Source organism: Streptomyces sp. NPDC000404, from assembly GCF_040300365.1.
Classification (GTDB): Bacteria; Actinomycetota; Actinomycetes; order Streptomycetales; family Streptomycetaceae; genus Streptomyces; species Streptomyces ramulosus.
The window spans coordinates 1-113,612 of the sequence record NZ_JBEPDN010000020.1 but is presented as its reverse complement, the minus strand read 5'-3'; the positions used below and the strand labels follow the sequence as shown (position 1 = coordinate 113,612).

Sequence of the window (113,612 nt, the reverse complement as noted above, 5' to 3'; positions counted from 1 at the left end):
GAACACCGCACGCCCGACGGGCCCGCGCCCCGCCGCATCAGCCGCGACGAGGAACGACGGCGGGCCCGGTCCGCGCTGGCCGGCCGGGCCCGGGACGCGGGGGAGCTGTCCCTGCTGCTGGACATGCTCGACCTCGACCCGGGCCACGACGGCTACCCCGAGGAGGACGAGCCCGCCGCGCCCCCGGACGACGGCCTCCCGCCGTGACGCGGTGCGGCCGTCACGGCGTGCGGCCACCGCGCCCGGACGCCCGCCGCCGGCGTCCCCGTACGCTCATCCCTGCTCCGCCGCCCGCGTCAGCCGCAGCGTGACCAGCTGGAACGGCCGCAGCGCCAGCCGCACCGCGGCGCCGTCCCGAACGAGGCGCGGGCCGTCGGCCACCGGGCGCTCCAACAGATCGGTGACGACCACACCCGACGGCACGAACGACGGGGTGAGCGTCGCGGTGGTGCGCCCGCCGTGCGCCTCGTGCAGCCGCACCACCACATCGCCGCTGCCGTCGTCCGCGAGCTTCACCGCCGTCACCACCACCGCCTCCTCGGCGACGGAGACCAGCGGTGCGACCGGGCCCGCGCCCGTCACCCGCCGCTCCGGCAGATTGATGCGGTGCCCCTCGCGCACCGCGTCGCCGATGTCCGCACCGGGCACCAGCGCGTACCCGAAGCGGTGCACGCCGTGTTCGGTCTCCGGGTCCGGGAAGCGCGGGGCGCGCAGCAGGGAGAGCCGCACCGTCGTCGTGGTGCCCGCCTCGCCCGGAGTCTCCCGCACGGTGCGGGTCACGTCGTGCCCGTACGTCGCGTCGTTCACCAGCGCCACGCCCCAGCCCGGCTCCGCGAGATGGACGAAGCGGTGCGCGCACGCCTCGAACTTCGCCGCGTCCCAGCTGGTGTTGGTGTGCGTGGGCCGGTACAGATGCCCGAACTGGGTCTCCGCCGCGTACCGGTCGGCGTGCAGATCCAGCGGGAAGGCGGCCTTGAGGAACTTCTCCGTCTCGTGCCAGTCGACCTCCGCCGCCAGATCGACCCGGCCCGCGCCCCGGGCGAGCGTCACCGTCTGCACCACCCGGGAGGCGCCGAAGCGGCGAGTGACCCGCACCGTCGCCGCCTCGCCGGACGCCGCCGCGAGTGTCACCTCGTCCGCACCGGTCAGCTCGGTGACGGTGTTCCGGTAGAACGCGTCCACGTCCCACGCGTCCCACTGGTTCGGGAAGTCCGGGTGCAGCTGGAGCAGATTGGCGGCGCCGCCCGGCGCCACGCACTCCCGGTCCGCCACCAGGTCGTACACCGACACCAGCAGCCCCCGCCCGTCCACCTCGGCCCGCAGCACGCCGTTGACCAGCACGAACCCGCCGCCCTCGCGCGGGCGTGCGACCACCGGCCCGCCCTCGGACACCGCGGGGGCCAGCCCGCCGGCGGCGACCTGGGCGCGGGCGTGCGGCGCCGCGTTCGCCGTCAGTTCCCGCTCGCCGTCACCGGCCAGCGCCGCCAGCGCGCCCGCGACGATCTCCTCCAGCTCCGCCGCGACCGCCGCATACGTCCGCGCCGCCTCCCGGTGCACCCAGGCGATCGACGAGCCCGGCAGGATGTCGTGGAACTGGTGCAGCAGCACCGTCTTCCACAGCCGGTCCAGCGCCGCGTACGGATACGGATGACCGGCCGTCACCGCGGCGGTCGCCGACCACAGTTCCGCCTCCCGCAGCAGCTGCTCGCTGCGGCGGTTGCCGCGCTTGGTGCGCGCCTGGCTGGTCAGCGTCCCGCGGTGCAGCTCCAGATACAGCTCGCCCACCCAGACCGGCGCCTGAGGACACTCCGCCTCCGCCGCCGCGAAGAAGTCCGCCGGTTTCTCCCACACCACCACCGGCGAGCCGTCCAGATCCCGCACCCGCCGCGCCTTGGCGACCATCTCCCGGGTGGTGCCGCCCCCGCCGTCCCCCCATCCGGTCGGCGCCAGCGACCGCCGCGCCACCCCCTTCTCCTTGAAGTTCCGCGCCGCATGCGCGAGCTGCGCCCCGGACATCTCGCAGTTGTACGTGTCGACCGGCGGGAAGTGCGTGAAGATCCGGGTGCCGTCGATGCCCTCCCAGCGGAAGGTGTGGTGCGGGAAGGAGTTCACCCGGCTCCAGGAGATCTTCTGCGTCAGCAGCCACCGGGCGCCCGCCGCCTTGATGATTTGCGGCAGCCCCGCGGCGAACCCGAACGTGTCCGGCAGCCACACCTCATCGTTCTCGACGCCGAACTCCTCCAGGAAGAACCGCCGCCCGTGCACGAACTGCCGCGCCATCGCCTCCGACCCGGGCATGTTGGTGTCCGACTCCACCCACATCCCGCCCGCCGGGACGAACCGGCCCGCCGCCACCGCCTCCTTCACCTTCGCGTACACCGCGGGCCGGTGCTCCTTCAGCCAGGCGAACTGCTGCGCCTGGCTCATCGCGAACACGAACTCCGGCTCGTCCGCCAGCAGCGCCGTCATGTTCGACGCGGTACGCGCCACCTTCCGTACCGTCTCGCGCAGCGGCCACAGCCACGCCGAGTCGATGTGCGCATGCCCCACCGCGCTGATCCGGTGCGCCGACGCACCCGCCGGCGCCGCCAGCACCTCCCGCAGCCGCTCCCGCGCCGCCGGTGCCGTGGCGCCCACGTCCTGGAGGTCCACCGCGTCCAGCGCCCGGCCGACCGCCCGTAGGATCTCCCAGCGCCGCGGCGCCTCCACGGGCAGCTCCGCCATCAGCTCACCCAGCACCTCCAGGTCCAGGATCAGCTCCCACACCGCCCGGTCGAACACCGCCAGATCCATCCGCGCCAACCGGTACAGCGGCGCGTCGCCCGCGGTCCGCGGATCGCCCAGCGGCGTCGGGCGGAACGGCGGATCGCCCATGATCACCGGGTTCGACGCCGCCTCCAGATGCCACTCGACGCGCTCGCCGCCGCGCACCGGGGAGCCGACCCGCACCCACTGGTTGCGCGGACTCAGTCCCTTGACGGGCGTGCCGTCGGGCAGGTGGACCAGCGCCTCGCACTGGAACCCCGGCTGCCGCTCGTCGAACCCGAGGTCGAGCACCGCCTCCACGGTCCGCCCCGCCCACTCCCGGGGCACCTCACCGGTCACCTTGAACCACGTCGTCCCCCAGGGCGCGCCCCAGGCGTCCCCGACGGCCACGGGGGAGTGCGGCGCCGCGATCCCCTCCGCCACCGGAACCGGCTCACCCGGCGCGACCCAGGCGGAGACCTCCAGCGGCACGGACGCGGGATACAGCGCGGGCCGGATGCGTTCGTCGAGCACCCGGGCGAGACGGGCTTCGGTCAGGGCGCGGTCGTCGTGCATGCGGTGTGCTCCTAACGTCGAAAGGCGCGCGATGAGAGAGGCGAGCGGCGGGGGCGACCGTGGTCAGCCGGGGTGCCGGGCCGCGGCGCCGCCCGCCACCTCGTCGGGTGTCACCAGCTCCGTGATGCCGCGGGCCGCCAGCCGGTCCGCGTCGCCGGTGTGCTCCTCCAGCACCAGCGCGGGCCGGACCCCGTCGGCCGCGAGCTCGGCCCACGCCTCGAAGACCGGCCCGCCCGGGGCGCACACCGACCGGCGCGGCGCCGCCTCCGGATCGCCGGCGTCGACGACGAGCGCGGTGGTGCGCGGCGCGGGGCGGGGCGGCCGGGCGCGGCAGGCCGCGGCCCGCTCGGCGAGGGCCCGCGCCGCCGGTTTCGCCGCCCCGCCGGTGGTGAACAGCCCCAGCCCGTACTCCAGCTCCGGGAAGTCCGCCAGCGCCCGGTCCACGTCGTGCGAGCACCACCACGTCACGCCCCACACGTCCGCGCAGTCCAGCGCCGCGTCCACGGTGGCGGCGGTGAAGCGGGCGACGCCGTCCGGCGGGATGTGCGGCGCCGGGGCGCCCACCTCCTGGAGCCACACCGGGCGGCGCGGATCGTCGGCCCACGCCTTCGACAGCTCGATCAGATACGCGGCGTGCTGCTCCGTGGCGATGCCGGTGGCGCCGTGGCGCTGCGCCGTCCCGTTGAACACCCAGGAGTGCACCGCCGTCACCGCGCCCAGCCGGGCGGCGTGCGCGGGCGTGAAGGGGTGCCCGTCCCGGTACCAGGCCGCGTCGTAGGCGGCGTGCAGATGCAGCCGCCCCGGCGCCCCGCGCTCGCAGGCCGCCAGCATCGACTCCAGCCACGCCCCGGCCCGCGCCGCGTCGATCCGGTCCGGATCGGGGTGCGGACCGTCCGCGAACTGGTTGAACTCGTTGCCGACCGTCATCCCGAGGAACGCGGGCCGGTCGGCGAGGGCCGCGGCCAGCGTCCGCAGGTACTCCTGCTGTCCCGCGAGCACCTCCGGATCGGTGAACAGGCTCCGGCGGTGCCAGGTCCGGGTCCAGGCGGGCAGGAAGTCGAAGCTCGACAGATGCCCCTGGAGGCCGTCGACGGCGACGTCGAGGCCGCGCTCGGCGGCCGCGTCCGCCAGCTCCACCAGCTGCTCGACGGCGCGCGGCCGGATCAGCGTCCGGTTGGGCTGGAACAGCGGCCACAGCGGGAAGACGCGCACGTGGTCGAGGCCGAGCCCGGCGACGGCGTCCAGATCGGCGCGCACCGCGTCCGGGTCGAAGTCGAGCCAGTGGTGGAACCACCCCTGCGACGGCGTGTAGTTGACGCCGAAGCGCGGCGGGCGGCGATCGGATTCCTGCTCGGGCATCACGGCTCCTGCGGGTCGGACGAACCGGCGGACACGGCCGGACCGGGCCCGGACGCCGCATCCCATGCCCGCACCCTCGCCCGTAACACCGACGGGGAAACCCCGGGACGCGACGAAGGCCGGGAGTGGCGCCCCACGGCGCCGGCGGCCGGCGGAGGACGGCTCCCCGCACGCCGAACGGCCGGTCCCCGGCGCCGCATCGGGCACCGGCGACCGGCCGCCGTGAGGACCGGGCGGGTGTCAGCCGTTGGCGAGCGCCTGCAGACGGCTGACCGAGCCGTTGAAGCGGTTGCGGTCGCCGACCGTCTGCCCGCTGGAGGTGTACTGCCAGATGGTGTGGAATTTCCAGCCCGCCGGCAGCTCGCCCACGGACGAGCCGTACCGCGGCACCCACAGCGGGTTGCTCTTCCCGAACTTCTTGGAGTTGCCGGTGCACTGCTTCCACCAGTTGGTGGAGGTGTAGATGACGGCGTCCCGCTTGGTCTCGGCGCGGTACGTCTGCACGAAGTCCGCGATCCAGTCGATCATCGCGGCCTGGGTCTTGCCGTAGCAGGTCGACCCGTAGGGGTTGTACTCCATGTCCAGCGCGCCGGGCAGCGTCTTGCCGTCCTTCGACCAGGCGCCGCCCTCCTTCGCGAAGTACTTCGCCTGGGAGGCGCCGCTGGAGTGGTCCGGCAGCGCGAAGTGGTACGCGCCGTGGATGATCCCCGCATCGTACGACCCCTTGTACTGCTGGGTGAAGTACGGGTTCTTGTAGGTGGTGCCCTCGGTCGCCTTGACGTACGCGAAGCGCACCCCGCTCTGCCGCAGCGCGGGCCAGCCGACGTTGCCGTTGTGGCTGGAGACGTCGACGCCGTTGACCGACGCGGCCGAGGAGGACTCCGTCGTCTCCGTGTCGTCCGTGTCCTTGCCGCCGGCCCGCTCACCTCCCTCGTGGGCGGCGATGGTGGAGCCCATCCAGTCCTGCTCGGGGTGGGCGGGCTCCTGGCCGTTCCCGGTAGCGGCGACCGCGGCGGTGGGCAGGGCGAGCGGCAGGGCGAGCGCGGTGAGGACGATGAGGGTTCCGGCCGTGACGGGGAACGCACGGCGGACGGGACCGGAACTGCGCAAGGGCATCGAGTGCCTCCGAAAGCCATCGGTGAGGTCGTGTTCGGCAAGGTGTGGCACATATCTGCCGATAAAAAGACGTATACGCTAATCCGTACGCGCCGAAGACCCGATGGCCCATCAGTCCGCCATTCAGCCGGTGGTTCTCACCCGTCCGGCCGCGTCTGACGGCGCGTCGCCGGACTTCGGCCGCCCTGATGTGCAAACGCCGCAGCGGGCCCCGGTGTACGGGACCCGCTGCGGGTTGCGGACGAGGCGCACGCGCCAGTCGCCCCGGTCCGCGGTCTCGGTGTGCGCGATCCGGCGGCAGCGGATCGCGCCCGTCAGCGCGGTGTCACTCCGTGTCAGTAGGCGGAGTTGACGTTGTCGATGGAGCCGTAGCGGTGGGCGGCGTAGTTGGCTGCGGCGGTGATGTTGGCGACGGGGTCGGTGAGCTTATGGGGGGTGCCCTTGACGTGGTAGGTGTCGAAGGTGGGCTGGATGACCTGGAGGAGGCCCTTGGAGGGGATGCCGTTGATGGCGTTGATGTCCCAGTCGTTGACGGCGTTGGGGTTGCCGGAGGACTCGCGCATGATGTTGCGGTGGAGGCCTTCGTAGGAGCCGGGTATGCCCTTGTCCTTCATGATGTCGAGGGACTGGCGGATCCAGCCGTCCAGGTTGTTCGCGTACGACTTCGGCGCGGCCTTGGGCGCGGCCTTCGGGGCGAGCGACGCGCGCTCCATGGAGCGGTTCGCGGCCTCGTGGGCGGCCCGGTCCTGCTTCGCCACCGCGGTGACCTTCAGGCCGTCGGCCACCGACGCGGAGACGTGCGCGGGCTCGGCCTCGGCGGTCGTCGCCTCGCCGGTCACCATCTTGGGCAGACCGTTGGCGCTCACCGGCTTCACCGTGGCCGGCGCGTGCGCGGCGGCGGGCTGGGCGTTGCCCGGGGTCGCGGTGGCGGTCAGGGCGCCGGTCGCGCCCGCGGCGGCGAGCACGGCGACGGCGACCTTCTGGGTGCGGGTGATGCGGGCGTTGCGGAGCAGGGCGAAACGGGACATGCGGTGGTGACCTCTTCCGGATGCGGGACGCGGGGGAGCGGCCGGTGGCGGCGCGTGGAACCGAGGCTCAGGCCGCGCTCGCTCACCTGGCGGGAGGAGTCCGTCGGCACGTTCTCGGTGCTTACGGGATTCATGGTTAGCGCCGTCCCGCACCGGTGGCAATGATGTGACGTACTACCCCTCGTAGTGAGATGAGGCGAAATGTCCGATGTTGCGGGCTTTTTGTCTGGTGTCCTCGGGGGTGTGGTGGCACTACCGGGCCTCGTAGGTGACGTGCGTCCTGTGCCCGGCATCACCCGGCGCCCCCTTCCGGGAGGCCTTGCGTGTTGCCCGGGTCACGCCGGACGCGGGCCCGGATCCGGGAGTGCCGTGCACCCCGGTGTCCCGCGTCGCGGCCGTACGGGGCGCCCGTTGCGGCACAGTCCGTGGGCCGTTCGCCGCAGTGCCCGGACTGTCGCGGTGACGGGGGCGCGCGGCTCGCGGAGGCTGGGTCCGTCCGAGCCCTCGCACCGTAAGGAAGCGTTCATGTTCCGACGTCTGACCGTCCTGCTCGCCGCTCTCTGCACCGCGGGCGCCCTGGCCGCCGGTCCGGCCATCGCGGCACCCGCCGACGACCACGACACGCCCAAGGGGAACGCCGGACCGGCCGTCGCGGCGCCCGCCGGCGACCAGGACACGCCCAAGGGGAATGAGACGCCCGCCGACGACCACGACCTGACGCCCAAGGAGAAGGCCGGTCTGGACGTCGTCGGCAAACTCCTCGGCGGCCTCCTCGGCCTCGGGTCGCTGGGTGGCGGCGCCCTGTAGGTGTCCGCACACGACGGCGAGGGCCCTGTCCGCGGGAAGCGGACGGGGCCCTCGTCGGTGCTCACGGCCGGCCGGTGGCCGGTGGTGCGGTGTCGTCGCCGTCAGGGTGACGGTCGTCATGTCCCACCTCAGTAGGCGGAGTTGACGTTGTCGATGGAGCCGTAGCGGTGGGCGGCGTAGTTGGCTGCGGCGGTGATGTTGGCGACGGGGTCGGTGAGCTTATGGGGGGTGCCCTTGACGTGGTAGGTGTCGAAGGTGGGCTGGATGACCTGGAGGAGGCCCTTGGAGGGGATGCCGTTGATGGCGTTGATGTCCCAGTCGTTGACGGCGTTGGGGTTGCCGGAGGACTCGCGCATGATGTTGCGGTGGAGGCCTTCGTAGGAGCCGGGTATGCCCTTGTCCTTCATGATGTCGAGGGACTGGCGGATCCAGCCGTCCAGGTTGTTCGCGTACTTCGGGGCCTGGCGCTCGGCGGAGCGGTTGGCGGCCTGCTTGGCTGCGTGACCCTGCTTCTCGACGGCGGTGACCTTGAGGTGGCCCGCGGCGGACACCGTGGCGGAGGCGGCCTCGGCGCTCTTGGCGGCGCCGGTCTGGGGCAGGCCGTTGGCGCTCACGGGCTTGACCGCGGCCGGGGCGTGCGCGGAGGTGGCGGGCGCCGCCTGGCTCGGGGCGGCCGTCACGGCGAGGGCGGTGGTGGCACCGGCGGCGGCCAGCACGGCGGTGGCGACCTTCTGGGTGCGGGTGATGCGGGCGTTGCGGAGCAGGGCGAAACGGGACATGCGGTGGTGACCTCTTCTCAGGGGCTGGTGCGGACTGCGGCCTTCGGCGGCGCGGGGGACCGAGGGTCAGGCCGCGCTCACTCACCAGGGCGAGGAGTTCATCGGCGCGTTCTCGGCGCTTACCGGATTCATGGTTAGCGCGGCCCGGCAGCGGTGGCAATGATGTGACATACTACCCCTCGTAGTGAGATGAGGTGAAACGTCCGAAATTACCCCTGTTTTCCCTTGTCGGGACCGGCCCCGGCACGACTAAGCGCCCTCGTACGTGACGTACGCCCTGTGCCTGTCCTCACTCCGCGGCGGCCGGAAAGCGGGGCGCGAGGTGGCGCGGAGAGGTGCCGAAGTGGCCCGCGCCACAAGGGGGAAGGCGGCGGCGCGGATCAGGCGGCCGGGCCCGGCGCCGCCAGCCGCAGCACCGCGTCCAGCCCGCGGACGCCGCCCGGCGCCGCACCGCTCGGCAGCACATAGGAACGCAGCCCGGCGAGGGCGCCGCCGCCGTCCTTGGCGGGGTGGTCGCCGACCATCAGCGCCTGCGCGGGAGCCAGCCCGAGCAGCTCGCAGGCGTGGCGGAAGAGGACCGGATCGGGCTTCTCGGTGCGGTGCTCGAAGGAGTGCACCCAGGCCCCGACGTACTCCGCGAGCCCGTGGTGGGCGAAGGTCGGCCGCAGATCCCAGCCCACATCGCTCACCACGCCGACCGCGATCCCGCGCTCGGCCAGCGCCGCGAGGGTCCGCGCGCTGTCCGCGTACGGCAGCCAGTGCTCCGGCGTCCGCAGCTGCTCGTACAGCGCCTGCGCATACGGCGCGAGCGCGGGCACCGAGGCGTACCAGGTGGTGAAGGCGTGCCGGTGGGCCCGGGCGGAGGTGTCGCGGGCGTGCTGCGCGGCACGCACCGCGGGGTCGGTCAGCCCCGTCGCCAGGGCGGTCAGCCAGGCGTCCACCGTGGCGTCGTCGACGGCGTACGGGACGGCCGCCCGGATGCGGTCGGCGTACGGCGCGATCTGGAAGAGCGTCCCGGAGAAGTCGAAGAGGACCCCGGCCACCGGCGCCGGCGGCCGCGCCGCCACGGCGCGGATCGGGCCTTCGGGTCCGTACTCCGGGAGAGCGGTCATGGACCCTTCCTACCGGGTACGCGGCCGGCGGCGGGCGCGTTTCGCCGCATCCGCCGCCGGCCGCGTACCGGGACCGCCGTGCGGCCCCGGCTCAGACGTACGCCGGTGCGCCGTCCGTCGGCTCGTCGTCGCGGGCGACCGGCGCCAGTGCCGGCGCCGAGGAGAGCGGGCGGTCGGTGAAGAAGCGGGCGGCGAGGTCGGCGACGGCCTGGGGGCGCTCCAGGACGACCCAGTGGTCGGCGTCCGGGATCACCAGGAAGCGGCTGCCGTCCAGGGTGGCGGCGAAACGCCGCTGGTGGGCCGGGGAAGTCACGGTGTCGTGGGCACCGCTGAACACCAGCGTCGGCACACCGCGGAGCCCGCCGGAGAAGTCCGGGCGGTCGGTCACCGCCCGGACCAGCGAGTCCAGCGCGTGCGGGGAGGTGCGGGCCGCATGCAGCATCGACCGCCGCACATAGCGGTAGGCCAGCCGCCGCCGTGTGACGTATCGCCCCTCGTCGAGGCAGAGCAGCCCGTCCGTGGCGAGCGTCGCGAAGGTCTCCACCGCGCCCCGCCGCAGCTCCTCGGCGGCCCGCTCCCAATGGGCGCACTGCTCGTCGCTGATGTGCGACGGGACCCCGCCCAGCGCCAGCCGTGCGATACGGGCGGGAAAGCGCCGGGCGCAGCCGAAGGCGAGGCCGGCGCCGTAGGAGAAGCCGAAGAGGTTGATCCGCGCCAACCCCAGATCGTCGAGGACGTGCTCGATCGCCCGGCACAGCAGCTCGGTGCTCGGGCCCGGCGGCAGCGGTTCGGCGGTGCCCATGCCGGGCAGATCGGCGGTGATCATGTCGGCCACCGGCTTGAACCGCTCCTCCATCTGCGGCCACCCGAACATGCCCTGCAGGGCGCCGCCGAGCACCATGACGGGTTCGGTGACCCCGTCCGGATGGTGCAGCAGCCGGTAGGCGTAGGACACCCCGCCCACGGACAGGGAGCGGATCGTTTCCTCGGACATGACGGTTCCTTCTGTGGAGATCCGCGGGGGCGGCGCGCGTCAGGCGCGGGTCAGGATGAGTGCGGCGTTGTGGCCGCCGAAGCCGAGCGACGTCTTGGCCGCCCAGTCGAAGGGCGCGGGCCGGGCCGCGCCGCGCACGATCTCCAGGGGGATCCGGGGATCGGGCGTGTCCAGATTGGCGGTCGGCGGGACCAGCTGGGACTCCAGCGCGAGGACGGTGAGCGCGGTCTCGATGCCGCCCGCCGCCCCCAGGGTGTGCCCGGTCATCGCCTTGGTGGAGGTGACCAGCGCGTCCTCGCCCAGGACCCGGTGGAGCACCGCCGCCTCGATCCGGTCGTTGACGACGGTGGAGGTGCCGTGCGCGTTGACGTGCCCGATGTCGCGCGGGCCGATTCCGGCGTCCGCGAGCGCGGTGCGCAGCGCACGCTCGATGCCGCGGCCCTCCGGATCCGGGGCGACCGCCGCGTAGGCGTCGCTGGACGCGCCGTACCCGGCGATGCGGGCGCGGACCGTCGCGCCGCGGGCCCGGGCGTGCTCGGGGTGCTCCAGGACGAGGAGTCCGGCGCCCTCGCCGATCACGAAGCCGTCCCGGTCGGCGTCGAACGGGCGGCAGGCGGCCGCCGGGTCGTCGCGGCGGGTGGAGACGGCCTTCATCTGGCAGGCGCTGGCGATCAGCAGCCGGGCGCAGACCGATTCGGCGCCGCCCGCGACGGCGATGTCGCAGGCGCCCGAGCGCAGCAGCTGATGCGCGGTGCCCAGCGCGACGGTGCCCGAGGAGCAGGCGGTGGCGACGCCCAGGCTGGGGCCCTGCGCGCCGAGGTCCATCGCGACGCTGCTGGCCGCGCTGTTGACGACGGCGAGCGGCGCGAGCTTGGGGGAGACCCGGCGGGCGCCGCGCTCCAGCAGCGTGGTGTGCTGCTCGTCGTAGAACGGCAGCCCGCCGTGGGCCGAGCCGATGACGACGGCGACGCGGGCGCCGTCCCAGGTCCCGGTGTCGAGACCGGCGTCGGCCGTCGCCTCCCGGGCGGCGATCACCGCGAGCTGCGCGAAGCGGTCCATCAGCCGCTGGGTGGCGACGCCCAGCACCTCGGTGGTGTCCAGGTCGTCGACGCCGTAGGTGAAGTCGCAGGGCAGATCGGTGAGTTCGGGGCGGTGGCGGACGCCGGCGGGGGTGGTCTCGCCGGTGACGGTGTGCCAGGTGGCCTTGGCTCCGACACCAGCGGCGGTGACCAGCCCCACGCCCGTCACGGCCGCGGCGAACGGCGTGCGGGCCGTCACGCGGCGACTTTGCCGTCGACGGCCGCCACCAGCGCTCCCACGGTGTCCCGGGAGGTGAGCGCGACCTCGTCGAGGTCGACGTCGAGCCGGTCCTCGATGAGCAGCCGCAGCTCCTCCAGGGCGAGCGAGTCCATCTGCAGCTGCTGCAGCAAGGTCTCGTCGCTGACGGCGACCGGATCGACCCCGAATCGCTGGACCAGCAGGGTGTTGACGACTTCTGCCGCGTTCACGTGGCACTCCTCCGCTTTCTTAGGCGCTGTTGCCAACCGCGTCCTGGCGGGGCCCGCCGGCGGCTCCGGCTGGTTCGGCGGCACCCTTTATACGTCTTCGCCCGGAAGACTCCCCAATGGCGTTCGCTCGATGGGGTGAGGGGCTACGCAGGGGGCGCACTCGGGGTGCGCGCCCCTGCCCGCACGGCGCGGAAGGCACTCGCCCCGTCTAACGGCGCGGGGCGACGGGAGGGTACGGGGCGTGGCCGGAATGGGCCGGGTGCGGCGACCGGGCCGGACGGCTCACGCCTCGTCCAGGGTCCGGGTCACCCGGCTCAACAGGGCGCGCAGCGCGCGCAGTTCCTCCAGGTCCAGGCCGGTGGCGGCGAGCATCCGGCGGGGCACCGGCAGCGCCCGCTCGCGCAGCGCGGTACCGGCGTCGGTGAGATGGACGCCGACCGAGCGTTCGTCCTCCGCGCTGCGCTCGCGGCGCACCAGGCCCGCCGCCTCCAGTCGCTTGAGGAGCGGGGAGAGGGTGCCGGAGTCGAGGCGCAGCCGCTCGCCGATGGACTTGACGGGGAGCGGGCCGTCCTCCCACAGCACCAGCATCACCAGGTACTGCGGATAGGTCAGCCCGAGGTCCTTGAGCGCGTCCCGGTAGACCGCGCCGAACGCGCGCGAGGCGGCGTGCAGCGAGAAGCAGACCTGGTGGTCGAGGCGGAGCAGATCGGCGTCGGAGAGCGGGGAGCCGGAGGGGCTGGGGGAGGCGGCCATGCCCCCAGGTTAGCCGCCGGGGCATTGAATCGTGAGCCATTTAGTTGTGTGCAACTTAGTTGTGTGTCATTGTTCTTTCCGGTGGCCGGGACGCGGCCGCCGGAACCGGAGGGAACCCCATGGACGCGCTCTACACCGCCGCCGCCACCGCCAACGGCCGGGACGGCCGCGCCGTCAGCTCCGACGGCCGGCTCGACCTCGCGCTCGCCATGCCGCCCGCGCTCGGCGGCAGCGGCGAGGGCACCAACCCCGAGCAGCTCTTCGCCGCCGGGTACGCCGCCTGCTTCGCCGGCGCGATGGCGCAGGTCGGACGGCAGCTGAAGGTCGACACCGCGGAGGTGTCGGTCACCGCCGAGGTCTCGATCGGCAAGGACGACACCGGTTTCGGCCTGGCCGTCGTGATGCGCGTCGAGCTGCCGGACGCCCTCGCGGGCGAGCGCGGCCGGGAACTCGTCGAGGCCACCCACCGGTTCTGCCCGTACTCCAAGGCCACCCGCGGCAACATCGACGTCGAGCTGGTCATCGAGTGAGCCCCGGGGGGCGGGCGGCGCCGTCGCCCGCCCCCCGGGATCCGCTACGAAGCGGCCCCGCCCTCCTCCCGGCCCAGATGCCGCCACAGGAAGTCCACCTGATGCCGGAGCAGGTTCGCGAAGAGCGCCGGATCCGTCGGGGCGTGGCCCGTGCCGGGCAGCGGCAGCACCTCGTGCGGGCGTCCGGCGGCCAGCAGCGCCGCGGAGAGCCGCAGCGTGTGCGCGGCGTGGACGTTGTCGTCCGCCAGCCCGTGCATCAGCAGCAGCGGCCGGGTCAGCCGCGACGCCTCCCGCGCCAGGGAGCAGGCGTCGTACCACTCGGGGTGCGTGTCCGGATGGCCGAGGAACCGCTCCCGCCAGTGCGTGTCGTACAGCCGCGGATCGTAGGGGCCCGCGCCCGCGACCGCCGCGTGGAAGAGGTCCGGGCGCCGCACCACCGCCGCCACGGCGAGCATCCCGGAGAACGACCAGCCACGGACCGCGACCCGTCCCGCGTCCAGCTCCGGGAACCGCTCCAGCACTTCCGCGAGCGCCGCCGCCTGGTCCTCCAGCGCCGCCGACACGACATCGCCGTGGACCGCGCGCTCCCAGCCGGGGGAGCGGCCCGGCGTGCCGCGCCCGTCGGTCACGAGCACCGCGAAGCCCTGCTCGGCGAACCACTGCGAGACGAACATCATCGGCGCCTGGTCGTCGGTCACCCGCTGGAGCGCCGGGCCCGCGTACGGATCGACCAGCACCGGCAGCCGCCCGTCGCCCGGCCGGTGCCACGACGGCAGCAGGAGCCGGCTGCGCAGCGCGCGCCCCGTCGTCGCGAGCCGCCGCTCGCGCAGCGCCAGGACGGGCCGCTCGGCGTACGAGGCCACCGGCAGATCCGGGCGCCCGGCCCGCGCCACCACCACGGTGGCGCCGGGCCGGTGCGGCTCCCGGGCGACCCGGACCAGGGTGGGGCCGCCGCGCACGCCGGTGTGCACGCCCGGGGCGGTGGTCAGCGGGCGGGCGCCGGCCTCCGGCCGCCAGGTCCACAGCGCCTGCCCGGTCACGTCCGCGCCCGCGGTGAACAGCACCTCCTCGCCGCTCACTCCGAGCACCTCCCGCACCTGGAGCCCGTCGGGGGTGACGGCCGTGCCGCCGACGGTCAACCGCCGTGTGGAGTCGGCCCCTTCGGTGTCCCGGTGCGCCACCAGCGCGCCGGACGCGGTACGCACCGGGGTGCCCGGCACCAGCGTCACCCAGCACGGATCGCGCTGCTCGGCCAGGAGCGCCGTCCGCCCGTCGGCCGGATCGACCGCATACGTCCGCAGGCCGCGCTGGTCCCGGCTCTGCACCGCGGCGAACGGGCCGTGCGCGTCCCAGCCCGCCGCCGTCAGATACGGGAACCGGGCCCGGTCCCAGGTCACTTCGGTGCGGGCGCCGCCGTCGGCCGGTATCAGCCACAGCGTCACCTCCGCGTTGGCGGTGCCCGCCGCCGGATAGCGCACCGTGCGCGGCGGCCGCTCCGGATGCGCCGGATCGGCGACGTACCACCGGGCGACGGCGCTCTCGTCGACGCGCGCCACCAGCAGACGGGAGCCGTCCGGCGCCCACCAGTAGCCCCGGTCGCGGCCCATCGAGGCGGCCGCCGCGTACTCGGCGACGCCGTAGCGGACATCGGGCCCCTCCGGCGCGGCGATCTCGCGGTCCCCGCTGCCGTCCGCGCCGATCAGCCGCAGCGCGCCGGCCGCGAGATAGGCGATGCGGCGGCCCGCCGGATCGGGCCGCGCATCCGACGGACGCCCGGCGGCGGGCAGCCGGCGCACCCGGCCCGTCGCGACCTCCACCGCCCACAGCGCCCCGCCGCACAGACACGCGGCGAGCGTCACCGCGGCATCGGTGGCGTACGCCGTGACGCCGTCGCCGGGCGGGCCCGCGCCGTACGCCGGGTCGGCCGGGTCGAACAGCAGCCGGGTGCGGCCCGAGGCGGTGTCCAGCGCCCACAGCCGGTGCACCGGATCGTCGCCCGAGGCGCTGCGCAGGAAGAGGACGGTGGCGCCGTCGGGCGAGACGGTGAACCGGTCGGGGGCGCCCAGCGCGAAGCGGCGGGTGCGCAGGAACTGGTGCGGAAGGCTCTCAGGTGGCTGCATGGCGCAAAGAATGGAGCATTCCGGCCCCCGGAGTCCTGCGGTTTTGTCCCGCGGCGAATCGACCGGCCGAGGAAGCGCCGGCGCACACACCGCCGCACCCCGGCCGGCGACGCGCTCCCGGGCGCCCCGGGCACGCCGCGTGCGGCCGACGGCTGACCGTCCCCGCACCCCGCGCCCCGCACGTCCCCGTGCCTCGCCCGATCGGTCCGCGCGGGCGCGACAGGCCCCGCCGGCGCTCCTAGGGTCGGCCGTGTGACCCCGCTGACCAGCTCCGGAGCCCCGCCCCCGCCGGGCCGCCCGCCTCGGGCCGCCCGGCCGGGGCACCGTATCCGCGGGGTGCGGCCGTGACCGCCCCGGCCGGCGTGCCGCGCGACATCGGGCTGCGCATCGAGGGCGGGGTGGCCGAACCGGAGGAGCTGGCGGCGATCACCGTGATCCTCTACGCCCGCCTCGCCGTCGCCGTCAGCGCCGACGGCACCGATTGGGTGGTGCCCCCGGACGAGTCCGAATACCACCGGCACCCGCCGCGCTCCGCCTGCTGGTCCGGCTGCTGGTGCTGCGGCTGACCCGCCGACCCGGAAGATAACCGGCATCCGCTGACGAACCCGCCGCGCCCGGCACCCCGTTCGCCCGTCAACCGGTGAATTCCGGCCGGTGACCGGCAGAATCCCCACCGGGCTCCGTGAGCGCGGCGCCGTACAGCCGGAAGCGGAGCGGGAGGCCGGATCGTGGCGGAGCATCGGATGACGGGCGGGGGCGGGGAGCCGGGGACCTCGGCGGCGGTGGCGCAGGAGCGGCGGCTCCGCCGGGATCTGGGGTTCTGGGGCCTGACCGCGATCGGCTTCTCCAACATCGTCGGCTCCGGCTGGCTCTTCGCCGCCCTCTACGCCGCGCAGACCGCGGGACCGGCCTCCCTGCTCTCCTGGATCGGCGCCGGTCTGCTCTGTGCGCTGGTCGCCCTCGTCATGATCGAACTGGGCGCCTCCCGGCCCGAGGGCGGCGGCACCGTCCGCTGGCCGCTGCACGCCGGCGGCCCGCTCGTCGGCACCCTCGTCGGCTGGTCGGTGCTGCTGTCGGTCGGCGGCACCGCGGCCGAGATCAGCGCCATCATGCAGTACGCCGCGCACTATCTGCCCGACCTCTACAACGGGCGGACGCTCTCCGGCTCCGGTGTGGCGCTGGCCGCCGGGCTCAGCGTGGTGCTGACCGCCCTGAACTGGTTCGCGGTGCGGATGTTCGCCCGGCTCAACAACCTCGTCTCGGTCTTCAAGATCGTGGTCCCGGTGATCACCGTGGCCGCCCTCGTCGCCTCCGGCTGGCACTCCGGCCGCCTCACCGACCACGGCGGCTTCGCCCCGTACGGCTACGCCGCCTGTCTGTCCGCCCTCGCCGGCGGCGGCATCGTCTACTCCGTCAACGGGTTCCAGGCGCCGCTGGACTTCTCCGGCGAGACCCGCAACCCGCGCCGCACCCTGCCCGCCGCGGTCCTCGCCGGCATCGGGCTGGCCGTGCTGATGTACCTCGCGCTCCAGGTGGCGTTCCTCTTCACCGTCCCCGATTCGCTGCTCGGCGGCGGCTGGCACGGCGTCTCCTTCGAATCGCCCTTCGGTCAGCTCGCGCTGATCCTCAATCTGCACTGGCTCTCCAGCCTGCTCTACGCCGACGCCGTCCTGTCGCCCGGCGGCTCCGCGTACGTCGGCGTCGCCCTGGACGCCCGCCACACCTACGCGCTCGCCAAGAACGGCACCATCCCGCGCTACTTCATGAAGGTCGATGCCCGCTCCGGCGTGCCGCGCCGGGCCCTGGTCGTCAACCTCGCCGTGATCGTCCTCTTCCTCCTGCCGATCGGCGGCTGGCAGCAGATCGTGAGCGTGATGGGCGACATGTACCTGCTGATCTATGCCGCGTCGGCGGTGGCCGCCGCCGTCTTCCGCGCCGATCCCGCCACCGTCACCGCCGGCTGGATCCCGGGCCTGCGCTGGCTCGCGCCGCTGAGCTTCGTGGTGGCGAGCGAGTTCGTGTACTGGTCGGGCTGGGAGGCGCTGCGGCTGGCGCTGCCGATGGTCCTCGGCGGGCTGCTGCTCTTCCTCCTCATGCGGCGCCCCGGCACCGCCCCGACCCCCGGCGAACTGCCCCGCCGCCCCCTCATCGCCGAACTGCGCACCGGCGCCTGGCTGGTGTGCTACCTCGTCGCGCTGACCGCCTTGTCCCAGCTCGGCTCCTTCGGCGGCACCGGCCTGCTGCCCGCCCCCTACGACTCCCTCACCGTCGCCGCCTTGGCCCTCGCGCTGTTCTTCTGGGCCGTACGGTCCGGGGTCCGGTACCTGGCGGTCGTTCCGGCGCCGGCTCCCGTGGCGGCGGAGTGACGGAGGGCCGGACGGACGCGGTCTCTCCGGCGCGGGCCGACGGGCCGCCGCGCCCCGGCACCCGGGCGCCCGCACCCCGCCCACCAGGCGAAACCGCCCGCACCGGCCTATCCTGACGGAAGCTTGCGCGTCGGCCCGCCCGGTCGGCGACGGCGACAGGAGGCGGCCCCGACACGCCGCGCGTGCCTCCCGCGGCGGACACGAACCGCACCACGGAGGCGTCCATGTTCCGGCGGCGTCCCGCGCGGGAGCTGAGCGCCGACGATCTGCTGTCGACGCTCGGCCGGCTCACCGCCCAGGCCCGGGCCGGGGCCGAACTCCAGCGCGCCCGGGTCGAACTGGCCGAGGCGCTCCAGCGGGAGATGCTCCCCGCCGCCCTGCCCGGCGTCCCCGGCGTACGGGCCGCCGCCGCGTACGCCCCGGCGCGCAACGGCCTGGACATCGGCGGCGACTGGTACGACGGGTTCCCGCTGCCCGGCGGGCGGCTGGCGTTCTGCATCGGCGACGTGCAGGGCCACGACGTCGAGGCGGCGGCGTTCATGGGGCAGATCAGGATGGGGCTGCGCGCGGTGGCGGGCGGCGGCGCCGACCCGGGCGTGGTCCTCGCCCGCGCCAACGAACTGCTGCTCTCCGTGGACAGCCCGCTCTTCGCCACCTGCACCTTCCTCACCTTCGACCCGGTGACCTGGGAGGTGGTCGCCGCCCGCGCCGGACATCCGCCGGGCGTGTGGGCCACCGCCGACGGCCGGTCCGGCATCGCCGAGGAGACCGGCGGCGCACCGCTGGGCGTGCTGCCCGGCGAAACCTACCCGGTCACATACTGGCGGCTCGCCCCGCGCGGGGCGTTCGCGCTGCTCACCGACGGTGTCGTGGAGGGGCCGTCGTTCCCGATCGAGGCGGGCCTCGCGGAGGCGGCCAGGCGGGTGCGCGACCGCGCCCCGACCGGCGATCCGGCCGATGTCGCCGCGGCGGTGATGGACGTCGCGGAGTTCACCGGCCACACCGACGACGCCGCGGTCGTCGTCCTCTGCTACGACCGGGCGGACCGCGACAACGGGTGAACGGGAGTGCCGCCGTCCGTGGCGGTGACCGTGCGCGCCCCGGACCGTTGCCCGATGCTGGGGTGATGCGCACCGGGAATGTGCCCCCTCTCGCTGCCGACGCCCTGAAGATCCTCGCCCTGGCCGTCGCCTACTTCGCGGGCGCCCGGATCGGTCTGCTGGAGCAGGTGGTGATCGACGGGACGGTGGTCACGCCGATGTGGCTGCCCACCGGTATCGCGCTGAGCTGCCTGCTCGTCTTCGGGCTGCGCACCTGGCCGGGCATCCTGCTCGGCACGTTCCTCGTCATCGCGGGCATCGGCCCGGTGGACGCCGGAATCCTCGGCAATCTCGCCGGCAACACCCTCGCCCCGGTCTGCGCCGCGCTGCTGCTGCGCCGGGCAGGATTCCGTACCGAGCTGGACCGGCTGCGCGACGGGGTGGCGCTGGTGGTGCTCGGCGCGCTGGCCGGGATGCTGGTCAGCGCGACGTTCGGCGCCGGGAACCAGGTGCTCATCGGGCATCTCCCGGCCGCGCAGTTCTGGCCCGCGTGGGCCGCCTGGTGGGCGGGCGACGCGATGGGCGTACTGATCGTCACGCCGCTGCTGCTGGTGGCGTGGCACGCCCGTATGCCGCGGGCGATCCGCCCGGCGCGCGCGGTGGAGGCGGCGGCGCTGCTGCTCGCCGCCGTCGGCGTCGCGCTGCTGTGCACCCGCAGCTCGCTGTCGCTGCTGTTCCTGGTCTTCCCGCTGATCGTGTGGGCGGCGGTGCGGTTCCAGCTGGCCGGTGCCGCGCCCGTCGCGCTGATCGTCTCCGTCCTGGCCATCGCGGCGGCCAACGACCGGGCGGGCCCGTTCGCCGGGCACAGCTTCCTGCTGGTGATGGTCAACCTCCAGGCCCTGAACGGCGCGGCGGCGCTCACCGCGCTGCTGCTCGCCGCGCTCGTCGCCGAGCAGAACGCCGTCCGCGAGAAGATCGAGGACGCCTGCCGGGAGCTGGCCGAGGTGGTGGACCGCCTCGCCCCCGGCGAGGCCGCCCACCGCTGGCCACCGGGCGCGACGGCGGCCCGCCGGCAAAAGCGGGGACGGTGACCGCCGACGTCATCCGGCCGGGACCGGTCCGGGGCGCGCGCCCCCGGCCGGACGCTCCCCGGCCAGATGCTCCGCGGCCGCCGTCGCCAGCGGGCGCACCGCCGGATGCCAGGGGCCCGACCGCGGCCCGCTGAGCACGAGGCGGCGCGCGGCGGGCGGATCCAGCGGCAGCAGCACGAGGTCCGGCCCGATCAGCGGCCGGGACGCCTCCGGCAGCACGGTCACACCGAGCCCCGCCTGCACCATGCCGATCAGCGTGGCGAGGTCACGGACCCGCCGCGCCGGGGCGAAGGGGACGCCCGCCGGGGCGTGGAGGTCCCGCACCCGCTCCTCACAGCCGTCCGGGGAGACCAGGAACGGGTCGTCGGCGAGGTCGGCGAGGGCGAGGCGCGGCTCGTTCGCCAGCGGGTGGTCGCGGGGGAGCAGGGCGCGGTAGCCGTCCGTGGCCAGGGCCAGACCCGGCCCGGGCGGCGGGTCGACGAGGACGGCGGCGTCCGCGGTGCCGCTTTCCAGCCAGTCCGCCAGCTCCCCGCTGTCGCCCTCGAAGACCCGCACCGTGACGCCGGGCAGCTCCGCCCGCCAGTGCCGCAGCAGGTCCGGGAGGAGCCCCCGGCGGACGGTGGGGGTGGCCGCCAGACGGACCGTGCCGCGCAGCGCCCCCTCGCCGTCGGCCGCGATCCGCTCCAGCGCACCGACCGCCGCCAGCGCGGCGCGGGCGTGCGGCAGCGCCCGCCGCCCGAGCACGGTGGGCCGCGCCGGAGCCGCCCGGACCAGGAGCGGACCGCCCAGCTCCCGCTCCAGGGCGGCGACCGCGTGCGAGACCGCCGACTGACTCACCCCCAACTCGTCCGCGGCGGCGCCGAACCCACCCGCCTCCACGACCGCGAGGAAGGCTCTGAGCTGGGGAAAGTTCACGGACATGCGGCGGCCTCATGGAGCGATGACGGGGATGCGTTGGCCTCATGATGCCGGGCCCGGTGAGGCTGGGCGTGCCCGAGGCCCGGTCGTCACGCTCCCCTCGTCGCCCCGCGGCAGACGGGAGTGTGACGACAGCCCGAGGCCGAAACCCGTCCCCTTCCCCCCTCACCGCAAGGAGAAGCCGTGCCGTACTTCCGTGTCACCGTCACCGATCCCGCGCTGCCCACCGACGCGCAACGCGCCCTGGCCGAGGGGCTGACCGCCCTCGCCGTCTCCGTCCTGCGCAAGGACGCCGCGCGCACCCTCGTCCACCTCGACCTCGTCCCGCCCGGCCGCTACCACGTGGCCGGCGCCCCGCTGGCCGACGGCCGGGACGCCTACGTCGAGGGCAATCTGACGCGGGGGACGAACACCGCCGAGGAGCGGGCGGCGTTCGTGGCCGCGGCGGGCGCGCTGCTCGCGGACGTCCTCGGCCCGCTGGCCCGGCGCGGCGTGGCGCTCCACGAACTGGACCCGGACGGCTACGGCTACGGCGGCGAGACGCAACGCGCCCACTACCGCCGCCTCGACCGGTCGTCCGCCACGACGTGAGCGCCCCCGACGGCGCGGTTTTCCGGCGTCCGCCGGAATCATGCGACAGCGATCAGTGATCTGCATCACATGGCGGCGGGTGGCGGAATGTCCGTGCCATTTGCCCGCCGGGTAGTCAATTCGCCTCCCTCTCCCGATAGTTGAAAGTGCGTCCCAGGTCGGCGGGGTGGTGGCGTCTTTCCTGGTCCGGCCCGGGGGCGGATGCCGGGTCGGACGAGGGCGGCCTCTCCGTGTCACCGGATGATCGCTTTCCGTATTTCCTTCCGCACCGCATTGCACGTTTGCCCACCCCCGTCGGAAATCCTGCGGAGGAGGACAGCGAACTCTCCGGCGCCCGCCGCACCACCGCGGCGGGCGCCGGGCGGAAGGAGGGCACGGACGTGACTTTCAACGATGCGCTCGCCCCGCTGGTGCTGCTCACCGCGGTGCGTGTCTTCGCCCCGGACATGCGCCGTCTGACGCGGCGTGCACTGCGGGACTGTTTCCCGACTTACCTGACGTAACGTCAGGTCTGGTGGATACCTGGGCTGCAGGGTGGTCAGACCGGCTGCGGCCATCAAGGTGAGCAGGTGCATGCGGGCTTCGACGGCGTCGACGGGCCAGGTGGCGCGGGCCCGGCCCATCACCAGTGCCGGCGTTCCCGGCGGCCTCTTGGTGCGGGCGAGGAAGTCGGTGACGGTGTTCGTGCCGCGGGCGTGGCTGTGGGGACGGAAGGTAGCGGGCCTGGCCGGGGCGGGAGGCCCAAGCTGTGGCCTCGGTGAGGGAGTGGGCCCACGCCTTGCGGCACAGCACTACACGGGCGCGCTGTCCGCGGACACGTGGATCCCGGTGGGAGTCAATCACCTCGCGGCGCTGGGAACGGCCATCCAACGGGCCGGGGCGGGCCTCCGGCTTCGTACCGCTGCCACTTGTGCCGGACCGTTCGCGCTGACGCCCCGCGACGCTCTGGACCGTGAGTTCGTCGGCCTTGGCCGCCTCCCGCTCCGCCAGTGGTTCCGCGCCGGATCGAAGCCGGGACACGGCCGTGCGTCCGGCAGGGCATCGGGCGGCAGGCCGGCGAGCACTTCGACGATGTGCGGAGCCATCACCGGGCCTGCGCGGCGGCCTCTCCTGACGGGGCACCCGACGCTGTGCGTGGCAGGTGCCGCTGCTCGAGCACGCTGAAGCCGTCGCTGAGCAACAGCACTGCCACATCCACCTGCCGTACGTCGCCGAACGCATCCGACAGCGTGAGCAGGCGCCCGTACAACTCGGTGACAGTGCACGCCTGCCCGTCGAACCGGCCCCGGTCTCCCATGGCCAGCCGGCAGGGCCACACTGCGCTCCTCCCCTCTCCGATCGTCCGCACCTGGCCGGGCCGAACGGCGCCGAGCCGGCTCATGTGCGTTCACGCCGTCCACGAACCGGACCGCCACCGCTCATCCCCGCCCAGGGGGCACCTGACGTGGGCTCACCCGATGGTATAAATTCGAAGTCGAATCGAATTCGGTATCCGGATCTGGCGGCGTGTGCCCACAGCGGGCCGGTGAGGGGCGGCGGAGCAGTGGCCGATCTCTGCACGGGCCGTCAGGTTGACCCATATCGGGAGTTGGGTGGAATGGACGCAGCACAGCACGTACACGAGGAAGTCCGCGACGTCGTAGTCATCGGCGCAGGCATGGCGGGGCTGATGGCGGCCACCACCCTTTCCGGTGAAGCCGACGTCCTCGTACTTGAATCGGCGGATCGGCCCGGGGGGCGCGTCGAGACGGTCCGGCAGGGCGATTACTGGATCAATGTCGGCACCCAGTTCACCGAGGGGACCGGGCCGTTGATCGATGCTCTCGAACACCACGGCGTCGAGAGGGGATCGCTGGCCGGCAAGAGCATGGCGCTGGTCCTCAACGGGCGACTGGTCGACATGTCCGACCCGATCGCGCTCATGTTCCGCACGCGGATGAGTTTCATGGACCGGCTCGGCATGGCGAGTGTCGGCGCCCGCGTTCTGTCTGCGGCCCCGTTCCTGGAGTCCCGCAGTGCTCTGGCGAAGAAGGTGCGGGCCAAGCTCGACCGGCGCCTCGCCTCCTACCTCCTGCGTGGCGTTCGCTCCGAAGTCGCCGAGGCCGTGGTGCGTTCGTGGTCGGGGCAGTGGATGGGGTGCGAGCCCGAAGAGACGGCCGCGACCCAGTTGGTGACATCGATCGGGCTCGCCCTGACGGACCCGGCCAAGGTGCCGAATTTCACCTTGCCGGTCGGCGGCAATCAGACGTTGACCGACATACTCTCCGCCGATCTGGGCGAACGCCTCCGGCTCGAATCGGCCGTCCGGTCCGTGGAGCGGAGCGGAGACGGGGTCGTCGTGAACTACGTGCGGGCGGGCCGCGACCTTCGGGTGCGCGCCAAGCGTGCCGTCGTCGCGGTTCCGAGCGATGTCGCGCTGCGGATCCTTCCGGAACTCCCGCAGGCGTATCGCGAGGCATTCGATGACATTCGCTACGGACGGTATGTGATCGTCGGCTTCTTCACCGACGAGGAGGGGCCCCAGCCTTGGGACAAGTTCTTCGGTGTTTCCACTCCGCAGCTTTCATTCCAGGCGATTTTCAACCACGCTGCGGCCGTTCGTAACGGCGGTGCCCGGAAGCCGGGTGGTGCACTGGCCTGCTTCGCCGGCGGCGCCATGGCCGACCGGTTGTTCGAGCTGCCCGACGAAGAGATCGCCGCTCGGTTCGCCAAGGATCTGCTCTCGGTCTACCCGCAGCTCGAAGGCAAGCTGGGGGAGGGAATTGTGCGACGCCACCACCGTGTGGTGCCCTTCTGGATGCCGGGCGGGCGTGCATCGTTGCCGACCCTGCGGAACCCTCTCGGGCCGGTCCATCTGGCAGGCGACTACCAACTCGACATGCCTTCGCTCGCTGATGCGGCGACGTCGGGTGAGCGGGCGGCGAAGGCGGTTCTCGCGAGCCTGGAGTGATGACGCCGAACGCGTGCCCGGCTCGATCTTCCGGTCACCTGCTCCTGTGAGTGTTCATGGTTGCTGCTCTCGTTCTCCTGTCACTGTTGTTCGTGTGGTCCTTGGTATCCGAACGGCCTGCCCACTGGAGTATCACCGCGCCCATCGCGTTCGCCGTGGCCGGAGTTGCGCTGACTGATGGTGACCGCCCGGCCCCGTCGCTCGACATGGAGACGCACACCTTCCAGACGGGCGTCGAACTCGTCCTCGCGGTGACCATGCCGTCGATGCGGCGGCTTCCCCGTGCGGGCCATCCGGTGGAGCGCTACGTTGGAAAGGCGGGGCGAATAGGGGTCTTGCGGCGGGGTGGCCGGGCATGGCCTGGCGCCGGTGCCATCGGGCGTGGCCAGGGCGGTAATGCTCACCGTTTATCTGCGCCCCTCGGAGTGCAAGCCCGGGGTGGAACGCGAGGCACTCAGTCGGCGGACCCGGCGGACCCGGCGGACCCGGCAGGGGTGAGCGGGTGGAAGGAGTCTGCCCATGCGTATCGTCGTGGACCTGAATCGTTGTCAAGGATACGCGCAGTGCGTGTTCCTGGCCCACGAGGTCTTCAGGCTGAGGGGCGAAGAAGCGCTGTCCTACGAGCCCAACCCCGACGGCGCGCGGCGCCTCCAGGTGAGGCGAGCCGCCGCGGCCTGCCCGGTGCAGGCGATCGTGATCGAGCGCCTGGAGGGTACGGACCGGGGCGCGGCGCCATGACCATGGAGGCAACGCTCAAGGAGCTGGTGCACGGCTTCAAGGCGAACGGCCGGATCGTCATCGTGGGCGCCTCCCTGGCGGGGCTGCGGGCCGCCGAAGCCCTGCGTGCGGAAGGTTTCCGAGGGTCGTTGACCCTCATCGGGGACGAGGCGCATGAGCCCTACGACCGGCCTCCGCTGTCCAAGCAGGTGCTCAAGGGCTGGGTGCCGGCCGACCACACCAAGCTGCCCCGCCTGCGGGATGTGGACGCGGACTGGCGGCTCGGGGTGGCCGCCACCCGGCTGGACCGGGCCAACATGCGGGTGAGCCTGGCCAACGGCGAACAGATCCCCTTCGACCGGCTGCTGATCGCCACCGGCACCCGCGCGCGACAGTGGCCCAAACCGGACGAGGCAGCCCTGGAAGGGGTGTTCACGCTGCGCTCGTGTGACGACGCCGCGCGGCTGCGGCAGGCGCTGGCCGCGGGGCCGTCGCGGGTTCTCGTCATCGGCGCCGGGTTCATCGGCTCGGAGATGGCGTCCGTCTGCCGGGAGCTCGACATCCCGGTGACGGTCGCCGAGCGGGGCCCGGCACCGCTGGTCGGCGCGCTCGGCGGGGTGATCGGCGCCATCGCCGCGAAGACGCAGCGTGACCACGGCGTGGACCTGCGCTGCGGGGTGGGCGTCTCGTCGCTGGAGGGCGACGCGGGCGGGCACGTGCGGCGCGCCCGGCTCTCGGACGGGACCACCGTCGAGGCCGACGTGGTGCTGGCCTCGCTGGGGGCGATCCGCAACGTGGAATGGCTGGACGGCTCGGGGCTGGCGGCCGGCTTCTGGGGCGTCGGGTGCGACGCGGGCGGTCGCGTCTTCGACATCAATGGCGTGGCGACCGACAGCTGCTACGTGGTGGGGGACATCGCCCGGGCACCCCACGTGCTCTACGAGTACGAGTTCCTCGCGATGGAGCACTGGGACAACGCCGTCCTCGGTGCCCAGGTCGTGGCCCACAACATGCTGAGCCTTGAGCCCGACTACTACCCGCATCTGCTGGTCCCGAGCTTCTGGTCCGGCCAGTTCGGCGTCAACATCAAGTCCGTCGGGGTGCCGCCCTTCGGCGACGAGATCGCCTTCACACAGGGATCCGTCACCGAGCGCCGCTTCGTCGCCGCGTACGGCCGCCGGGGGCGCATCGTCGCCGCTGTCGCCTTCGATCAGGGCAAATGGCTGGAGCACTACGCGCGGTTGATCGAGCGGTCGGCTCCGTTCCCGCCCCCGTCGGCGGGCTGGGACCTGCCCGACGACATGCAGCCGATGCCGGCCGAGTTCCCGGAACCGGGCGTGCCGACCGCGATGCCCGAGGTCGTCCTGACCGGTCACGACCCGACCGAGCGGAAGGCCGAGTTCCGCCCTCGGGTCCGTTGACGCATCTCCGGATCACGCATGCCACCGGACGGCGCAACAGGAGGAGAGGAACACCGTGGTTGAGGAAACCCCCTGGCAGCAGGCCCTGCGCTATGCCAACCGCGCCGATCCGTATCCCTTCTACAAGGAACTGAGGAAGACGCCGGTGTCGCGGCAGCCCGACGGTTCCTACGTGGTCAGCACCTACCGGGAGATCGTCTCGCTCCTCCACGACACCCGCATCAGCTCGGATCCCACGAAGTGCCCCCAGCTGGCCTCGATGATGGAGGGGAGCGGTGAGCCGGCCGTGGAGAGCGAGTTCATGGTGCCGGACATCATCTCCTCGGATCCGCCCGAACACGACCGGTACCGACGCCTGATGACGCGGCACTTCTACGGCCCGTCCGACGCACCCGACTGGATCTCCCGCCTGGAGCCCGAGATCCGCCGCATCGTCGACGACCTCCTGGACGGGCTGCGGGGCAAGACCCGCATCGATGTCGTCGACGACTTCGCCTACCCCCTGCCCGTGACCTTGATCTGCGAGGTCCTGGGCGTGCCGAGGGAATACGAAGCGCGCTTCCACACCTGGATCGAATCGGCCCTGGACTCCTTCGACCTCGGCCCCGAGGCGAGTTCTGAGGAGGCGGAGAGCCGGAAGAAGGAGGGTGACGAGAGCTACAGGGAGTTCCAGCGGCTCGTGTCCGGGCTGATCGACCGGTACGCCGAGGAGCCCGGCCCCGGCATGCTCTCGGCGATGGTGCACGACGACAGCCCGGACGGCCCCATGCCCAAGAGCGCCCTGGTCAGCAATGCCATGCTCCTGCTCTTCGCCGGGCACGAGACCACCGTCAATCTGATCGCCCACAGCGTGCTCACCCTGCTCAGGCACCCCGACGCGCTGGAGAAGCTGCGCCGCCGGCCCGAGTTGATCGTCCCCGGGGTCGAGGAACTGCTGCGCTACGAATCCTCCGTCCAGTTCTGGTTCACCCGCTCCGCCCTCGAGGACATCGAGATCGCGGGCACCACCATCCCGAAGGGCGCGCCGGTCTTCCTGGCCTACGGTGCGGCGAACCGCGACCCGCAACGGTTCACCGACCCCGACGAGGTCGACCTCGAACGCCCCGACAACCAGCACCTCGGCTACAGCCAGGGCGTCCACTTCTGCTTCGGCGCTCCGCTCGCCCGCCTGGAGGTCCAGATCGCGGTCGACGAGTTCGTCCGCCGCGTGGAGAACCCCCGGCTGGTCGCCGACCCGCCGCCGTACCGCCGCAACCAGGTCTTCCGCGGTCCGCGCCACCTCCTCGTCGACATCGGCGGGATCCGCGGCTGACCCGGCTCGCGTAAAGCGGGAGGGCGGGGGTCAGTGGGCGGCGCCGAGTTCGATGCACATGACGCCGGCGACGATGAGACCGATGCCCATGCCCATGATTTTGGTGAGGGGTTCGCGGAACAGGATGCGGGCGGCGAGCGCTGCCAGAGCGATGCCGCTGGCGGCCCAGATGCCGTAGGCGGCGCCGAGCGGCATCCCGTTCTGCAGGGCGAGGGTCAAGAAGGTGAAGGCCAGCACGTATCCGGTGCAGACGGCTGTGTACCACTTCTTGGTACCGCCTTGTGAGGCCATCCGCAGCGACAGCGTGCCGGAGAGTCCGGACAGGATCCCGCAGGCGAGGAAGATCCAGTTCATCGCGCCGCCCCTTCCACACGGGTCTGGCGGGCCTGTGCGGCCTGGAGCCCGAGCTCCACGCAGAGGACACCGGCGATGACCAGGGCGATGCCCACGCCCATCGTCGCGTTCAGCGGATCGCCGAAGACGACGCCGGCCGTGAGGGCGGTCAGGGCGACGCCGCAGGAGCCCCAGATGCCGTAGGCGACGCCCAGGCCCATGCCCGAGCGCAGGACGCGGGAGAGGGAGTAGAAGGAGCCGACGTAGCCGACGGCGACGAGGGGGTACCAGACGGGGTGGTCCAGGGCGGCGCGCAGGGACAGGGTGGCGGTGACTTCGAGCAGGATCGCCGCGGCGAGCAGCAGCCACTTCCTCATCGGGATGCCTCGTCCTTCAGGAGTGTTTCGGCGACGGCCAGCAGTTCACCGCGGTCCCGGTCCGGGACGGGGAAGACGCCCGTGGCGGCGGCGGCCCAGTAGGCGTCGGCGAGCAGCCGTGCGGCGGTGAGCCGGGCGCGGGCCGGTCCCGGGAGGGAGTCGGGCAGGGTGAGCCAGGGATCGAGACGGCCGACCCAGGTTTCGGTGAGGGCCTGGCGGTACAGGGCGTTGGAGAAGACCGCGAAGTCGGCGCGGTCGAACTGTTCGCTCAGGGCCACCTCGACGTAGGCACGGATCCGCTGGTGCGGCGAGGCCGCCTCGGGCGCCTGCCCGAGACGGTCCAGCAGCAATGCCTCCCACCGCCCGGCGACGTGGTCGACGACGGCGAGTACCAGGGCTTCCTTCGTCGGGAAGTGGTACATCAGCCCCGGCTTGGACAGCCCCACCTGCTTGGCAGCCGCCTCCAGAGTGATCGTCGCTCCCTCTTCGGCGCGGAGCAGTTCGAGAGCGCCGTCCAGAATGCGGCGCTTTGTATTACTTTTCACGCCGCTACTTTACCATCCGGAAGGTAAAGTGGCGGCGTGGTGGGGCGTAGCACCGAGCCGGCCCCGGGGATCGCGCCATGCGAGGCCGCCGGGCCGGTCGGCCTCCCCGCGGCAGCGGCTTGACGAACCGTCGGCTCAACAAGAGAGACATGTGCACCATGGGATACACAGCAGCCGAGTACGGCGAGGTCAGCGTGCTCGTGGGCGCCGGGCGAGGCGCCTATCCGAACAGCAACTCCCTGCTCATACACGGCACTTCGGCGTCACTGGTTGTCGATCCCTCCCTGTCACTGGTGGAGGGGGCGCCACCCGCGGACGTGGTCCTCGTCAGCCATGCGCACGAGGACCACATCGCCGGTCTCGGGAGCTACGACGTACCGGTCCACGTCCACGAAGGTGACCTGTCCGCGTTGCGCTCACGCGATGTCATGGTCGCCGGCTACGGCATGCCGCCCGAGGCGGCCGAGGGCATCGAGGCGATGCTGAGGGATGACTTTCACGTCCGGGACCGCCCCGACGCTCAAGGATTCGAGGACGGCTCGGTCTTCGACCTGGGCGGGCGCCGGGTCACCGTGGTGCATCTGCCCGGACACACGGCAGGGCACTGCGGCTTTCTGATCGAGCCGGACGGGTTCTTGTTCGTCGCGGACATCGACCTGACGTCGTTCGGTCCGTACTACGGGGACGTCGGCAGCAATCTCGTGGACTTCGAGGCATCGATGCGCCGGTGCCGGGAGATCGACGCTCGCTGGTATGGCACGTCCCACCAGAAGGGCGTGATCGAGGGGGCCACGGAGTTCCGCAAGCGGCTTGACGACTACATGGGGGTGGTGGAGAGGAGGGACGCGGAACTCCTGACGCTGCTCGCGGAGCCGAGGACCGTCGCGGAGATCGTCGAGCACCGGCTCGTGTACCGGCCGCACGTCACGGGCCCGCACGTGGAACCGGTCGAGCGGCGGACCGCCGCCCGGCATCTGGCCCGGCTGATCGAGAACGGGCTGGTCACGGAGGTCGAGCCGGGCCGCTTCCGTACGACGCGGTGACGTTTCACAGAGGCATGAGGCTTCACTCGTGCGGCCCGACGGGGGCGCCGGTGGGGGCAGGCGGTGAGCACGCTGGTGCCACGGACCGGGCTGAGGAGAACACGACATGATGGAGCGCCGCACAGGCGGGGCGCGCCGGGCGGAAAGCGGCGGGGGCGCCGTCGCGCGGCTGCTCGCGCGTCTTGCCGTCCTCGCGGCGGCCGGCACGGTGGTCGTGCTGATGCTCGCCCGTGGGCAGGGCGGATTGCTGATCCTCGGGGCCGGCTTCCTGGGGCTGGTCGTCTGTCTTCCGGACGCCTTCCTCGGCGGCATGCGCGAACGCACCGGGGGAGTGATGGACCCCGGAAAGTATGTACTCGGTCTGCGCGAAGCGCTCCTCGCATCGGATGCGAAGGTCTTCGAGCAAACCACCGTCCAGGCGGTGGAGCCCACCAGGTCGGGCCTCATCGTCACCGTGCCGGAGGGCCACGTCCGCGCCGAGCGGGTCGTCCTCGCCACCAACGCCCACTCGCAGCAACTCGCCATCGCCCCCCCAGCGGCTGGCGGTGCCCGTCTGGGTCAGCATGGTCGAGAAGACGGTGCCGGGCGCCGTGGGAGCGCGCAAGCCGGACGTGGCGATCGAGCGGGCGTGGGGCGGATGGATCGCCATGACACCGTCGTGGTTGCCGGTCGCCGGCGAGGCGACGCGGCACGTCTCCTACCTCATCGCCTGCAACGGCCATGGCCTCGCCCAGCCTCAGACTCGCTCCCACCAGCCCAAGGCCAAGACGAATCCCTTCTTCGCCGCGCATGCCGGTTTGTGCCCTCTGCAGGCGAAGAAGACGGAGGAAAGCGTCGCCAGGCCGGCCGTGAATCCGATGACGGCCACCCCGATCCGCTAGGAAAGAAGGAACCCGAAGAGCAGGGCGGGGACGAGCATCATCAGGCAGCCGGTGATTCCCTCGCGCAGGACTCGGGCCCAGCTTGCCTTCCGCCACTTCCGGGCCTTCGCGGAATGCCCCTGGAGGTCTATGTGCCGAGTGGTCCCGCAGGCTTTCGACTGCATCGGACGGGCCTCCTTCGTGTGCGCGCGGGGCGGCCGTCGGCCCCTCGCCGGTCCATCGTCGGTCCGCTGCCCGGGCAGATGCCGACGCTGCTCTCGATGCTAACCTAAACTCGATTCGAATTCGATAAATGTTGCCGGTGTGGGCACCGACCGGATTCCCGCTGCGCGGAGGGTTCTCGGGGGATTCCGACGCCTGCGCCAGCGGCCTTTGTCACCCAACAGGCGTAGCGGGTAACCCATAGGAAAGGAATCCGGCTTGAACGGCGAAGGCCCCGAAACGGGTAAGGCGAAGGAGCGGTGGAAGGTGAAGGGCGTCGCACTGCGGGTGCTCTTCTACGTCTTCTTCGGATACGCGTTCCTCTATGTGATCGGAACGCTGGGCGCACAGGCCCAGAAATAGGCCGGGAAATAGTCGGCACACGTGAGTGGGAGGGCGCGTGGCGCAGGCTACGTGCCGCCGGTCTCGCCCGTCAGCGCCGACGGCACGAACACCCGGTAGCCCCGCACCGGGTCGTATCCGTGGATCTCCTTGGTGTCCAGGGCGTCCATGAAGTCGAGGATGTCTTTGCTGAACTCCTGGCCCGGGACCAGGATCGGGAAGCCGGGCGGGTACGGGGTGACGAAGATGGCCGACACGACCGGCAGACCGGCGTTGACCCGGCGTCGCGCCTCGTCGGCCGACACGAACTCGCACAGTTCTTCCCGGTACGCCATGTAGTAGGCCCTGCGCATGTCCCCGTCGGCCGTGACGCCGGTGGGGTCGGCGCGGAACGTGGCGTGGAATCGCGAGAAGTCCGGCAAGGGCGGGTGGTCATGGGTGAGCTCACCGGCCCGCAGATCGAAGGCGCGCTTCTGTTCGGGTGTCATATGGCCGTTCGCGGCCTCCAGCTCCTCCGCGATCCCGATCAGCGCCCTCAGCAGGTGGGCGACGGCGGTGCGGGTCGTGCCGATGTTCGTCATCGCAAGGACCGTGTTGCGCGTGGTCTTGTTGACCTGGATGCCCCAGCGGTCCATCAGTTGCACGCGCTTGAACGTGTCGCCGTCGATGCCTGTTGCCGAGATCTCGATGGTCACCCGGCACGGGTCGAGAACGAACTCGTCGATGCCCCATGCCTCTTCCATCGCCACGGGCCCCGCGCGAACGGGGCACTCGGTGCCCCACGGCCGGTACTCGTCAGGGATCAGGTCACTGCTGGAGAGCACGTGGAAGTACTTGGCGAGGAGGGGGTGTTCCGCGATCCGGTCACGGAGTGTCATGGCCAGTTCGACCTGTCGCAGGACCAGCTCGAAGCCTTCCAGCTCGACCTGGCGTCGGCCGACGTCGAGGGACGCCAGCACCTGATAGTTCGGAGAGGTCGAGGTGTGGGTCATGTATGCCTCGTGGAACGCCTCCTCACTCCGTCGCACGAAGTCGTCGTCATATACGTGGATCATCGATCCCTGACGCAGTGAGGTCAGGGTCTTGTGCGTCGACTGCGTGGCGTATGCGCGAATCCGCACCTTGTCCGGGTCCGGGAGCAGCGGCTCGTGGACCAGCTCGTCGTCCGTCATGCCCCGGATCCGCTCCAGGTGCTGCTCGTACTCCCTCCGGTACTCCGCCGTACCGAAGCGTCCGGTCAGCCGGGCCGCGGCCGCCATGGCGGTGCGCCGCCGGTAGACCGGGTGGAAGCGGGCGAACGCGAACCATGCCTCGTCCCACAGGAACACCAGGTCGGGCTTGATGGCGAGACACTCGGTCATCACTCGTTCCACGTCGTACACGACGCCGTCGAACGTGCAGTTGGTGAGCGAGATCAAGGCGACCTGGTCGAGTCTGCCCTCGTCCCGGTACGTCAGCAAGGTCCGCTTGATGTCGGCCAGCGGGATCGCGCCGTACAGGGAATACGCGTCGATCGAGTAGCTGTCGAGGTAGGCGACGTTCGAACCGGCCATCACCTGAGCGTAGTGATGAGACTTGTGGCAGTTGCGGTCCACCAGGACGACATCGCCCGGGGCCACGAGGGCCTGAGTGACGATCTTGTTCGCGGTGGAGGTCCCGTTGGTCACGAAGTAGGTCCGCCGCGCACCGAAGGCGCGTGCGGCCAGGTCCTGCGCCTCCTTGATCGCGCCTTGTGGTTCGAGGAGTGAGTCCAGCCCACCGGCAGTCGCCGATGTCTCGGCCAGGAAGATGTTGAGCCCGTAGAAGTCGCACATGTCGTGGATCCACGGCGAACGGACCACTGAATTCCCGCGCGACACCGGCATCGCGTGGAACACCCCGGCCGGCTTCCGGGCGTAGTCGAGAAGAGCGGAATAGAAGGGCGTCCGGTATCGCTGGGCGATCCCGCGCAGGATCGTCAGGTGCAGATCCAAGACGTCCTCCTGCTGTAGGAAGATCGAGTCGAACTCCCGCCCGACCTGTGTCACGAGCTGTTCGATCGAGGCTTGCTCGATCAGGTAGAGGTCCACCTCCGGCCGTACCTCGCGTACCTGCCGGGCCAGCGCACGGGCTCGCTCCGCCGCGGTGAAGTAGTCGAGATCCGGAATTCCGGCCGGGGGTACGAGCTGGTGCAGCAAGGCCAGGTCGGCTGCCGAACGGTTGCGGAAGTCGGGCCTGACGACGACTGCCTGGATCGACGGGTTGACGAGGATCGCCACCGCCGCGTCGACGAAGCTGGGCACCGCGACGATGTCGTAGACGAACGCGTCCTCGCGACGGCGCAACGCGCTCAGCTCACGGACGATCTTCGCCTCCTCCGCCTCGGAGAGATCGGCGACCACCAGCACGTCGAACCGGGGGCGCCCGTCTTGGGCGGGGTGCGTCGCGCCGGTGCTCCTGTCCGCCGTCCCCGTCACGGCAGCCGCCGAGATCGTCACGTCGCCGATCAGGCTGCGGCCGATCCGCTCCGCCGTCCGGCTCAGTTCGAGGTACGACTCGGATGCCTGCCCGCGCAGCGTTTCGGTCACCTGCCGCCCGGGGTGGCTGAAGTAGGAGGCGAGTACCTCGACGTCCGAGAGAGTCCGGTCGAGGACCGTCTCCGCCTCTGCTCGCTCGGCGGCGCCGAGGTCGGGCGTCGCGAGCCTGCGGGCAATGTCCGCGATCGACCACCACAGATCGGTCTGCAGCTGCGCGACGCTGTTGTAGGCGGAGACTCCCCGCCCGGCCCCCTCATGGCCGGTTCCTTGCGCTGCAGGTCCAGCGGATGCCGTCGGCGGTTCCATGAACATGAGCTCCCAGGTCTCGGGGCCTACAGGGCGATGCTAAGTTCGCCCCCCTGCGGCCGCACCCCGGTCGTCCGGCTGCCGGCCGGGGCGGGCCCTGCCGTGCCCGTGACCGGCAGGACACTTACGAGAACGCAACGGCGCGCCGCCGGCCTGACCGTCGTGCAAGCCGCCGCTCCGGTGAACCCGATCGAACGGGCCCTCGTGTCACCGTGCCGAGTCGGCTGGGGCGGTCGGCACGTCGGGCCGGGGGTTACGTGCGAACCGGCGTGCGGCGGGCTCCAGCGTGACTCCGTGCAGGAGGACGCTGAGCAGGACGGTCGCGCAGGTCACGTTGACGACGAAGGCCGCGTCGTCGCCTGCGAGCTGGGTGTAGGCGAGGACGGCGAAGACGATGGACGTGACGCCGCGCGAGCCGAGCCAGCCGACGGCGAAGCGTTCGGCCCAGCTGAAGCGCGTGCCGGTGAGCCCGGCGACCACGGGCACGACCCGGGCGACGGTGAGGGCGAGCAACGCGTAGCCGAAGACCGCGAGGTCGATTCCCTCGGCGAATTCCTTCGCGATCAGCCCGCCGAAGGTGAACCAGACCGCCAGGGCCATCAGATGGCTCGCGTCGTAGACGAGATCCAGGTTGTTGTCGCCGACGGCGTACGCCGTACGGGCGTAGCACAGGCCGGCCACGAACGCCGCGACGAAGCCGTTGCCGCCGATCAGTACGGAAGCCGCGTAGGCGAGGAACGGCAGGGCCAGGCTCGCCATGCGCAACTCGTCGGGCGTTGCCCAGCCGCCCGCCAGACATCGCCGCACCAGCCAGGCGGCCAGGAGTCCGAGGGCTCCGCCGGCCAGAACCGCGTACCCGGCGCCCTTGAGGGCGTTCACGAGGAGATCGGTGAACGTATCTCCCTCGGCCGTGACGAGATTGGCCACGCAGAAGACGAAGAGGGGGGAGATCAACCCGTCGTTGAAGCCTCCCTCGATGTTCAGCGCCGCCCGCACCCGCAGGGGAACCCGTTCGTCCCTGAGGAACATGAGGACCGGGGCGAGGTCGATGGGCATCACGCAGAGCGCGGCCACGGTGAGGAGCCACCAGTTCGTGCCGGGGAAGAGCAGGGCGCCGAAGAGTACGGCGAGGATGATGGAGCCCGGCAGGGCCAGGCCCAGCAGTCGGCCTCCTCCCACCGTCCTGCCCAGCCGTTCGTACCCGATGGCCTCGGTGGCGTCCGTGAACAGCATCACGGCCAGCACGAGTTCGATGATCCTCTGGAAGGTGTGCGTGTTCATGTCGAGCGACAGGGCAGGGTGTTCACCGCTGGTGAGGACGGTTCCGGCGACCGCGAAGGCGATGGGCGCCGTGATGCTCCACCGGGCGAGCCGCGCTGATACCAGGGACCAGACGAACAGCAGTGACAGGAGGACGAGGACAGCAGCCATAGGAACTCACCGGAGCAGAAGAGTGATGAATAGGGCTTTAGGGGCATCCTCGCAAACCGTGATTCCGGTGTTCGCTCCCACGCGGGTGTGATCGTTCGGCACCCGCCGCCCGTGCTCCGCTCATCCTCCGCTCGTCCTCGGACCGCGCGCCGTATCTGTCACACGGCAAGCCGTCTCTGTCACACGGGCAAGGGAGCCCCCGGGCGGCCAGGTGCCGGCCGGGAGCTCCCTGCCGCGCAACGGTCAGAAACACACCGCTGTCAGTCGTCGCCGCTGCCGACCACGGCGACCGCCCGTATCTCCACCACCAGTTCGGGGAGCGCCAGTTGGGTCACGCCGACCGCGGTCCACGAGGGATACAGCTTGGGGAGGTACTCGTCCTTCACCCGGCCGAACACCTCCATGTCCCCTCGGAGGTCGGTGTGGAAGGTCGACAGGTCGACGATGTCGGCCAGGCTTGCTCCCGCGCCCCGGAGGGCGGACTGCACGCCTTCGAACGCGAGCCGGGTCTGGGCCTCCACGCCTTCGGCGGGTGCCAGAGTGACGTTGTCGACCCCGACCTGTCCCGACACCCAGACCATGTCCCCGACGCGGGTCGCCTGCGCGAAGTGCAGCGTGTCGTAGATGGCCTGGGTGGGGGGCGGATTGATCGGTTGACGCTTCATGTCGTGGGCACGCATGGCGGGGCCCCTTTCAGACGATCTTGCGGAAGACGGGGGAGCGGAACGGGTCGCCCGGGTTCAGCTTCGCCATCTCCTCGACGAACAGGACGCCGTTGCGGGCAAAGGGGTGCCCCGCCACAACCGGCAGGGCACGGAACGCCGCGTCGTCGCCGAAGAAGCGGAGGACCAGCGTGTGACGGTCCGGGCAGCCGGCGTCGACGGCGGGGCCGCTGTGCAGCGAGCGGGGATGGATCACGACGACATCGCCGGGCTCGGTCGCCCATGAGGCCACGTCGTAGGTGTCGGGGTCGAGCGCACGCTCGGCCTCCACGTCCGGCAGGCGGGGCAGGGAGCCGTCACCGAAGAGCGGCTCGGTCGGGTCGTCGGGGTTCGCGAAGGTGGTGCCGTCGTACTGGGTGCCCTGATGGGAGCCGCGGACGACCTCCAGCGAGTACTGCTTGGTGAGTGGCTGGAACGTGATCCACGCGTTGCCCCAGTGCTCGCCGGCCCACGGCAGGTAGGCGGTGTCCTGGTGCCAGGCGCTGCGGGCACCTTTCCCGCCGGCCTTGAGGAACACCTCCTCGGCGAAGTACCAGACGTTCTTCGAGCCCCACAGCTCGGCGAACAGCCGGCCGAAGGGCAGCGAAGACACCAGATCGTCCAGCCGGTCCTTGGCGAGCGGGTTGGCGTTGTCGACGAGCGACTGCTGCTCGGTCCCGTCGAAGAGCTGAGTCGCATGCGGCGACGGGTTGGCCACGGCCCAGTCGAACGCCTCGCGGCACCTGTTCAGCTGGGCTTCGTCGAGACAGCCCTTGATCAGGGCGGCGCCGTCGTTGCGGAACGCTTCCCGTACTGACGTGTCCATCCGTGGTCCTTTCTCGTAACGGTCGCGGTGCGAAAGGAAGGGCCCTGGGAAAGATCCGGGCCCCGGTGCGGTGGGGTCAGCCACGTAGCGCCGAGGCGAAGATCCTCGGCAGGGCGGACCATCGGGGAGCCGCGGCGAAGCCGGCGAGGAGCCGGCCCGTGGTATCCGCGGTGCGGTTGGTGACGAACCATGGCGGCCTGGGGGACATGACCAGCTCCCCATGCGCGATCGCCCGGGGTGCCGGGCGGAACGGACCCCGCACGACCGTGCGCTCCGGCCTGTCCAGCAGAAGGGCGTTGTGCACGACGCCGATACCGCTCTGCACGTCGTCGAGGCTGTGGCCCGGGTAGGCGCCCCAGGTGGCCGTCGCGGTCAGATAGCCGACGCCGGTCCAGGCGTTCAACGCCACGGTTCCGTAGCGGAGTGCGGCGATCGCGTCGTCGAGTGCCGGACCGAGTGAGGCGACGGTGCGGGGGTGCGCGATCAGGTTCGCGCCCAAAGTGCCGGCGAACGACTCGTTTGCCGCGCGCACCGCGTCGTCGAGGAACTGCCGGGGCGATCCGGGAAGTTCGAGAACGGCGAGGACCGGAGCGAAGTACTCGCCCTCCAGGGCCGGACCGGGGTGCGCCGGGTCGAGGCTCTTGATCAGTACCCGGCCCGCGCCGATGTTCTCCGCGTCGGCGTAAGACTCCAGGGCCCGTGCCACCCGGTCGTCGCTGCCCGGGTAGTAGGCGGGGCGTACCGGGGCGTTGGACAGGGCGGCGCGCAGATGGCCGAGGAAGCGGCCCTTCTGCGCCCAGTCGGAGCTGAGGACGACGACCTGGCTCGCCACGCAGTTGTAGCCGCCGTTGTGGAGCTTCTGGGTGGCGATGTGCTCGGCCTGGTAGCGCAGATCCGCCTCGGACCAGTCACCCGGCAGCACGATCGTCGGGGACACGCCGCCCAGTTCGCTGGTGACCGGCTTGTCCAGCAGCGGCCTCCCCGTCTTCTTCCGGGCCGCGCCCTCCTCGCCCGTGCCGAAGACGATCGCGTCATGGGTCGCGGCGCTGCCGGTCATGTGGACATGAGCGACCTCGGGATGGTGCACGAGGTACGTGCCGACGTCGGCGCCGCCGGTGAGGATCCGGACCGCGCCGAGGCCGATCAGCGGGGCGAGCACCTGGCTGAAAATCTCGAAGAGGCCGTCGGTGACCGGGTTCAGCTTCAGGGCCACCACCCGGTTGTTCGCGTACAGCTCGTACAGGACGTCGAGAATCGGGACCGAGGTGATGTTCCCCGCGCCCAGGACGACGCCGACGCCGTTGGTCCGGGCCGGGTGGCGCAGCGCGAGGCCCGCGCGGCTGCGCACGGTCTCCTCCGTGACGCCCGGCGGCATCCACACCTCGGCGCGGAAACCGTTCAGGAGCAGCCGGTCCCAGATGCTGTGCGGCAGGACCCGGACCGCGACCCGCCCGCCCGGCGCCCGGCCGAAGGAATACCCGTCGACGGGGCTGCGGCTCCCCTCCAGGGCCGCGACGCTCGCGGCGAGCGCGCCCAGGGAGGTCAGCACCGGGTACGGTCCGGTGATCCACTCCTCGCCGACCAGCGGACTGTCCTGCGGCAGCTTCTTGTACGCGACGGCCGCGCGTACCCACGCCTCCGCGTGCTCGGCGGTGGCCGCGTGCGTCCGTTCCAGGAGCCGGCGTCGCTCCGCCAGGTCGCAGGCGGCCCAGGCGGCCTCACCGCGGACGAGGTCGTCGACGGCCTGGTTGATCTCCCTCACCCGCGCGGTGGACGGCCGGGACATCGCCATCACACGGCTCCCTTGATGAGGTCGGCCGCCTTCTCCGCGGCCATGATCGTGGGCGCGTTGGTGTTGCCGCGTGGCACCGTCGGGAAGACGGAGGCGTCGACGACCCGCAGGCCCGCCACGTCGTACACGCGCAGTTCGGGGTCGACGACCGCGCCGATGGCACAGGTCGACGTCGGGTGGTACAGCGTCTGGCCGATCCGCCGCGCCCAGTCGAGGATGCCGGCGTCGGAGGAATCGGGGGCCGGCGCTTCGAACGGTCCCGTGACGACGTCGGTCACCGCCTGCTGGGCGGCGATCTCCAGGGCGATCCGGACGCCGGCGACGATGCACTCCTGGTCCTCCTCCGTCACCAGGTAGTTGTGCGTGATCCGGGGCGCGGCGTCCGGAAGGGGCGAGCGCAGGGTCACCGATCCGCGGCTCGTCGGGGCGAGCACGAGCGGGCCGAAGGCGAAGCCGTGCTCGGTGGCCGCGCCGAGCCCCTCCTGGTGGAAGAGCACGGGCGCGGCGTGGAACTGCACGTCGGGGGCGTCCAGTTCCAGGCGGCTCCGGAAGAACCCGCCGGCCTCACCGATGTTGGACGTCAGCGGGCCGCGCCCCTCGCTCTCCAGCAGCGCGGCGTTCGAAGCGGTGGCCGCGCCGATCAGCGACTCGGCGTCGGTGCGGAAGTTCAGCATCGCCATGTAGTGGTCCTGCAGGCCCTGGCCGACCGGGAGGTCCCGCACGACGTCGATGCCGAAGGCGGCCAGGTCGGCGGCGGGGCCGATCCCGGACAGCATCAGCAGCTTCGGGGATGCGTACGTACCGGCCGACAGGATCACCTCGCGCTCGGCGCGGATCACCTCGACGCCGCCACCGCGGTCCACCTCCACGCCCGTGGCCCGGCCGTTCTCGATCACCACGCGGCGGGCGGGAACCGAGGACAGCACGGTGAGGTTCGGACGGACGAGGGCGGGGTGCAGGTAGGCGACGGCCGCGCTGCAGCGCAGGCCCTCCCGCTGCGTCAGCTGGTAGCGCCCGACGCCGAGCTGGCTCGCACCGTTGAAGTCGTCGTTCGCCTGGTATCCGGCCTGCTGCGCGGCCTGCACGAAGAGCGAGGCGAGCGGATGCTCGGACCTTCCCTCGCTGACGGTCAGCGGCCCGCCCACACCGTGGAAGTCGTCCTCTCCGCGCTCGTTGTCCTCGGCACGCTTGAAGTACGGCAGCACCTCGGCGTACGACCAGCCTCTCGCCCCGGCCGCGGCCCAGCCGTCGTAGTCGGCACGACTGCCCCGGATGTAGATCATCGCGTTGATCGAACTGCAGCCGCCGAACACCTTGCCCCGGGGCAGATAGGCCCGCCGCCCGCCGAGGCCCGGCTCCGGTTCGGTGTCCAGATCCCAGTCGAGGCCGGACTTGAACAGCTGCGGGAAGGCAGCAGGGATGTGGATCTCCTGAGCCGTGTCGGGGCCACCGGCCTCGATCAGGGCCACCCGGACCGCGGGATCCTCCGAAAGCCGCGCCGCGAGGACACAGCCCGCGGATCCGGCGCCGACGATGACGTAGTCGTACATGCTCATCCCATCCTTGAGTGAAGAATGCGTGGTGACGAACGACGTGGTGACGAAAGAAGAGCGGAGAGCCCGGGCCGGACAGGTCCTATGCCCGGGGAGCCCGGTGACGTCCCCGCTGCCGGGGCATCCGAGCCGGATCCAGGGTCTGCGTGAGGAAGGCGAGCTGATCGGCCAGCACCCGCTGCTGTCCCGGCCCGGCGTACACGTCCAGATGGTCGACGGGGTACTCGCGCAACTGCGCCCGCTGACCGGTCTTGCGGGCGGTCCGCCGCGCCGCGTCGGGCGGCGCGATGCGGTCGTGCGTACCGACCTGCACCAGGATCGGGCAGGTCAGGCGTCCGACGAAGGCCGTGGGCCGGTTCCCCCCGACCTTCAGCGCCGCGCGTGCGCACACCTCGTTGCGGAAGGCCGGTCCGGCGAACGACGCGGAGATCTCCGCCGCCGCGGTAGTCGAAGGCGAGCACGTCGATGCCGGCGTCGGCGAACGGCTCGGCGTAGTTCAGCAGACCGCTGTCGCGCGTGCCTCCGAAACCGTGCGCCATGGCCACGCAGGGCCGCCCCCTCGGACCGGCCAGGGCGTCCGTGGTGGCCGGCAAATGCCAGGCGGCGCAACTGATGCCGTGGCTGGTGAACGTGATGTCGCGTTTCATCGCGCTCCCCCCTGCCGGGACTCCGACAGCAACGGCCCGGCGGCGGTGAACCTCAGTGCCGGGTCCTCGACGGGCCCCTCACGCAGCCGTTCTACGTCCCTCTCGTAGGCCATCTCGACCGTCCAGGGGCCGCGGGTCCCCGCTCGCGGGAACTTCCCGATCCCTCGTTGGACATAGTTCGAGGTCAGGTTCAGGTACGGCACCCGCTCCAGGTACGGATCGTCCAGCACCGGTTCGACGGTGCGGTAACCGTGGGCCTCCATGTAGCCGAGCAGCCGACAGAAGTGTTCGCTGACCAGGTCGGTCTTGAGCGTCCAGGAGAGGTTCGTGTAGCCGAGGGCGAAGACGAGGTTCGGCACGCCGGAGAGCATCATCGCCTTGTACGCCGTCGTCTCCGGCGGACTCACCGGGTGACCGTCGACCGCCAGCCGGATCTTGCCGAAGGGCGACATGACGAGCCCGGTCGCGGTCACGATGACATCGGCGGTCAGCTCCTGCCCCGACTTCAGCCGGATCCCCGTCTTCGTGAACCGTTCGATGTGGTCGGTGACCACGGAGGCCCGTCCGGCGGAGATCGCCTTGAACAGATCACCGTCGGGCACCAGACACAGCCGCTGTTCCCACGGGTTGTAGCGCGGGGTGAAGTGGGTGTCGACGTCGAAGTGCCGGGGCAGTTGCCGGCGTACGTGGGCGATCAGCAGTCTGCGCATCAGCTTCGGGGCGCGCAGGGACGCCTTGTAGACCCCGCGTGTGAGGAGGATGTTCTTGCGCCGGACGGCCTTGTGGGCGCGCCGGTGGCCGAGGAGTTTCCTGAGCGTGTTGGCGATCACGTCCTCGGCGGGGGACGAGAAGATGTAGCCCGGCGAGCGCTGGAGCATCGTGACGTGACCGGCCACGCCGGCCATCGACGGGATCAGCGTGACCGCCGTCGCACCACTGCCGATCACGACCACGCGCTTGCCCGTGTAGTCCAGGTCTTCCGGCCAGTGCTGCGGATGAACCACACGGCCGCCGAAGTCCTCCACGCCGGCGAACTCGGGTGTGAAGCCGGCGTCGTGGTCGTACATGCCGGTGCCCAGGAAGAGAAAGCGTGCGGTGAACTCGGCGATCTCACCCGTGGAGGAATGGCGGGCGGTGACCGTCCACCGTCCTTGTGCGGACGAGAACTCGGCGCTGAGCACCCGGTATCCGAAACGGATGTGCTCGGCCAGCCCGTACTCGGCGACGGTCTGCTGCAGATAGTCGAGGATGAGGTGCCCGTCGGCGATCGACTTACGGTGAGTCCACGGCTTGAAGCCGAAGCCGAAGGTGGGCATGTCCGAGTCCGAACGGATGCCCGGATACCTGAACAGGTCCCAGGTGCCGCCGAGGGAATCACGTGCCTCAAGGACCGCGAACGACATGACGGGGCGGAGGGCTCTGAGGTGCGAGGCCGCCCCGATCCCCGAGATACCGGCGCCGACGATCAGCACATCGACATCCGCAGGCGGTGACGTCCGGCCGGCGTTCGTGTTCTTCACTGGTGGCTCCCGCCCGGGGTGATGAGGGGCTGTTGGGTGTGGGCGCGCACTGCATGGATCCTGCCGACGCCGTTCCGGCCGAGCTCGGCCCGGGCGAGCGCGTGGGCGGTGTCGCTGAGCCGGAAGACGGCCTTAGCGCGATCCCCGACGTTCGTCGGATCGACCCGCTCGCGCGCAACGAGGAAGACAGTCGTGTGACGGATGATCTATAGATATCGAATCGACTTCGAGTTTAGAGTTGGTTCGCGTACTGTCAACGCCTTCGGCAGGGGAACGTTTGGACGCCACTGATACGATCTCGAATCGTGTTCGAGAAGAATCCGACAGTATCTGCACCCCGCCGCCCGCGCGTGGTACAGCGCCGGGGGGTGGAGCGCAGGCGAGCGATCCTCGATGCCGCCGAGGCGCTGCTCGGTGAGCAGGGTTACGAGGCCGCCACGCTCAAGGCGATCGGCGAACGGGCGGGCATTCCGACCGCCTCCGTCTACCACTACTTCTCCGACCGGCACGAGGTCGACACCGAGCTCATGCGGGTCCATGTGCGCGAGATGGACGCGCTCATCAGCGCCGAGCTGGCCAGGCCCGATCTCCTCACACTTCGAGACGCCGTCAACGGCGTCATCGACCTCCTGCTCGCGTTCTTCCGCCGACGCCCGAGCAGCGTCGAGCTGTGGTTCGCGGGGGGCCATGGGGTCCTGGAAGAGCTCATCCACAGCTCCGACGCGTCGCAGGCGGACAAGTTCTGGCACTTCCTCACCGAGAAGAGGCTTCTCGCCGCCGACACCCCGCAACTCGTCGTGCGGCTCGCGTGGGCAGCCGGTTACCGGCTCTTCGAGGCGGCGTTTCGGAGTTCCCCGGGCGGCGATGGCGACGTGATCGGCGAAGCCCGACGCCTCGTCGCCGCCTACCTGTCCACCTACGCCTCGCAGGCGCAAAGGGGCGACGCCTGACGAAACGACTCGGCGGCGGCCCTCGTGAGCCCCGGCGCTTGCGTCACCGCGCGTACCCGCCCGCACGGGCCGCGCTGTTTCCGACCTTTACGGTCGCGCCGCACCTTGCGAGGGTCTTGGCGACTCTGCGGACCCTGCCCATTTGGCCCTTCGAAACCGCGACACCGACATTGTCCGTCGGCTCGTAGTCGCACTCGATGTCGAGGCGCCCCATCAGGCTCTCGATGAAATGGGCGGAGTTCTCGGCGAACCTCACGATGGAGGGCAGGCGCTTGGGACAGAGAATGTTGAGCATCTGGATGTCACCGCCGGGGCCGCTGTCACCGTTTCCTCATGCGTGTACCGCGCCGTGGGTGAAGGCTGCGGCCGATCACACTGGAACTCGTATCGAGTTTGAGTATGTTGAGGGTGCGGTGTCAAGGGATCCGGAGTGCGGCGACCACGGCCTGCTACGATGTCGATTCGTGATCGACTTTGCTCTTCCGACCGGGGCGTGGCATGACTAAGCGAAGTGGTGACGGGGCGAAACCCCCTACCTCGACGGGCGGCACACCTGCCGCCCATCAGGCACCGGCCCGGCCGAAGGCCGTACTGCAGCGACGCGGCGTGGTCCGGGTCAAGGCGATCCTGGACGCAGCGGAGGAGATCTTGGTGGAGGGCGGCTACGAAGCCGCCACCCTCAAAGCCATCGGTGAGCGGGCGGACATCCCGACGCCTTCGGTGTACCACTACTTCTCCGACCGCTATCAGGTGGACGCGGCGATCATCAGACGTCACATCGCCGCACTGACCGACAAGCTGGACCGCATCGGCGACGAGGACTTTCGGTCGATCCCGGACGCGGTGGCCATCGCGATCGATCCGATCGTCGACTACTTCCGAGCACACCCCAGTTGCGTCGAGCTGTGGTTCTCCGGGCGTAACGAGACGTTGACCGCCCTCGTCCGGGAGTTCGACGAGCACGTCTCCGAACACTTGTGGAGACTGGTTATCACCCGGGGACTCCTGCGCGCTGATACTCCGCTACTCGTGATGAGGCTGGCCTTCGAAGCCGGCAGCAGCCTCTTCGATATCGCGTTCCAGCAGGACCGGAATGGCGACGAGGCCACGATGACGGAGCTCAAGCGACTGGTGAGCGCCTACCTGGCGACGTACGGGCCGAAAAGTACGGCCGTTGGCGCGGACTGAGGTGCGCAACGGAGCGTAGGAGGACCCACCCGTCCCTCTCGCGCTGGACCACCCAGGAAGCTCAGCCACGAATCAGGGCAGTGTCGTACAAGGCGCACAGCCCAGCCCGCACTTCGTCGCCGTCCCTCTGGGCGCCCAGGAGGTCAGAGGGAAAGCCCGCGGCCCGATAGGGGACTCGGGCTCACGAGAGGATCTCCTGTTGAACGAACAGTGCGGAACGCGACGGGCCCCAGGCCCCCTGGTGGCTCGGTTCGGCGGCGTCAGGCTGCGTCAGGGCTGGGTGGGGTCGTTGCCGGGATGAGGGCAGCGGGGTGACCGTTGCGGTGCCGGCGACCGGCAGTGTTGCGACGCTGCCGAGTGGCCGCGGGGTGTGTCCTGTTGCGGCTCCCGGCGACCGGCCTATGCGCGCGGTGCCAGGAACACCACCGCGTACGCGCCCCCCCCGCGCGGCGGCCTCCCTCGGGCACCCGACCTCACCGTCGCCATCAACCGCTGCGGCGCCCACCAGCTCCCGCACCTCAGGAGTCTCCCCTTGCCCGCTCCCGTCCCACCTCTCGACGGCGCACCACCTCCCGGCCGCATCGTCACCGCCGTCGCGCTCCGCTTCTTCTGCCGCAGCCACGAGCGCCTCGCAGACGCCGCCTCGGCTGCTTCTCCCGCTCTGCACGCCGCGAGCGTGACACCGCTCAGCCCCCGCAGCCACCGGGAAACCACCAGTGCGCGCCGCCAGCCGAGCATCTCCACGGTGGCCCGACTGGAGCGGGCCCAGTACGAACTGGCCCCGTCCGTCGTCCGGCGGCTGCTGGCCACCTACGGGGCCGATGCCGAGCAGACCTGGGAGATCACGCACCTGGCGGGCGACGACGACGGCGACCGGAAGAGCAAGGAGATCTGCGACCTCGGCCCGGGGTGGTACCAACGCCTGGCCTGGTGTGAGCATGCGGCCACCGCCATCCGCACATACGACGCGACGCACCTGCCCGTCGCCCTGCGCACCCCCGAATACAACGACAGCCTCCTTTGGGTAGGACCGCAGGAGGCTCACCGCGGGGCCCGAGCTCTGCCTCTCACGAGTGCCGGCCGCATCACCGGGCTGATCGACCACACCGTCCTCGAACGCCCCCTCGGGGGACCGGCGGTGATGGCGCGGCAACTGGACCACCTCCTCGTCTTCGTCGACCGCGGAGCCCGGGTGCGGATCGTGCCGCCCGGCGGCCCCGCGCTGTGGCGGTGGGACAAGACCAGCGAGATGACGATTTACGGACAGCGCCTGTTCGCCGTAGAAGCCGCCCGCGTCACCTACTACACGGGCCCGACTGCCGGTGGCCCGCTCGCGGAAGTCCTCGACGAAGCAGAAGCCACTGCCCTGTCCGACGACGAGAGCCGCCGGCTCATCGCCGCCGCGGCTAGCCGCTTCCGCAAGGAAACCGAGCTCGGGGAGGCGTGAGCACAACCCCTCGTATCCCTCTCTGGGTCCCTCGACGTCGGCTGTCGGCCAGCGCCCGGGCGAAATTGGTCCGGTGGGCCCCGCTGTCCCGGTGGCCGCGTTCGACGCCGGCGAGGATCTGCCGCAGAGGGTGGATGCGCACCTCGATCCGGCCGCGGTGGGTGGTGTGGGCGCAGCGCGTGAGGGTCTCTGCCCGGGACCAGGGGTCCAGCGCGGGCGAGCGCCATCGATGGTCGGCCAGCCGCCGTCGTCGTTCCAGGCCGCGTCCAGGCGTACCGAGCCGCCGGGTTGGGGACGTCATGCGCACCAGAGTCTCGGGCCTGCCGGGGCGAGCGCACCGTCCACGACGGCCCGTTCGGTCAGGCCCCGGCCCCGGGGGTGCGAGGCCGGGCTGCGCGTCGGCGGTCGGGCACGGGCAACTCCTGCGGAAGCCGGCGGCCAGAATTACGCATGCTCAGCGACGAGCCGGCCTGGTCGGCATCGTCGAGTTGACGACGTTCCAACCTGCGGGGCGGCGTCATGGAGTTCGGCCGGGTGAAGGATGAGTACATCGCCGCGCCCTGTCCCTCGTGGAGGCTGTGGTTGCCGTGGCGGGCAGCGGACCGGTCCGACGCCCGGCTCAACGGGGCGGTTGCGGGGCGGGGTTCACGCACCCCGCGACACGATGTGCCGGAGGCGGGCGAGGTCCTGCTCGGTGATGCCGGCCGGCCGCAGGACGGCGTTCCAGCCGTCGACGTACTCGGCCTTGTACGTGTGACCGTGCCCGGCGGGTACCCCGGTGGCGAACGGGAGGTCGGCGGTGACCTGCCAGAATGTCACGAACGGCACCCAGAACATGCTCGTGAGTACGTCGTCGCCGGCAGGCTCGCCGATCCAGTCGGGCTCGTCGAGCATCAGGTGCGGGCCCCACCAGACGATCGGGTCGGAGGCGTGCAGGAGGTACAGCACGCGCGGGCCCTCCCACGGCGCGCCCGGCGGCGGGATGACCGCCCCGGCGTCGGTGGCGAAGCGCACGGTGCGCCCGCCCTTGTAGACGGGCTGGACCTCCGGGCTGCCGGGCTCGCGGTGGTCGCTGAACCGCCGGAACAGCGTGCTGAAGTTGGGCGGACCCGCGAAGAGCGTGCCCGCCGTGCGGTTGCGCAGGTCGTACTCCCCGCTGAACGCGGTCTCCCCGCCGAACGCCCCCAGACTCTCGCCCGCGACGTACAACCGGGGTCGGTCGTCGGCGGGAAGCTTCGACCACACGTCGTACACCGCGTCGAAGAGCTCACGACCCGCCTCACGGGCCTTGGACTGGTCAACGAGGTATGACATCCAGGACGGCAGGTAGGAGTACTGGAGCGCCACGGTCGCGCAGTCGCCGCCGGTGAGGTACTCGAAGCTGTCGACCGCGGCGGGGTCCACCCAGCCGCTGCCGGTCGTCGTCATGACGAGCAGGGCCCGGCGCCGGAATCCGTCGGTGCGCTCCAGGTCGGCGACCGCGCGAGCGGCCCGGGACTCCGTGGCGTCCGCCGTCTGGAGCCCCGCGTACGCACGGATGGGCGTCGGGGCCCGGCGGCCCGTGAACCGCGCGATATCGACGTCCGAGGGGCCGCCGGACACGAAGGCCCGTCCCTTCCTGCCCAGCGAATCCCACGGCACGCTCGACCCCGGACCGCCCGAGCGCAGGACGGTCGCCGGCTGCCGCACCCCCTCCTCGGTCCGCGTGTCGCGCAGCGAGAACGCCTGGTTCGCCGCGGCGACCAGACCGTCGACGAGCAGGCCGCTGAGGACCAGGACGGACGTGACCGCCACGAGGATCCCACCGACCGCCTTCGCCGCCCGCGCGCCGATCCAGCGCCGGAGCCGGCGAGCCACCCAGCGGTACACCGCCCGGACCCCTCGCGCGGCCGACAGGATCAGCCAGAAGAGCAGGAACGCGAGCGGGAGTGAGGCGATGGTCTGGAGGAGGCTGTACTGCGTCGCATCCAACATGTGGCGGATCTGGTGCTGCCAGTACTGACCGAGCCCGAAGGCGACGCCGAGCAGAACGATCCCGGCGATGCAGAAGGCCCGCCAGGACGACCGCCGGGCCGGACGCGGCCCACGGTCGGCGAAGACCCGCCAGATCCACGCGGCACTCACCCCGAGCCCGTACCCGATTGCGGCGAGAATCCCGGAGATCACCCCCTGGAGGACGCCGCCGCGCGGGAGGAGCGAGGGCGTGAAGGAGAGACACGCGAGCAGCAGAGCTCCCCAGGCGCCGGGGAGAGTGACATACGGCGGGCCGACTCCAGCCGAAGCGGCCCGCTGGGCGGGTTCCCGGTGGCAGACGTTCGGGGGCGGCGTGTCCGCCGCTCCCGGTGACTCCTGGCTCACGACTCCTCCGACCCCATAAATGACGATCGAAGGGAATTGTCCCTCTTTGGCGGCGGCACCCACCAGCCGCCGCTCCGCTCCGCGAGGTCCGGCCGTGGGCGCTCTTATGGGCGTTGATCGAGCCGGATTTCGTCGCGTGACGGGCCGTCCGATCAGGGCCCGGGACGACAGTGCGGGTGCATGATCTGAGAGAGACCGTGAACGCGATCCTCCACGGCAACCGCACACCCGCCGGGCGAACACCCGAAACGAGGAGCCGCCCGCGGCCGTGGAAGTGATCCGGGAGTTCTCGGCCAGCTTCCAGGCCCCACCGCAGAAGCGCATGCACTACGAAGTGCTCACCGCCGGCATGCGCCAGACGAATCGCCAGTCTGACGACGCAGCCGACTGGCCGGGGCGTGGGAAGATCGTCGGGGTAGCGCGGGAAACGATCTTTACGAGGCTCGTGTACGGCCTGGTGAGTGAGTTCCGTCGGTGCCCCCCGTAACAACCCCGCGTGGCCGCCCACTGGGACCTTTGTTCACCACAACCATCGGCGCCCAGCTCGTCTGGGGCTTTCCTTCCCCCGGCTCTTGCACGTCGATGTTCTCGATCTTCACGTCACCGATCTGGATGCGGACGACGGCACACCGGTCATCGACCTGGTCGCGGTATTCCGTGAGATGTTGCCTCGTGGACCGGTCACTCAGCCGCAATGGCCAGCAGAGATGCTGGCCAACTACTGGGCCGATGTCTCGGAGCGCTCACTGAAGCCGTGAGCGTTGCTCAGGGCTCGGCAGGCAGGGACACGGTCCCCAGAAGGTTCTTCGCCGTGGTGGCGGTGAGGGGAACTTCTGTAGGCACCGGAATCATGACCAGCGACGCCGAACAGCGCTGGGCCGACCGCGAGGAGGACATCACCGCCGTCAGCGGCGACCCCTTCGAGGTCGGTCAGGTCTTCGCCCGCCGCTGGACCGAACGCCTCTCGGACACCGTCCACCTCCAGCAGCTCTCCGCCGAGTACCCGCGCATCCCGCACCGCATCGACGGCGAACCCCTCCGCTACGCCGCCCGCTTCGGCCTCCTCGCCCACAAGGACGACCCGATCGACGAGCACGACAGGTACCCGATTCGTGCCGGGTTTGTTCCGGAGAGGTAGCCTTCAGCATCTCGCCGAGGCCCGCCAAGAGCTGGCGATCTCCCCACACAGTGCCCGTGTCCTGATTGATGACATCCGCATCGCATGGTCATTGTCCGTCCGGCCATACGGATTTCCTATCGCGTAGCGAACTCGTACGCAGGACTGCCACCAACCCAAGAGCCCACTTCTCCAGTGGGGGATCACGGTTGGGAGGCGCGGGGCCCGGGAGTAGTGATCATGGGCCGCCCCGACCGCGCCACGCGGGCCGCCATCGCTCAGCGAGCCAGTCCTGATGCTGACCCCATGCTGACTTTATTGATGCTCCGTCAGGTTGTTATGGGGCGAGCCGGCCACGCCGAGAAGGCGCGGCTTGATGGTCGGCGGCTGGGCGACGGTGGCGCCGGCGAGGGGCGGGGTGAGCGTGGGGCGGCCGAATGGCATCATCGTGCCGAGCCCGTCCCACGCCGGCGCCTCGTCTCCCGCGGGAGGCACGAATCGGTCGGTGATCTCGTCCAGCACGTCGTCCGCCCGGCCCGCGCCATTCCGCCACACCTCCAACTTGTCGTCCAGGAAGCGGTCGACAACGCGGCGGGCGCCTTCTACGTCAAAGGCCACGGGCTCACTCCCCGCCCACCGGGCATCCCGCTGGTCGGTGACGTGAAGCACATGATGTCCCAGCGCAACCACCGGTTCCCGGACTCGGGATGAACTCGCCTCGGATACCGGAATTCGCCGTGGCCAGAGACATGCTCAATATCTGTTGGCCGGTGCCGGCATCCGGTCACCTGCTGTCGCAGAGGCAAGCTCGTGCACCACAGTTCTCCAGCATGCGCGCAAGGCGGTGGCCGGTGTTGCGGACAAGCGCCGGTCGAAGAGGTCCAAGAGGCCCGCGACGGAGGCCGCTTCGGTACCGAGCGTGTCGGCGGTCTCCGCGAGGGTTAAGCCCGCGAGCCGGTGCAGGACGACGGCGTCGGCTTCGCCGGCAGGAACGAAGCGGTACAGGGCGCCGGCCGGGGATCCCGCAGTCGCAGTGGCGCGCCGGATGCGGCGGGTGAGCGTGGACCACGCGACGGCGGCGGTGCGCGGGCCGGCCAGAGCTTCGTGCCAGGTGAGCACGAGATCCCCCAGGGCGTGCTGGAGGACGTGGGTGGCGGTGATGCGGTCGGCGATGACCTGGTGGGCATAGCGCTGGTAGGCGTCGTGGTGGAGCTGGCAGAACGCCAAGAAGTCGACGGGCAAGGCCACCGTGACGGAGTCGCTGACTCTGTGACGGGGGCGCGCGGCGGTGGCGCCGGCGGGAGAGGGCAGCAAGGGGTTCCCCGAAGAGCTGAGACGATTGAGAGCGAGTGGTGGTCAGCCGAAGGAACCGGCCGGCAGCCGGGGCCCGTCGTCGCCTGGATCTCGTGGCGTGCGGGAAAGCTCGTCGACGCGTTCCCAGAGCACGCGCAGATCGTCGACGTCGCCGTACAGCGCCCGCGTCAGGTCCCGTACGACCGGCCACCGCAGGCACGGGGTGGGGGGCGAACCGGGGCCGAGAAGCTCGGTGACGTCGTCCATGAGCAGCTGCACGTCAGGGCGTCGCAGCAGCAGGTGCAGGTCGGGCTGGAGGCCGGCCAGGTGCAGACCTCGCAAGGCGCCCTGAAGGGCGTGGACGGCATCCTCATACGTCTGACAGTCGTCATCGACCGCGGGCGGCAGCCCGTTGGCAAGGTTCCACAGGTAGATCAGGTCTCCGGGGTCGGCATCGCAGGCGCGGGCGAAGGCTTCCGTGACCTCCCAGGACGGAGTTCTGTCGCCGACCATGATCCGGTAGACGTATGACGTGGAGACCTCCATGTGCGAGGCCAGGGTCGACATCGGGCGTTCGCCCCACCTGCTGCGACGCAGATGGGACAGGGCGTGGGCCAGACGGCTGCCGGGCTCACCCGGCCGGGAGCGGTTGGCTTTGCCGACGATGACACGTCGTGACGCATGGGGCGTGAGCACCGTCCGGGTCTGGGCGGGGCGGCGCTGTTGGCGCCGCTGGAGCGCCTTGTTGACCTTCTCTTCCGAGAAGTTCCGCTTGAGCGTGCTCTCCGAGACCTGCATGGTCTTGGCGATCTCGGGCCAGGTGACGCCGTTGTCCTTGGCCTGGCGGATCGCGACGGCGATGCCGTCGGCGGTGTCGCGCTGCAGGGCGACGTAGTTTTCGAGGAGTTCAAGAGGCAGGGCAGGCACAGGCTGACGTGCACTGCGGTCGACAGCCTGAGCGCGGGCGAGGGTGGACTTGCCGATGCGTCGGACCGCGTCGTCGTAGAGGCGTTGCGACGTGGCCGTCGTGCCGCTGCGCGTGCGGTAGGAGGCGCTACGGCACTTCGTGCTGCAGTACGTCCGGTGCCGGCCGGTCGCGGGGTGGCTGATGGGGGTACCGCACACAAGACAGGTGCTGGTCTTCGTCATTGAAGTTCCCAAAGCGAACGAAGGTGTGGAGACGGCTCCGCACGGGTCACCGCGCGGAGCTTTCGTCGCGCGAGGGGCGCGATGTGGGCACGCCGTGACGCAAAAGGCACATGAGGGCGCGCCGGAACACAGCAGAACGCGGGCGGGGGTCCGGCAGTCCCGGCTGCCGGACCCCCGCTCCCTCTACACCACCGTCTTGCAGCGCAGATGGAACGCGGAACGGTTCGCGACGGCGGCCAGCGGCGTCGCCACCCCGACGAGGACCAGAGCCGGTGCACCGTAGATGAGCACGAGACCGAGGACTGCGGCGGCGACGAACGCGCCGCCGCCGATGGTGACACGCGTGTCCACAGACGTTTGACGTTGGCAAATGCGGTGCATGCTAGTTTCGAATCCGCTGGTCAGTGCCTTGTGCAGGCAGCGCACCAGACGCGAAGGAAAAGGCACGTACGCCTCCTTGAACTTCGTGATCACGGGTGGTTGAAGGGCCCTGAGGGATGGTTGTCCGCCGAGCTCCCAGGGTCCTTTGGCCCAAAACCCTAGCCCTTTCCGCATACGGAGAGTCGCCAATTCATCACGAAAGCGCGATAGCTGTTCATCGTATGTAAGAAAGCAACGGGCGTCCCGCCCTCGCCCGCGAACAGTGGTTCCCTTGTCGCACATGCCATCCGCCGGGATGGCCGGCTTCGCCATACGCACCTGCGAATGACCAGGCGTCGCTGGTGCCTCAATCTTCGACCGTCGCAAGTGGAATTTCATCTTCCAGTGCAGGTGCACGGGCTACCGTCGCCTTAAGGGGCCCCTGTCCGGCATGGGATGTAGGGCTTCACCTTCATGAAGACCACGCACTCATCTCTCGCTCCCACCACGACCGAAGGCGGAGCGGCCGAAACCCCAAGGAGGCCCACGACCCCCGCTTGCACCCGACGCATGCGCCCTGCCGCGCTCTTGCCCCCGCCCCTGCGCGACGCGGCTGATGGCGTCCACGCGAAGACTCCACCCCACCTGGCCACACTGACCGCAGGGGCCACCGGTCGGCCGGGCCGTAGCTCGACGCGCATCGCCTGCCCAGCCGCCGCTCGAAGCGGTCGCCCGCCACTTCGGCGTCGGCCTTTCCCGGGCGCCGGCTGAGCAGGGAAGATCCATACCCGTGAAGGTTCTGGTGCTGGGTGGCACGTGGTTCTTGGGCAAAGAGGTTGTGCTCGGTGCGCTGCGCCGTGGCTGGGATGTCACGACGTTCACTCGCGGGCGCTCCGCACCTGACGTGCCGGGTACGACCCCGGTTCACGGGCGCGGGACGTCATCGGAGGATCTTCAGCGTCTTGTCGGAAGCGGCCCTTGGGACGCTGTGATCGACACCTCCAGTTCCGACCTGCCGCCCCGGGATGTGCCTTCCCGTAACGAAGGCATCGCCGTACTCGTCAGAATCCCGGCGGGCGGCGGAAGCCGCCGATCACCTCCGCGAGGCGCTGCACGAAGCGGACCGCGGTGCGGTCGTGCAGGTAGGGAGCGATCACCTGGATGCCGACCGGGAGTCCGTCCCGGGTCGCCCCGATGGGTGCCACCGCCGCGGGCAGCAGATTGAGCGCCGATGGCGCGATCCACGGGATCATCTCGCTGGACGGCCGGTCGGTGCCGTTGATCCGTAGGGTGCGCACGGACCAGTCGGGGTCGGGCCGATGGTCGTGGGGGAAGGCGGCCGTGGGGCTCACCGGGCACAGCAGCACGTCGACGTCGCGGAAGAACTCGGCCCAGCGGCGGCGCGAGAGCTGCCGTCGTTGGTCGAGCGCGTGCCAGTCACGGAAGCTGACCGTCATTTCGGGCGCGAACCCGCTCGCCGCTCCCTGCGCCGCGGCGAGCTCCACGAGCCCTGCGTACGACTCGGCGGGCTGCATCAGCCCGGACTGGGCCATCAGCAGCGGCAGGTAGAGGGCCAATGTCTCGTCGAGCCCGACCGGTCCCGGGGTCTCGACCACGGTGGCGCCCTCGGCCCGCACCGCTTCCAGCGCCGCCCGCGTGATCGCGACCAGTTCGCTGTCGACGGGGCAGAACGGGTCGTCGAGCCAGGCCGCGACCCGGAACTCCCGCAGGGTGTCCGGCCTGGCGGCGGGCAGTTCCAGCCGCCAGGCCGGAGCCTGGACGTGGTCGGCTCCGGCGAGGACGTCCAACCCCAGGTCGAGGTCGTCCGCGTGCCGGCCGAGCGGGCCGAGGACCCCCATGTCGGGCTCCGTCAGCGTCCCGGGAGCCTGCCCCATGACGTTCCCGAACCTCGGCACGATCCCGTACGACGGGCGCAGTCCGTAGACGCCGCAGAAGTGGGCGGGTATCCGGATCGAGCCCACCGTGTCGGCGCCGAGCTCCAGGCCGGTCAGCCCCGCGGCGAGTGCCGCGGCGGAGCCGCCGGACGAACCGCCCGGTCCCCGGGTCGGGTCCCACGGATTGTTCGTGGCCCCGTAGATCTCGTTGTAGGTCTGCCAGTCCTGGGAGTCGGCCGGCAGGTTGGACTTGCCGAACACGACGGCTCCCGCGTTCTTGAGCCGCGTGACCGACTCGGCGTCGCTGGTCGGGACGTGGTGTCCCCAGCGGGTGGAGCCCCCCGTGGTCCGCATGCCGGTCACCTCCACGCTGTCCTTGACCGTCATCGGGACACCGTGCAGGGGGCCGAGCTGATCGCCGCGGGAGACCGCGCGGTCGGCTGCCAGCGCCGCGGCCCTCGCTCCCTCCTCGTCCCGGGCGACGATGGCGTTGAGCTGCGGGTTGAGCCGTTCCACCCGGGAGAGGTAGTGGTCGAGCAGTTCGACGCTCGACACCTCCTTCGCCGCGACGGCGGTCGCGAGCTCGCGGGCGGAACGGAAGGCCAGATCGGTATCGGTCATGCGAACCTCAAGGAAAGGATCAGGAAAGGACGGGAAAGGCAGGAGGCGCCGGGGGGATCATGGCGCCGGCTCCGAGGTGTCGGCGGTTCCTCGGTCCCCGGTGGCGTCGAGGCGCGGCAGGTCCGTGGCGGCTGCGGAGACGGCACCGCGGCGGGCGTGGGCGATGCCTTGCCAGCGGCGGGCGGTGGGTGCGGGAAGGCCGAACTGGTCGAGGATCCTGGCGACGGTGTGATCGACCATGTCGTCGAGGGTGCGGGGGTTGTTGTAGAAGGCGGGCATGGGAGGGACGATGCGGGCGCCCGCGCGGCTGAGAGCCAGCATGTGGTCCAGGTGGATCTCGCTGAGCGGGGTCTCCCGGGGGACCAGGACCAGGCGGCGGCGCTCCTTCAGGACGACGTCGGCGGCCCGGGTGATGAGGTTGTCGGCGTAGCCGGTCCGGATCGCGGCGAGCGTCTTCATGCTGCACGGCACGACGGCCATGCCGTCGGTCCGGAACGAGCCGGAGGACAGGACCGAGCCCTGCTCCCCGGGTTTGTGGTGGACGTCGGCCAGCTCGATGACCTCCCGTACGGTGCGGGAGCTCTCCAACTCGACGGTGGTCCGGGCCCAGGTGCTCAGGACGAGGTGGGTCTCGACCTCGGGCAGGTCGTGCAGTGCCTCCAGCAGCCGGACCCCGAAGGGGGCGCCGGTGGCCCCGGACATGGCGACGATGATGCGGGTGGGGCGGGTCATGCGGGGTCTTCCTGTGGGAGTTCGGCGAGGACGGCGGCGCTGCGGCGCCAGTGTTCGAGCGCGGCGAGGTGCCTGCTGGTACGGAAGCCGAGCGGGCTGAGAGGGATGCCCAGGCTGTTGCGCTGGTGGTGGACGGCGGTGCACACGCAGCCCGGGACGTCACCGGCGTCCGGCGACCGGACCGGACCGGACCCGGCGGAGCTTGAGGCGGTGGCAGAGCATCCGGTCCAAGGCCGGCAGCGCGGCGTAAGGATGTCGTCGCGGGTTGGCCCGCGCATCTGACGTGGCGTCAGAGCGACAGGACGTCCTTCCAGCGCTCGCGGAGTTCGGCGCGGTAGCCCTCGTCGACCCGGTTGGCGCGCGGGTACCGGTCCTTCCACGCGTACGGTTTGCAGGCGTCGATGAGCACGATCCCCATGGAGAGGTCGCCCGCCGCCCGCTGGGCCGGTGAGAGCCGGGGGTCGATGGAGGTGGTGGGGGAGCGCAGGATGTGGATCGACTCCGCCGGGTTGACGCGGGTGAACATCGCCCACAGCACGTGGTTGATGTCGGTGATGTCGATGTCCTCGTCGACCACGACGATGTAGCGGTCCACGCTGCCGGGGCGCTTGCGCGAGGCGGCGGCCATCAGGGCGCGCATGGCGTCGCCGGCGCCGGTCTGCTCGATGGAGACGACCATCATGAGCTGGCGGGCGTAGGCCCACACGCCACGAACGTTCTGGACCCCGGACTGTTCCAGGTGCTCCCAGGTCATGGTGGAGGCGTAGAGCGGCACCGCCTGGTCACCCGCCGGGATGGTCGGGAGCATGGGCGGGGCGCCGAGGATGATCGGGTCGTCGCGGTGCAGGATCTGCCGCACGCGCACCACGGGCTCCTGGCCGCTGTGGGTGTAGTAGCCGGTCCACTCGCCGAAGGGGCCTTCCTGGACGGACTCCTCCTCGCGCGGCGGCATCTCGCCGACGATGACGATCTCCGCGTGCGCCGGGACGGGCAGGTCGGTTCCGGGCGCGTACAGCACCTCGACGCCTTGCCCCCGCAGGCCGCCCGCCAGGTCGTACTCCGAGACGCCCTTGGGGGCGGACATCGCGGCGGCGGTGGACAGGATCGGGTCCTGGCCGACGACGACGGCGATCGGGCAGTTCCGGCCGCGGTCCCAGTACTTGTGGGCGATCGCCCGGGCGTGCTGGTTGTCCAGGAACCAGATGGAGAGCCGGTCCTTGCCGTGGACGGAGACCCGGTAGGTGCCGACGTTGACCCAGCCGCTGTCGGGGTCGCGGGTGACGACCATGCAGGAGGTGCCGATGTAGCGGCCGCCGTCGCCGTCGTGCCAGCGCGGCGCCGGAAACGCGGTCAGGTCGACGTCCTCGCCCTCCAGGACGTTCTCCAGGACCGGCCCGGTGGCGACCTCGACCGGCGGGATCAGCCGCAGGTCGCGGTCTTTCCACGCCCGTACGATGTCCAGCTTCGGGGCGTCGGCGGGCAGGCCGAGCGCCACGGCGCTGCGGGCCGGGGTGCCCATGAAGTTGGTGAAGACCCGGAAGCCACTCGGGTAGCCGGGGATGTCGTCGAAGAGCAGCGCCGGCCCTTCACGTTCGGCCGACAGCTCGGTGATGCCACCGATCTCCAGATCCCAGTGCGCCCCCTCCACGCGGCGCACCTCACCCTCGCCGAGGGTGTCGGTCAGATGCTCGATGTAATGCCGGAGATCACGGAATGCGGTCATGACCCCACTTTGCGAACGGACCCGGCGGCGCTCCAGCCACCTGCTCGACGGCGCCGGATACCGCCACCGAATACGCTGACGGCCGTGGAAACCCTCGATCTTCAGCTCGTCCATGCCCTCTACGTGGACGGCCGCGCCTCCTTCCGCCGGATCGCCGCGGTGCTCGGGGTCTCCGAGCAGACGGCCGCCCGCCGCTACCGCAGGCTCCGCGAGAGCGGCGCGGTCCGGGTCGTGGGCCGCCTCGACCCCCGCTACCTGGGCCACGCCGAGGAGTGGGTGATACGGCTGCGCTGCGCCCCGAGCGCCGCGCTCGCCGTCGCCCGGGCCCTCGCCCGGCGGCCCGACACCTACTGGATCCGCCTCGCCTCCGGAGGCACCGAGATCGTCTGCCACATCCAGACCTCCGACCAGCAGGCCCGCGACACGCTTCTGCTGGACAAGCTCCCCGCCACCCGCCAGATCACCTCGATCGAGGCGCATCAGGTGCTGCGGCTGTTCCGCGGCGGGGTGGCCGGTTGGCACACACCGATCGCCACGCTGAGCCCGGCGCAGGTCGCCGCACTCGCCCCGCCGCCGCCCGACCCGGCCCCCGTCGACCTCGACGACGGCGACCGGCTGCTCCTGGGCGAGTTGGTCCGCGACGGACGCATGCACCATGTCGCGCTGGCCGCGAGCACCGGCTGGCACGAGTCGACCGTCCGCCGCCGCATCGCCCACCTCAGGGCCCGCGGAGCCCTCTACTTCGGCGTCGACTTCGACGAACATCTGGTGGGCGATTTCAGCCACACCGTGCTGTGGATCTCGGTCACCCCGGCCGGCCTCGACGCCGCCGGCAACGCCCTCGCCCGGCACCCGCAGATCTCCTACGCCGCCGCCACCACCGGCCCCACCAACCTGCTGGCTGGCGTCACCTGCGTCGGCACCGACACCCTCTACGACTTCATCACCACCGAAGTCGGCTCGCTGCCCGGCATCCAGACCGTCCAGACCGCCCCTGTCCTGCGTATCGTCAAACGCGCCGCAGCCCTCACCTGACGACCCCCGGTCCGGCACCGCATCGCTCCGGCCCCCCGGGAGCCCGCGTCGATCGCAGCGGCCGGCTCGGTGCGTGAACCTGCCACCTCGCCGGCCCGTCGGCTGCGGGCGGCCGCTGACCTCCGGCCGATCCCTTCCGGTCGGTTCCGTGAACTTCGGGCGCGGCTCCCGGAGTTCACTCCTGTTTGCGTCCTGTTGCGTGTCAGTGGCCGTTCCTATGGTGGAGGGATGGCTAATGGGGTGTGGCACACCGGATATGGCATAGAGATCAATCTGTCCCTGCCCGACCTCGGTCACCCGGACCGTCCTGATCTGCTCCAGGAGATCACCGCCAGGGTCTCCGAGCGTGACCCGCGGCTGCTCGAATGCCTCGCGCACCACGATGGCCGGGAGTGTCTGTCGGAGTCGGGTGGCAAGTCGCCCTGGATGTTCATCCGCCGGGGCCGCGTGGGCGGGCGGCGCCCGCTTGTCGCCTCGCACCTGCCGATCACGCACAAGGCGACCCCGGCGGAGAGTGCCCAGCACAAGGCCACCAAGGAGCGGATCGTCGAGGCCGCCGGGCGGCATGGTCTGGCCGCCGAGGCCGAGGTTCCCGTGGCCAACCGGCGCAGCGTCTCGGACGCCGTCGTCACCGGGCCCGGCGGCTTACGGATCGGCTGGGAGGTCCAGTACCACCACCTCAGTCCCAGCAGCGTGCACCGGCGCTCGGTCAACGCAGTGGAGCACGGCATCACGCCGCTCTGGGTGGCGAAGGACCGGACGGCTTCCTTGATCGACCGGGCGCCGTGGGCGCGGGTTGACGACATGCCGTGGAAGGACATCGCCGACGGCAAGGAGATGGTCATCCGCGGCGGGTACCGGCACCTCGAAGTCTGGAAGTGCGTACCGAGCAGCGAGCGCCACTGCCTCGTCAGCGACGGCGCCGGTCACTGTGGCGCGATTCACGCGGACTGGTTCGTGCCCGCACTGTGCCTCCCGGAGAAGAAGCCGGTCTTCATCGAGGATCTGGTCCTGCGGAGCGCGACGGGGGAGAGCGTCCCGGTCTACGTGCCCAGCCGAGGGAACGGGCGCGCCGGTCGGCACATGTGGGTCTCGGCCGACGACCGCGCGCTGTGGCAGGAGCTCATCGGCGAGAAGGTTCCCCTCCCGGCGGCCCCGGCCGAGGAGGCGGACGACGTGATCACCTTCGCCGAGCAGGACATCGACCGCACCTGCCGAGCGGGGGAGGAAGGCCGGTTCGTCAGCGACGGCCGGCCCGTCCGCGACCTCGACCAGCCGACCGGGGGCTGCACGCTTCCCCGCATGCCGGTCCAGCGCTCCCGCGACCCGATACGGATCACCGCCGTGGAACGCGCCGCCGCCTCCGCCGCGCTGGGATGCCCGCCGTGGGAGCTCGGACTGTGTGCCGGTTGCGGCCAGTTGATGCGGCGGTACGGCAGGAACGCGGCCATGTACTGCAAGGTGTGCCGGGCCGCCCGCAACGGGCGGTAGCCGGAAACTGGGACCAACGGTGAGGCGCCGGCGGAGGATACGAAGATCACCGTCGGTGCATCACGGTCCGCAGTTCAACAATTACCCAACGCCTTCTCAGTGGGACGCGGCGGCCAGGGCGAGTGAGGCGATGGCCAGGACGAGGTAGAAGCCCGGGAAGCAGATGTTGTGGAAGACCCGCGTCCGGGCGTGCGCGGCGACGGCACCGAGGTAGAACAGCACCAGACCGCCGGCGGCCGCGATGCCGAGCGGCGGGAAGGCAACCAGGCCGATCAGCAGCCCGGCGGCCCCGGCCGCCTTGGCGGTGGCGAGCCACGGCACCCAGTGCGGCGGGACCTTCACCTCGGCGGAGTTGGCCAGGACGAACTCGGCCCTGGCGAAGTCCGCGGCGGCGATTGCGGCGTTGGCGGCGATGGTGATGACGGTGACGATCACGTGGGCGAGGGACATGGCGGATCCTTCTTGCCGGGCGGGTGTTTCCTCGTCCAGCCTCGCCAGCGCCCTCGGCTTGCGTCCAATACCTGCTTCTATAACCTGATGGAATGGATGTGGACACCCGGCTGCTGCGCGTCTTCGCCGCCGTGGCGGAGGAGGGGAGCCTGACCCGGGCGGCGGAGCGGCTGTTCGTCTCCCAGCCCGCGCTGACCAAGCAGATCCGGCAGCTGGAGAACCGGCTGGGCGTGCCGCTTTTCGTGCGGTCCCGGGCCGGCATGGCGCTCACCGCGGCAGGCCGGGCCCTCGCGGCCCGAGTGCCCGGACTGCTGGCCGACTGGGACGCGGTGCTGCGTGAGACACGGAGCGCGGCGAGCCGGGCCGAGCGGGTGCTGCGGGTCGGCTTCCTGGCCAGCGCCGCCAACGAGGCCACTCCCCGCATCGTCGCCGAGTTCACCCGACATCACCCGGGCTGGCGGGTCAGCATGCGGCAGGCAGCCTGGTCCGACCCGACGGCCGGTCTCGGCACCGGCGACGTCGACGCCGCATTGCTGAGGCTTCCCTTCCCCGGGCAGGAACGGCTCCGAGTGACCGAACTGTCCACCGAGCCCCGCTGGGTCGCGCTGCCCTCGGCACACCCGCTGGCTGCCCGCGAGGAGATCCCCTTCCGGGAGCTGTGGGACGAGCCCTTCGTCGCCGCCCCGGCCGAGACCGGCCGCTGGCGGGACTACTGGCTCGCCGTCGACGAACGCGAGGGGCACCCGGTCCGGATCGGTGCCGTCACCGAGCATCCCGACGACTGGCTCAGCGCGATCGCCAACGGTTACGGTGTCGCGCTGGCCCCGGAGTCCACTGTCCGCTTCTACGCTCGCCCCGGCATCACCTACCGGCCCGTCACCGGCGTCAGCCCCAGCCGGATCGGGGTTGCCTGGGCCCCCGAGGACGATGGCAATCCGGTGGTGCGGGACTTCGTGCGGTGCTGTCTGGAGAGCGCCTGAGAAGGCCTTGGGTAAGGGCTGTCCCGCAAATGATCGAGGTGTCGTTCGCCTCATAGATCTTGAGAACGGTCCCCGGCGGAGCCGGGACCGGCTGTCCTCGGCGTCTTCAGGTCGGCGGTCAGCTCCGGCCGTCCATCCGAAGCGGCCGGAGGAGACAGGTCCATGACCAGATTTCACACCTCGCGCGCCGGCCGGAGCACGAAGAGACGGAGGGAAGACTTCGCCATTGCGGATGCCGGTGTCGATGAGGGCGGCGGTCTGCTCGGCCCAGGGCCTTGGTGTGCGAGGCGGCAGGACTGTGCCGGTCTGGATGATGGCGCGGTTGAAGGCGGGCCGGTCGGCGATCGCCGCGCAAAGCCGCGATCGGTGAACGTCTCCATGGGGGTGTGAGCCGATCGGATGCGATGACGGAGCGGCCTTGGTGCCGGCCTTGGTCGGCGGCGGCATCCCGCGCGTCCACCGCGTCCGGCGATGCCTCGTACCACCCCTTTGTGGTTGACCGGCCGGCACAGTTCGCCGGTCGACCACACGAGTTCACACTCGTCCCGCCCGCACTTCTCCGAGCGCTGCTTCGTGTACGCGCTTTCCCGCCGACACTGCTCGCTCTGAGCTCTGACCTCTGACCTCACTCCGTCTGCCGCCCTGCAGCCGCTGAAGACCATGGTCAGCGGCTTGGAGAACTACCGAGACACCGAGCCTTGGAGTGCGTGGCCGCAGACTCCCACGAGTGTCGCGGCCTTATGCAGCCGAGTCCGGCGAGACGATGTCCCAGGTTCCGAAGCGGGTCAGGCCTGCCGATCCTGCCGTCGCCACCGAGGCGTGGTTGTCGAGCTGGCAGCGGTACTGCGGCTCGAATCCACGTGCGAGAGCATGCCGGGAAATCGCGCGTACGAGGCGCCGGGCGTGGCCCTTGCCCCGGTAGGACGGGAGTGTGAGCACACCGAGGTCGGCCAGCGGTGTGTCATTCCACGGGTACATGCTCGCCACGGCGGCCAGCCTCCCGTCCTCGAAGGCGCCATAGACCGCCCAATGATCCAGTTCGACATAGGCGTCTTCGAGGTCCTGCTCGGACGCCGCTTCCTCGAACTGCTTGAACTCCTGGGCGTGGGCCTCCGTGAGCGGTAGGACTGACGGGTCGTCCGGCTCACCGAGCAATGCCTGTCGGTCTTCGTCGGCGAAGTAGAACAGGTTGTCGGCGCCGTGCAGCGAGATGCCGGTTTTCTCCAGCCGCTGCCGGAAGCCTGCCTCGTCGACCGGCTGTCCGTCGTCCAGCCCCAGTGACGCGGCGACCGCCGGGGTGAGCCGGACGCGCGTCTTTCCGTCGGCCGTGGTGAGAACCGTGAGCCGTTCACTTTCCTTGAGGGCGGTGTCGGAAATGACGCTGAAGGCGCCGTCGCCGCAGAGGAACCGACTCGTCGGGGAGGGGGTCAGCCAGAAGTTCGAAACGATGGAAGGGAACACGTCGGCTGCTTTCTGTTGTCTGGGGTCGGCGTCGAGCAGGGTGTGGGCGGTGGCGGCCAGGTGGGCTGTCTTGTGATGGTTGGCCGGAGGGCTTGCGCAGAGCGCGGCCGAGGTCCTGGACGATACGGCGCACGCTCGCCGAGCTTCCGCCGGCGTGAGGCCTCCGGCGGGCGGGCGAGGTCCTCCAGCCCGGCCCGACCGCCGCGGGGACAGCGATGGTCACTGCTGTGGCCCGGGGTTCCTGGCGGTGGCGCGGGCTGCCGCTGCGGTGCGGTGGATGTGCAGCAGCAGCCGCATCATGACTCCGGGGTCGGTGACCTGTACGCGCCCGTCCGGCTGCGGGCGCAGCGTCCTGGCTGCGGAGGGAACGACGGTGCGCGGGCCTACGAGGTTGCAGCGCGCGATGGTGAGCAGTTCCTCGGCGGGGGTGAACGAACTGGGCGGGGATGTGGCGGCATCCGTGGTCAGTACGGCGGTCGGCAGGGCCGGCAGCGGAGAGTCCGTGGACGGCCAGCCGAGCCAGTTCAGGGCTGTGGACCAAGGTCGTGGCAGTGGCCCGTCGGCTTCGGGCAGAACGATCAGCAGCGCGTGCGTGTCCGCCACCAGCGCCCGCAGCTTCTGCACCTGTGGCGGGAGGGGAGAGGTGCCGGGGTCGGCGTGCGCGGGCAGATCCTCGGGCACCTGGCACAGGTCGATGCGTACAGCGCTGGGCCCGGGGTCGGCGAGTGCGCGCAGCAGGAGCTCCCCGAAGGGGTCGGTGGTGGTGCCGGCGAACAGGCCGAGCATGCGTACTTCGTCCACGGTGGTCTCTGTTTCGGTGGGAGGCCGACGGGAGGGCCTCTGGGGCTCCGGTGCATGCGCGGCAGCGCCCCGTCAGGCGCGTGGTGACGCGGTCCGATGTCGCGGTCCGGGCATTCGGAGAGGTGCGGACCCGGGGCGGCGTGCGGGCGTGGGCGGTGCGCCGATCGTCGTACGCCGGCCGTCGCAGTCCCGTGCATGAGGGGCACCGTGCACCGGCACGGCCGGGACTTTCCGCGTCGGGGCCGGCGCGCGGTGCAGGGAGGCCAGAAGGCGCGGTGAATACGGTCGTGAGCCGGAGCTGTCAATGCCGGTCAGATTCCGCCCATGCTTCTGCCGCGTTGTAGAGCTCCCGGACCTGCTCAGGGCGATCATCGGCAGGTAGATCCTGGCTGACCGGATAGCCGGAACGGGCGGTGGCCCAGGCGAGCAACCGGTACGGGGCGCGGAGTCCGTCGAGCTCGGCGGGATCGATGTTCACGCGTTGGCCGGGGACGGCGGGGACGAGCTCGTCGCGTTCGTACACGCCGTCCAGCTGCGCGATCTTCCAGGTGCCGTCGACAGCGCAGGCTCGGTACAGCAGGCGGCAGTACGCGGTCAGTACCGTGGGCACGCCATCAATGGTGGGGTAGGTCTCGACTGCCGCGGGCAGGGAAACGATCGCGCGATCGCGATGAATCCGGGTGGTCGGTGGGCCGAGTCGGTGTCGTGACGGGATCGCTGTCTCACTCAACGTCTTCGATTGGGCGACGAACTCGGGACCGGTGCCTTGGAACCAGCTCAGGGTGACCTGCGAGTCCGGTAGGTAGCAGGCTCGCATCCGCTCCCACCGCCACAGGTCACGGGCCTCCCGCTCCCGCACCACGAGCTGGCTGACCTGCAGGTCAGCCAGGGTGACCGAGGGTTCCTCGAGCTTCTGCTCTGTCATGGTTTCCGCCTTTCGCGGTGGGGGGGGGGAGGCCTCGTCGAGGATGGCGGGGCCGAGAGCACCGGGCCGTGATCGGGGGGGCGCGAACGCGTCGGCACCTCCTCGCGGTGCGGATGCGCCGGCCGCCGCCGGCGGGGCGTTCCCGCGGAGCACGGATCGCATGGGCGGGAAGCTCACCGTGTGAGGTTGGATTTCTCCAGCCCGGCGAGGAGGTCGCGGGGATCGAAGGCCACCCTGATCCGGGTGATTTTCCCGTTCTCGATATGCGTCCACTTCGCCGATGCCGCAGGGGCGGCAACAGACGTGTGCAGGTTGAACCAGGTCATCACGTCCGTGGAATCGGCAAGCCGCGCCCGGACTTCGATCCGGGTCAGGACCTGGCCGAGACCGCGCAGGCCGGTGAGGAATTCTTCGACCCCGCGGGCTTGCCCCAGTGCACCGACGAAATCAACCTCGTCGGCCAGCATGGCCCGGATCGTATCGAAGTCGCCATTCTCCCAGGCCGCGAAATAGGTCTCGTCGATCTGCTCAAGACTGCTCATGACTTGATCATCGAAGCCACCTCGCTATCTGTCCAACAGATAGAAAGGATACGAGCTATCATCAGCAGTTATGGAGGTTCATCAGCTTCGCTACTTCGCCGCCATCGCAGTCGAGGGCTCCTTCACGGCGGCTGCGGCCCGGCTCCACGTCAGCCAGTCCGGCGTGAGCACGCAGCTGGCGAAACTGGAGCGAGAGCTGGGGCAGCGCCTGTTCACCCGGGGCCGTACCCTTGGCCTCACACCGGCAGGGCAGGCCATCCTTCCCCTGGCGCGCGAAACATTGGCCGGTCTGGACGCGATCGCCCACACCGCGGCGGAGTTCGCGGATGCGGTCCGCGGGCCGGTGCGCCTGGGCACGATTCCCGGATGCACGGTTCCGGGATTCCTCGACGTGGTCGCGTGTCTGCGGAGAACGGACCCCGGGATCACTCTCCACGTCATTGAGAACGACACCGCGGAGCTCCAACACGGCATTCTCGACCGCACGTTGGATATCGCGCTCGTCGGCTACGCCGGCACACTCCGAACCGAATTCGTGCAGCACCTCGTCAGCGACGAGCAGCTCCATGTGTTCGCGGCACCGGATGTCGCTCTCGGTCCCCGCCCTCGTCTCGCGGACGTTCAGCGGCATCCCGTGCTGTGCCTGCCATTGGGCAGCGGAATTCGCGCGGCCTACGACCGGTCATGCGCCCGAGTCGGCCTCGAGGCGCGCATCGACATCGAAGCGAGCTCCCCCCTCACGCTCCTCGGCCTGGCCGAACGCGGAGGCGGCGTTGCCGTACTCCCGTCCGCGATAGCGGCCCCCCGAAGCCTCACCGCCACACCGATCAAGGACGCTCACGTCCACGCACGCCTGAGTCTGATCAGCCATCACGAGCAGCCCTCACCAGCCGTCCGTGTCGTCTTCGGCAAACTCGCCGAGGCCGTGGCCCCGAGCCGATAGCCGCAGTTGTCAACAACCCGCAACAACCAGGACCTGTCCGGGCGCTCACGTGATGACGGCCCTGGTGTTCTGGCTCGGACACCGGCTGCGAACCAGCTGGGGGATCACGGGCCCGCCGGCTGTGGCGGCCTGTTCGTCGTGTTCCCTCAGCATCCGCATGACGGTGGCAGGTGAGGGGTGCCGGCCGCGCTTCTTGCCGACGGCGCCTTGTCCGGCGGGGTCATGCTTGCCGACGAGGGGCACCCGCCCCGGGAGCGTCCGAGTCCCTCGTCGGCGCGGTGCTGCCGAGGCGAACGTCTTTTCCCGGTACGCGCGCCGTCGTTCTGCGGGCGCCCGCGGTGCGCTGGTGGGCGCGGCAGGATGCTCTCGATCGAACGCTGAAGGAACCTCTCGGGTTCTCCGGCCTGTCGATGTTCGACTGGCGGTCATCGGCGCGCAGACTGAGACGCGGCAGGAAGGGGGGCCTCGTTCCTGCGTTCAGCCCGCCCTTCGAGTGGGTGGCCCGCCTCGTCGCCCAGGACCGGGACTCCGGCCGCCGCGTGCACCTCAAGCCCAACCTCGGCAAGGGCCACCCCGGCATGAAGCTGCCCGACGAGTACCCCGCCCGACACCACCGCCGCCGCGGCACCCGCCTCACCTTGACCATCCGGCGTCGCACGGTTGAACACCTTCGCGTCGCCAAGCTTCCGGTGTGTCGAGGGAGTCTAGGCCGTCGCGCCCGCTGGTGACTGCTTCACCACCGTGTGAGGCAGTGGACGGAGCGCCGCTGTGGTGTACGCACGCCGGCGTGTGGGCCGTGGATTCTGCGAGGGCAGTTGCGGCGGGGCTCCGCTGCCGACCGATCCGCGAGACGGTTGCGGGCACCCGGTCCTGGCTGAGCGCCGGCGGCCACCCTGTGACACACCCTCGGTTGGCGAAACACGGCATCGCCCCCGAGAAGGGGGAGAAGATCCTCGCTTCCGCATCGGGGGAGGCGCTGGCTAGGAGCAGGGCACGAGTGTGGGGGCATGGCGGGTGATCCAGGCACGGCCAGTCGTCCGGGGCGGCCCGCCAGGAGGCGAGATGCACTTCGGTGGTGGCCAGGCCGAGGTGAGTGGTGATGTCCCAGCCTGCGGTCGAGGCGAGCTCCCAGTGGGGGCGGATGCGGCCATGGGGGAGTCTCGGTGCTTCGGCGGGCAGCCAGGTGACGTCGAGCGGCCCGTCAGGACGAGCGGAGACGCGCTGGACCAGCGTGCCGCGCACGGTGTTCGGCATGGGGTGTACGGCGAGGGTGTGCAGCGGAAGGGATGTGTGAAGGACTGGGGCGCGACGGGACAGGAGGCTCCAGGGGGTGGTGGGTGGTCAGGCCCAGGCGAGGGCGTCGCCGACCGTCGCCGGGAGGTAGTCCTCCTGGCCGTCGTCGGCGATGTTGGAAGATCCCTTCGTTGACCTGCGGTTTTTGTGGGCACTCGTACGTTGACATGCGGTGTGCCGACGTACGTAGTCCTTTCCCGGGAAGTGGCGTCTGCCGTGGGCGAACTGGTGCCGACGGCAGCCAGGAGTTGTCCGGGCGATCAACAGGCGCACGCCTACGGGCGATCAACTCACCAGCGTCTTCGACACCGCGGCCGTGCGCGGACGCCACTGGGGGCCGGCATCCACGCGAATGCTTGTCGGGCACCGCAGTCTCCTCCTGCCGAAGGGACGCCTTGATGTCCCCAGGATCGCGGATGCACGAGCGGTCGCGCCCGCCGCTTCGGTGGGACGGCCATCCGGCTCAGCCTCACCCGGTCCGCGCAGAGACCACGGGAAGAAAGTTCGAGGCTTCCGGACAATGCGGCAGGTCCATAGGCGGTCTTCGCACGCGGTCTCCTGCGCTGAGTATCGGTTCAGTCGGGGAGCCAAGTTCAAGGCGCCGACGACCTCGACGGTTGCCTTCACCTTTACGGGTGAAGTCCCGCCCCCGAAGCGTGGAGGGGTTGCCGTCGGGTAAATCCGCAGTATCAGTGGACGTGAGCAGATGACCAGAAATAAATGGTCCTTCGGCTCTTTGGGGGCGTGCGGTGAGCGTGAGGGAGATGCGCCGGTTCCGGCGTGATCCGCTGGGGTACATCGAGGACCGCGCCCGCCGGAGCCCGGCGGAGGTGTTCCGGCTCCCTTGGGGCGCCTGGTGTGTGAGGGACTCCGAACTGGCGCTCACGGTGCTGCACAGCCCGGTCTTTCACACCGGCATCTCCACGTTCTTCGGGGACATGCTGCCCTCACGGTCCGCCCAGATCGCCGTCGGCCGCGCCGTCCGGAACGTGATACGGGCGCACTTACCCGCCTATCGTCAGCGCCTGGCCGAAGCGGTGGCCGGACTGGGGCCGGTCAGCCAGTGGCCCGCAGCGGGGCCGGCGCTGGTGTACCGGTGCACGGCGGACGCATTGCTGCACCCCGATGCCCCGCCGACGTTGCGGCGACTGATGGCGAAGGCCGTGGCGGGCGGACTGACCGCCCGCCAGCCGTACATGTGGCAGCGGGCACGGGTGGAAATGCTCCGCCCCGGGCTGATGGCCGCGATCACCGAACAGGTGAGGAACCGCCGGGCGGAGGGCTCCGGAGCGAGCGAGCCGCGGGACGTACTGGACGCGGTAATCGGAGCCTGCCCCGAGGGGACCACCGACCAGACCGTGACGGACCTGTACGTGCTGCTGTTCCAGTCGATCGTGGGCAACATCGGCTACGCGGTGGCGTGGGCGCTCCTGCTGGCCTGCCTGCACCACCCGCCCGGCCCGCCATGGCCGTGGCCCACGGAGTCGCTGGTACGCGAGGCCGGACGCCACCGTCCATTCGTCTGGATGGTCGGCCGGCCCGTCCCCCACGCTCTCGAATTCGGCGGCCTGTCGTTCGCGCCAGGCACGGCCCTGTCAGTCAGCCCCTACCTGTTGCACCACGACGCGCACCGCTGGGACCGGCCCGAGCTGTTCCGGCCCGAACGCTGGAACGAGCCAGGCGGGCAAGGTCCCTACATACCCTTCAGCACCGGTCCGTTCACCTGCGCTGGCGCAGCCGTCGCACACAGCTTGATCACCGAGACGATCGCCGTCCTGGCACAGGATGCCCACCTGACCGTCAATGGCGGCGATGCGCGGCCCCTGGTGTCCGGATCCGTCCTCCCCCGCCCCTTCGTCCTGCGGCGGACCCTCAGGACCGCCGTCAAGCCACGCTCATGAAGGGAGGTGAATGACGTGATCGCTGCCATCCGACGCATCATCAGGAACAAGCCCGCCAGCCTCTGGATTCCGGATGTCTGGCTCTAGTAGTCCCGATCTGCAATTGACGGTCCGCACTCCGTGGCCAACGGTGTGCGGACCGTCTTTCGCTCCGACCAGATACACCGCCTGCCTACCTTCGTCCACGCGGCCTGCCAAGCCGCCGGCCCCCCGTACTTGTCTGGCCGGTCACGTAACGGCCGTGTGCCTGGGGTGTTGACGCGGGTACGGGGCGGGGCGATCTGAGCGATGCCGAGTGGGAACGACTCCGTCCGTTCCTGCCCGTCAGCAACAGGCGTTATGGCCGGTGGCGGGACCATCGGCAGGTGATCAGCGGGATTCTGCACCGGGTTCGGACGGGCGTGCAGTGGCGTGACCTGCCTGAACGGTTCGGCCCGTGGAAGACCGTCTACGAACGACACCGTCTGTGGTCGGCTGACGGCACTGGGAACGACTGCTACGCCGCTGGAGAGATCGACTGGGATATCTCGGTCGACTTCACCATTGTCCGCGCACATCAGCACGTGGCCGGAGCCCGGACCGATCCGCCGCCCGCCCCGGTTCAAAGGGTGGGTGAACCGCCAGAACACCAGGACGGGACGCCCGTCTGGCGGAAGTGCTGCGGGAGATGAGGGCCTGGGCCACTCGCGCGGCGGGTTCACCAGCAAGCTCCACCTGAGCGCGAACGGCCGCTGCCGCCCGCTATCCCTGGTCGTCACACCGGGACAGCGGTCGGACTGCACGTAGTTCATACCCGTGCTGGAGAAGATCCGTGTCCCGCGAACCGGTGCAGGCAGACCTCGCACGACGCCCGACAGCCTGGCCGCCGACGGGGCCTATGGCAACGGGCCGTGCCGCGACTACCTGCGCAGGCGCGGCATCCGGTACACAATCCCTGAGAAGACGAACAGTCAGGCCGTCCGCCAACGCATGGGCTCGCGGGGCGGGCGGCCGTCGAGCTTCGACGCGGAGCGATACAAGAAGCGGAACACCGTCGAACGTGCCATCAACAAGCTCAAGCACACCAGAGCGGTCGCAACGCGATACGACAGACGCGGCTACGTCTGCCTCGGCACTATCACCGTCGCAGCACTCGTCATCTGGCTCCGCGCATGATCGACCGGACAACTCCTGGCTCACCGTTCGGGAACGGACCGGCGGACGCGGCTGTCGTACCGGGGGTGCGGCAACGGGCTGCACGGGATCGAAGGAGGAGTCGAGGTGGCCGAGCTGAGCAGACACTGGGGTGGAGCCGGCTGGAGGGCAAGATCCGTGCCGCCGGGCGGCCGTGGACGGTGGGCGACATCGCGATGGTCGCCGACGGCCGGGGATGACCATCACGATGAGGGCGCCCGGTTCGAGTGACCACTCAGATCCGTGGCCCGGGTCGGCCACCGAAGCTGACAGTGGCCGAAGAAGCGGGCTTTTCGAGCCCCCGCACAGCCACTTGAAGGATTCGGGGCCACGCAGACGGATCATGCCCTAGCCTGCTATGGGTCGTTGCTGGCACGCCTGCCCGGGGGGCTGATGGAACCCGCTGCCATTGGAGCTCGTCTCGCTTCGAGTGTCGTTGCTCCGTTAATCAAGAAGCTCTTCGTTTCTGAAGGTCCTGGGGCGGGCTTGGTAAATAAGCCGGTGCGGGTTTCGAGCCTCGTTTCCTTCAAAGGCGAGAAGCGATTCCTCTCTGACGGTGATCTGCACAAGATAGCCGAGGAGCTGGTCAATCGAGCCGCGCAATCCACTGGCGTAGAAGAACTTCTTCCCTCGTATGAGCTGCGTGCCGTGGCGCATGCCGTGGCTGACTCACTGCGGGCCATGGGCTACATCGATATGAATGACGTGCAGGCCGTGCGGCTGGGGCACCTCGCGCTATCGCGACACTTAAGGGCGCAAAGCCCTTCTGCAACTCTAGGGTTATCCAGCGATGCTGTGGAGCTTCACGCGAGTGTGCTCGATACGGCATGCCTGCATATCTTGCACTTCTTCACACAGCGTTCAACCTTTGTGGCGCGTACGCTCGTTGAGAATATTCGCGGTATCGAGGAACTATCGCTCAAGATTGACACCTTGATCGAGCGGACGCCCTCTCCGGCCGATGCGCCCTTCGAGGATCGATACGCCCAATATATTTCCCGGAAGCACGGAAAACTCTCTATCTTCGGCTTGGATCTGGCTGAGTCACCTGAGATCTGGCCTCTTGACGCCGCATACCTCAGTCTTGATGCCGTTGGGAGTGGCGCGGGCGCGTTGCCCGTTGTCCTGCCGGCTGACCATGTGTTGGCAGGAAGGAACCGTGTTCTGCTTCGTGGCGTTGCAGGTTCGGGGAAAACCACGCTGGTGCAGTGGTTGGCCGTTTCCACGGCCCGAAAAGAGCTCGACGAGCGTCTGCTCTATCTCCACGGACTCGTACCCTTCGTCCTCCCTTTGCGAACCTTGACCAGGGGCGGTGCCAAGCTGCCTACGCCTGATGGATTTTTGGCGGCCGTCGAATGCCCTATCGCTCAACTGCAGCCAACGGGTTGGTTCGACAGGGTGCTGCGGTCTGGGCGCGGGCTCATCTTGGTCGATGGGATTGACGAAGTCCCGGAAGCGGAGCGCCAAGAGGCTCGCCGCTGGCTGCAAGATCTCGTCTGCTCTTACCCCAGCAATCGGTGGTTGGTCACTTCCCGGCCCTCCGCAGTGCGGGCAGACTGGCTAGTTGGCGATGATTTCGTAGAGCTGGACATGGCTCCTATGAGTCGCGAAAACGTAGCCGAATTCATAAATCGATGGCATAGGGCTTCTGGCGTCGGTGATCGCTATGCAAGAGACCTGTTGCGCGCTGTTCAGGCAAAACAAGACCTAGGTCGCCTTGCTACGAATCCACTGATGTGTGCCCTTATCTGTGCTTTGCATCAAGATCGCCGCGGTTACCTACCTGAAGGCCGTAAAGAAATCTACGATGCCGCCCTTTCTATGCTGCTTTCCCGGCGTGATCGTGAACGAGGAATTAATAAGCCAGGAACACCGCGCATCAGCGAGGAGCACAATATTCAGCTGGTGCAGAAGCTTGCCTACTGGTTGATCCGTAATGGTCGATCGGAGATGGATCAATCGGACGCGGTCGAGCTATTGACACGCGCACTACCAGCTATGCCGAAGGTGGCTGAGCAGGGAACGCCAGAGGAAATTTACCGGCATCTCTTGGTCCGGAGCGGTCTTCTGCGGGAGCCCAGCGTGGGTACGTTGGACTTTATTCATCGCACCTTTCAGGATTACTTGGGGGCTAAGGCGGCAGTCGAAGGACTCGACTTCGATTTCCTCATCGGGCATGCTCATCTCGATCAATGGGAAGACGTGATTCGCATGTCCGTTGCGCACGCTAGACCCATGGAACGGGAGAGGCTGCTAACTGGCCTCATTGAGCGAGGAGACAGTTCTGCAAGGGAAAATCAGAGGCTTCACCTACTGGCGGCTGCCTGCCTCGAGCATGCGACAGAGCTGGATCCTGCAGTGAGGGCGGAAGTGGAGCGCCGGGCTGCGGCGCTGATCCCGCCTCGATCGACTGAGCACGCCCGTAGTTTGGCCGATGTGGGCCCTATTGTCCTGGACCTACTTCCCGGTCCGCAGAGCCTCTCCGGCGATGAGGTTTACTTCACCGTGCTCTGCGCCACCCGAGTCGCAACCGATGCTGCAATCCCTGTGCTGGCGCAATATAGAGAAATTCAGGACCTCCGTGTACGACGTGAACTTGCTCGCGTCTGGAGTCGATTCGAATGTGACCGGTATGCCGATGAGATCCTCGCTCACCTAGGTGAAGAAGACCTCTATTTTCCAGTATCCACTCTCCAGGAGCTGCTGGCATTGCGTCGCTTCGGGGGGCGCTCGCGTATTCGCGTGACGGGAGAAATTGAAGCGCGGGACATTGTAAGAGTGTGTGCAGGGTATCGCCTTACACATCTCTGGATGGAGTGTGCTGCGGGTTCAACATGGGAGTGGTTGAAGCATCTCCCGAACCTGCACACCCTCACTCTGGAAAATAATCAGATGCTTTTCGATGTCAGCAGCCTGGAAATGATCAAATCGCTGCAGACTTTGCGGGTTCCCGAGGGGGCGCAGCTGATTGGTTCAGAGAATCTACCGCCCTCTACGGAGATCGTCAGAGAGCCACTGAACTTTGCTTGAAGAGCATTCGGGCGACAGATGCAGGGCTGCTGGCGACCGTTGGACCTGGCAGCGAGGGTCGCGGAGAAGAGCTGCGCGGCATCGGCGAAGAGGCGTCTACCAGGTCGGTGCGGGGGGAAGGGAGAGAGGCGCGGTTGACGGTCACCGCTGGGGAAACCCTTCGGGGAGCGGTCGCAGGGGGTTGGGCTGATGCTGTAGTCGCCGAGGCCGCCGTCGGCCGGTGGGACGCGTGGGGAGAGCGGGATCGAGCGGCCTGCACGCGCGCCTCGGTGGTCGGCCCGTTCTCAGCGCTCCGGTGGACGCCGGTGCGCTGGTGGGCCGATCGGTAGACCTCGTAGCCCTTCCGGCTGCCGGCGGCGACGAGATAGATCTCGCGCTGGTGGTTCGAGGTGGGCGGGGCCGGACGGAACTGGATGGCCATCCGGTAGGAGACGGACGGGTCGACGTAGACCTTGTGAAACCCCGCCAGGGGGCCCTTGAGTGGAAGGCAGTCGTCGCTGCCGTGCACCAGGTGCTGCAGCTCCAGCAGCGCCAGGTCACGGATGCGTTCGGGGAGTTTCCGCAGATCCGCGATGGCGTCGGGGTGCGCGGCGAAGGCGAAGCGGGCGCGGCTCACATAGACCTCCCGGGCCCCGGTCGCCGCACTGTTCCCGCCGACGGCGTGCTGTGGGCCTCGACGCCGGCCTTCGGCATGGTGGAGGCGCCGGTCGATCGGGTGAGGGCGGCGCGGGTCCGGAGAGCGGTGGCGTCGTCGCGGTATTCGGGCGGCTGCGGCAGCGGGCCGCTGCGGTGCCAGCCCCAGCTGTTCGGGCGCAGGGGTTGCCAGCACACGGTGGTGGGGACGGGGCGGGCTCGTCGCTGAGGGCGGCGAGTTTGACGTCGTACGCCTCGCCGTTCAGGACGAGGATGAACATCGAGGTGGGGCCGTCCTCCTCGGCCCCGGATGTCTCCGGGGCCGAGGCGCCGTCGGTCGGCTCGGTGGCGGTGGTGTCGGGCGCGGGCTCGGAGCGCAGGCGGTCGAGGATGACGCCGTGCTGGCGGACCTCGGCCATGGTCTTGGCGAGGGTGCTGGCGAGGTCGTCGAGGTCCCCGTCGGGGACCCGGAACGGTTCGGAGTCGGGTGCGGTGGTGCTGGTGTCGGGCATGGCGAGCAGGACCCGGAGAAACCGCGATTTGGTTCGGCCGGGGAAACCCGGTAGTGGGGCACTACATCGCCGTACAGCGTGGGCAATGCGGCAAGGGTGGGGCCAGCAACTCCGCGGTTCGTCTCGCCTGTTGGGGTACGACGCCGTTGCCGAGGGCGGTGAGCTGAGCTGGCCGTCCGAGCCCTGGGGTGGCGGTGACCCAGCCGGGTTCCAGGCCCTGCATCCACTCCACGAAGTCGGCACGGAGCCGTCCGTCCGCCCGCGCCGGTGAGCGGCGGTGCGGGGGCGGGTGAGCCTCTCCCATCGGGCGATGGCGGCGGCGTACGCGCCCCATTGCTGGGCTGCTCCCCGGCTTCCGGAGGGTCTGTCCAGAGCGGCAGAACTGTGTCCGACAGGGGAGGGCGCTTGCCCGGTCGGCATTCCGGGGCGCCCGAACTGCGCCCGCGGTGCGGGGAGGGACGACGCTGCTGTGCTCGGCGGGGTCATGTCCCCGTTGCCGTGACGCTGATTGGGCGAGCCCTTGGCCCCGTCCGACGCTGTCGGCGCCGGCAGCAGGAGCCGCTCCATCTCGTCGGCCAGGTTCGGTCCGTGGCCCCCGCTCTTCCTCTTCGAGGGGCGCTCCGAGCCGCCGTTCTTCGCGGGGTGCCGCCGAGGGCGGCCTGCACCCCCAGGTCCAGGCCGCCGTACCCCGAGCAGAGCGATCCGATCAGTGGAGGGCGCGATGGTGGTCTTCACGTCACCTGCTCCGAGCGGTCCGGGCCGCAGGAGCCGCTGCTGCTGCGGTGGCGGGAGCAGGAGGCGAAGCGGACGCTGCGATTGATGGATCGGTGGCAGGCGGCCTGGATATGCGCGGACGGACGCGAAACTGCTTGTCGGTGGCCAGCAAGATTCTCCCACCCACGGCCGCCTGGCGGAGAGTTACCTGACCACGGAAAGTCTCACTGTCAGACGATGGTCGCCGCCGGGGTGAGACACATTCCCACAGCGGCTCGGAATGGCCGTTCGATGTTTTCGTGGGGCGAGATCGGGGTCTACGGGCCAGGCCATGACTCACCTGATGGCCTGCGCCTGTGCATCGGCCGCTCTCCGGCGTTCGGCCGGAGAGCGGCCGGAGGTGCGCGGGGTCAGTCGAGGGCCAGGAAGCTGCCGACGTTCTCGTCGGGCCGGAACTCGCCCGGACCCAGGGGGTTGAGGACCTTCGTCGAGCAGTTGCCGTCGGGGAAGAGCAGGATGGTGCCGCTGGTCCGGTTGCTGATCGCGGTGTCGGCGCCGAGGCCGGGGTAGCACTTGCCGGCCTGCGGGTCCCGGGTCTGCTTGAACTGGCCGCCGTTCTCCTGGATCACGACGCCGGGCGCGGCCGAGGCAGTCGTGAGGTTGACGCAGGACAGGGCGAGGGCGCCGGCGGTGGCCACGAGGGCCGCGCGCCGGCTGAAGCGCATACGCATGAGGGCTCCGTACTGAGGTTCACAAGAGGGGCACGTCATGGGAGCCCCGAGGCTCCGGACTGCTCTGGCGCCTTGCTGCTCCCGCATGCCAGGTACCCGGGCCGAGGATCAGCCCTCACGACGCGCCCAGCGGTTCACCCAAACGGGATCCGTGTGCAGTTTTTTGCCCGTTGAGGGCGGGCGCCCCAGTTCGCTGTAGCGACTTCCGTGTTCGACATGGCAAAAGCGGGGAACTCGGATGGCCGCCAGCGGGGCCTGCGCGCGAGGGGGTGCTGGCCGTACGAGGGGAAGCAATCTTGGCCGTTGTCACTGCTTCCGCTGCGACGCGCAGGGAGTTGGCGGCGTCGGGAGCCGCGAAGTGTGAGCCTCCTGGCCGTGGTCGGCGGTGCGGAAGAGAACGTCGTTGCCCAAGTTGGTGATCAGCTTGCCGAGTTCGGAAATCTGCCTGGCGACGGAGACGCCGTCGGGCGAGCGGTGCGGGTCTCCCTCGATCGGGAGCTTGGCGCGCTGGGCATCGAAGGCTGAGGCCGTGGCACGCAGCGCCAGGGCGTCGGTGACGCGGGTGTTGTTCATGGCGAACCCCTATGGACAGGGCGAGCGGTGGGCGGGGGAGGCGTCAGCCGTGGCCGCGAGAGGGCGGTCGCACAGGGGCCGGGCTGGGCGCAGGGCTGATCCGGGCCGGGGAAGGTGAAGCGGAGCGCGGGGTGCTGCGCGCGAGGGCGGCATGCACCTGCGCAGGGGGAGGCCGGTTCGGCGAAGGAGCCGGCTCCGCCTCCGGGGTGGGCTGGCCGTTCGCGGATTGCCAGCGGGTACGGACGTCGTCGAGCGGGTCGAGCGCGTGCAGGGCGTGGTTGATGAGTTGCCCGGGGGCCAGGGTCTCGTTCTCCGCCAAGGCGTGGACGGCGCGTGCGGAGGTGGCTGCCGTGCGGGTGACCGAGGAGCGCATCACCCGCGCCCCGAGCCACTCTGCGCTTTCGGAACTCTCGCCGTTGCAGATGGTGGTGAGCTTGTCGCCGGAGAGTGTGCCGCTGGCCAGCAGGCCGCGCCGCTGGGCTTCCCAGAGCAGTGTGATGTGGTCGATGGGTTCGCTCCGGTGGTGGAGCGCGCTGAGGCAGCGGTAGAGCTGCCCGTGGGCCGGGTTGGCGAAGTCGCTCGGCCGCAGCCACCCGACACCTCGACCATGGCTTTCGGCCGCTCGGCCAGGACGGCAAGAAGAAACCGCTCTTCCTCGGCGACCTGTTCTCCGCTGGCCGTCGGCGGCACGGTGGGGAGGGGAGACGGCGGAGCGGCGGCCGCGACCGGGCGCGGCTCGGTGCCCCACCGCCGTGCGAGGTCACCGAGTACCCCGGCGAGAACATCGGCGTGGTGCATCGCTCCCTTGACGTCGCCCCGCAGTGCGTCGGCACGGGCTGCTTGGTGAAGGCGGACTGCGTGTTCCGTGATGGTGCGGTGGATTGCGCCTTCCAGCACCATGCGGCCGTACACCGGGGCGTGTGCGGGGCGCGGGCAGGACTGGATGAGGGTGTGGGCGTACGACGAGGTCAGCGCCCGTACGTGGAGGCTGGCCTCGGCGATCGCATCGGTCACCCATGACAGCGGCACGGGCTGCTCGGCCAGCGCGGGGTGGCCGTCGTTGCGGAGTGTGCGCAGGGCGGCGAACAGCGCTCGGTGGGCCGGCCGGGAGAAGTGATTCGGCGCGAGCCACTTCAGGTGTGAGAGCTGGCCCGGATCGAGTAGGACGGCGCCGAGTACTGCCTGCTCCGCGGTGACCAGTGGGCTCATCGTCGCCCCTTGGCGCCGGAGGCGGCGGCGCCGTTCTGCCGGGCGTGGAGGTCGGCGGCCGCTTGGTCGGCCGCTGCCATCGCCTGGGCGAAGCCGTTCAGCGTGCTGGTGAACGTTGGGTCGGCGACGGGAACGGACCCGGGCCCGCTGACCCACCACCACCGGCCGTCGCGCAGGGCGACCGGCGCGTGTGCGAGCCGCTTGGGGCGCGGAGCGAGCGGCGGGCTCATGCCGACAGCCCGAAGTCGTCGCGGCCGTGAGTCTTCGCGAGGGCCCGTTCGGTGATGGCCTTTGTCGCGCGGGCCGAGGTCGGGCCGATCACCTTGGCGCAGGGCTCCTTGTACCAGGGCCGGAGGCTGAGCATGGCGATGCGGATGCCGGTGGCCAGGAGCAACGCCTTGCCCTTGGGTAGGGCACGGATCGCGTCCGGGGGCAGGACCCGCTCGGTGCGCATGCTCACGGAGGTGGACTTGCCGCTGTTGCTGTCCGAGACGGAGAGGGTCTGCACGTCGTGGTCGCCCACCTGCCTGCTGAGGCGGTCGGCGAAGTCGGGGTCGTCGATCCCGGACCCGACGATCTTGACGGTGGCCGCGGACCAGAGGGCGTCCATGCCGGCCTCGCCCCAGCACCGCTGCCCCTGCCGGTAGGACTGCAAGATCGTCATCGGGATGACGCCTCGGCTGCCCAAGTGGCTGTACAGATCAGGGAGATCGTTGATATGGCACACGTTGGCGGCTTCGTCGAGGACGCACAGGGCGGGCGGGTCGAGTCGTCCTCCGGCGCGTTCGGCGGCGACGACGGCTGCGCGCATGACCGAGTCGGCCGCTGCGGCGATGATCGCCGAGGCGCTGCCGCCGCCGTCCTTGCTGAGGAGATACAGCGTGTCGCGGGACGTGGCGAAGGCGGCGGGCTTGAACTCGGGGAGGCCCTTGTTCGGCGTGACCCACGCGGCGACATCCGGGTCGAGAAGGCAGCTCGCGTACTGCCGACTCGGTTCAAAGATGCCGTCGCGGGTTTCGGTGGCGCCGGAGACGGTGCCCTGGAGCTGGGCGGCGACCGCATGGTGGCCGGCATCGACGAGCAGGTCCACCGGAGTCCGGTCGGACGGAGTGGCGAGCCAGGCCAGGACATCGGTGATCGGGCGCCGGTGGCTGGCTGCGGCGAGGAACAACGCGCCGAGCGTGTTGCTCGCCGCGGTGGACCAGAAGTCGGAGCCGCTCGACTCATCGACGCTCGCGGCGACGAAGTGCCCGGCCAGACGTTTCGCCCCCGCCAGGTCGCGGGCGTCGGCCAGGATGTCCCACCACATCTCGCGCGGGTGATGGGCGATCTGCTGCGGGTCGAGCGTCCAGACCGTGCCGACCTCGGCGCGGGCGTCGAACGTCGCGGTGAACGCATCACCTCCGGCCTTGTTCGAGGTCAGCAGCACCGGCCCGGGAGCGGAGAGGATCGCGGGAATCGCCAGAGCGGAGGTCTTTCCGCTGCGCGGCGCCATGATCGCGACGATCACGTCCTCCCAGGAGGCGCGGACCTCGACACGGCCCGGGGAGAGAGCGCCGACGAGGATGCCGCGGTCGGCCGGAGCAACCTCTTTCCACTCCTTACCGCTCAGGCTCGGCCGCAGGCTCTGGGCCTTGGTGGCGATCTCCTTGCCCGTCAGCGGGGCGAGGTCCGCCTTGCGGGCGAGGCCGTTCGTCGCGCCACCACGCAGCCGCATCCACAAGAGGAGGCCGACGACAGCGAGGCCGATGGACACCAGAGCGGGAATGATCCGCGTGCTGACCAGCAGGGCGGTGGAGTCCAGGTGCGGCCACAGACCGTCGGGATGCAGCAGGGCTTCAACGACCCTGAATTCCACCCAAGGCCCGGTCCCGAAGAGGGAATTGGCGACGTTTCCTGAGAGCCAGGCCAGGGAGCCGAAGGCGAAGGCAGTGCCGAGGACACCGAAGAGGAGGTAGAGGAGCGCGTCGACCCCGGTGGTGGCCGAGGGCGCGCTGGTACGCGGGACGGGCAAGGTGAGTCCTGAGAGTGAGCGCAGGCGGGTGAGGGGCGGGCGCGGGGCGCTCTTCTGCTGGTCATCGAGACGGGGCTCCTGTTCGGGAAGGAAACTGGCGGTCAGAAGTAGGGGCTCTCGGTCGGCCGGTCGGCCGAGGTGGCGGCATCGAGCAACTCGGTGAGGTCCTCGGGCTCGGAGAACCGCTGGTCGATCCACCACCCAGCACGGGTGAGGGTGCGGGCGGTCTCCTCGATCTCGGCCCACTCCATCTCGTCGGTCTCCCCTTCGAGAACCAGCGCGGTGTAGGCGGCGGCCAGGACCTGGTGGCGGCAGCGCACGCCCCAGGCGACGGCTCGCTCGGTCCCCTCCAAAGGAGGCATCCGGTACTGCTGCGACCAGGCTTCGGACGCGGCCTGCTCTTCGGCCTGCTTGGCCTTCAGCCAGGCGGCCCGTTCCTGTTCGTCGCCGTCCTTGGAGGCCCGCCAGCAGTCGGTGCTTATCTGCACTTCACTCGACCGGGTGCATCGGTCTGCGGGCGTCGAATTCCATTGAGATGGAGACGGGAAGCGTGGCACGGTTCTCGCTGTGAGCGACTTCCGGCGAGAGCAAGATCAAGTTTGTGTAGAGCAGGCGCTCTTGGACGCTGATGTGCCGGACAGTGTCGTCCGTGTCGTGCCTGACCTGCTGGGTGAGATCCTGCCTGCCGTTGGGGAGCGACTGGTGGGCATCTACCTGTATGGATCGGCGGTGAGCGGGAGCTTCGACGAAGGGGTCAGCGACGTCGACCTCATGGTCGCGACCGACTCCGCACTCAGCGATGTCGTGGTGGACGCGTTGGCCTCGGCGCATGAACGCTTCTGGGCTGTCCACCCGGACTTCTTGGACAGGATTGACATCGTCTATGCGCCGACCGTGACCCTCTCGGGCACTGTGGGCATGGCAGACGACTTGCCCCCGCTGCTGACCGTCTCGCCCGGATCGCCGCTTCATGCGACCCAGGCGACACAAGAGTGGGTCTTGAACCGCCGTCTTGTCTTCGAGACGGGCGTCACGCTCGCGGGTGCGCCGGCACGGTCCGTTGTTGCGCCGGTCAGCCTCGATGAGGTTCGGGATGCAGTGGCCCGAAAGCTGTACTCCCTGCGGGAGTGGGCTCCGAGCGTGAGGCACCGCGGGGGCCACGCCTATGTGGTGTTGACGACCTGCAGAGCGCTCCTGACGCTGACCACGGGCAGGCAAGTCAGCAAAGCCGAGGCAGCCGAGTGGGTGCGCTGCCGCCAGCCACAGTTTCGCCTGTTGATCGACTCCGCGCTGGAGTGGCGACAAGCACAGGCAGTCCGTGATGAGACGCCACTGCCGGAGAGTTTGGTTTCCCAGATCGTCGACTTGCTGGATCTGGCCTGCGCGTCGGTGGAGGAGGAGTGCCGAGGGCTGCCGTCCGGATGTTGAGCGGGGTTGTTTGGCGCCAGCGGCCCGGTTGCAAGCCGAGCCGCTGGATATAGCCGTGGTCATGGCGAGGGTTCCTTCGGGGGCATGGCGGTGCGTGGGAGCGGGATTCCGAGGTCGACGGTGGGGCGTTGGGTTCGGCGTTGGGTGTCGTCGCGTTTGGCGCGGAGGAGTTGGAGGGTGAGGTCGAGTCCTTCGATCTCACCGGCCCAGCCTTCGGCTTGGGCGCGGGCTCTGCGGGCTCTGCGGGCGGTGAGGTCGGTTTCAAGGTCGTCAAGCCGACTGATCATCTTGGGGCTGACTTGGAGCATGGGACACCGGATGCAGGCGTGTTCGTGCTGGCAGGGAGTGCCGTAGGGGCGTCCGCATGCGCCGAGTTCGGCCTTGCGCTTGTCGAAGTGCTCTTCGAACTCGTCCCATTCCTCGCCGGTGACGTCGCGGTATTCGTGATCGGGGCGGAGCTCGCGGCGTTCGTTGAGGTGGGTGAGGTAGTGCCGGATGACGTCCTCGTCGAACACGGCGACGTAGCCGCGAGTGGTCTGGATGTTGAGGTGGCCGAGCAGTGTGGCGCCGATGTGGATGGGCAGTCCGCTGTTGACGAGCTCGGTGGTAAAGATGCGGCGGAAGTCGTGCGAGGTGAATGTCACCGAGCGGAACGCGGGATGGTGTTCAGCGAGGTCCTTGCAGCACCGTGCGAGCATGTGCAGGACGGTGAAGGGGCTGATCACGCTGCGCGTGGAGCCGATCTTGCGCTGGAACAGGAACGGCAGGGGCGGGCTCCAGACCTTGTCGTGTGGGTCGAAGCGCTGAAGGATCGGGACCGGATTTCCGTCGCGGGTGTGCCGTCGGATGACCGATGCGATGACGTGGAACAGTTCGGCGGACATCGGGATGACGCGCTCGCGGTCGGTCTTGGACGGGCTGATGACCAGGAGGGCGACCATCTCGCCGTTGTTGCGTTGGTAGTGGCGGATGCTGAGGTGGCTGATCTCGCACATCTCCTCGATGCGGGCGCCTGAGTGACGCAGCGTTTCGACCGCAGCCCAGTCCCAGAAGGCTGTCTCTTCCTCTGCTTCAATCTGGACCAGTTGCCCGGTGTCGTCCCGGACGCGGACGGGGGTGCGGTGGCCGCCGCGGGCGAGCGTGCGGTCCTCCTCGGTCAGGACACGGCGGTAGGTGCGTCCGCCGTGGGTGAAGGTCGTGTCGGTGACGGCCGCAGATGCCTGTTCCAGGAGGGTGCGGGTGCGGTCGTAGCGCTCCTCGACGTGTCGGACGAGCAGTGGCAGGAGTGGCTGGCGCAGACGGGTTCGGTCGGCGGACCGCTCGTTGATCCGGCGGCGGCGCTTGGCCAGACCGCGTAGTTCGCTGGGCGGGACTGGGCATGGGGCGACCCAGGGGGCCCATCGTTCGGGCTCGTCGGCGGCCCACGTGTGTAGGTCGTAGTAGAAGCTGCGGACGGCGATGATGATGGTGTCGACCCCGATGCGGGGCTTGCCGTCTTGGCGCACGCCGATCTGCTGGCGCCAGGCGCTGTAGAGGTCGGCCGAAATGTTCAAGTCCGCTTGCTCAGGGTTGATCTCCTCGATACGGGCCCAGAAGAGGTGGGCGACGTGGCGGACGAGGTGGACCAGCGAGGCGTAGTCGGTATCGGACTTGCGGCGGTGGAAATAGTCGAGCAGGAGCCGGCGGACACTCTGGTTGCGGATGCTGTGGCGGTCGACGAGTTCCTCGAGTGTGAGCTGGCCGCGGTGCAGGGCCTGACGCATCGTGGCGGGCGTGCTGGCCGGGAAGTGGCCCATCGCGTGCAGGACGTTCCAGGCGGCACGTCCGGCGAACACGTTGGCGTCCTTCTTGCCGGGCCGCAGAACGGCCTTCGCCGCGCGCGAGGCGTGGGCGTGGTGAAGCAGGGCCGCCGGAGTGAGGTCGGCGAAGCAGATGCCCTGCACCGCGAGCAGGCAGCACACGTCGAAGAGCGCTTCGCGTTTGTGAGCCCAGGAGAAGTCATGGTGGGCGACCTGGACGGCGTACTTCTCCAGCAGGGGATCGTCCTGGGCGGCGATGAACTGTCCCGGGAACCCGTTGAAGTTGTGCTTCTTCACCACCAGCAGCGTCGGCTGGACGACGCGGAGGCAGACCAGTGCCCTGACGCCGACGCTGTGCTTCTGCCCGGTCTGGTTGGCGCCCAGGTCAGCGGCGGTGATCTCGCCGCGGCCCAGAGGGCTGGCATCCCAGCGCTGTTGCCAGGTGATGCCCTCGAATCCGCTCAGGTAGGCCAGGACGCGCCGGGTGGAGGCCCGGTGCTGTTCGGCGGTCCGCGCGGCGGCGTCCGGCGAGGCGTCGTGTGCGAGTTGGCCGATGAGCTGTGGGGTGGCGGCGGACAGATCCCCGAAGGGGCGCGGCAGGGTAGTCACCAAGGCCGGTTGGGCCTCGATCTGGCTTGAGGTGAAGCGGCCGGTGAAGGCCGGCTCGTCGCCGGCGTCGGTGTGGCGACGGCTGCCTCCGGTGGTGGGACGGGCGAGGTCAGCCACCGAACACCACCTCGATGTCCGCGGCGGCGTAGCCCGCGGGGTAGTACCGGACTGGTCGCGGTGTGGCGTAGTGCTCGGTGAGTTTGTCGAAGAGTTCCTCGACGTGGACCGCCAGATAGCGGTTGGTGGTCTGGATGTCGGCGTGCCGCATGATCGTCTGGACTTCGGGGAGCGTGAGCTTTCCTCCATTGGCCATGCGGTAGGCGGCGGTGTGCCGTAGATCGTGCAGCGACCAGTTCGTCCCCAGCAGGGTGTTCGCCCGCTGCATGACTCGCCGTAGAGCCCAGTAGGTCAGCGGACGCTCGGGCCCGCGGCGGACCCGCCAGACCGGTTCGCCATCGGCGGGCGTGCCGGCCGCGTCGAGGTAGAGGGCCAGGCGGATCAGACCCTGCGGGGAGACCGGGACCGCTTCCCTGGCCCGCGTTCCCTTGGTGATTACGTAGATCCGCTGGCCGGACCAGTCGATGTCACCGGCGGTGATGCCGAGGAGTTCCTCGGCGCGGGCGCCGCTGGAGACAAAGATCTCCAGCAGGGCGCGGTCCCGGTCGCAGTTCATCGCGGCGAACAGTTCGTCCCACAGCCGGTCGGGAATCGCCCGCGGCGGCCGGTCGGGAACTCGCTGCCGCAGCCGGGCCCGACCCACCACCGGCGTGGGCTCCAGCGGACTGCGGTGCCCGAGCGCGCGGCGCCGCTGAGCCGAGCTCGGAACCGGGTTGACGACTGGGCCATGGCCCTGACGCGCATGGAACTCGTAGAATCCGCTGATCACCGTCAGAGCGTGGTTGATGGTGCGCGGCGCGTACCCAGCGGACAAAGATCCCTTGCCCGTACGGAGATTCACCGTCCCGGCCACTGGGACATTCGCCCGGCGTCGCTGACGCTGCGGGTTGGCGGCCGAGCGCAGCCAACCCGTCAGCACAGCGACCTCGGACTCCGTCGCCCGCTCCCACCCGATGCCGAGCAGCCACAGCAGGCGGAACCACCGCAGCATGCCGTAGCCGTAGCTGCGGCAGGTCAGCGGGCTGGAATCCCCGAGCGCCAGGTCCCGCAGAAACGCGGTGACCGGCTCGACTTCAGCCCCCGCCGCATCGAGCACCGCGTACGGCGGATGCGCCCGGTTGACCTCCACGACCCGTCCGAGGCGAGGGATGGCCCATCGGCCCTCCATCAACTCATCGCGTACAACCATCACTTGCTCCTTGATCGCGGACTGTTACGCCGAGATCAACGAGGCGCGGTTGGTGCAGTTAACAGAGCACTCCTGCTTGGCGAGCCATGCGGCGAAGCCCGCGCGACGGTCGGCCGCACGGTCGGACAGGTCACGCTCGGCCGAGTGGCCGCAGGAATGGGCGATCTGCCAGATGGTCTTCACGGCCATGAGAACTGCTCCTTACGGGGTCAGCGGGTGCGGGAGAAAGCGATGCGCGGGTCGACCGGACGCCCGGCAGGGCGGAGGCGGCGGGGGCGGGAACCGGCGGCTTGCCCGGGAGGCCGGTGCGGGCCGGGCTGGCTGCGAGCGCGGCGGCGCCGAGGGGGGATGCGCGGGTGGTGGATTCCTGACCGCGCTCGGGGCGGACCGCGGGCGTGGGCGCAGGGGAGCGGCGCGCTGATACATCCCGGGCGAGGCGGGGCTGTACGGCTACCCGGAGACCGAACCGGTACATCGACACCGTGGCGCTCGCGACCTTCTCCAGAGCCTCGCTGCGGTCGATGGAGAGGGGCAGCGTGTAGACGTCCAGGTCAGGCGCATGCCGCCAGCCATGCTCTTCCAGGACGCGTCGGCCGGCGAGTGCTGAGGAGTGGTCGCTGGTGGCCGCGGCGATGCCGAGCTGCGGATGCTCGGCGAACGCGACGTCGGGCTCTACGAGCTGGGCCCGGTCACGGTCGAAGGCCGCGCCGGAGCCCAGCGCGGGGTCGAACGCCGCGTCCGCGTCGACCTGATAGCCGGCCATGCGCAGCAGCGCCACGGCCCGGGTGGTACGGGCCGGTCCGTCATGCTGCTGGTCAGCCAGTGCATACAGCGTCGGGTGGTCCGGGACGGGGCGGAAGCCGAGCCGCGCCAGCATCCAGGTGCCGGCGGCGAGTTGTTTCGGGTTCGAGGCGACGATGCCGTAGTCGGGGTGGTGGCCGACTGCGATGTCGGGCAGTGCCTCTTGAGCGGGGGCGGGCATGGCGGATCCATCCGGTGCAGGCTCGGGGAAGGGAGACGGAGACCGAGATGGATCTGCTGGTGCAGGGCATGGCGCGCTCCGAGGCGGGAAGCGGTCGACGACCGGTGCGGGTAGGGGAGGTGGTGTTCTACGAGGATGTGGCGATCGGCCGGTTTGGCCTCGCCGGATATCGGTGCTACGGCGTCACCGGGAGCGGGGCGGGGCAGCCGGGCGCGACGCAGGCGGTGCGGGAGGCGTCGGGGGGCACCGGGCGGGTGCCGGTCGCAGACCGTGCACGGGCTGCCTGGACACGTTCGGGCTGCGCGGGGCGATCGTGATCGGTCCGGGTGGCCACGTAGTCGGCCACCCGAGCCAGCGCCGCGCCTTGGTGCGACAACTCGTCGGCGTAGTGCCACCCTTCGCTGTTGCGGAACTTCCGAGCTTCGTCCGCGTACAGCTCCCGAGAGCCGGGGTGTGAGGCGTCCATGAGGGCCATGACCTGCTCCCACTCCTCATGGAGTCGGCCTGCTCGTTCCAGCGTGGTGTCGTGCCGCATAGCCGGCGGAGGTCGTCGCTGATCGGCCCCTCGACGTAGTCGGCGCCCTGGGCAGCGGCGCGGACACCGGCCAGCACCTCGGGCCCGTGGCCGAGGAAGACCTCGACGTTTTTCCACGCTTCGGCGTCGCGCGCGACCTTGCCGTCCTCATAGCCCTCCTCGTCTATGGACCAGCACACGTCGTCGCAGAAGGAGTCCGAGACCGCGTCCCAGGCATCGGACGCTCGCCGGATACCCGCAGCGGCGGCGAGCGCAGGAATGTGCCGCCGCCACGCCAAGGCGTCTGTGGCCGCCTCCGGCTGTCCCTCGCGGAACTCGGGGTGCTCCTGACCCACGGAGTTGAGGTAGAGCCGAAGGCGGTGCAGGGTGTTGCGGCTCAGCTCGTCGTGACACTGGCTCAGCGGGTCGGCGTGGATCAGTAGGAAGCCGTTCACCTGGTGAGCCCGGAGGCGATGGCTGCGGTCGTCGATCGCGTCGAGGCGAACGGCTGGACCATCTGCCCCTGTGGTGAGGACCATGGCCAGGCCGATGTGGACGCTGGCTGCTTGCCCGTCGCGTCACTATGCCGCGCTGGCCCGCGGTCGCCGCCGGGTGTTGCTGTCGCGCGGGCCAAGTGGGATGCCGACGCGGTTCGCGACGGCCTCTGCGGTTTCGTCGTCGAGCATCTGCATGACGGCGATGCGGTGCAGGTCGTCGATGAGACGGGCGACCTGAAGAAGGGCACGCACACGGTCGGGTCCAGCGCCAGTACACCGGCACAGCCGGACGCAGGTGCGCCGTGCCGGGAAGTGTGCCGCCAGAGAGGCGGCCGCCCTCTGTTTTCCGACATCGAGGTCTTCACCTGCCCTGGGGAGCACGGCTCCGGTCGGCAGCAGTGCGCGCAGCGCCGGTCCAGGCAGGGGCAGACCAAACCGCTTCGCGCGCCTGTGTGGATCTAGCCACACGGGCGCCGCTGAAACCGGATATGTCAGGAGATGATTACACTGGAAGAGCCTTTGATTTGGTCATTCCTTTGCCGGTTGTTGGGGATTTGCTGACGCGTTGATATCTTCAGCAAGTGCACCGCAAATAATGTGGATACCCCATGAGGGCGAGGTTTTGATGTTAGTCAAGCAGATAGTGCGACGGGCCTTTGACGCCACCTTGCTGGTCGAATCACAGATACTCGAGATTTCATCGGTGCGAGGCATGTCTCTGGCGCAGCAGCGTGGGATGTTGGAGCGCTTTGATGCTCATGGCTTCGTGATCCTCCGGTGTCTGGACCTGAGTGACAGTTACCGGGATCTGCTCGACCTTGGAAGGTATTTTGGAAATCCGGCGCCGCACCCACGGGCGGATGACCAAGGAATCGTCGGGATCAATGCCTTCAGGTATACGGCTGGATTCCTTGGTTCTACTCCAGCCGAACATCTGATGCATACTGACGGCGCCTTCCGTGATGCACCCGAGAAGATCATAACGCTCCAGTGCGTCACCCCAGCAGCGACCGGCGGCATGACCTTACTCGCGAGCGCGCAAGCCGCGTATGACCATGTGGCGCGTGTATTCCCGGGCAAGGTTGAGGTTTTGTCGAGGGCTGATGCGCTCACGGTTACCCGTACATCGCAGAGCAGCACACAGGCGGTGTTCACTCGCTGCGGAGAATGGCGTGGCATCAAGTTCCGTATGCGCGATGGCGCCGCAGAGGTCACGCCACACACCGACGCGCAGGAAGCCTTCGAAGAACTGTGCCGATTCTTCCAGGCTTCGGAAAATCGACTCCAGTTCAGGCTGGAAGCTGGCGACATTCTGATCGCGGACAACACGGCCGTCGTGCACGGCAGGACCTCGTTCCCTCCGCACGAACCACGGAACATGCGTCGACTCAATTTCGATGCGACCGGCCCCGCATGCGCACGCCTGGTCTTCGGCTTCCTTCCCTCCGTATCGAGCGAGGCCGGTCCAGAAGCGTGGCTCGATAGGTGATTACCCAACTGATATCCATCGTTCTGCCCATCGGGCTCTGTGCCGGCCTGGGAGCACTGTGGGATAAGTTCAAGCAACCCGTCGACACTGCCTTCGTCACGTCGTTCGTGTCCAACGTCGGGTTCCCCTGCCTCCTGCTCTCGTCCCTGGACCGGCCGGGGCTCACCCTCGGTCGCGTGGCGCAGACCTTCGCAGCCGGCGCCCTGGCGGTCGGCTGCTTCGCTGTTCTCGGTCTCCTCGCGCTGAAGGTCCTGCGCCTCCGAGACCGCCGCTATCTCCCGGCGCTGATGCTGCCGAACACGGGCAATCTCGGTATACCCATCGCCTACTTCGTCGTCGGCGATGATGGTCTTGTCTTTGCGGTGGCTTTCTCCACGCTGATTCAGATCGGCCATGTGACGCTAGGCGCGTGGCTTGCCTCTGGTCACATGTCCCCCAGGCAGCTCATCAAGAACCCGATGCTTTATGCGCTGGCGCTGGCGCTGGCGAAGCTGGGTCTCCATATCGAAGTTCCGGTCCCGCTGGCGAAAACGTTGGAACTTCTTGGCGGTGTCACGCTACCGTTGATGCTTTTCATGCTCGGAATTTCCCTGGCGCGCCTTCATGTGGGAAGCCTTTCCAGGTCCCTGTTCTTGTCGTTCGTCCGGGTTGGCGGAGGATTTTTGGTGGGGCTTCTTCTGGCCGCGGCACTGGGACTCTCATCGGCGGCGGCGACGGCTTTCGTCATTCAGTGCTCCATGCCGGTAGCAGTGCTGAGTCATATGCTCGCACAGAAGTACGAAGGTCCGAGTGGAGAAATTGCCGAGATGGTCCTGGCGTCGACAGTTTTGACGGTTGTCACTCTTCCGCTCCTGGTCAAGTTCGCCTAGCGTGGACATACCGGCGGACGCCAACCAAGAAATGAGTCATGAATATGACGGAAGGAAATCTTTCTCGCTCCGATCTGCTCTCCTATACTTGGCTTCTGAACAACCGCTCATCAGAAACATTCGAGGTTGTCGTCACGTATGAGGAAGTCATTCGGATGATCTGCGTTCTGGGTATCCATCAGCGAATCTATTCAAGTTACCGGATTCAAGATGTCGTATCGACGTGGATCGATTTGGGTAATCATTTACGAGAGCTCCCTGGGTGGCTATTCTCATTCCATGACTTAGAAGGAATGTGGGTCAAAGGCTCCCCGAGTGATGCCGAATTTGCGATCTCTGTTTCGGTTGACGAGTGGGGCCCCGTTATTGAGGTGACGGTGAAGGACTTCGCCGAGCAGCCCGTTCTTCGTTTCCGTGACCTCCAGGAGGTCATGACTTATCTAAAGGTTGTCCCGTAACTGGTGTGGTGGTTGGTGCGTTGCCCGGGCATGGATGGGGTGATCTCAGCGGGCGATCCGAAATGGATCGAGCTGTTCTCCGGGCTGACCGAGGTGCAGTTTGTCGAGTTGGTGGCGTTGGTTCGGTGTCGTGGTGGTGACGTGCAGCGGGGCAGGCCCCGGCGGCTGCCGCTCGTGGATCGTGTGCTGCTGGTGGCGACGTATGGGCGCACGAATCTCACGTTGCGGCAGGTGGCGCCGCTGTTCGGGGTCTCGAAGTCCGCGGCCGACCGAATCCTCGATCACGTGGCGCCACTGCTGACCATCTTCCCGGCCCGCCGACCGCGCAAGGACACCGTCTACACCGTCGACGGCACCTTGGTGCCACCCGTACCGGAACATCGCCGCTTCCAGCAAGAACTACCGGTACTCCACGAACCTGCAGGTCGTCATCGATGCCAACAGTCGGCTTGTGGTTGGGAGTAGGGGTGCCGCTGCCCGGCAGCCGCAACGACTGTCGAGCCTTCACCGAGTTCGGCGTCGACCGGGCATGCCAGAGCCCCCACCCTCGCCGGCGGCGGCTGCCAAGGCACCGGTCTGCTCATCCCACACCGCAAACGTCGAGGTCAGACACACCTCAGTCCGCAGCAGGAGGCGGAGAACGCCGTGCACCGTCGCGTTCGCGCCCGGGTGGAACACGCCCTGTCCCGGCTGAAGAAGTGGGAGGTCCTGCGGGACTGCCGGCTCAAGGGCAACGGTGTCCACCAGGCCATGCTCGGCATCGCCCGACTTCACAACCTCGCCCTCACTCGGTAACTAACACCCCATACGGGACAGCCTTTAGCTGACATTTCCGTGTTGATGCCTGCCGTGAACGGGCGCCGGGTGACGAGGGTTGGGTTATGCGGCCATGCGTGCGTCGGTGTCGAAGAGTTCGCGTTCGGCCGGGTGCAGGAGGTGCTGGGTGATGAAGTACCGGCCTGCGACTTTCCACAGGTCCCGCCCCTTGGTGAGGGCGGAGACGGCCTGGGTTTCGACGCCGGTCAGGCCGAGCAGCGAGGCCGCGGCGGTGAGCTGGTCGGATTCCTGGCGGTAGATGATCCGGGTGGAGCAGTCGGCCAGCAGGCCCTCGGCCAGCACGCGGCCGCGGGAGCCGGCGTCGCCTGCGCTGAGCAGGTCGGAGAGCCGGTGGATGATCATCAGGTTGGCGATGCCGAGACCTCGGCTGAGCTTCCACTGGGACTGCATGCGCTCCAGCAGGCCGACGTGGCGCATCACGCGCCAGGCTTCGTCGTAGATCACCCAGCGTCGTCCGCCGTCGGGGTCGGCGAGGGCGCTTTCCATCCATGCGGAGGCGCAGGTCATGGCCAGGACCAGGGCGGTGTCGTCGCCCGAGCCGCCGAGGCGGGAGAGGTCGATGGACAGCATCGGGGTGGTCGGGTCGAACGACACCGTCGACGGCGCGTCGAACATCCCGCTCAAGTCGCCGTGCACGAGGCGGCGCAGGGCGTGCGCGAGGTCCTGCGCGGCGGCCCCCATGCGTCCGGCCTGCTTTCCGAGGGCGCGGTCGAGGCGCTCGGGCGAGCCGAGGGTGTGCGCGATGTCGCCGAGCAGCGGCACCGCGCCGCCGGCCTCGGCTTCGGTGACGACCAGGTCGAGGGCGAGGTCCAGCGCGGTGTGCTCCATCGGCTGCAGATCGCGCTTGAGCACGGTGCGCGCCAGGCCGGCCAGGAGCAGCAGACGCCGCTTGCGGACCTCGGCCGACCAGTCCTCCTCGCTCACCGAGGCGGGCCGGGCCGGAGCGTCCAGGGGGTTCAACCGGCCAGGGAACCCCGGGCCCAGGGCGATGCTGTGGCCGCCGAGGGCCTGTGCGACGGCGGTCCACTCGCCCTTGGGGTCGCAGGGGACGTAGATCCGGTAGCCGTGGGCGATGGCCCGGGTGGCGATGGACTTGGCGAGCGCGGACTTGCCCATGCCGATGATCCCGGCCAGGACGGCGTTCGGATTGGTGAAGCCCTCGATCCGCCCGCTGCTGTAGAGCGAGAACGGGTCGTAGCAGAACGCGGATTCGGCGTGTACGTCCCCGACGCCCGGCAGCCGCGCGTCGCCCTGCGCGCCGTGATCGGCCTGCTCACCGTCGACGAGGACGACGAGTTCGGCCCCGTACCGCCCCCCGACCCCTGCCTGGCCGACCGGCTGAGAGAACTCGCCGACGCGCTCTGAGGGGCCACGCGGCGGCACGGGGCGGGACCCGGCTTCCCCCGCACCCGTCCCCACCAGCGGAAACTCCCTGGTCCGGGCGGTGCGGCCGGTGCCATGCTGGAGGGGTGAACGGACCCGAGATCTCCTTCAGCTTCGCCCCCGCGCTCCACCTCTTCCTCCCGGCGGGCCGCGCCGGCGACCGCACCCGCGTGGTGACCGACGGCGCCGCCTCGCTCGGCCATGTCGTCGAATCGCTGGGGGTGCCGCTCACCGAGGTGGGGGAGTTGCGGGTGGACGGCGCCCCGGTCGCCCCGGCGCATGTGCCGTGCGCGGGGGAGAGCGTCACGGTGCACGCCGTCGTCCGCCCGCAGACCGTCCCCGGTGCCCCGCTGCGCTTCCTGCTCGACGTCCATCTCGGCACCCTGGCCCGCCGGTTGCGGCTGCTGGGCATCGACGCCGCGTACACCGCCGAGGACCCGGGCGACGCGGCGCTGGCGGCGCGGTCGGCGGCGGAGCGGCGGGTCCTGCTCACCCGCGACCGCGGGCTGCTCCACCGCCGCGAGCTGTGGGCCGGCGCCTATGTCTACAGCGACCGGCCCGACGACCAACTCACCGACGTCCTCGGCCGGTTCGTGCCCGATTCCGCGCCCTGGACCCGCTGCACCGCCTGCAACGGCCCGCTCACCGACGCCGGGAAGGACACCGTCGTCGAACGGCTCCACCACGGCACCCGCCGCACCTACGACGTCTTCGCCCGCTGCACGGAGTGCGACCGCGTCTACTGGCGCGGCGCCCACCACGCCCGCCTCCAGGCCCTCGTCGACCGCGCACAGGGCACCCTCGCGGCAGCCCGGAGCTGAGCCGGGCGGCCGCGAGGCGATACGCCCCCCGGCCCGGGCGCCCGTCCCGGGCCGGGCACCCCCTACGTCGTCACCGCGTGCGGGACCGCGTACTGGTCGATCAGCTTCGCCCGGGTCGCCTCCAGCCGATGGGCCAGGACCTGGGTGATGGTGCTGACCAGCGTCAGCCCCAGCGCCGGATCGGTGTCACAGAGCGCGCGCACGCTGCGGGCGTCGAATTCATGGGCGCGCACCGGGCTGAACGCCTCGGCGCCGAAGTCCCACTCGTGCGGTGGGAACAGCCAGGACCAGCCCAGCAGATCCCCGGGCCCGAGGGTCGCCACCGTGACGCGGCGGCGGCCCGGGACGTGCAGGTCGAGCGTCACCGATCCCGAGCGCAGCACCCAGAACCGGTCCGCGCGGCCCCGCTCCTCGAAGATGCGGGTGTCCTGCTCGAACGACACCTCGCGCGCCAGCGCCATCAGCTGGTCACGGTATGCGGTCGGAAGTGCGGTCAGCAGCCGCGTCGCCATGGTCATCTCCGCTGCCCTCCTCGCCGTGGGCGTGCCCGCCCCCGCAGCGGCGCGGGCGCACGGCCGTACTCCTTCCATTGGAACCGCGCCGGGCGGCCACGGCACCCCGGGAGGGACGGGGAACCCCTGACGCGGCCCGGCGCCCGCCCGCCTCAGCGGCCCGCCCGCCCCCTCACCCCTCGCCCGGCGGCCGCCGCAGCACATAGCCGCCCACCAGCACCGCGACCACGATCACGCACCCGGCGAACGTCAGCCCCGCGCCGCGCAGCCCCAGCGGCACGGTGAGCGCCCCGATGCCCACCACCGGCAGCGAGATCCCCACGTACGCCGCGAGGAAGAACGCCGAGATCGTGCCGCCCCGGTGCGTGGGCGGGGCCGCGGCGCCCACCGCCGTCAGCCCGGCGCGGAACGCGAGGCCCTGCCCGAACCCGCCGCACACCGCCCCGCCGACCAGCAGCGGCAACGACCGCACCGCCAGCGACGCGCCCACCAGCAGCAACCCGGCGACCAGCACCAGGCACCCGGCCGGCAGCGCCCGCCGCACCCCCAGCCGCCCGGACAGCGCCTGCCCGGCCGTCGAACCGAGGAAGACCGTGCAGACCACCGCGCCCGAGACGGCGAGGTTGCGCACGCCCAGCGTCTGCCCGACGAAGCTCGGCGCCACCGCCGTGAACAGCCCCAGCAGCGAGAACCCGGCGAACGCCGCGACCGCCGACGGCACGAACACGCCCCGCACCTCCGGCGGCGGCACCAACCGCCGTGGCCGCGGCGGCGACGGCCGCCCCGGCGCCGCCACCGTCTCCGGCAGCACCCGGATCACCAGCGCCGCGGCCACCACCAGTAGCGCCAGATGTACCAGGAACGGCAGCTTCAGCGGCCACGGCGCGTACTGCGCCAGCGCCCCGGCCAGCAGCGGGCCGCACCCGAGCCCGCCCATGTTCGCCGCCGTCGCCGCGAACCCGGCCCACGCCTCGCCGCCGGGCCGCGCCAGCTCCAGCACCGTCGCCGTCGCCGCCCCGCTCAACAGCCCCGCCGCGAACCCGGACAGCACCCGGCCCAGCAACAGCAGCGGCAGCCCGCCCTCGTCCACGAAACAGAGCGCGCTCGCCGCCGACAGACCCAGCGCGACCAGCAACACCGGCCGCCGCCCCACCTCGTCCGAGACGTTCCCGGCGAGCAGCAGCACCGCGATCACCCCCAGCGCGTACGCCGCGAAGATCACGGTCACCATCAGCTGCGACAGCCCCAGCTCCTGCCGGTAGAGGCCGTACAGCGGGGTCGGCAGGGTGGTCCCCGCCATGCCGATGGCGAACACCACGGCCGCCACGAGCGGCCCGGGGCGGCGGTCCGTACGTCTGATGATCATGACGGCCACAGTAGGAGCCCCGCCGGACACCGTCGACCGGTTCGCCCGGCGGGCCCCGCCTCAGTCGGCCAGCCGGTCGTACAGTGCCAGCGGCGTCACATACCCCGGCCACCGGCCGTCGTCGAAGAGGTGCACCCCGCCGTCCAGGTAGCACTGGTCGACGAGCTGGGAGCAGATCATGTGGCCCGTCGACGCCACATAGCGGCGCAGCCCCGGCACCGGCAGCCGCAGCCGGTGCGTGGCGATGGCCAGATAGTCGAGGAAGCTGTACGGCACGCCCTCGTACGCCGAGGACGCCGCACAGATCCGGTCGCGGTCCGCCGCGGTCAGCCCGGACGGGCAGACGTACACCACATCGGCGCCCGCGTACGTGTCGAGGGGGACGATCCGCGCGCCGCCGGGCTCGGCCTCGATCAGCCGGTCGCCGGGCAGGACGAGGAACGCGTGCTGGTAGTCGGCGAAGCCGTTGCCGTTCAGCCACTGGCCGAGCCGGATCAACCGGCCGACGGTGCCGGATATTTGGGTCAGACCTATGTCGCCGGGTTGCGGACTGGCTTGGATCATCTGCGGCTCCGGGAGACGCGAAGAGGAATGCCACCGGTACCACCGGCTGATACCCGCACCAGGCACTGACGGACCGTCATCGAAGGTGACGGAAACGGAAAAAGGGAGTGCGCGGGCGCACCCGAACGGCCCCCGCCCGCCCCGGCGCCCCGCGCCCCGCCGTACGCGGCCGTCCCGCGCGGCCGCCCGGCGGAGCGCCGCGCGCGCAACCGGTCCGCCGGGCGGGAGGGGAAGCCGCGGCCCGGCGCTGACGCCCGGCCCCGCTCAGGACTGCACGATCACCGGGGACGTGCCCTTGTCGCCCACCGAGTCGCGCCCCGCGGACGCCGGGATCGGCCGGTCCTCCCGCAGCGCCTGCCACACCTTCGCGGACGCCGCGGGCAGCGCGACCACCCGGTCCGGGTTCTGCGGGTCGTAGGTGACCGGCATCGTCACCATCTTCATGTTCTTCGGGCCGATGCCCTTCAGCTCCTGCGCGAGGCCCAGCAGCTTGCCCGTGGAGGCGAGCTGGGAGTCGGCGCGCACGGTCCGCGTCGCGGTGTCCGCCAGCGCGTACAGCTTCGCCGGGTTGCTCAGCCCGACATCGTCGATCCGGTGCGTGAGCGCCTTGATGAACGCCTGCTGCAACTGGATCCGCCCCAGGTCGCTGCCGTCGCCGACACCGTGCCGGGTACGGACCAGGCTCAGCGCCTGCTCGCCCTTGAGGGTGTGCTTCCCGGCCGGCAGGTCCAGCTTGCTGTGGACGTCCTTCACCGCCTGCTTGGTGGTGATGTCGACCCCGCCCAGCTCGTCGATGATCTTCTTGAAGCCGGTGAAGTCGACCTCCAGGTAGTGGTCCATCCGCACCCCGGACAGCGACTCGACCGTCTTGACCGTGCAGCCCGGGCCGCCCACCTGGTACGACTCGTTGAACATCACCTGGTGCGCGGCGGGCACCGAACCGCCGCCCGGCTTCGGGCACTCCGGCCGGTCCACCATCGTGTCGCGCGGAATGCTCACCACGCTCGCCGTGCGGTGGTCCTTGCCGACGTGCAGCACCATCGTGGTGTCCGACCGGGCGCCGCTGATGCCCTTGCCGTACTCGTCGCCCGTACCGGCCCGCGAGTCGGAGCCCAGCAGCAGGATGTTCATCGCGCCGTCGTGCGAGGCGCCGGGCCGGTCCGTGCCGAGCGCCGCATTGATGTCGACGCCCTGGAGATTGCCGTTCAGATGCGACCAGAGGTACGCGGTCCCGGCGCCGCCCACGGCCACCACGCCCAGCGCGGTCCAGGCGGCGATCCGCAGCCCGCGACGGCGGCGGCGCGGCCGGGGCCCGTCCCCGTGCGCCGGGATGTCCGCCGGATACGGCCCGTTGTTCCCGCTGTCCTGCGGCATCTGCACTCCGTCCTCCGCCCGCCCGGGCACGGCTGCGCCCGGCGCGCGTTGTCGATGGCCGAGGCGCCCGGTCGCGGTCGGCGTGCGCCGGACCGGCCGGGGGCCCGCACGGGCCCGGCGCCCTGGCATACGGGAGTGCCGTCCGGCGCTCCCGCCCCGCCGGCGCGCTCCGTGCGCGGGCCGGCGGCCCGGGGACGAACCAGGTCGGCGCCCGGGGCCCGACCATCCTGGGCGGGCGCCGCCCCTCGGGCAACGACGGCCCGTACTACCCCGCCGCGTAGACGCGCCCGCCCCGCACCCCGGAATCCGCCGCACCCACGAGGCCCACGCCCCCACCGCGTCCACTAACCGGCGTCGTACGTGACGGACGACCTATGGCCGGGGTCACAGCCACACCCGAAGCCCCATGTCCGTAAACATGGATAATGCGCCTTTTGTCCTTTGCGGTGAATACGGGCCCACTCCACCGCCGATCGGGGTGGAGCCACACGTTCCGCCCCCGCCCGGCCGCCTTCCATGCGCGACAACAAGCCATGATCGGGGCGATGCACTCGTACGGCAGTACGTCTCATGGCCGCTGATCAGCGGCGAGACCGCAGGGAGTGGATGTATCCGAGGGGCGAGAACGGGCCACCCGAGGTGCGTCTCACGTTTACCGGGCGCGTTGTCACTCGTACGGGCGTACTCGATCGGCGGGGTGCCGGAATCGGCTTTTGCCTCCTTGGCACGGCCTTAGTGTGATCAACGGATTCCCCGAGCGGCCCGGCCACCGTCCGCCCGACCGGCCCGGGACCACCACCCCCACCCAACTCCCGCCCACCGGCGCCGGGTTGCCGCATGCCCGGCGACCGCCCGGACCGGGCGTCCACCACGATGAGGAGCGCCGGATGACGATCCCCGCCGGTACCGAGGAAACGCACGCCGCACAGCAGAGCCTGGGCACCGCCGCCGCCCGGAACCTCGCGAGCACCACCAAGTCCGCGCCCCAGATGCAGGGCATCACCTCCCGCTGGCTGCTGAAGATGCTCCCCTGGGTCGAGACGAAGGGCGGCGCCTACCGCGTCAACCGCCGCCTGACCTACACCGTCGGCGACGGCCGCATCGACTTCGACCAGACCGGCTCCCGCGTCGCCGTCATCCCGCAGGAACTGGGCGAGCTCGCCCCGCTGCGCGGCTTCGCCGACACCGGCGTCCTCACCGCCCTCGCCGGCCGCTTCGCCCAGCGCGAGGTCGCCGCCGGCGAGGTCCTCGCCGAGCAGGGCAACCCCGTCGACCAGGTCTTCCTGCTGGCCCACGGCCGCATCGCGCGCACCGCCGACGGCCGCTACGGACAGGCCACCGGCCTCGGCGTCCTCGCCGACGGCGACCACTTCGGCGCCCAGGGCCTCACCGACCCCGACGCCGTCTGGGAGTACACCGCCAAGGCCGAGACCGCCGGCACCGTCCTCGTCCTCGCCCGCCGCGACTTCGACGCCGTCCTGGACAACGCGCCCGCCCTCCGCAGCCACCTCGCGGAGTTCGCCGCCCTGCCCCAGCAGGCCCAGAACAAGCACGGCGAGGCCGAGATCGCCCTCGCCGCGGGCCACACCGGCGAGCCGACCCTCCCCACCACCTTCGCCGACTACGAACTCAAGCCCCGCGAGTACGAACTGAGCGTCGCCCAGACCGTTCTGCGCGTCCACACCCGCGTCGCCGACCTCTACAACGAGCCGATGGACCAGACCGAGCACCAGCTGCGGCTGACCATCGAGGCGCTGCGCGAGCGCCAGGAACACGAGCTGGTCAACAACCCCGAGTTCGGGCTGCTGCACAACGCCGACTACAAGCAGCGCATCCAGACCCACTCCGGCCCGCCCACCCCCGACGACCTCGACGAGCTGCTCAGCCGCCGCCGGGGCACGAAGTTCCTCCTCGCCCACCCCCGCACCATCGCCGCCATCGGCCGCGGGATGAACGCCTGCGGCCTCTACCCCACCCACGTCGACCTCGGCGGCCAGCAGGTCCCCGCCTGGCGCGGCGTCCCGATCCTGCCCTGCAACAAGATCCCGGTCACCAAGGAGCGCACCAGCTCGATCCTCGCGCTGCGCACCGGCGAGGACAACCAGGGCGTCATCGGCCTGCACCAGACCGGCCTGCCCGACGAGTACGAGCCCGGCCTCTCCGTCCGCTTCATGGGCATCAACGAGCAGGCGATCATCTCGTACCTGGTCAGCACCTACTACTCGGCCGCCGTCCTGGTCCCGGACGCGCTCGGCGTACTGGAGAACGTCGAGATCGGCCGCCGGGACTGACCGGGAGCCGAGGCGGACACGACGAGACGAGGTGAGGCGCAGATGACACAGCCCTTCGTACTTCCGGAGTTCTACGAGCCGTATCCCGCACGGCTCAACCCCCACCTGGAGGCGGTCCGTGACCACTCCAAGGCGTGGGCCCGCGAGATGGAGATGATCGAAGGGTCGGGCATCTGGGACGAGCGGGACTTCGACGCCCACGACTACGCCCTGCTCTGCGCCTACACCCACCCCGACGCCCCGGCGGCCGAACTCGCCACCGTCACCGACTGGTACGTCTGGGTCTTCTTCTTCGACGACCACTTCCTGGAGAGCTTCAAACGCGGCCAGGACATGGCGGGCGCCAAGGCCTACCTCGACCGGCTGCCCGCCTTCATGCCGGTGGACCCGGCCGGGCCGCCGCCCGAGCCGGTCAACGCCGTCGAGAAGGGCCTCGCCGACCTGTGGCGGCGCACCGTTCCGGCGATGTCCCGCGACTGGCGCCGCCGCTTCGCGGAGTACACCCAGCACCTCCTGGAGGAGTCGCTCTGGGAGCTGGCCAACATCAGCACCGGCCGCATCGCCAACCCCGTCGAGTACATCGAGATGCGCCGCAAGGTCGGCGGCGCCCCCTGGTCCGCCGGGCTGGTCGAGTACGCGGCGGGTGCCGAGATCCCCGCGGAGGTCGCCGCCAGCCGTCCGCTGCGGGTCCTCAAGGACACCTTCTCCGACGCCGTCCACCTGCGGAACGACCTCTTCTCCTACCAGCGCGAGATCGAGGAGGAGGGCGAACTCTCCAACGGCGTCCTGGTCTTCGAGACCTTCCTCGGCTGCACCACCCAGGAGGCCGCCGACGCCGTCAACGACCTCCTCACCTCCCGCCTCCACCAGTTCGAACACACCGCGCTCACCGAGGTGCCCGTCCTCTGCGCCGAACACGGCCTGGCCCCCGCCGCCTGCGCCGACATCGCCGCCTACGTCAAGGGGCTCCAGGACTGGCAGTCCGGCGGCCACGAATGGCATCTGCGCTCCAGCCGCTACATGAACGCCGCCGCGGACAAGAAGCCGGGCGCCCTCACGCCCGTCCTCGGCCCGCCCACCGGCCTCGGCACCTCCGCCGCCCGCATCGCCACCTCCCTCGCGGCCACCCTCCCGACCCGCATCCGGCAGCACACCCATGTGCCCTTCCAGACCGTCGGCGAGGTGCGGCTCCCGGAGCTGTACCTGCCGTACACCACCCGGCTCTCCCCGCATCTGGCGGGCTCCCGGGAGCGGATCGTCGGCTGGGCGCGCCGCATGGGCATGCTGGAGCAGCCGCCCGCACCGCCCGGCGGCGCCGCCGCGCCGCCCGTCATCTGGGACGAGCACAAGCTCCGCGCCTTCGACTTCGCCCTCTGCTCCGCCGGCATCCACCCGGACGCCACCCCCGACGGCCTCGACCTCACCACCGGCTGGCTGACCTGGGGAACCTACGGCGACGACTACTACCCGGTGGTCTTCGGCCGCACCCGCGACGCGGCCGGCGCCCGTGCCTGCACCGAACGGCTGGCCTCCTTCATGCCCGTCGAATCCGGTGCGGACCTGCCCGAGCCGCTCAATCCGCTGGAGCGCGGACTGGCCGATCTGTGGCGGCGCACCGCGGGCCCGATGACCCCCGCCGCCCGCCGCACCTTCCGCCGCACCATCGAGGACATGACCGGAAGCTGGCTGTGGGAGCTGGGCAACCACTGGGCGAACCGCATCCCGGACCCGGTCGACTACATCGAGATGCGCCGCCAGACGTTCGGCGCCGACCTCACCATGAGCCTCTCCCGGCTCGGCCACGGCCGCACCGTCCCGCCCGAGATCTACCGCACCCGCCCCGTCCAGGCCATGGAGAACGCGGCCGCGGACTACGCGGGACTCCTCAACGACCTGTTCTCGTACCGGAAGGAGATCCAGTACGAGGGCGAGGTGCACAACGCCGTCCTCGTCGTGCAGCACTTCTTCGACTGCGGGATGAATGAGGCGCTGGAGATCGTCAACGACCTGATGACCTCCCGGATGCGGGAGTTCGAGCACATCCTCGCCGTCGAGCTGCCCGCCCTCTTCGACGAGTTCGGACTCGACGCGGCCGCCCGCGCCACGCTCACCGGCTACGCGGAGGAGCTGAAGCACTGGCTCGCCGGGATCCTCATCTGGCACGAGGGCTGCCACCGCTACGAGGAGGCGGAGCTGCGCCGCCCGGTCGCCGCCCACGGCCGGCGCCTCGGCGGGCCCACCGGCCTGGGCACCGCGGCGGCCCGCCTGCGGCCCCGGCGGGTTACGGCGTGAGCGGCGCGGACGCCGGGCGCTCCGTACGGGAGGCGTCCGGCGTCCGCGCGACGGCGGCCGACCAGGCCGCGAGCAGCTGCTCGTACTCGGCCTGCTCCTCGGGCCCCAGCGAACGCCCGGCCCGTGCCGTCATGAACGCCCTTATGGCGGCGTTCACCTCGGTCAGAGACCGGGCGTGAAACGCCCCAGGTGCAGAACTTGAGCACATGGTGTGCATGATATGTGCAGATACGCCAGCTGCCCAGCGATTTTGCGTCGCCTGCTTGAAGAAGCGACGTACCCTCCGCCGCCCTTGACCAGTCCACGACACCCGGCAATGACCGGAAACCCGCGCCCCGCGCGAGGCGGACCGGGCCCCGTCACCCCTGCCCGCCGGGCACCGGCGGCCACGGCACCTCCGCCAGCAGCGGCACGACCGTCTCCTCCTCGTACGCGAGATGCGCCAACAACTGCGCCGACATCCGCCCCAGTTCATCGCGGAACCGCTCCGGCTCGGCCACCCCGACGCCGGCCAGCAGCGCCGCCAGCCGCTCCTGGATCCCGGCGATCACCCGGTGCTCCGCACCCAGCCGCGCGAACACCTCCGCCAGCTCCGGATGGTGCCCGGCCATGACCGGGAAGACATGGCCGTCCTCCCCGTCGTGGTGGAACCGCAACGCCTGGCAGAACGCCAGGCACCGCTGCCGGATCTGCAACCCGAGCCCCGGCACCGGCGGCGCGCCGTCCCCCCGGTGCGCATCCCGCGCCGCGAAATGCGCCTCGGTCTCCGCCGCCACCTGCCGCAACTGCCCGCGCAGCCAGGCGTGCACCTCCAGGATCTTGTCGGCCAGCGTGCGGACCTCCCGCGGCCCCGCCCAGCCGTCCGGCTCCGCCGCCGCCAACTCGACCACCGGCAGCTCCCGCGCGGTGGCCGCCTGGTAGTCGCCGTACCCGGGAGCCACCCGCACCACCTCCCGGAACAGCTCCGCCCGCCGCGCCCCCTCGGCGGGCACCGCCAGCGCCTCGAACGCCTCGGTGCCGACCTCCACCCGGACGACGGGACGGGCGAGCAGATTGCGGTACCAGTCCGGATGGCGCGGCGCACCGAGATTCGAGGCGACGACCAGGAGCGCGCCGCCGCGCCGGACATACCCCAAAGGCGTCGTCCGGGGGAGACCCGAGCGGGCCCCGGTGGTGGTCAGAAGCAGCAGATCGGCACCCTCGAAGGGGCCACCGACCCGTCCGCCGTGGGCGCGGAACTCCTCGATGACGGACCGGTTGAAGGACAGGGACATACGGAAACGACTCCGGGAACACAGGCGGCTTCGGCCGCGGCGACGGAGACCGGCGCCCCGCAGCAGCTGCGGGACGGACCGGCCGGGAACGCGGCGCGGCGGCACGGGCACGGCCCGCCCGACCGCGTCGCGGCAGAGGAAGAAGAACGGCTCGACCAAGCGGCCGCACGCCGGACGCCACGGAAAACGGCGCCGGGCGGCGGCGGAACTACGTCAAGAACAGGGCGTGGAGTACGTACTCACGGCAGGCCCCTCACGATCGGGGTGCACGCCCGGCCACCGGCCGGCCCAGTGCTCTTTGGCCGGTGCCACGCGCCACCGGGCCCCATTAACCGGCAGTCACCCGCCTCTTGTCAACGCGACCGCCCTCGCGGCAACCGGCGGAACACGCCGACCGGCGCCGCCGCACAAGGCGACGACGCCGGTCGGAACGGGCCCGGCCCACCGGCCGGACCGGGTCAGCGCACCCGCTCACACCCGATCACCAGATAGTCCATGCTCCCCTCGCGGTAGCCCTCCAGGAACGGCTTCTCCACACCGGTACGCCGCTCTGAATGGTCACGCAGCTCCCAGTAGGGGATCGCCTCGGCGGTGTGCCGCCCCACGTGGAACGGCACCAGCCCGTTGGCCGCCATCGCCTCGAAGTACGTGCCGCGCCGGTGCATCCGGCTCACGTAGTGCTCGTCGATCCGGCGGGAGGCGTCGGAGCGGTCCGCCACCGTCTCGTTACGGCACCAGGTGACGCAGACGTACCGGCCACCGGGCCGCAGCAGCCGCGCGAACTCCGCGAAGAGGTCGTGCAGATCGACGTACATCGTCGTCTCGTTGCTGACGATGAAGTCGAACGACCCGTCCGCGAACGGCGTCTGCAGCATGTTCGCGAAGTGGAACTGCACCCGGTCGTCCCAGCCGCGCTCCTTGGCGACGCGCTCCGCGAACGCGATGTGGTGGGCGCAGAAGTTGACGCCGTCCATCCGGCAGCCGAACCGCTCGGCGATCATGAACGAGGTGCCGCCGCGGCCCGAACCGGCGTCCATGCCGCGCGCCCCGGCCGGAATGTCGCCCAGCGCGTCGAGGATCAGCTCCGTCTCGGCGTTCTCCATGCGGTGCATCTCCCGCAGGATCAGCGCCTCCCGCTGCTCGGGCGGCGCCGCGAGCACGGCGGGGTCGTACCCGCCGATGCCGTAGTGGTGGTGGTACAGCCCGTCTTCGGCGCCGAGGAGGAGATTGATGTCATCGGTGGTCTTGGTGTCCCAGTAGCCCTGGAGCTGCTGCTCGTAGGCGTTGCGGACGACCGGGTTGGCTTCGTCGGTGTTCTCTTCGACGGTGCTGGTCATGAGGGTCCTTTGCAGGGTGACGGTGGCGTCCGGGCACGGCGGTGCCGTACGGCGGACGGGGAAGTCCGGCCCGGTGGCGTGCGTCGTCCGCCCGCCCCGGGCCGGAGCGGCGTGCGCACGACGGGTCAGCGGGAGCGGCCCGGCAGGGCGGGCGCCGCCTGCGGCAGCCGCGACAGGACGCGCGCCGCCGCCAACTCCGCGGAGCGCACCGCCCCTTCGCTGCTCGGGCGGAGCATCAGCCAGTCGCCGGCGTACTCGACGGGCGCGGCGTCGCGGGCGAGGAAGGCGTCGCGGTGCGCCAGCGCCCGCGGCGTGGCCTCCGGGATGCCGTGCGGCCAGCGGTGCACGAACGTACGGAGCGTGGCCGCGCGCAGCTCCGGCAGATAGCGGGCGGCGGCGTCGCCGAGCCGCGCCAGGATCTCGCCCTCGGGCGCGTCGATCAGCTCCCGGGCCGCCTCGGGCGCCGCCAGCAGCGACACCAGACCGCGGCCCTCCGGGGCCCGGCCGCAGCCCTTGTTGTGCTCCAGCATCACGCCCGACAGATCCGGCTCCGTGGCCGCGGGCAGCAGCACGGCGTAGGCCGACCCGCCCGTCCGCGGCTGGAGCGGCCGGTCGAGCGTGTAACTCACCTTCAGCCGCGGGACGTAGCCGCAGGCCGAGAGGTACGGCACATCGGCCTCGGGCGCGTTGACGTGCAGCCGCAGCGCCACCGGTGCCGGGACGCAGAGCAGCACCGCGCGGGCGGTGAGCGTACCGGCGTCCGTGACCACCCGGGCGTGGCCCGCCGCCGTGATCACCTCGCGGACGGTACAGCCGGTCGTGACGTCCGCCGTGTGGGCCAGGCGGCGGGCGAGGGTGTCCATGCCGTCGGTGTAACTGCGCCAGCGCGCGGTGGAGCCGCAGGCCAGCATGTTGGTGACGAACGGCGCGGCGGCCGAGCGCGTGGTGTCCCAGCCGAAGAAGCAGCCGGCGATCGGCTCGAAGAGGAAGTCGTGCAGCTCGGAACGGTAGCCACGGGCGTACTCCGCCAGCGTCAGGGTGCCCAGCGGGGTGCGCTCCGGCAGATCCGGGTCGTAGGCGGCCCGGCGGCGGCCCTCCGTCGCCATGAAGCGGACGAGCGCGGCGCGGCCGCGGAGCGAGAGACCGCCGCCGCCGAGCAGGGCGCGCGGCGAACCGACATGACGGTGCACCCGGCCGTCGCGCCAGGTGGCGACGGGGTGCGGAATCCGGGTGGTCTCCGCCGGGCCGAGCCCCGTACGGCGGATGAGCCGCCAGGTCGCGTCGTATCCGGCGACGGACAGCACCTCGGCGCCGGTGTCCATGACATAGCCGTCCGCGCGATGGGTGCGCATCCGCCCGCCGACGGCGTCGGCGGCCTCCAGCACGGTGACCGAGCGGCCGGCCCGCCGCAGGGTGTCCGCGGCCGCCAGTCCCGATATCCCCGCACCGACGACCACGACGTCGTGGGCGGTGCTCACGCCCCACCGCCGGCCGCCGCGGTGAGCAGCACATTGGTGACGACCAGCGCCACGACCGAGACCCGGTGGGTGTACGTACCGAGCTTGCGGGCGGTCAGGATCCGGCCGCGGACCACACCCGTCACGAACTGCGCGACGCGCAGCGCGACGACCGGGAGCATCGCCAGCGGGAACCACCACGGGGCCATCCCGGTGACCGTCGCCGCCGCGATCAGCACGCTCTCCACGGCGGAGACCGCGCCGATGAAGACCTTGTTGCCGCGCTCGGTGGTCAGCACGGCCACCGTCGGACGGCCCACCGCGGCGTCGCCGGCCCGGTCGTTGGTGTTGGAGTAGACGCCGAACAGCAGCGGGCCCAGACCGAACAGCGTGCCCTGGACCAGCGCGAAGCCGCTGACCTGCCCGGCGAGCAGCCCGTACGGCGCCACCACCAGGCCCAGGCCCAGGGCGACCATGAAGATCTCCTGCCACCCGTGGTAGCTGATCTTCAATCCGTAGGAGTACTGCACCGAGGTGACCAGGCACAGCGCGGCGGTCGCCACCGCCCACCACGGGGCGTGCGGGGCGACGGCGACGGCCGCGCCCCACAGCAGCACGCACCCGGCGGCCGTGGCCCAGCCGAAGCGGATCGCCTCCCGCTCGGTGAGCGTCCCGGCCAGCAGGGGCTTGCGGCGGATCTTGCGCAGCGGCGCATCGGGACCGTAGTTGGCCGCGTCGCTGCCGTCGCGCAACCCGGTCACGTCGTCGAACGTGGTCATCGCGGCGACGAGGCAGAGCATGCCGAGGCCGAAGAGCGCCAGCACCGCGAGGGCGGTGGAGTCCGTGCGCAGCGGCGCGGCCAGCAGGCTCCAGGCGACGGCGAGGCTGAGGTAGTAGTCGAAAATGTCGAGTTTGGCCAGTCTGCAATAAGCGGCGAATTTTCCCGAGGAGACGGGTGGCGCAATCGCTACGGCGCCAGGGGAATCAGGGGTCACAGAACTCTCCGTGGTCACGGCAGGCCTCGAATACGGCCCGCCGAATATCAATCGGAAGTGACGGTATGAGACGCCGCGAACCCACTGAGGGGCCAGTTGTGCATGTTCATCAGATCAGGTGATCGTTTTCAAGGCGCGGCTTCGAACGGGTCGCGCTGCCCGGATGGCCTCCCGGCGTGCTTGACCTTTCTCGATGGCCAGCTCAGAACGTTTCTCCAACCCATCTGTCCAGATATGCGCCGGTGGCGGGAAACGGGCGCCGATGTCACTCGTACGGATCGTCCTTGCTCCATCCGGTGCATACGTCGGTCCGGCTGGGACATTCTTGGATTGCACGAAGCGCCGTGAGAGCGGTGGGTTTCCCAGAGGCGTCGTGTGTAATTCACGACACCGTTCCTTGCGTCCGTCACGCCTGCGGCGCAAGTTGTCCGCGTCATTCTCCCGCGGCCGCATTTCCGGCGTCCTTCGTCGCTCATTCCGCCCGTCATTCATTCCTCAAGGAGTGTCATGTCCAACAAGGCCCAGGAACGCCTCCAGAAGCGCTTCGACCTCTACGACACCGACAACGACGGCCAGATCGGCCGCGCGGACCTGGAGAACGAGGCGCGCCGCATCGTCGAGGCGTTCGGCGAGCCGGCCGACTCGCCCCGCGCGCAGCTGCTGCTGCACGCCTACCCGACGCTGTTCGACTACCTCAGCGACCGGGCCGGCGCCGGTGACACGCTGACGAAGGACCAGTTCGTGCAGGTGGCCGAGGAGCACGTGCTCGCCGAGGGACCGGCCGGATTCGCCCGCGTCCTGCTCCCCAGCATCCACGGCATGGTCCAGCTGGCCGACACCGACGGTGACGGCCAGATCAGCCCGCCCGAGTTCCAGAAGTGGCTGCAGGCCATCAACGCCGACACCGACGCCGCGGCCGCCTTCCAGGCGGTCGACACCGACGGCGACGGCCAGCTCTCCGTCCAGGAGATCGTCGACGCGGTCGGCCGCTACCACGCCGGTGAGCTGGACGCCCCGCTGCTCGGCGTCTGACCTGGTGTTCCCAGCCCGCGGTGCGGTCCGGTCCTTCCGGCCCGCACTGCGTGTGGGCCGGACCGGCCCACGGACGGTACGGATCCGGGCGGTGCTGCTCGTATCGGCCCTGGTCCAGGGCGTTCCGGGAGCGTGGGCGCTTTTCCTGCCCCACAGCTTCTTCCGGAACTTCCCGCTGCCGGGCCGCCGATGGGTCGCCGTGTTCGCCCCGTACAACGAGCATCTGGTACGGGACTTCGGCTCGCTCGTGGTGGCGCTGGCGGCGGTGCTGCTCTGCGCCGCCCGCGCGCCGCGGCCGCCCCTCGTCCGGGCCGCCGCACTGGCACAGCTCGTCTTCTCCGTGCCGCACCTTCTTTTCCACACGCACCATCTGTCGATGTTCTCGGCCGTCGACATCGTCACCCAGCTGATCACGCTGGTGCTGCCGATCGTCGCCGCGCTGTACCTCCTGTGGGCCGCGGCCCGCGGCGGGGGCGACCACGGAGCCGCCGTGCGCACCCCCGCGCCCTATCAATGACCCTCTCTTGAGAAAGAAGAACCTCATGACCAACTCCGTTCAGGCAGAGCGACTCCAGCGCCGTTTCGAGCTGTGGGACCGGGACGGCGACGGCCGTATCGACCGCAGCGACTGGGACGAGGAAGCCCAGCGCATCCTCCGTGCCTTCGACACCGCCCCGTCCTCGGACCGCGGCGCGGCCGTGCTCACCGCCTACCTCGGTATGTGGGACTACCTCGCCGGTCACGCCGGGATCGAGGAGGGCGGTTCGATCAACCTCGACCAGTTCCGTGAGCTGGCCGGCAACCAGGTCCTCGCCCGCGGTGCGGAGGGCTTCGACAAGGTGCTGCGTCCGACCATCAGCTCCATCGTCGGGCTCTGCGACACCGACGGCGACGGCCAGGTCGACCCCAAGGAGTTCCGCTCCTGGATCCGCGCGATCGGCAGCCCCGAGGAGACCGCGGAGACCGCGTTCGCGGCCATCGACGCCGACGGCGACGGCAAGCTGACCGTCGAGGAACTCGTCCAGGCCGTGCACAAGTACCACACGGGCGAGCTCGACGTCGCCCTGCTGTGACCCACCCCGGGCCCCGCACCCCCGCCGACGGGTGCGGGGCCCGGCCCTTTCCCGCCGCCGGCCCGCCCCGCCGGTACCGACCCCGAGGACCCATGGACCACCACACCGCAACCGGCCGCACCGGGGGGCCCGCCGCCCCGCCCCGCCCGGTGCCCTTCTTCACCCACGCCCGCTCCTTCGAGGAGCGCTGGCCCGCCATCCGCGACCGCCTCACCGAGGTGGCCGACGACGGCAAGTTCTCCCACGGCAGCCAAGTCGCCCGCTTCGAGCAGGCGTTGGCCGCCTGGACCGGAGCCCGCTTCGCCGTCGGCGTCAACAGCGGCACCGACGCCCTCGTCCTCGCCCTGCGCGCCTGCGGGCTGCGCCCCGGCGACGAGGTCGTCGTCCCCGCCTTCAGCTTCATGGCCACCGCCTCCTCCGTCGCCCTGGCCGGCGGTACGCCCGTCTTCGCCGACATCGACCCGGTCGGCTACGGCCTCGACCCGGCCGCCGCGGACGCCGCCGTCACCGAGCGCACCCGGATGCTGATGCCGGTGCACCTCTTCTGCCAGCTGGCCGACATGGGCGGCCTGACCCGCGTCGCCGAACGCCACGGCCTGACCGTCCTGGAGGACAGCGCCGAGGCCATCGGCATGCGCTGGGGCGGCGTCCACGCCGGGCTTCTCGGCGCCGGCGGTGTGCTCTCCTTCTTCCCCACCAAGACCCTCGGCGCGCTCGGCGACGCCGGGGCCTTCCTGACCGATGACCCGCAACTCGCCGAAACCGTCGCGGCGTTGCGCCACCACGGACGCCACGGCCGCACCCTCGGCCACTTCCCGGGCATCAACCGCCCCACCGACCTCATCGGCGTCAACAGCAAGATGGACGACCTCCAGGCCGCCGTCCTCCTCGGCAAACTCCCGGCCCTCGCCGAGGACATCCGCCGCCGCGCCGCCCTCGCCGCCGCCTACACCGAACGGCTCCGCGACACCCCCGGCGTGCTCCGCCTGCCCACCCTCGTGGCGCACGAGGTCCCCACCGAGCCGGTCTTCTACGTCTATCTGATCGAGGTGGAGCGCCGCGACGCACTCGTCGCGTACCTCGCCGAGCACGGCGTCGGCACCGAGACGTACTACCCCGTCCCGCTCCACCTCCAGCCCTGCTTCGCTCATCTCGGGTACCGCAAGGGGCAGTTCCCGCACGCCGAACGGGCCTGTGAGCGGACCGTCGCGCTGCCCCTCTACCCGGATCTGGGCACCGACGACGTCGACCGGGTCTGCGACCTCATCCGCCGCTTCGCCACCGGGAGGGCCGCCCGTTGATCCCCTTCTTCCCGCCGGACCTCTTCGAGCAGGACCGCGAGGTCCTCATCGACCTGGTCCACGAGATCGGCACCACGCCCGACCAGAAGTTCATCCTCGGCACCCGCACCGCCGCATTCGAGGACGCCCTGCGCGGCCTGTACGGCACGGGTGACGTCATCGCCTGCTCCAGCGGCACCTCCGCGCTCACCCTCGTGCTGCGGGCCCTGGACATCGGCCCCGGCGACGAGGTCGTCGTCCCCGCCTACGGCTGCGCACCGCTCGCCAACACCGTCGCGGGCCTCGGCGCCACCCCCGTCTTCGCCGACATCGACCCCTGGACGATGGTGGCCGACCCCCAGGCGATGGACGAGGCGGTCAGCGCGCGCACCAAGGCGCTGATGCCCGCCCACATGTTCTCCGTGATGGCCGACATGCCGGCCCTGCGCAAGCTCGCCGACGACCGCGGTCTCCGCCTCGTCGAGGACTCCGCCGTCGCCCAGGGCGGCGTGCTCGACGGCCGCCCCGCGGGCACCTGGGGCGACGCCGGGGTCTTCTCGTTCGTCCAGGTCAAGACGTTCGGCACGGCGGGGGAGGGCGGCGCCGTCCTCACCTCGGACCCGGCGCTCGGCGACGCCGTACGGGCGCTGCGCAACCACGGCCAGGAGGGCCCGCGCTTCGTCCACCAGCGCCTGGGCCACAACAGCCGCTTCGACGAGATCCTCGCCGCCTTCCAACTGCACCGGCTGCCCGGGCTCGCCGCCCGCCTGGAGCGCCGGGCCCGCATCGCCGCGTACTACACCGAGCGGTTCACCCCGCTGCGCGAGGCCGGTGTCCTGCCCCCGCCGCCCGGCCGCAACGGCCGCTGCTACTACGTCTACTCGCTCCTCGCCGAGCGGCGCGACGCGCTCCGCGACCATCTCGCCGAGCGCGGGGTGGCCTCGCACGTCTACTACCCGCTGCCGCTGCCCCGGCAGCCGGCCTTCGCCCCGTACGCCCCGGCCGGGCGGCGCTGGCCGCACGCCGAGCGCGCCGCGGCCCGACAGCTCGCCCTGCCCGTCTACCCGCATCTCACGGACGCGCAGGTCGAGCACGTCGCCGACGCCGTCTGTGCCTTCGCCACGGAAGGGGCCCGCCGATGACGCCCACCACCGACGGCTATGTCTTCGCCACCGCCTTCGCCCGGGAGGAGGAACGTCTCGCCCTGGGGGAGGCGCTCTGGGACCCGGGCACCCGGGAGCGGCTCGCCGCCACCGGCGTCACGGCCGGCTGGTCCTGTCTGGAGATCGGCGCCGGGCGCGGCTCCGTCGCCGCCTGGCTGGCCGACCGGGTCGGCCCGAGCGGCGAGGTGGTCGCCGCCGATCTCGACACCGAGCGGCTGAAGTGGCTGACCGGCCGCGGAGTGGCCGTCCACCGCCACGACGTCGTCACCGACGACCTTCCCGAGGCCCACTTCGACCTCATCCACGCCCGTCTCGTCCTCCAGCACGTCGGCGACCGGCAGCAGGCCGTGGACCGCCTGCACCGCGCCCTCAAGCCCGGCGGCCACCTCGTCCTGGAGGACACCGACACCGCCGCCCTCTTCAGCCACCCCGCGCAGGACGACTTCCTGAGCGACGTCAAACGCGCCGCCTACGACGTGATGTGCGCCTCCGGCTACCACCCGCGCTGCGGACTGCTCGACGTCCAACTCGCCACCGACGCCGGGCTGGTGGACATCGTCGCGGAAGGACGCTCGGCGGTGGTGCGCGGCGGCGGCGACGCGGCGCGCTGGTTCGCGCTCTGGCTGGAGCACCTGGCCCCCGCGATGCTCGCCCGCGGCGCCGTCACCGAGGAACGCCTCGCCCGCGCCCAGACGGAGCTGACCGACCCCGCCCACTGCTGGCTCTCCCAGGTGATGGTCACCGTCCACGGACGGCGGCCCGCCCCCGACACCTCCGGAAAGGTGCGTACGGCACCGTGAAACCCCCCGCCCTGGGCACCCTCTTCGACCTGCTGGCCGACCGCGGCAGCCGTACCGCCGTGCACCTCAGCCGCCCCTTCGACCTGGCGCCGGACGGCCCGACGGAGTACGGCATCGAGCAGATCGCCGACCTGGTGCGGCAGACCGCCGCACGGCTGGCCGCCGCCGGCGTCCGGGCCGGCGACCGGGTGGCCGTCGTCAAGCCCAACCACTGGGACACCGTCCTGCTGGCCTGCGCCGCCTCCCGCCTCGGCGCCGTACCCGCGCTGCTCTCCCCGCGGCTGCGCGGCGACGCCCTCCGCGACCTGCTGCAACGCCTCGACCCGGCGCTGCTGGTGACCTCGGCCAGCACCCTCACCGCCCGCCCCGGCACCGACCTGACCGCGCACGCCGCGCGCACCCTCCTCGTCGGCGGCGTCCCCTACGACGGGCCCGCCGCCGGGGAGATCCTGACGCCCGCCGACGTCGACGGGCACGACGTCCCGCCGGTGGTCTCGCGCGCGGTCGACGACACCGTCGTCATCCACCACACCTCCGGGACGACCGGACTGCCCAAGCTGGTGGAGCACTCGACCCGGACGATCGTCCACCGCCTCGCCCACTTCGAGTGCAACCGGGTTCCGGTGGTCGCCACCCGCCGCTCCGACACGGTGGCGAGCGCCGATCCGTTCACCCACGGCCGGGCGGTGCCCTGGACCATCAGCGTGCTGCACCTGGAGCCGCGCGCGGTCGTCCTCCTCGCCGACCACGACCCGCGGACGGCGGAGCAGACGCTGCTGGCGACCCCGCCCACGACTCTGGAGGCGTCCCCGGCCACCTTCGTCACCTGGCGCGATCTGGCCGCCCGCCGCAGCGCCGCGCTCCAGGACGTCCGGCTCTACGTCTCCACCTTCGACGCGATCCACCCGCCGACCGTCCGCAGCTTCCTGGCGGCCTCCGGGCGCCGGCAGCCGCGCTGGCTGCAGGGCTGGGGCCAGACCGAGACCGGCCCGCTGACGTTCCGGCTGCTGACCCGCAAGTCCCTGGAGCACACCGGGGAGCGCCACCCCACCACCCGTGACCTGGGGCGGCCGGTGCCCGGACGGACCCGGCTGCGGGTGGTCGACCCGCAGACCCTGCGCCCGGTGGGCCGGGGCCGGCCCGGGCTGGTCCTCGCCCGGACCAAGGCGCGGTGCGTGGGGTACGTCGGCGAGCGGGACCGCTGGGCGGCGAAGGCCGACGGGCCGTGGTGGAACACCGGCGACATCGGGGTGCTCACCCGCGGCGGGAGCCTGATCCTCACCGACCGGGAGGTCGACACCGTGCCCGGCGCGAGCTGTGTGGAGCTGGAGGACGTGATCGAGGACCGGCTCTCCGAGGTCGTCGAATGCACCGTCCTGGGCGTGCCGGGGCCGGAGCTGCTGCCGGTGCTGGTGACCGCGGACGGCACGCTCGACCCGGAGGCATGGGCCGTGGCGGTCCGCGATCTGCCCGCGATGGCGGAGCCGTTGGTACGGGAGTGGGACGAGGTGCCGCGCACCGAGACCGGCAAGGTGCGCCGTCTGGAGCTGCGCCGTCTGGTACGGCCGCGGGCCTCCGAGCCGCTGGGCTCCGGCCGGTGGACGTGACGTCGGCGCTTCGCGCACGGACCGCGGGCGCGGCCCCGGACGGGGGGGGGGCGGGGGCGCCCCCGGGGCGCGGGGGCCGCGCAGCGGCGGTGGGGGGGGGGGGTGGGGTGGG

At 70.6% G+C, this 113,612-nt stretch carries 100 protein-coding genes and 9 pseudogenes (1 of these 109 running past the window's edge); 47 read left to right on the top strand and 62 right to left on the bottom strand.

Translation table 11 applies throughout. The annotated features are described in order from the left end of the window. Positions 1-207, top strand: the 3' portion of a protein-coding gene (locus tag ABT345_RS31465) for a hypothetical protein (RefSeq protein ID WP_345081058.1). Its footprint begins 9 nt before the window's first position; only the last 207 of its 216 coding nucleotides appear in the window; its start codon lies beyond the left edge, outside the window; it ends in the stop codon at positions 205-207. Between the two features lie 66 nt (positions 208-273). Here the strand turns inward: ABT345_RS31465 and ABT345_RS31460 are convergent, their stop codons facing one another. From ABT345_RS31460 to ABT345_RS31445, 4 genes are all read right to left on the bottom strand, one after another. Beyond that, positions 274-3,321 carry an alpha-mannosidase gene (locus ABT345_RS31460; RefSeq protein ID WP_345081055.1) on the bottom strand — a complete coding sequence of 1,016 codons (3,048 nt, stop codon included), beginning with the start codon at positions 3,319-3,321 and terminating at the stop codon, positions 274-276. 63 nt (positions 3,322-3,384) lie between these two features. Continuing rightward, positions 3,385-4,680 (bottom strand): glycoside hydrolase 5 family protein, encoded by a 1,296-nt coding sequence (locus ABT345_RS31455; RefSeq protein WP_345081052.1) that lies wholly within the window; start codon positions 4,678-4,680, stop codon positions 3,385-3,387. Between the two features lie 240 nt (positions 4,681-4,920). Further along, positions 4,921-5,796 (bottom strand): lysozyme, encoded by an 876-nt coding sequence (locus ABT345_RS31450; protein ID WP_345081049.1) that lies wholly within the window; start codon positions 5,794-5,796, stop codon positions 4,921-4,923. 335 nt (positions 5,797-6,131) lie between these two features. After that, positions 6,132-6,824: a transglycosylase SLT domain-containing protein gene (locus ABT345_RS31445; protein ID WP_351324011.1), complete on the bottom strand. Its 693-nt coding sequence runs from the start codon at positions 6,822-6,824 to the stop codon at positions 6,132-6,134. A 525-nt stretch (positions 6,825-7,349) separates the two neighbouring features. Here ABT345_RS31445 and ABT345_RS31440 point away from each other — a divergent pair. Then, positions 7,350-7,631: a hypothetical protein gene (locus ABT345_RS31440; RefSeq protein ID WP_351324008.1), complete on the top strand. Its 282-nt coding sequence runs from the start codon at positions 7,350-7,352 to the stop codon at positions 7,629-7,631. Positions 7,632-7,759: 128 nt separating this feature from the next. Here ABT345_RS31440 and ABT345_RS31435 read toward each other — a convergent pair whose 3' ends face one another. The 6 genes from ABT345_RS31435 to ABT345_RS31410 form a co-directional block, all read right to left on the bottom strand. After that, a complete protein-coding gene (locus tag ABT345_RS31435; protein ID WP_345081046.1) occupies positions 7,760-8,410 on the bottom strand; it encodes a transglycosylase SLT domain-containing protein in 651 nt (216 codons plus the stop codon). 380 nt (positions 8,411-8,790) lie between these two features. Then, positions 8,791-9,522: an HAD family hydrolase gene (locus ABT345_RS31430; RefSeq protein WP_345081043.1), complete on the bottom strand. Its 732-nt coding sequence runs from the start codon at positions 9,520-9,522 to the stop codon at positions 8,791-8,793. A gap of 91 nt (positions 9,523-9,613) precedes the next feature. Next, positions 9,614-10,516 (bottom strand): alpha/beta fold hydrolase, encoded by a 903-nt coding sequence (locus tag ABT345_RS31425; protein ID WP_345081040.1) that lies wholly within the window; start codon positions 10,514-10,516, stop codon positions 9,614-9,616. Between the two features lie 39 nt (positions 10,517-10,555). Further along, positions 10,556-11,794, bottom strand: a complete 1,239-nt coding sequence (locus ABT345_RS31420; RefSeq protein WP_345081037.1) for a beta-ketoacyl-[acyl-carrier-protein] synthase family protein — start codon at positions 11,792-11,794, stop codon at positions 10,556-10,558. Then, positions 11,791-12,024, bottom strand: coding sequence for an acyl carrier protein (locus ABT345_RS31415; protein WP_345081035.1), 234 nt, complete (start codon positions 12,022-12,024; stop codon positions 11,791-11,793). The genes ABT345_RS31420 and ABT345_RS31415 overlap by 4 nt, the downstream gene beginning before the upstream one ends. A 282-nt stretch (positions 12,025-12,306) precedes the next feature. Next, positions 12,307-12,777 carry a MarR family winged helix-turn-helix transcriptional regulator gene (locus tag ABT345_RS31410; RefSeq protein WP_345081032.1) on the bottom strand — a complete coding sequence of 157 codons (471 nt, stop codon included), beginning with the start codon at positions 12,775-12,777 and terminating at the stop codon, positions 12,307-12,309. A gap of 119 nt (positions 12,778-12,896) precedes the next feature. On the opposite strand from ABT345_RS31410, the gene ABT345_RS31405 reads away from it, so the two are divergent. Next, positions 12,897-13,307, top strand: coding sequence for an organic hydroperoxide resistance protein (locus tag ABT345_RS31405; RefSeq protein WP_345081029.1), 411 nt, complete (start codon positions 12,897-12,899; stop codon positions 13,305-13,307). 44 nt (positions 13,308-13,351) lie between these two features. On the opposite strand, the gene ABT345_RS31400 is transcribed toward ABT345_RS31405, so the two are convergent. Next, on the bottom strand, positions 13,352-15,427 hold the full coding sequence (locus tag ABT345_RS31400) for a S9 family peptidase (protein WP_345081026.1): 2,076 nt from the start codon (positions 15,425-15,427) through the stop codon (positions 13,352-13,354). 344 nt (positions 15,428-15,771) lie between these two features. Between ABT345_RS31400 and ABT345_RS31395 the strand changes: the two genes are divergently transcribed. From ABT345_RS31395 to ABT345_RS31380, 4 genes are all read left to right on the top strand, one after another. Further along, positions 15,772-15,993 (top strand): acyl-CoA carboxylase subunit epsilon, encoded by a 222-nt coding sequence (locus ABT345_RS31395; protein WP_345081023.1) that lies wholly within the window; start codon positions 15,772-15,774, stop codon positions 15,991-15,993. A gap of 177 nt (positions 15,994-16,170) precedes the next feature. Beyond that, positions 16,171-17,793 (top strand): APC family permease, encoded by a 1,623-nt coding sequence (locus ABT345_RS31390; protein WP_345082483.1) that lies wholly within the window; start codon positions 16,171-16,173, stop codon positions 17,791-17,793. 224 nt (positions 17,794-18,017) lie between these two features. Beyond that, positions 18,018-18,854, top strand: coding sequence for a PP2C family protein-serine/threonine phosphatase (locus ABT345_RS31385; RefSeq protein WP_345081020.1), 837 nt, complete (start codon positions 18,018-18,020; stop codon positions 18,852-18,854). A gap of 65 nt (positions 18,855-18,919) precedes the next feature. Next, positions 18,920-19,924, top strand: a complete 1,005-nt coding sequence (locus tag ABT345_RS31380) for an MASE1 domain-containing protein (RefSeq protein ID WP_345081017.1) — start codon at positions 18,920-18,922, stop codon at positions 19,922-19,924. Positions 19,925-19,933: 9 nt separating this feature from the next. On the opposite strand, the gene ABT345_RS31375 is transcribed toward ABT345_RS31380, so the two are convergent. Continuing rightward, the gene (locus tag ABT345_RS31375) at positions 19,934-20,845 is read right to left on the bottom strand and encodes a LysR family transcriptional regulator (protein ID WP_345081013.1); all 912 of its coding nucleotides are present in this window, start codon (positions 20,843-20,845) and stop codon (positions 19,934-19,936) included. Positions 20,846-21,025: 180 nt separating this feature from the next. Between ABT345_RS31375 and ABT345_RS31370 the strand changes: the two genes are divergently transcribed. Both ABT345_RS31370 and ABT345_RS31365 read left to right on the top strand, forming a co-directional pair. Next, positions 21,026-21,433 carry a tautomerase family protein gene (locus ABT345_RS31370; RefSeq protein WP_345081010.1) on the top strand — a complete coding sequence of 136 codons (408 nt, stop codon included), beginning with the start codon at positions 21,026-21,028 and terminating at the stop codon, positions 21,431-21,433. Between the two features lie 380 nt (positions 21,434-21,813). Then, complete coding sequence (locus ABT345_RS31365; RefSeq protein ID WP_345081007.1) at positions 21,814-21,936, top strand: hypothetical protein; 123 nt, start codon at positions 21,814-21,816, stop codon at positions 21,934-21,936. A 581-nt stretch (positions 21,937-22,517) separates the two neighbouring features. Here ABT345_RS31365 and ABT345_RS31360 read toward each other — a convergent pair. Next, complete coding sequence (locus tag ABT345_RS31360; protein WP_345081004.1) at positions 22,518-22,814, bottom strand: hypothetical protein; 297 nt, start codon at positions 22,812-22,814, stop codon at positions 22,518-22,520. Between the two features lie 216 nt (positions 22,815-23,030). Between ABT345_RS31360 and ABT345_RS31355 the strand changes: the two genes are divergently transcribed. From ABT345_RS31355 to ABT345_RS31340, 4 genes are all read left to right on the top strand, one after another. Next, positions 23,031-24,383, top strand: coding sequence for a flavin monoamine oxidase family protein (locus tag ABT345_RS31355; protein WP_345081001.1), 1,353 nt, complete (start codon positions 23,031-23,033; stop codon positions 24,381-24,383). A 519-nt stretch (positions 24,384-24,902) separates the two neighbouring features. After that, positions 24,903-25,121: a ferredoxin gene (locus ABT345_RS31350; RefSeq protein WP_345080998.1), complete on the top strand. Its 219-nt coding sequence runs from the start codon at positions 24,903-24,905 to the stop codon at positions 25,119-25,121. Continuing rightward, entirely contained in the window at positions 25,118-26,521 is a 1,404-nt protein-coding gene (locus ABT345_RS31345) for an NAD(P)/FAD-dependent oxidoreductase (RefSeq protein WP_345080995.1), read from the top strand. Before ABT345_RS31350 ends, ABT345_RS31345 begins: the two co-directional genes overlap by 4 nt. Positions 26,522-26,576: 55 nt before the next feature. Further along, a complete protein-coding gene (locus tag ABT345_RS31340; protein WP_345080992.1) occupies positions 26,577-27,833 on the top strand; it encodes a cytochrome P450 in 1,257 nt (418 codons plus the stop codon). 30 nt (positions 27,834-27,863) lie between these two features. Here ABT345_RS31340 and ABT345_RS31335 read toward each other — a convergent pair whose 3' ends face one another. From ABT345_RS31335 to ABT345_RS31325, 3 genes are read right to left on the bottom strand one after another with little or no spacing between them, the layout of a single operon-like run. Then, a complete protein-coding gene (locus tag ABT345_RS31335; RefSeq protein WP_345080989.1) occupies positions 27,864-28,187 on the bottom strand; it encodes a DMT family transporter in 324 nt (107 codons plus the stop codon). Then, entirely contained in the window at positions 28,184-28,543 is a 360-nt protein-coding gene (locus ABT345_RS31330) for a DMT family transporter (RefSeq protein WP_345080986.1), read from the bottom strand. Before ABT345_RS31330 ends, ABT345_RS31335 begins: the two co-directional genes overlap by 4 nt. Further along, complete coding sequence (locus ABT345_RS31325) at positions 28,540-29,088, bottom strand: TetR/AcrR family transcriptional regulator (RefSeq protein WP_345080983.1); 549 nt, start codon at positions 29,086-29,088, stop codon at positions 28,540-28,542. The genes ABT345_RS31330 and ABT345_RS31325 overlap by 4 nt, the downstream gene beginning before the upstream one ends. 158 nt (positions 29,089-29,246) lie before the next feature. Here ABT345_RS31325 and ABT345_RS31320 point away from each other — a divergent pair, with 158 nt between their 5' ends. Both ABT345_RS31320 and ABT345_RS31315 read left to right on the top strand, forming a co-directional pair. After that, positions 29,247-30,131, top strand: coding sequence for an MBL fold metallo-hydrolase (locus ABT345_RS31320; protein WP_345080980.1), 885 nt, complete (start codon positions 29,247-29,249; stop codon positions 30,129-30,131). Between the two features lie 106 nt (positions 30,132-30,237). Beyond that, positions 30,238-30,936 (top strand): annotated as a pseudogene (locus tag ABT345_RS31315) (FAD-dependent oxidoreductase); the annotation flags it as partial. 72 nt (positions 30,937-31,008) lie between these two features. On the opposite strand, the gene ABT345_RS31310 reads toward ABT345_RS31315, so the two are convergent. Further along, positions 31,009-31,176, bottom strand: a complete 168-nt coding sequence (locus tag ABT345_RS31310) for a hypothetical protein (RefSeq protein WP_345080971.1) — start codon at positions 31,174-31,176, stop codon at positions 31,009-31,011. A 256-nt stretch (positions 31,177-31,432) separates the two neighbouring features. Here ABT345_RS31310 and ABT345_RS31305 point away from each other — a divergent pair, with 256 nt between their 5' ends. Then, on the top strand, positions 31,433-31,576 hold the full coding sequence (locus tag ABT345_RS31305; RefSeq protein WP_345080969.1) for a hypothetical protein: 144 nt from the start codon (positions 31,433-31,435) through the stop codon (positions 31,574-31,576). A gap of 47 nt (positions 31,577-31,623) precedes the next feature. On the opposite strand, the gene ABT345_RS31300 is transcribed toward ABT345_RS31305, so the two are convergent. The 8 genes from ABT345_RS31300 to ABT345_RS31265 all read right to left on the bottom strand — a co-directional run bounded on the left by ABT345_RS31300 (position 31,624) and on the right by ABT345_RS31265 (position 42,847). Beyond that, positions 31,624-34,377, bottom strand: a complete 2,754-nt coding sequence (locus tag ABT345_RS31300) for an aminotransferase class I/II-fold pyridoxal phosphate-dependent enzyme (RefSeq protein ID WP_345080966.1) — start codon at positions 34,375-34,377, stop codon at positions 31,624-31,626. 207 nt (positions 34,378-34,584) lie between these two features. After that, on the bottom strand, positions 34,585-35,808 hold the full coding sequence (locus ABT345_RS31295; protein WP_345080964.1) for a cation:proton antiporter domain-containing protein: 1,224 nt from the start codon (positions 35,806-35,808) through the stop codon (positions 34,585-34,587). A gap of 260 nt (positions 35,809-36,068) precedes the next feature. Then, positions 36,069-36,488 (bottom strand): RidA family protein, encoded by a 420-nt coding sequence (locus ABT345_RS31290; protein WP_345080962.1) that lies wholly within the window; start codon positions 36,486-36,488, stop codon positions 36,069-36,071. Positions 36,489-36,501: 13 nt separating this feature from the next. Further along, on the bottom strand, positions 36,502-37,335 hold the full coding sequence (locus ABT345_RS31285) for a phytanoyl-CoA dioxygenase family protein (RefSeq protein ID WP_345080960.1): 834 nt from the start codon (positions 37,333-37,335) through the stop codon (positions 36,502-36,504). A gap of 76 nt (positions 37,336-37,411) precedes the next feature. Continuing rightward, positions 37,412-39,127: an aldehyde dehydrogenase family protein gene (locus ABT345_RS31280; protein WP_345080958.1), complete on the bottom strand. Its 1,716-nt coding sequence runs from the start codon at positions 39,125-39,127 to the stop codon at positions 37,412-37,414. Beyond that, positions 39,127-40,683 carry a GMC family oxidoreductase gene (locus tag ABT345_RS31275; protein WP_345080956.1) on the bottom strand — a complete coding sequence of 519 codons (1,557 nt, stop codon included), beginning with the start codon at positions 40,681-40,683 and terminating at the stop codon, positions 39,127-39,129. Before ABT345_RS31275 ends, ABT345_RS31280 begins: the two co-directional genes overlap by 1 nt. 79 nt (positions 40,684-40,762) lie before the next feature. Beyond that, a complete protein-coding gene (locus tag ABT345_RS31270) occupies positions 40,763-41,071 on the bottom strand; it encodes an alpha/beta hydrolase (RefSeq protein WP_345080953.1) in 309 nt (102 codons plus the stop codon). A 252-nt stretch (positions 41,072-41,323) separates the two neighbouring features. Further along, complete coding sequence (locus tag ABT345_RS31265) at positions 41,324-42,847, bottom strand: flavin-containing monooxygenase (RefSeq protein WP_345080950.1); 1,524 nt, start codon at positions 42,845-42,847, stop codon at positions 41,324-41,326. A 53-nt stretch (positions 42,848-42,900) separates the two neighbouring features. On the opposite strand from ABT345_RS31265, the gene ABT345_RS31260 reads away from it, so the two are divergent. Together ABT345_RS31260 and ABT345_RS31255 are read left to right on the top strand one after the other, a co-directional pair. Further along, positions 42,901-43,059, top strand: coding sequence for a hypothetical protein (locus ABT345_RS31260; RefSeq protein ID WP_345080947.1), 159 nt, complete (start codon positions 42,901-42,903; stop codon positions 43,057-43,059). Between the two features lie 93 nt (positions 43,060-43,152). Then, entirely contained in the window at positions 43,153-43,797 is a 645-nt protein-coding gene (locus tag ABT345_RS31255; RefSeq protein ID WP_345080945.1) for a TetR/AcrR family transcriptional regulator, read from the top strand. A 43-nt stretch (positions 43,798-43,840) separates the two neighbouring features. Here ABT345_RS31255 and ABT345_RS31250 read toward each other — a convergent pair whose 3' ends face one another. Beyond that, positions 43,841-44,092 (bottom strand): hypothetical protein, encoded by a 252-nt coding sequence (locus ABT345_RS31250; protein WP_345080942.1) that lies wholly within the window; start codon positions 44,090-44,092, stop codon positions 43,841-43,843. A gap of 311 nt (positions 44,093-44,403) precedes the next feature. Between ABT345_RS31250 and ABT345_RS31245 the strand changes: the two genes are divergently transcribed. Both ABT345_RS31245 and ABT345_RS31240 read left to right on the top strand, forming a co-directional pair. Then, positions 44,404-44,985 (top strand): TetR/AcrR family transcriptional regulator, encoded by a 582-nt coding sequence (locus ABT345_RS31245; RefSeq protein WP_345080940.1) that lies wholly within the window; start codon positions 44,404-44,406, stop codon positions 44,983-44,985. 532 nt (positions 44,986-45,517) lie between these two features. Next, complete coding sequence (locus ABT345_RS31240; protein ID WP_345080937.1) at positions 45,518-46,432, top strand: Scr1 family TA system antitoxin-like transcriptional regulator; 915 nt, start codon at positions 45,518-45,520, stop codon at positions 46,430-46,432. Between the two features lie 645 nt (positions 46,433-47,077). On the opposite strand, the gene ABT345_RS31235 is transcribed toward ABT345_RS31240, so the two are convergent. Beyond that, positions 47,078-48,790, bottom strand: coding sequence for an alpha/beta hydrolase (locus ABT345_RS31235; RefSeq protein ID WP_345080934.1), 1,713 nt, complete (start codon positions 48,788-48,790; stop codon positions 47,078-47,080). Positions 48,791-49,266: 476 nt separating this feature from the next. On the opposite strand from ABT345_RS31235, the pseudogene ABT345_RS31230 reads away from it, so the two are divergent. Beyond that, positions 49,267-49,548: pseudogene (locus ABT345_RS31230) on the top strand (TrmO family methyltransferase domain-containing protein); the annotation flags it as partial. Positions 49,549-49,649: 101 nt separating this feature from the next. After that, positions 49,650-49,928 (top strand): annotated as a pseudogene (locus ABT345_RS31225) (NYN domain-containing protein); the annotation flags it as partial. Positions 49,929-50,222: 294 nt separating this feature from the next. Here ABT345_RS31225 and ABT345_RS31220 read toward each other — a convergent pair. The 8 genes from ABT345_RS31220 to ABT345_RS31185 all read right to left on the bottom strand — a co-directional run bounded on the left by ABT345_RS31220 (position 50,223) and on the right by ABT345_RS31185 (position 57,680). Continuing rightward, positions 50,223-50,525 carry a hypothetical protein gene (locus tag ABT345_RS31220; protein ID WP_345080931.1) on the bottom strand — a complete coding sequence of 101 codons (303 nt, stop codon included), beginning with the start codon at positions 50,523-50,525 and terminating at the stop codon, positions 50,223-50,225. A 135-nt stretch (positions 50,526-50,660) separates the two neighbouring features. Next, a complete protein-coding gene (locus ABT345_RS31215) occupies positions 50,661-51,149 on the bottom strand; it encodes a hypothetical protein (RefSeq protein WP_345080928.1) in 489 nt (162 codons plus the stop codon). Positions 51,150-51,263: 114 nt separating this feature from the next. After that, complete coding sequence (locus tag ABT345_RS31210) at positions 51,264-52,127, bottom strand: helix-turn-helix domain-containing protein (RefSeq protein WP_345080925.1); 864 nt, start codon at positions 52,125-52,127, stop codon at positions 51,264-51,266. A 405-nt stretch (positions 52,128-52,532) separates the two neighbouring features. Continuing rightward, the gene (locus tag ABT345_RS31205; RefSeq protein ID WP_345080922.1) at positions 52,533-52,700 is read right to left on the bottom strand and encodes a hypothetical protein; all 168 of its coding nucleotides are present in this window, start codon (positions 52,698-52,700) and stop codon (positions 52,533-52,535) included. Between the two features lie 1,070 nt (positions 52,701-53,770). Continuing rightward, on the bottom strand, positions 53,771-55,225 hold the full coding sequence (locus ABT345_RS31200) for an amidase (protein WP_345080919.1): 1,455 nt from the start codon (positions 55,223-55,225) through the stop codon (positions 53,771-53,773). A 57-nt stretch (positions 55,226-55,282) separates the two neighbouring features. Beyond that, positions 55,283-55,957: a UbiX family flavin prenyltransferase gene (locus ABT345_RS31195; RefSeq protein ID WP_345080916.1), complete on the bottom strand. Its 675-nt coding sequence runs from the start codon at positions 55,955-55,957 to the stop codon at positions 55,283-55,285. Further along, a complete protein-coding gene (locus ABT345_RS31190) occupies positions 55,954-56,103 on the bottom strand; it encodes a hypothetical protein (protein WP_345080913.1) in 150 nt (49 codons plus the stop codon). Before ABT345_RS31190 ends, ABT345_RS31195 begins: the two co-directional genes overlap by 4 nt. Before the next feature lie 143 nt (positions 56,104-56,246). Then, positions 56,247-57,680 (bottom strand): UbiD family decarboxylase, encoded by a 1,434-nt coding sequence (locus ABT345_RS31185; protein ID WP_345080910.1) that lies wholly within the window; start codon positions 57,678-57,680, stop codon positions 56,247-56,249. Positions 57,681-57,764: 84 nt separating this feature from the next. Here ABT345_RS31185 and ABT345_RS31180 point away from each other — a divergent pair, with 84 nt between their 5' ends. Then, positions 57,765-58,715 (top strand): Lrp/AsnC family transcriptional regulator, encoded by a 951-nt coding sequence (locus ABT345_RS31180; protein WP_345080908.1) that lies wholly within the window; start codon positions 57,765-57,767, stop codon positions 58,713-58,715. Between the two features lie 228 nt (positions 58,716-58,943). Beyond that, positions 58,944-60,206, top strand: coding sequence for a competence protein CoiA family protein (locus ABT345_RS31175; protein ID WP_345080906.1), 1,263 nt, complete (start codon positions 58,944-58,946; stop codon positions 60,204-60,206). Positions 60,207-60,302: 96 nt separating this feature from the next. Here ABT345_RS31175 and ABT345_RS31170 read toward each other — a convergent pair whose 3' ends face one another. Continuing rightward, entirely contained in the window at positions 60,303-60,656 is a 354-nt protein-coding gene (locus tag ABT345_RS31170) for a DoxX family protein (RefSeq protein WP_345080903.1), read from the bottom strand. Positions 60,657-60,748: 92 nt separating this feature from the next. Here ABT345_RS31170 and ABT345_RS31165 point away from each other — a divergent pair, with 92 nt between their 5' ends. Beyond that, positions 60,749-61,636, top strand: a complete 888-nt coding sequence (locus ABT345_RS31165) for a LysR family transcriptional regulator (RefSeq protein ID WP_345080900.1) — start codon at positions 60,749-60,751, stop codon at positions 61,634-61,636. Positions 61,637-62,374: 738 nt separating this feature from the next. On the opposite strand, the gene ABT345_RS31160 is transcribed toward ABT345_RS31165, so the two are convergent. The 4 genes from ABT345_RS31160 to ABT345_RS31145 form a co-directional block, all read right to left on the bottom strand. Then, positions 62,375-63,097 carry a GNAT family N-acetyltransferase gene (locus ABT345_RS31160; protein WP_345080897.1) on the bottom strand — a complete coding sequence of 241 codons (723 nt, stop codon included), beginning with the start codon at positions 63,095-63,097 and terminating at the stop codon, positions 62,375-62,377. A 219-nt stretch (positions 63,098-63,316) separates the two neighbouring features. Then, positions 63,317-63,898, bottom strand: a complete 582-nt coding sequence (locus ABT345_RS31155; protein WP_345080894.1) for an NAD(P)H-dependent oxidoreductase — start codon at positions 63,896-63,898, stop codon at positions 63,317-63,319. Between the two features lie 301 nt (positions 63,899-64,199). Beyond that, complete coding sequence (locus tag ABT345_RS31150) at positions 64,200-64,823, bottom strand: nuclear transport factor 2 family protein (RefSeq protein WP_345080891.1); 624 nt, start codon at positions 64,821-64,823, stop codon at positions 64,200-64,202. Positions 64,824-64,996: 173 nt separating this feature from the next. After that, entirely contained in the window at positions 64,997-65,365 is a 369-nt protein-coding gene (locus tag ABT345_RS31145) for a nuclear transport factor 2 family protein (RefSeq protein ID WP_345080888.1), read from the bottom strand. Positions 65,366-65,435: 70 nt separating this feature from the next. Between ABT345_RS31145 and ABT345_RS31140 the strand changes: the two genes are divergently transcribed. Then, on the top strand, positions 65,436-66,308 hold the full coding sequence (locus ABT345_RS31140) for a LysR family transcriptional regulator (protein WP_345080885.1): 873 nt from the start codon (positions 65,436-65,438) through the stop codon (positions 66,306-66,308). A gap of 242 nt (positions 66,309-66,550) precedes the next feature. Here the strand turns inward: ABT345_RS31140 and ABT345_RS33305 are convergent. Then, a pseudogene (locus ABT345_RS33305) lies at positions 66,551-66,669 on the bottom strand (IS5/IS1182 family transposase); the annotation flags it as partial. Positions 66,670-68,461: 1,792 nt separating this feature from the next. Here ABT345_RS33305 and ABT345_RS31135 point away from each other — a divergent pair. From ABT345_RS31135 to ABT345_RS31125, 3 genes and pseudogenes are all read left to right on the top strand, one after another. Then, a complete protein-coding gene (locus ABT345_RS31135; RefSeq protein WP_345080882.1) occupies positions 68,462-69,502 on the top strand; it encodes a cytochrome P450 in 1,041 nt (346 codons plus the stop codon). Positions 69,503-69,783: 281 nt separating this feature from the next. Beyond that, positions 69,784-70,657 (top strand): annotated as a pseudogene (locus ABT345_RS31130) (IS5 family transposase). 384 nt (positions 70,658-71,041) lie between these two features. Next, positions 71,042-73,705 carry an NACHT domain-containing protein gene (locus ABT345_RS31125; RefSeq protein ID WP_345080879.1) on the top strand — a complete coding sequence of 888 codons (2,664 nt, stop codon included), beginning with the start codon at positions 71,042-71,044 and terminating at the stop codon, positions 73,703-73,705. A gap of 148 nt (positions 73,706-73,853) precedes the next feature. Here ABT345_RS31125 and ABT345_RS31120 read toward each other — a convergent pair. Beyond that, positions 73,854-74,321, bottom strand: a pseudogene (locus ABT345_RS31120) (type II toxin-antitoxin system RelE family toxin); the annotation flags it as partial. Here ABT345_RS31120 and ABT345_RS31115 point away from each other — a divergent pair. Further along, positions 74,217-74,567 carry a hypothetical protein gene (locus ABT345_RS31115; protein ID WP_345082574.1) on the top strand — a complete coding sequence of 117 codons (351 nt, stop codon included), beginning with the start codon at positions 74,217-74,219 and terminating at the stop codon, positions 74,565-74,567. The pseudogene ABT345_RS31120 and the gene ABT345_RS31115 overlap by 105 nt on opposite strands. A 1,407-nt stretch (positions 74,568-75,974) precedes the next feature. Here ABT345_RS31115 and ABT345_RS31110 read toward each other — a convergent pair. The 6 genes and pseudogenes from ABT345_RS31110 to ABT345_RS31080 all read right to left on the bottom strand — a co-directional run bounded on the left by ABT345_RS31110 (position 75,975) and on the right by ABT345_RS31080 (position 80,579). Continuing rightward, on the bottom strand, positions 75,975-76,295 hold the full coding sequence (locus tag ABT345_RS31110; protein WP_345080876.1) for a hypothetical protein: 321 nt from the start codon (positions 76,293-76,295) through the stop codon (positions 75,975-75,977). A 306-nt stretch (positions 76,296-76,601) separates the two neighbouring features. Beyond that, entirely contained in the window at positions 76,602-76,868 is a 267-nt protein-coding gene (locus tag ABT345_RS31105) for a hypothetical protein (protein ID WP_345080873.1), read from the bottom strand. A 43-nt stretch (positions 76,869-76,911) separates the two neighbouring features. Next, a pseudogene (locus ABT345_RS33300) lies at positions 76,912-78,077 on the bottom strand (DnaB-like helicase N-terminal domain-containing protein). Continuing rightward, positions 78,074-78,307: a hypothetical protein gene (locus ABT345_RS31090; protein WP_345080870.1), complete on the bottom strand. Its 234-nt coding sequence runs from the start codon at positions 78,305-78,307 to the stop codon at positions 78,074-78,076. The pseudogene ABT345_RS33300 and the gene ABT345_RS31090 overlap by 4 nt, the downstream one beginning before the upstream one ends. Beyond that, positions 78,304-80,091 carry a type IV secretory system conjugative DNA transfer family protein gene (locus ABT345_RS31085; RefSeq protein WP_345080867.1) on the bottom strand — a complete coding sequence of 596 codons (1,788 nt, stop codon included), beginning with the start codon at positions 80,089-80,091 and terminating at the stop codon, positions 78,304-78,306. The genes ABT345_RS31090 and ABT345_RS31085 overlap by 4 nt, the downstream gene beginning before the upstream one ends. Before the next feature lie 101 nt (positions 80,092-80,192). Beyond that, a complete protein-coding gene (locus ABT345_RS31080; protein WP_345080864.1) occupies positions 80,193-80,579 on the bottom strand; it encodes a hypothetical protein in 387 nt (128 codons plus the stop codon). A gap of 166 nt (positions 80,580-80,745) precedes the next feature. On the opposite strand from ABT345_RS31080, the gene ABT345_RS31075 reads away from it, so the two are divergent. Then, complete coding sequence (locus tag ABT345_RS31075; protein ID WP_351323975.1) at positions 80,746-81,519, top strand: aminoglycoside adenylyltransferase domain-containing protein; 774 nt, start codon at positions 80,746-80,748, stop codon at positions 81,517-81,519. Positions 81,520-81,578: 59 nt separating this feature from the next. Here ABT345_RS31075 and ABT345_RS31070 read toward each other — a convergent pair whose 3' ends face one another. The 4 genes from ABT345_RS31070 to ABT345_RS31055 form a co-directional block, all read right to left on the bottom strand. Beyond that, a complete protein-coding gene (locus ABT345_RS31070; RefSeq protein ID WP_345080858.1) occupies positions 81,579-84,044 on the bottom strand; it encodes a tyrosine-type recombinase/integrase in 2,466 nt (821 codons plus the stop codon). After that, complete coding sequence (locus ABT345_RS31065) at positions 84,037-85,233, bottom strand: tyrosine-type recombinase/integrase (RefSeq protein WP_345080855.1); 1,197 nt, start codon at positions 85,231-85,233, stop codon at positions 84,037-84,039. The genes ABT345_RS31070 and ABT345_RS31065 overlap by 8 nt, the downstream gene beginning before the upstream one ends. Positions 85,234-85,363: 130 nt before the next feature. Beyond that, entirely contained in the window at positions 85,364-86,215 is an 852-nt protein-coding gene (locus ABT345_RS31060; RefSeq protein ID WP_345080852.1) for a hypothetical protein, read from the bottom strand. A 175-nt stretch (positions 86,216-86,390) separates the two neighbouring features. Then, the gene (locus ABT345_RS31055; RefSeq protein ID WP_345080848.1) at positions 86,391-86,750 is read right to left on the bottom strand and encodes a hypothetical protein; all 360 of its coding nucleotides are present in this window, start codon (positions 86,748-86,750) and stop codon (positions 86,391-86,393) included. Between the two features lie 86 nt (positions 86,751-86,836). On the opposite strand from ABT345_RS31055, the gene ABT345_RS31050 reads away from it, so the two are divergent. The 6 genes and pseudogenes from ABT345_RS31050 (at position 86,837) to ABT345_RS31025 (ending at position 90,837) form a co-directional block, all read left to right on the top strand. Further along, positions 86,837-87,172 carry a hypothetical protein gene (locus ABT345_RS31050; RefSeq protein ID WP_345080845.1) on the top strand — a complete coding sequence of 112 codons (336 nt, stop codon included), beginning with the start codon at positions 86,837-86,839 and terminating at the stop codon, positions 87,170-87,172. Positions 87,173-87,319: 147 nt separating this feature from the next. Continuing rightward, positions 87,320-87,519 (top strand): annotated as a pseudogene (locus ABT345_RS31045) (transposase); the annotation flags it as partial. A gap of 332 nt (positions 87,520-87,851) precedes the next feature. Then, complete coding sequence (locus ABT345_RS31040) at positions 87,852-88,715, top strand: TauD/TfdA family dioxygenase (RefSeq protein WP_345080842.1); 864 nt, start codon at positions 87,852-87,854, stop codon at positions 88,713-88,715. Next, on the top strand, positions 88,712-89,584 hold the full coding sequence (locus ABT345_RS31035) for an AEC family transporter (RefSeq protein ID WP_345080839.1): 873 nt from the start codon (positions 88,712-88,714) through the stop codon (positions 89,582-89,584). Before ABT345_RS31040 ends, ABT345_RS31035 begins: the two co-directional genes overlap by 4 nt. A 38-nt stretch (positions 89,585-89,622) precedes the next feature. Continuing rightward, the gene (locus ABT345_RS31030) at positions 89,623-90,042 is read left to right on the top strand and encodes a hypothetical protein (RefSeq protein ID WP_345080835.1); all 420 of its coding nucleotides are present in this window, start codon (positions 89,623-89,625) and stop codon (positions 90,040-90,042) included. Positions 90,043-90,072: 30 nt separating this feature from the next. After that, positions 90,073-90,837, top strand: a pseudogene (locus ABT345_RS31025) (transposase). A gap of 84 nt (positions 90,838-90,921) precedes the next feature. On the opposite strand, the gene ABT345_RS31020 reads toward ABT345_RS31025, so the two are convergent. Continuing rightward, a complete protein-coding gene (locus ABT345_RS31020; protein ID WP_345080832.1) occupies positions 90,922-92,262 on the bottom strand; it encodes a putative type IV secretion/conjugal transfer ATPase in 1,341 nt (446 codons plus the stop codon). Positions 92,263-92,348: 86 nt separating this feature from the next. Between ABT345_RS31020 and ABT345_RS31015 the strand changes: the two genes are divergently transcribed. Next, complete coding sequence (locus ABT345_RS31015; RefSeq protein WP_345080830.1) at positions 92,349-93,083, top strand: Mut7-C RNAse domain-containing protein; 735 nt, start codon at positions 92,349-92,351, stop codon at positions 93,081-93,083. A gap of 62 nt (positions 93,084-93,145) precedes the next feature. Here ABT345_RS31015 and ABT345_RS31010 read toward each other — a convergent pair whose 3' ends face one another. From ABT345_RS31010 to ABT345_RS30995, 4 genes are all read right to left on the bottom strand, one after another. After that, the gene (locus ABT345_RS31010; RefSeq protein WP_345080827.1) at positions 93,146-93,601 is read right to left on the bottom strand and encodes a cyclic nucleotide-binding domain-containing protein; all 456 of its coding nucleotides are present in this window, start codon (positions 93,599-93,601) and stop codon (positions 93,146-93,148) included. Positions 93,602-93,767: 166 nt separating this feature from the next. Continuing rightward, on the bottom strand, positions 93,768-94,961 hold the full coding sequence (locus ABT345_RS31005) for an MFS transporter (protein ID WP_345080824.1): 1,194 nt from the start codon (positions 94,959-94,961) through the stop codon (positions 93,768-93,770). Between the two features lie 60 nt (positions 94,962-95,021). Then, entirely contained in the window at positions 95,022-95,525 is a 504-nt protein-coding gene (locus ABT345_RS31000) for a hypothetical protein (protein ID WP_345080821.1), read from the bottom strand. A gap of 264 nt (positions 95,526-95,789) precedes the next feature. Beyond that, positions 95,790-96,899, bottom strand: a complete 1,110-nt coding sequence (locus tag ABT345_RS30995) for an LCP family protein (protein WP_345080819.1) — start codon at positions 96,897-96,899, stop codon at positions 95,790-95,792. An 887-nt stretch (positions 96,900-97,786) separates the two neighbouring features. On the opposite strand from ABT345_RS30995, the gene ABT345_RS30990 reads away from it, so the two are divergent. Together ABT345_RS30990 and ABT345_RS30985 are read left to right on the top strand one after the other, a co-directional pair. Next, positions 97,787-99,190, top strand: coding sequence for a family 2B encapsulin nanocompartment shell protein (locus ABT345_RS30990; RefSeq protein WP_345080817.1), 1,404 nt, complete (start codon positions 97,787-97,789; stop codon positions 99,188-99,190). Positions 99,191-99,232: 42 nt separating this feature from the next. Next, the gene (locus ABT345_RS30985) at positions 99,233-101,482 is read left to right on the top strand and encodes a family 2 encapsulin nanocompartment cargo protein terpene cyclase (RefSeq protein WP_345080815.1); all 2,250 of its coding nucleotides are present in this window, start codon (positions 99,233-99,235) and stop codon (positions 101,480-101,482) included. On the opposite strand, the gene ABT345_RS30980 is transcribed toward ABT345_RS30985, so the two are convergent. The 5 genes from ABT345_RS30980 to ABT345_RS30960 form a co-directional block, all read right to left on the bottom strand. Continuing rightward, positions 101,472-101,615: a hypothetical protein gene (locus ABT345_RS30980; RefSeq protein ID WP_345080813.1), complete on the bottom strand. Its 144-nt coding sequence runs from the start codon at positions 101,613-101,615 to the stop codon at positions 101,472-101,474. The genes ABT345_RS30985 and ABT345_RS30980 overlap by 11 nt on opposite strands. Before the next feature lie 226 nt (positions 101,616-101,841). Further along, on the bottom strand, positions 101,842-102,756 hold the full coding sequence (locus tag ABT345_RS30975; RefSeq protein ID WP_345080811.1) for a nitroreductase/quinone reductase family protein: 915 nt from the start codon (positions 102,754-102,756) through the stop codon (positions 101,842-101,844). A 458-nt stretch (positions 102,757-103,214) separates the two neighbouring features. Then, a complete protein-coding gene (locus tag ABT345_RS30970; protein ID WP_345080809.1) occupies positions 103,215-104,093 on the bottom strand; it encodes an SAM-dependent methyltransferase in 879 nt (292 codons plus the stop codon). A gap of 125 nt (positions 104,094-104,218) precedes the next feature. After that, entirely contained in the window at positions 104,219-105,571 is a 1,353-nt protein-coding gene (locus ABT345_RS30965) for a protoporphyrinogen/coproporphyrinogen oxidase (RefSeq protein ID WP_345080805.1), read from the bottom strand. Further along, positions 105,568-106,545, bottom strand: coding sequence for a UbiA family prenyltransferase (locus ABT345_RS30960; RefSeq protein ID WP_345080803.1), 978 nt, complete (start codon positions 106,543-106,545; stop codon positions 105,568-105,570). Before ABT345_RS30960 ends, ABT345_RS30965 begins: the two co-directional genes overlap by 4 nt. A 507-nt stretch (positions 106,546-107,052) precedes the next feature. On the opposite strand from ABT345_RS30960, the gene ABT345_RS30955 reads away from it, so the two are divergent. From ABT345_RS30955 to ABT345_RS30925, 7 genes are all read left to right on the top strand, one after another. Beyond that, on the top strand, positions 107,053-107,577 hold the full coding sequence (locus tag ABT345_RS30955; protein WP_345080801.1) for an EF-hand domain-containing protein: 525 nt from the start codon (positions 107,053-107,055) through the stop codon (positions 107,575-107,577). 91 nt (positions 107,578-107,668) lie between these two features. Continuing rightward, positions 107,669-108,094 (top strand): hypothetical protein, encoded by a 426-nt coding sequence (locus tag ABT345_RS30950; protein WP_345080798.1) that lies wholly within the window; start codon positions 107,669-107,671, stop codon positions 108,092-108,094. A 25-nt stretch (positions 108,095-108,119) separates the two neighbouring features. Next, the gene (locus ABT345_RS30945; RefSeq protein WP_345080795.1) at positions 108,120-108,650 is read left to right on the top strand and encodes an EF-hand domain-containing protein; all 531 of its coding nucleotides are present in this window, start codon (positions 108,120-108,122) and stop codon (positions 108,648-108,650) included. A 92-nt stretch (positions 108,651-108,742) separates the two neighbouring features. Then, positions 108,743-109,951 carry a DegT/DnrJ/EryC1/StrS family aminotransferase gene (locus tag ABT345_RS30940; protein ID WP_345080792.1) on the top strand — a complete coding sequence of 403 codons (1,209 nt, stop codon included), beginning with the start codon at positions 108,743-108,745 and terminating at the stop codon, positions 109,949-109,951. Then, positions 109,948-111,072 carry a DegT/DnrJ/EryC1/StrS family aminotransferase gene (locus ABT345_RS30935; RefSeq protein ID WP_345080789.1) on the top strand — a complete coding sequence of 375 codons (1,125 nt, stop codon included), beginning with the start codon at positions 109,948-109,950 and terminating at the stop codon, positions 111,070-111,072. Before ABT345_RS30940 ends, ABT345_RS30935 begins: the two co-directional genes overlap by 4 nt. Further along, positions 111,069-111,893 (top strand): class I SAM-dependent methyltransferase, encoded by an 825-nt coding sequence (locus tag ABT345_RS30930; protein WP_345080786.1) that lies wholly within the window; start codon positions 111,069-111,071, stop codon positions 111,891-111,893. Before ABT345_RS30935 ends, ABT345_RS30930 begins: the two co-directional genes overlap by 4 nt. Beyond that, positions 111,890-113,500 carry a class I adenylate-forming enzyme family protein gene (locus tag ABT345_RS30925; RefSeq protein ID WP_345080783.1) on the top strand — a complete coding sequence of 537 codons (1,611 nt, stop codon included), beginning with the start codon at positions 111,890-111,892 and terminating at the stop codon, positions 113,498-113,500. Before ABT345_RS30930 ends, ABT345_RS30925 begins: the two co-directional genes overlap by 4 nt. Positions 113,501-113,612: the final 112 nt, after the last annotated feature.

Bases quoted from the DNA above. Each gene is read 5' to 3' on its own strand.
- ABT345_RS31450 (WP_345081049.1), bottom strand. From the start codon at position 5,796: ATGCCCTTGCGCAGTTCCGGTCCCGTCCGCCGTGCGTTCCCCGTCACG.
- ABT345_RS31185 (WP_345080910.1), bottom strand. From the start codon at position 57,680: ATGACCGCATTCCGTGATCTCCGGCATTACATCGAGCATCTGACCGAC.
- ABT345_RS31145 (WP_345080888.1), bottom strand. From the start codon at position 65,365: ATGAGCAGTCTTGAGCAGATCGACGAGACCTATTTCGCGGCCTGGGAG.
- ABT345_RS31200 (WP_345080919.1), bottom strand. From the start codon at position 55,225: ATGACCGATACCGATCTGGCCTTCCGTTCCGCCCGCGAGCTCGCGACC.
- ABT345_RS30995 (WP_345080819.1), bottom strand. From the start codon at position 96,899: ATGCCGCAGGACAGCGGGAACAACGGGCCGTATCCGGCGGACATCCCG.
- ABT345_RS31300 (WP_345080966.1), bottom strand. From the start codon at position 34,377: ATGGAACCGCCGACGGCATCCGCTGGACCTGCAGCGCAAGGAACCGGC.
- ABT345_RS31330 (WP_345080986.1), bottom strand. From the start codon at position 28,543: ATGAGGAAGTGGCTGCTGCTCGCCGCGGCGATCCTGCTCGAAGTCACC.
- ABT345_RS31375 (WP_345081013.1), bottom strand. From the start codon at position 20,845: ATGTCCGTGAACTTTCCCCAGCTCAGAGCCTTCCTCGCGGTCGTGGAG.
- ABT345_RS31000 (WP_345080821.1), bottom strand. From the start codon at position 95,525: ATGATCCAAGCCAGTCCGCAACCCGGCGACATAGGTCTGACCCAAATA.
- ABT345_RS31435 (WP_345081046.1), bottom strand. From the start codon at position 8,410: ATGTCCCGTTTCGCCCTGCTCCGCAACGCCCGCATCACCCGCACCCAG.
- ABT345_RS31410 (WP_345081032.1), bottom strand. From the start codon at position 12,777: ATGGCCGCCTCCCCCAGCCCCTCCGGCTCCCCGCTCTCCGACGCCGAT.
- ABT345_RS31175 (WP_345080906.1), top strand. From the start codon at position 58,944: ATGGCTAATGGGGTGTGGCACACCGGATATGGCATAGAGATCAATCTG.
- ABT345_RS30970 (WP_345080809.1), bottom strand. From the start codon at position 104,093: ATGACCAGCACCGTCGAAGAGAACACCGACGAAGCCAACCCGGTCGTC.
- ABT345_RS31430 (WP_345081043.1), bottom strand. From the start codon at position 9,522: ATGACCGCTCTCCCGGAGTACGGACCCGAAGGCCCGATCCGCGCCGTG.
- ABT345_RS31320 (WP_345080980.1), top strand. From the start codon at position 29,247: ATGGGATACACAGCAGCCGAGTACGGCGAGGTCAGCGTGCTCGTGGGC.
- ABT345_RS31010 (WP_345080827.1), bottom strand. From the start codon at position 93,601: ATGACCATGGCGACGCGGCTGCTGACCGCACTTCCGACCGCATACCGT.
- ABT345_RS30980 (WP_345080813.1), bottom strand. From the start codon at position 101,615: ATGACGGCACGGGCCGGGCGTTCGCTGGGGCCCGAGGAGCAGGCCGAG.
- ABT345_RS31400 (WP_345081026.1), bottom strand. From the start codon at position 15,427: ATGCAGCCACCTGAGAGCCTTCCGCACCAGTTCCTGCGCACCCGCCGC.
- ABT345_RS31065 (WP_345080855.1), bottom strand. From the start codon at position 85,233: ATGGTTGTACGCGATGAGTTGATGGAGGGCCGATGGGCCATCCCTCGC.
- ABT345_RS31460 (WP_345081055.1), bottom strand. From the start codon at position 3,321: ATGCACGACGACCGCGCCCTGACCGAAGCCCGTCTCGCCCGGGTGCTC.
- ABT345_RS31345 (WP_345080995.1), top strand. From the start codon at position 25,118: ATGACCATGGAGGCAACGCTCAAGGAGCTGGTGCACGGCTTCAAGGCG.
- ABT345_RS31380 (WP_345081017.1), top strand. From the start codon at position 18,920: ATGCGCACCGGGAATGTGCCCCCTCTCGCTGCCGACGCCCTGAAGATC.
- ABT345_RS31150 (WP_345080891.1), bottom strand. From the start codon at position 64,823: ATGACAGAGCAGAAGCTCGAGGAACCCTCGGTCACCCTGGCTGACCTG.
- ABT345_RS31335 (WP_345080989.1), bottom strand. From the start codon at position 28,187: ATGAACTGGATCTTCCTCGCCTGCGGGATCCTGTCCGGACTCTCCGGC.
- ABT345_RS31405 (WP_345081029.1), top strand. From the start codon at position 12,897: ATGGACGCGCTCTACACCGCCGCCGCCACCGCCAACGGCCGGGACGGC.
- ABT345_RS30955 (WP_345080801.1), top strand. From the start codon at position 107,053: ATGTCCAACAAGGCCCAGGAACGCCTCCAGAAGCGCTTCGACCTCTAC.
- ABT345_RS31445 (WP_351324011.1), bottom strand. From the start codon at position 6,824: ATGTCCCGTTTCGCCCTGCTCCGCAACGCCCGCATCACCCGCACCCAG.
- ABT345_RS31355 (WP_345081001.1), top strand. From the start codon at position 23,031: ATGGACGCAGCACAGCACGTACACGAGGAAGTCCGCGACGTCGTAGTC.
- ABT345_RS31195 (WP_345080916.1), bottom strand. From the start codon at position 55,957: ATGACCCGCCCCACCCGCATCATCGTCGCCATGTCCGGGGCCACCGGC.
- ABT345_RS31165 (WP_345080900.1), top strand. From the start codon at position 60,749: ATGGATGTGGACACCCGGCTGCTGCGCGTCTTCGCCGCCGTGGCGGAG.
- ABT345_RS31040 (WP_345080842.1), top strand. From the start codon at position 87,852: ATGTTAGTCAAGCAGATAGTGCGACGGGCCTTTGACGCCACCTTGCTG.
- ABT345_RS31260 (WP_345080947.1), top strand. From the start codon at position 42,901: ATGGATCCTGCCGACGCCGTTCCGGCCGAGCTCGGCCCGGGCGAGCGC.
- ABT345_RS31295 (WP_345080964.1), bottom strand. From the start codon at position 35,808: ATGGCTGCTGTCCTCGTCCTCCTGTCACTGCTGTTCGTCTGGTCCCTG.
- ABT345_RS31110 (WP_345080876.1), bottom strand. From the start codon at position 76,295: ATGCGTATGCGCTTCAGCCGGCGCGCGGCCCTCGTGGCCACCGCCGGC.
- ABT345_RS31285 (WP_345080960.1), bottom strand. From the start codon at position 37,335: ATGGACACGTCAGTACGGGAAGCGTTCCGCAACGACGGCGCCGCCCTG.
- ABT345_RS31390 (WP_345082483.1), top strand. From the start codon at position 16,171: ATGACGGGCGGGGGCGGGGAGCCGGGGACCTCGGCGGCGGTGGCGCAG.
- ABT345_RS31250 (WP_345080942.1), bottom strand. From the start codon at position 44,092: ATGCTCAACATTCTCTGTCCCAAGCGCCTGCCCTCCATCGTGAGGTTC.
- ABT345_RS30975 (WP_345080811.1), bottom strand. From the start codon at position 102,756: ATGTCCCTGTCCTTCAACCGGTCCGTCATCGAGGAGTTCCGCGCCCAC.
- ABT345_RS31275 (WP_345080956.1), bottom strand. From the start codon at position 40,683: ATGAGCATGTACGACTACGTCATCGTCGGCGCCGGATCCGCGGGCTGT.
- ABT345_RS31310 (WP_345080971.1), bottom strand. From the start codon at position 31,176: ATGCAGTCGAAAGCCTGCGGGACCACTCGGCACATAGACCTCCAGGGG.
- ABT345_RS30985 (WP_345080815.1), top strand. From the start codon at position 99,233: ATGACACAGCCCTTCGTACTTCCGGAGTTCTACGAGCCGTATCCCGCA.
- ABT345_RS31055 (WP_345080848.1), bottom strand. From the start codon at position 86,750: ATGCGGCACGACACCACGCTGGAACGAGCAGGCCGACTCCATGAGGAG.
- ABT345_RS31170 (WP_345080903.1), bottom strand. From the start codon at position 60,656: ATGTCCCTCGCCCACGTGATCGTCACCGTCATCACCATCGCCGCCAAC.
- ABT345_RS31030 (WP_345080835.1), top strand. From the start codon at position 89,623: ATGAATATGACGGAAGGAAATCTTTCTCGCTCCGATCTGCTCTCCTAT.
- ABT345_RS31290 (WP_345080962.1), bottom strand. From the start codon at position 36,488: ATGCGTGCCCACGACATGAAGCGTCAACCGATCAATCCGCCCCCCACC.
- ABT345_RS31350 (WP_345080998.1), top strand. From the start codon at position 24,903: ATGCGTATCGTCGTGGACCTGAATCGTTGTCAAGGATACGCGCAGTGC.
- ABT345_RS31090 (WP_345080870.1), bottom strand. From the start codon at position 78,307: ATGAGCCCGCCGCTCGCTCCGCGCCCCAAGCGGCTCGCACACGCGCCG.
- ABT345_RS31385 (WP_345081020.1), top strand. From the start codon at position 18,018: ATGTTCCGGCGGCGTCCCGCGCGGGAGCTGAGCGCCGACGATCTGCTG.
- ABT345_RS31455 (WP_345081052.1), bottom strand. From the start codon at position 4,680: ATGCCCGAGCAGGAATCCGATCGCCGCCCGCCGCGCTTCGGCGTCAAC.
- ABT345_RS30930 (WP_345080786.1), top strand. From the start codon at position 111,069: ATGACGCCCACCACCGACGGCTATGTCTTCGCCACCGCCTTCGCCCGG.
- ABT345_RS30940 (WP_345080792.1), top strand. From the start codon at position 108,743: ATGGACCACCACACCGCAACCGGCCGCACCGGGGGGCCCGCCGCCCCG.
- ABT345_RS30945 (WP_345080795.1), top strand. From the start codon at position 108,120: ATGACCAACTCCGTTCAGGCAGAGCGACTCCAGCGCCGTTTCGAGCTG.
- ABT345_RS31140 (WP_345080885.1), top strand. From the start codon at position 65,436: ATGGAGGTTCATCAGCTTCGCTACTTCGCCGCCATCGCAGTCGAGGGC.
- ABT345_RS31425 (WP_345081040.1), bottom strand. From the start codon at position 10,516: ATGTCCGAGGAAACGATCCGCTCCCTGTCCGTGGGCGGGGTGTCCTAC.
- ABT345_RS31280 (WP_345080958.1), bottom strand. From the start codon at position 39,127: ATGGCGATGTCCCGGCCGTCCACCGCGCGGGTGAGGGAGATCAACCAG.
- ABT345_RS31060 (WP_345080852.1), bottom strand. From the start codon at position 86,215: ATGCCCGCCCCCGCTCAAGAGGCACTGCCCGACATCGCAGTCGGCCAC.
- ABT345_RS31105 (WP_345080873.1), bottom strand. From the start codon at position 76,868: ATGAACAACACCCGCGTCACCGACGCCCTGGCGCTGCGTGCCACGGCC.
- ABT345_RS31360 (WP_345081004.1), bottom strand. From the start codon at position 22,814: ATGAGCCGGCTCGGCGCCGTTCGGCCCGGCCAGGTGCGGACGATCGGA.
- ABT345_RS31440 (WP_351324008.1), top strand. From the start codon at position 7,350: ATGTTCCGACGTCTGACCGTCCTGCTCGCCGCTCTCTGCACCGCGGGC.
- ABT345_RS31005 (WP_345080824.1), bottom strand. From the start codon at position 94,961: ATGATCATCAGACGTACGGACCGCCGCCCCGGGCCGCTCGTGGCGGCC.
- ABT345_RS30990 (WP_345080817.1), top strand. From the start codon at position 97,787: ATGACGATCCCCGCCGGTACCGAGGAAACGCACGCCGCACAGCAGAGC.